Source organism: Pseudomonas sp. C11, from assembly GCF_034683865.1.
Lineage (GTDB): Bacteria > Pseudomonadota > Gammaproteobacteria > Pseudomonadales > Pseudomonadaceae > Aquipseudomonas.
Genome location: NZ_JAWIIP010000012.1, coordinates 57,672 through 168,329, shown reverse-complemented (window position 1 = coordinate 168,329; position 110,658 = coordinate 57,672). Strand labels below are relative to the sequence as shown.

At 63.2% G+C, this 110,658-nt stretch carries 107 protein-coding genes, 1 tRNA gene and 1 pseudogene (1 of these 109 cut by a window edge); 77 read left to right on the top strand and 32 right to left on the bottom strand.

Going from position 1 to position 110,658, the window contains the following annotated elements; genetic code table 11:
* The first annotated feature begins 144 nt into the window (after positions 1-144).
* From VC352_RS19435 to VC352_RS19400, 8 genes are all read left to right on the top strand, one after another.
* On the top strand, positions 145-453 hold the full coding sequence (locus tag VC352_RS19435; protein ID WP_322981155.1) for a hypothetical protein: 309 nt from the start codon (positions 145-147) through the stop codon (positions 451-453).
* A gap of 271 nt (positions 454-724) precedes the next feature.
* A complete protein-coding gene (locus tag VC352_RS19430) occupies positions 725-1,135 on the top strand; it encodes a hypothetical protein (protein ID WP_322981154.1) in 411 nt (136 codons plus the stop codon).
* A 102-nt stretch (positions 1,136-1,237) separates the two neighbouring features.
* Entirely contained in the window at positions 1,238-1,843 is a 606-nt protein-coding gene (locus VC352_RS19425; protein WP_322981153.1) for an N-methyl-D-aspartate receptor NMDAR2C subunit, read from the top strand.
* Positions 1,844-1,930: 87 nt separating this feature from the next.
* A complete protein-coding gene (locus VC352_RS19420) occupies positions 1,931-3,040 on the top strand; it encodes a GGDEF domain-containing protein (RefSeq protein ID WP_322981152.1) in 1,110 nt (369 codons plus the stop codon).
* 55 nt (positions 3,041-3,095) lie between these two features.
* Positions 3,096-3,458 (top strand): hypothetical protein, encoded by a 363-nt coding sequence (locus VC352_RS19415; RefSeq protein WP_322981151.1) that lies wholly within the window; start codon positions 3,096-3,098, stop codon positions 3,456-3,458.
* 48 nt (positions 3,459-3,506) lie between these two features.
* Positions 3,507-6,941, top strand: a complete 3,435-nt coding sequence (locus tag VC352_RS19410) for an AAA family ATPase (RefSeq protein ID WP_322981150.1) — start codon at positions 3,507-3,509, stop codon at positions 6,939-6,941.
* Positions 6,942-6,943: 2 nt separating this feature from the next.
* The gene (locus VC352_RS19405; RefSeq protein WP_322981149.1) at positions 6,944-7,486 is read left to right on the top strand and encodes a hydrolase; all 543 of its coding nucleotides are present in this window, start codon (positions 6,944-6,946) and stop codon (positions 7,484-7,486) included.
* 147 nt (positions 7,487-7,633) lie between these two features.
* Positions 7,634-8,878: an SLC13 family permease gene (locus VC352_RS19400; RefSeq protein WP_322981148.1), complete on the top strand. Its 1,245-nt coding sequence runs from the start codon at positions 7,634-7,636 to the stop codon at positions 8,876-8,878.
* Positions 8,879-9,040: 162 nt separating this feature from the next.
* Here VC352_RS19400 and rlmF read toward each other — a convergent pair whose 3' ends face one another.
* From rlmF to VC352_RS19355, 9 genes are all read right to left on the bottom strand, one after another.
* Complete coding sequence (rlmF, locus tag VC352_RS19395) at positions 9,041-10,042, bottom strand: 23S rRNA (adenine(1618)-N(6))-methyltransferase RlmF (RefSeq protein ID WP_322981147.1); 1,002 nt, start codon at positions 10,040-10,042, stop codon at positions 9,041-9,043.
* A 119-nt stretch (positions 10,043-10,161) separates the two neighbouring features.
* Positions 10,162-11,988, bottom strand: a complete 1,827-nt coding sequence (locus VC352_RS19390; RefSeq protein ID WP_322981146.1) for an SLC13 family permease — start codon at positions 11,986-11,988, stop codon at positions 10,162-10,164.
* A 32-nt stretch (positions 11,989-12,020) separates the two neighbouring features.
* Positions 12,021-12,317, bottom strand: coding sequence for a winged helix-turn-helix domain-containing protein (locus VC352_RS19385; protein WP_322981145.1), 297 nt, complete (start codon positions 12,315-12,317; stop codon positions 12,021-12,023).
* A 52-nt stretch (positions 12,318-12,369) separates the two neighbouring features.
* Positions 12,370-12,834 (bottom strand): hypothetical protein, encoded by a 465-nt coding sequence (locus VC352_RS19380; RefSeq protein WP_322981144.1) that lies wholly within the window; start codon positions 12,832-12,834, stop codon positions 12,370-12,372.
* A 14-nt stretch (positions 12,835-12,848) separates the two neighbouring features.
* Complete coding sequence (gene nhaD / locus VC352_RS19375; RefSeq protein WP_322981143.1) at positions 12,849-14,228, bottom strand: sodium:proton antiporter NhaD; 1,380 nt, start codon at positions 14,226-14,228, stop codon at positions 12,849-12,851.
* A 206-nt stretch (positions 14,229-14,434) separates the two neighbouring features.
* A complete protein-coding gene (locus VC352_RS19370) occupies positions 14,435-17,266 on the bottom strand; it encodes a valine--tRNA ligase (RefSeq protein ID WP_322981142.1) in 2,832 nt (943 codons plus the stop codon).
* Between the two features lie 247 nt (positions 17,267-17,513).
* Positions 17,514-17,945 carry a DNA polymerase III subunit chi gene (locus VC352_RS19365; RefSeq protein ID WP_322981141.1) on the bottom strand — a complete coding sequence of 144 codons (432 nt, stop codon included), beginning with the start codon at positions 17,943-17,945 and terminating at the stop codon, positions 17,514-17,516.
* A gap of 60 nt (positions 17,946-18,005) precedes the next feature.
* Entirely contained in the window at positions 18,006-18,425 is a 420-nt protein-coding gene (locus VC352_RS19360; protein ID WP_322981140.1) for a DNA polymerase III subunit chi, read from the bottom strand.
* 120 nt (positions 18,426-18,545) lie between these two features.
* Positions 18,546-20,033, bottom strand: a complete 1,488-nt coding sequence (locus tag VC352_RS19355) for a leucyl aminopeptidase (protein ID WP_322981139.1) — start codon at positions 20,031-20,033, stop codon at positions 18,546-18,548.
* 143 nt (positions 20,034-20,176) lie between these two features.
* On the opposite strand from VC352_RS19355, the gene lptF reads away from it, so the two are divergent.
* Positions 20,177-21,295: an LPS export ABC transporter permease LptF gene (lptF, locus tag VC352_RS19350; RefSeq protein WP_322981138.1), complete on the top strand. Its 1,119-nt coding sequence runs from the start codon at positions 20,177-20,179 to the stop codon at positions 21,293-21,295.
* Positions 21,288-22,352, top strand: a complete 1,065-nt coding sequence (gene lptG / locus VC352_RS19345; protein WP_322981137.1) for an LPS export ABC transporter permease LptG — start codon at positions 21,288-21,290, stop codon at positions 22,350-22,352. Before lptF ends, lptG begins: the two co-directional genes overlap by 8 nt.
* Positions 22,353-22,410: 58 nt before the next feature.
* Here lptG and VC352_RS19340 read toward each other — a convergent pair whose 3' ends face one another.
* The 3 genes from VC352_RS19340 to VC352_RS19330 all read right to left on the bottom strand — a co-directional run bounded on the left by VC352_RS19340 (position 22,411) and on the right by VC352_RS19330 (position 23,608).
* Complete coding sequence (locus tag VC352_RS19340; protein WP_322981136.1) at positions 22,411-22,908, bottom strand: RDD family protein; 498 nt, start codon at positions 22,906-22,908, stop codon at positions 22,411-22,413.
* Positions 22,909-23,008: 100 nt separating this feature from the next.
* A complete protein-coding gene (locus tag VC352_RS19335) occupies positions 23,009-23,221 on the bottom strand; it encodes a cold-shock protein (protein ID WP_159971059.1) in 213 nt (70 codons plus the stop codon).
* Positions 23,222-23,523: 302 nt separating this feature from the next.
* Positions 23,524-23,608: transfer RNA gene (locus VC352_RS19330), tRNA-Leu, on the bottom strand.
* A 195-nt stretch (positions 23,609-23,803) separates the two neighbouring features.
* Between VC352_RS19330 and VC352_RS19325 the strand changes: the two genes are divergently transcribed.
* The 7 genes from VC352_RS19325 (at position 23,804) to VC352_RS19295 (ending at position 30,753) form a co-directional block, all read left to right on the top strand.
* Positions 23,804-24,601, top strand: coding sequence for a substrate-binding periplasmic protein (locus VC352_RS19325; RefSeq protein ID WP_322981135.1), 798 nt, complete (start codon positions 23,804-23,806; stop codon positions 24,599-24,601).
* A 35-nt stretch (positions 24,602-24,636) separates the two neighbouring features.
* A complete protein-coding gene (gene queA / locus VC352_RS19320; RefSeq protein ID WP_322981134.1) occupies positions 24,637-25,680 on the top strand; it encodes a tRNA preQ1(34) S-adenosylmethionine ribosyltransferase-isomerase QueA in 1,044 nt (347 codons plus the stop codon).
* 20 nt (positions 25,681-25,700) lie between these two features.
* A complete protein-coding gene (tgt, locus tag VC352_RS19315) occupies positions 25,701-26,816 on the top strand; it encodes a tRNA guanosine(34) transglycosylase Tgt (protein WP_322981161.1) in 1,116 nt (371 codons plus the stop codon).
* Positions 26,817-26,858: 42 nt separating this feature from the next.
* Positions 26,859-27,191 carry a preprotein translocase subunit YajC gene (gene yajC / locus VC352_RS19310; protein ID WP_322981133.1) on the top strand — a complete coding sequence of 111 codons (333 nt, stop codon included), beginning with the start codon at positions 26,859-26,861 and terminating at the stop codon, positions 27,189-27,191.
* Positions 27,192-27,260: 69 nt separating this feature from the next.
* Entirely contained in the window at positions 27,261-29,129 is a 1,869-nt protein-coding gene (secD, locus tag VC352_RS19305; RefSeq protein ID WP_322981132.1) for a protein translocase subunit SecD, read from the top strand.
* A gap of 9 nt (positions 29,130-29,138) precedes the next feature.
* The gene (gene secF, locus VC352_RS19300; RefSeq protein ID WP_416340209.1) at positions 29,139-30,056 is read left to right on the top strand and encodes a protein translocase subunit SecF; all 918 of its coding nucleotides are present in this window, start codon (positions 29,139-29,141) and stop codon (positions 30,054-30,056) included.
* A gap of 154 nt (positions 30,057-30,210) precedes the next feature.
* Positions 30,211-30,753: a glycine zipper 2TM domain-containing protein gene (locus VC352_RS19295; RefSeq protein ID WP_322981131.1), complete on the top strand. Its 543-nt coding sequence runs from the start codon at positions 30,211-30,213 to the stop codon at positions 30,751-30,753.
* An 81-nt stretch (positions 30,754-30,834) separates the two neighbouring features.
* Here the strand turns inward: VC352_RS19295 and suhB are convergent, their stop codons facing one another.
* Positions 30,835-31,650, bottom strand: a complete 816-nt coding sequence (suhB, locus tag VC352_RS19290; RefSeq protein ID WP_322981130.1) for an inositol-phosphate phosphatase — start codon at positions 31,648-31,650, stop codon at positions 30,835-30,837.
* A 203-nt stretch (positions 31,651-31,853) separates the two neighbouring features.
* Between suhB and trmJ the strand changes: the two genes are divergently transcribed.
* The 22 genes from trmJ to VC352_RS19180 all read left to right on the top strand — a co-directional run bounded on the left by trmJ (position 31,854) and on the right by VC352_RS19180 (position 50,925).
* Positions 31,854-32,633: a tRNA (cytosine(32)/uridine(32)-2'-O)-methyltransferase TrmJ gene (trmJ, locus tag VC352_RS19285; RefSeq protein ID WP_322981129.1), complete on the top strand. Its 780-nt coding sequence runs from the start codon at positions 31,854-31,856 to the stop codon at positions 32,631-32,633.
* Positions 32,626-33,414 (top strand): serine O-acetyltransferase, encoded by a 789-nt coding sequence (cysE, locus tag VC352_RS19280; protein ID WP_322981128.1) that lies wholly within the window; start codon positions 32,626-32,628, stop codon positions 33,412-33,414. Before trmJ ends, cysE begins: the two co-directional genes overlap by 8 nt.
* Positions 33,415-33,550: 136 nt before the next feature.
* Entirely contained in the window at positions 33,551-34,042 is a 492-nt protein-coding gene (gene iscR / locus VC352_RS19275; RefSeq protein WP_322981127.1) for a Fe-S cluster assembly transcriptional regulator IscR, read from the top strand.
* Positions 34,043-34,071: 29 nt separating this feature from the next.
* Entirely contained in the window at positions 34,072-35,286 is a 1,215-nt protein-coding gene (locus VC352_RS19270; RefSeq protein WP_322981126.1) for an IscS subfamily cysteine desulfurase, read from the top strand.
* 73 nt (positions 35,287-35,359) lie between these two features.
* Positions 35,360-35,746, top strand: coding sequence for a Fe-S cluster assembly scaffold IscU (gene iscU, locus VC352_RS19265; RefSeq protein ID WP_322981125.1), 387 nt, complete (start codon positions 35,360-35,362; stop codon positions 35,744-35,746).
* Positions 35,747-35,759: 13 nt separating this feature from the next.
* Positions 35,760-36,083: an iron-sulfur cluster assembly protein IscA gene (gene iscA, locus VC352_RS19260; protein WP_268178766.1), complete on the top strand. Its 324-nt coding sequence runs from the start codon at positions 35,760-35,762 to the stop codon at positions 36,081-36,083.
* A 7-nt stretch (positions 36,084-36,090) separates the two neighbouring features.
* On the top strand, positions 36,091-36,612 hold the full coding sequence (hscB, locus tag VC352_RS19255; RefSeq protein ID WP_322981124.1) for a co-chaperone HscB: 522 nt from the start codon (positions 36,091-36,093) through the stop codon (positions 36,610-36,612).
* Positions 36,613-36,656: 44 nt separating this feature from the next.
* A complete protein-coding gene (gene hscA, locus VC352_RS19250; protein WP_322981123.1) occupies positions 36,657-38,522 on the top strand; it encodes a Fe-S protein assembly chaperone HscA in 1,866 nt (621 codons plus the stop codon).
* Between the two features lie 3 nt (positions 38,523-38,525).
* Positions 38,526-38,867, top strand: a complete 342-nt coding sequence (fdx, locus tag VC352_RS19245; RefSeq protein WP_322981122.1) for an ISC system 2Fe-2S type ferredoxin — start codon at positions 38,526-38,528, stop codon at positions 38,865-38,867.
* An 18-nt stretch (positions 38,868-38,885) separates the two neighbouring features.
* Positions 38,886-39,086 carry a Fe-S cluster assembly protein IscX gene (gene iscX / locus VC352_RS19240; RefSeq protein WP_037001993.1) on the top strand — a complete coding sequence of 67 codons (201 nt, stop codon included), beginning with the start codon at positions 38,886-38,888 and terminating at the stop codon, positions 39,084-39,086.
* A gap of 103 nt (positions 39,087-39,189) precedes the next feature.
* Positions 39,190-39,621: a nucleoside-diphosphate kinase gene (gene ndk, locus VC352_RS19235; RefSeq protein WP_072426064.1), complete on the top strand. Its 432-nt coding sequence runs from the start codon at positions 39,190-39,192 to the stop codon at positions 39,619-39,621.
* Between the two features lie 26 nt (positions 39,622-39,647).
* Positions 39,648-40,790 (top strand): 23S rRNA (adenine(2503)-C(2))-methyltransferase RlmN, encoded by a 1,143-nt coding sequence (gene rlmN, locus VC352_RS19230; RefSeq protein ID WP_322981121.1) that lies wholly within the window; start codon positions 39,648-39,650, stop codon positions 40,788-40,790.
* Positions 40,791-40,804: 14 nt separating this feature from the next.
* A complete protein-coding gene (pilW, locus tag VC352_RS19225) occupies positions 40,805-41,566 on the top strand; it encodes a type IV pilus biogenesis/stability protein PilW (RefSeq protein WP_322981120.1) in 762 nt (253 codons plus the stop codon).
* Complete coding sequence (locus VC352_RS19220; RefSeq protein WP_322981119.1) at positions 41,563-42,543, top strand: RodZ family helix-turn-helix domain-containing protein; 981 nt, start codon at positions 41,563-41,565, stop codon at positions 42,541-42,543. Before pilW ends, VC352_RS19220 begins: the two co-directional genes overlap by 4 nt.
* 3 nt (positions 42,544-42,546) lie before the next feature.
* The gene (gene ispG, locus VC352_RS19215; protein ID WP_322981118.1) at positions 42,547-43,659 is read left to right on the top strand and encodes a flavodoxin-dependent (E)-4-hydroxy-3-methylbut-2-enyl-diphosphate synthase; all 1,113 of its coding nucleotides are present in this window, start codon (positions 42,547-42,549) and stop codon (positions 43,657-43,659) included.
* Between the two features lie 23 nt (positions 43,660-43,682).
* Positions 43,683-44,972: a histidine--tRNA ligase gene (gene hisS, locus VC352_RS19210; RefSeq protein ID WP_322981117.1), complete on the top strand. Its 1,290-nt coding sequence runs from the start codon at positions 43,683-43,685 to the stop codon at positions 44,970-44,972.
* A gap of 32 nt (positions 44,973-45,004) precedes the next feature.
* Entirely contained in the window at positions 45,005-45,643 is a 639-nt protein-coding gene (locus tag VC352_RS19205; protein ID WP_322981116.1) for a tetratricopeptide repeat protein, read from the top strand.
* Entirely contained in the window at positions 45,636-46,787 is a 1,152-nt protein-coding gene (bamB, locus tag VC352_RS19200; protein ID WP_322981115.1) for an outer membrane protein assembly factor BamB, read from the top strand. The genes VC352_RS19205 and bamB overlap by 8 nt, the downstream gene beginning before the upstream one ends.
* 100 nt (positions 46,788-46,887) lie before the next feature.
* Positions 46,888-48,363, top strand: a complete 1,476-nt coding sequence (gene der, locus VC352_RS19195; RefSeq protein WP_322981114.1) for a ribosome biogenesis GTPase Der — start codon at positions 46,888-46,890, stop codon at positions 48,361-48,363.
* 78 nt (positions 48,364-48,441) lie between these two features.
* Positions 48,442-49,590, top strand: coding sequence for a pyridoxal phosphate-dependent aminotransferase (locus tag VC352_RS19190; RefSeq protein ID WP_322981113.1), 1,149 nt, complete (start codon positions 48,442-48,444; stop codon positions 49,588-49,590).
* Positions 49,591-49,663: 73 nt separating this feature from the next.
* Entirely contained in the window at positions 49,664-50,446 is a 783-nt protein-coding gene (locus tag VC352_RS19185) for an amidohydrolase (RefSeq protein WP_322981112.1), read from the top strand.
* Between the two features lie 17 nt (positions 50,447-50,463).
* Positions 50,464-50,925, top strand: a complete 462-nt coding sequence (locus VC352_RS19180) for a hypothetical protein (protein WP_322981111.1) — start codon at positions 50,464-50,466, stop codon at positions 50,923-50,925.
* Positions 50,926-51,065: 140 nt separating this feature from the next.
* Here VC352_RS19180 and leuA read toward each other — a convergent pair whose 3' ends face one another.
* From leuA to VC352_RS19150, 6 genes are all read right to left on the bottom strand, one after another.
* On the bottom strand, positions 51,066-52,742 hold the full coding sequence (leuA, locus tag VC352_RS19175; protein WP_322981110.1) for a 2-isopropylmalate synthase: 1,677 nt from the start codon (positions 52,740-52,742) through the stop codon (positions 51,066-51,068).
* A gap of 321 nt (positions 52,743-53,063) precedes the next feature.
* Complete coding sequence (locus VC352_RS19170) at positions 53,064-53,729, bottom strand: glutathione S-transferase (RefSeq protein WP_322981109.1); 666 nt, start codon at positions 53,727-53,729, stop codon at positions 53,064-53,066.
* Between the two features lie 28 nt (positions 53,730-53,757).
* Entirely contained in the window at positions 53,758-55,017 is a 1,260-nt protein-coding gene (locus VC352_RS19165) for a mechanosensitive ion channel family protein (protein ID WP_322981108.1), read from the bottom strand.
* Between the two features lie 120 nt (positions 55,018-55,137).
* Complete coding sequence (locus VC352_RS19160) at positions 55,138-55,995, bottom strand: peptidoglycan DD-metalloendopeptidase family protein (protein WP_416340208.1); 858 nt, start codon at positions 55,993-55,995, stop codon at positions 55,138-55,140.
* A 52-nt stretch (positions 55,996-56,047) separates the two neighbouring features.
* Positions 56,048-57,427: an exodeoxyribonuclease VII large subunit gene (xseA, locus tag VC352_RS19155; RefSeq protein ID WP_322981106.1), complete on the bottom strand. Its 1,380-nt coding sequence runs from the start codon at positions 57,425-57,427 to the stop codon at positions 56,048-56,050.
* 26 nt (positions 57,428-57,453) lie between these two features.
* Complete coding sequence (locus VC352_RS19150; RefSeq protein ID WP_322981105.1) at positions 57,454-58,332, bottom strand: LysR family transcriptional regulator; 879 nt, start codon at positions 58,330-58,332, stop codon at positions 57,454-57,456.
* Between the two features lie 88 nt (positions 58,333-58,420).
* On the opposite strand from VC352_RS19150, the gene VC352_RS19145 reads away from it, so the two are divergent.
* Both VC352_RS19145 and VC352_RS19140 read left to right on the top strand, forming a co-directional pair.
* Positions 58,421-58,888 (top strand): multidrug/biocide efflux PACE transporter, encoded by a 468-nt coding sequence (locus VC352_RS19145; protein ID WP_322981104.1) that lies wholly within the window; start codon positions 58,421-58,423, stop codon positions 58,886-58,888.
* A 56-nt stretch (positions 58,889-58,944) separates the two neighbouring features.
* Positions 58,945-59,499, top strand: coding sequence for a sugar ABC transporter ATPase (locus VC352_RS19140; protein WP_322981103.1), 555 nt, complete (start codon positions 58,945-58,947; stop codon positions 59,497-59,499).
* Between the two features lie 84 nt (positions 59,500-59,583).
* On the opposite strand, the gene VC352_RS19135 is transcribed toward VC352_RS19140, so the two are convergent.
* Positions 59,584-61,698: a TonB-dependent siderophore receptor gene (locus tag VC352_RS19135; protein ID WP_322981102.1), complete on the bottom strand. Its 2,115-nt coding sequence runs from the start codon at positions 61,696-61,698 to the stop codon at positions 59,584-59,586.
* Positions 61,699-61,895: 197 nt separating this feature from the next.
* On the opposite strand from VC352_RS19135, the gene guaB reads away from it, so the two are divergent.
* Positions 61,896-63,365, top strand: a complete 1,470-nt coding sequence (gene guaB / locus VC352_RS19130; protein WP_322981101.1) for an IMP dehydrogenase — start codon at positions 61,896-61,898, stop codon at positions 63,363-63,365.
* Between the two features lie 208 nt (positions 63,366-63,573).
* A complete protein-coding gene (gene guaA, locus VC352_RS19125; RefSeq protein ID WP_322981100.1) occupies positions 63,574-65,151 on the top strand; it encodes a glutamine-hydrolyzing GMP synthase in 1,578 nt (525 codons plus the stop codon).
* A 65-nt stretch (positions 65,152-65,216) separates the two neighbouring features.
* Here the strand turns inward: guaA and VC352_RS19120 are convergent, their stop codons facing one another.
* The 4 genes from VC352_RS19120 to gap all read right to left on the bottom strand — a co-directional run bounded on the left by VC352_RS19120 (position 65,217) and on the right by gap (position 69,704).
* Positions 65,217-65,732 carry a hypothetical protein gene (locus VC352_RS19120; protein WP_322981099.1) on the bottom strand — a complete coding sequence of 172 codons (516 nt, stop codon included), beginning with the start codon at positions 65,730-65,732 and terminating at the stop codon, positions 65,217-65,219.
* A gap of 2 nt (positions 65,733-65,734) precedes the next feature.
* Positions 65,735-66,205, bottom strand: coding sequence for a hypothetical protein (locus VC352_RS19115; protein ID WP_322981098.1), 471 nt, complete (start codon positions 66,203-66,205; stop codon positions 65,735-65,737).
* 162 nt (positions 66,206-66,367) lie between these two features.
* Positions 66,368-68,320 (bottom strand): putative bifunctional diguanylate cyclase/phosphodiesterase, encoded by a 1,953-nt coding sequence (locus tag VC352_RS19110; RefSeq protein ID WP_322981097.1) that lies wholly within the window; start codon positions 68,318-68,320, stop codon positions 66,368-66,370.
* Positions 68,321-68,702: 382 nt separating this feature from the next.
* Positions 68,703-69,704, bottom strand: a complete 1,002-nt coding sequence (gap, locus tag VC352_RS19105; protein WP_322981096.1) for a type I glyceraldehyde-3-phosphate dehydrogenase — start codon at positions 69,702-69,704, stop codon at positions 68,703-68,705.
* Positions 69,705-69,832: 128 nt separating this feature from the next.
* On the opposite strand from gap, the gene edd reads away from it, so the two are divergent.
* The 10 genes from edd to VC352_RS19055 all read left to right on the top strand — a co-directional run bounded on the left by edd (position 69,833) and on the right by VC352_RS19055 (position 81,947).
* On the top strand, positions 69,833-71,662 hold the full coding sequence (edd, locus tag VC352_RS19100; RefSeq protein ID WP_322981095.1) for a phosphogluconate dehydratase: 1,830 nt from the start codon (positions 69,833-69,835) through the stop codon (positions 71,660-71,662).
* The gene (locus VC352_RS19095) at positions 71,659-72,627 is read left to right on the top strand and encodes a glucokinase (protein WP_322981094.1); all 969 of its coding nucleotides are present in this window, start codon (positions 71,659-71,661) and stop codon (positions 72,625-72,627) included. Before edd ends, VC352_RS19095 begins: the two co-directional genes overlap by 4 nt.
* Before the next feature lie 43 nt (positions 72,628-72,670).
* On the top strand, positions 72,671-73,405 hold the full coding sequence (locus VC352_RS19090; protein WP_322981093.1) for a response regulator: 735 nt from the start codon (positions 72,671-72,673) through the stop codon (positions 73,403-73,405).
* Positions 73,395-74,852 carry an ATP-binding protein gene (locus tag VC352_RS19085; RefSeq protein ID WP_322981092.1) on the top strand — a complete coding sequence of 486 codons (1,458 nt, stop codon included), beginning with the start codon at positions 73,395-73,397 and terminating at the stop codon, positions 74,850-74,852. Before VC352_RS19090 ends, VC352_RS19085 begins: the two co-directional genes overlap by 11 nt.
* Before the next feature lie 151 nt (positions 74,853-75,003).
* Positions 75,004-76,236, top strand: coding sequence for an AGE family epimerase/isomerase (locus VC352_RS19080; protein ID WP_322981091.1), 1,233 nt, complete (start codon positions 75,004-75,006; stop codon positions 76,234-76,236).
* 115 nt (positions 76,237-76,351) lie between these two features.
* On the top strand, positions 76,352-77,620 hold the full coding sequence (locus tag VC352_RS19075; protein WP_322981090.1) for an ABC transporter substrate-binding protein: 1,269 nt from the start codon (positions 76,352-76,354) through the stop codon (positions 77,618-77,620).
* Between the two features lie 118 nt (positions 77,621-77,738).
* Entirely contained in the window at positions 77,739-78,647 is a 909-nt protein-coding gene (locus tag VC352_RS19070) for a sugar ABC transporter permease (protein ID WP_322981089.1), read from the top strand.
* Positions 78,640-79,470 carry a carbohydrate ABC transporter permease gene (locus tag VC352_RS19065; protein ID WP_322981088.1) on the top strand — a complete coding sequence of 277 codons (831 nt, stop codon included), beginning with the start codon at positions 78,640-78,642 and terminating at the stop codon, positions 79,468-79,470. Before VC352_RS19070 ends, VC352_RS19065 begins: the two co-directional genes overlap by 8 nt.
* Before the next feature lie 29 nt (positions 79,471-79,499).
* On the top strand, positions 79,500-80,666 hold the full coding sequence (locus tag VC352_RS19060) for a sn-glycerol-3-phosphate ABC transporter ATP-binding protein UgpC (RefSeq protein ID WP_322981087.1): 1,167 nt from the start codon (positions 79,500-79,502) through the stop codon (positions 80,664-80,666).
* A 48-nt stretch (positions 80,667-80,714) separates the two neighbouring features.
* Positions 80,715-81,947 carry a carbohydrate porin gene (locus VC352_RS19055; RefSeq protein ID WP_322981086.1) on the top strand — a complete coding sequence of 411 codons (1,233 nt, stop codon included), beginning with the start codon at positions 80,715-80,717 and terminating at the stop codon, positions 81,945-81,947.
* Between the two features lie 7 nt (positions 81,948-81,954).
* Here VC352_RS19055 and VC352_RS19050 read toward each other — a convergent pair whose 3' ends face one another.
* Positions 81,955-82,815, bottom strand: a complete 861-nt coding sequence (locus VC352_RS19050) for a MurR/RpiR family transcriptional regulator (RefSeq protein ID WP_268178725.1) — start codon at positions 82,813-82,815, stop codon at positions 81,955-81,957.
* Positions 82,816-82,990: 175 nt separating this feature from the next.
* On the opposite strand from VC352_RS19050, the gene zwf reads away from it, so the two are divergent.
* From zwf to VC352_RS19010, 10 genes and pseudogenes are all read left to right on the top strand, one after another.
* Positions 82,991-84,460, top strand: a complete 1,470-nt coding sequence (zwf, locus tag VC352_RS19045; RefSeq protein ID WP_322981085.1) for a glucose-6-phosphate dehydrogenase — start codon at positions 82,991-82,993, stop codon at positions 84,458-84,460.
* Positions 84,447-85,160, top strand: coding sequence for a 6-phosphogluconolactonase (pgl, locus tag VC352_RS19040; protein WP_322981084.1), 714 nt, complete (start codon positions 84,447-84,449; stop codon positions 85,158-85,160). Before zwf ends, pgl begins: the two co-directional genes overlap by 14 nt.
* Positions 85,161-85,171: 11 nt before the next feature.
* Complete coding sequence (locus VC352_RS19035) at positions 85,172-85,831, top strand: bifunctional 4-hydroxy-2-oxoglutarate aldolase/2-dehydro-3-deoxy-phosphogluconate aldolase (protein WP_322981083.1); 660 nt, start codon at positions 85,172-85,174, stop codon at positions 85,829-85,831.
* 6 nt (positions 85,832-85,837) lie between these two features.
* Entirely contained in the window at positions 85,838-86,659 is an 822-nt protein-coding gene (locus tag VC352_RS19030) for a shikimate 5-dehydrogenase (RefSeq protein WP_322981082.1), read from the top strand.
* Between the two features lie 134 nt (positions 86,660-86,793).
* Positions 86,794-87,258, top strand: a pseudogene (locus tag VC352_RS25540) (multicopper oxidase domain-containing protein); the annotation flags it as partial.
* A gap of 53 nt (positions 87,259-87,311) precedes the next feature.
* Positions 87,312-87,374 (top strand): hypothetical protein, encoded by a 63-nt coding sequence (locus VC352_RS25535; protein WP_416340211.1) that lies wholly within the window; start codon positions 87,312-87,314, stop codon positions 87,372-87,374.
* A gap of 214 nt (positions 87,375-87,588) precedes the next feature.
* The gene (locus tag VC352_RS25530) at positions 87,589-88,167 is read left to right on the top strand and encodes a multicopper oxidase domain-containing protein (protein WP_416340210.1); all 579 of its coding nucleotides are present in this window, start codon (positions 87,589-87,591) and stop codon (positions 88,165-88,167) included.
* Positions 88,168-88,391: 224 nt separating this feature from the next.
* Positions 88,392-89,648: an amino acid permease gene (locus tag VC352_RS19020; RefSeq protein ID WP_322981080.1), complete on the top strand. Its 1,257-nt coding sequence runs from the start codon at positions 88,392-88,394 to the stop codon at positions 89,646-89,648.
* A 75-nt stretch (positions 89,649-89,723) separates the two neighbouring features.
* Positions 89,724-90,200, top strand: a complete 477-nt coding sequence (gene tadA / locus VC352_RS19015; protein ID WP_322981079.1) for a tRNA adenosine(34) deaminase TadA — start codon at positions 89,724-89,726, stop codon at positions 90,198-90,200.
* Positions 90,201-90,221: 21 nt separating this feature from the next.
* Positions 90,222-90,689, top strand: a complete 468-nt coding sequence (locus VC352_RS19010) for a hypothetical protein (RefSeq protein WP_322981078.1) — start codon at positions 90,222-90,224, stop codon at positions 90,687-90,689.
* Positions 90,690-90,701: 12 nt separating this feature from the next.
* On the opposite strand, the gene mltF is transcribed toward VC352_RS19010, so the two are convergent.
* Complete coding sequence (mltF, locus tag VC352_RS19005) at positions 90,702-92,168, bottom strand: membrane-bound lytic murein transglycosylase MltF (protein WP_322981077.1); 1,467 nt, start codon at positions 92,166-92,168, stop codon at positions 90,702-90,704.
* A gap of 168 nt (positions 92,169-92,336) precedes the next feature.
* Here mltF and purL point away from each other — a divergent pair, with 168 nt between their 5' ends.
* From purL to VC352_RS18990, 3 genes are all read left to right on the top strand, one after another.
* On the top strand, positions 92,337-96,233 hold the full coding sequence (gene purL / locus VC352_RS19000) for a phosphoribosylformylglycinamidine synthase (protein ID WP_322981076.1): 3,897 nt from the start codon (positions 92,337-92,339) through the stop codon (positions 96,231-96,233).
* A 197-nt stretch (positions 96,234-96,430) separates the two neighbouring features.
* Positions 96,431-96,700, top strand: coding sequence for a CDGSH iron-sulfur domain-containing protein (locus tag VC352_RS18995; protein ID WP_322981075.1), 270 nt, complete (start codon positions 96,431-96,433; stop codon positions 96,698-96,700).
* A 155-nt stretch (positions 96,701-96,855) separates the two neighbouring features.
* Positions 96,856-97,173 (top strand): YqfO family protein, encoded by a 318-nt coding sequence (locus tag VC352_RS18990; protein WP_322981074.1) that lies wholly within the window; start codon positions 96,856-96,858, stop codon positions 97,171-97,173.
* Between the two features lie 45 nt (positions 97,174-97,218).
* On the opposite strand, the gene VC352_RS18985 is transcribed toward VC352_RS18990, so the two are convergent.
* Entirely contained in the window at positions 97,219-97,722 is a 504-nt protein-coding gene (locus VC352_RS18985; protein WP_322981073.1) for a L,D-transpeptidase family protein, read from the bottom strand.
* A gap of 18 nt (positions 97,723-97,740) precedes the next feature.
* Entirely contained in the window at positions 97,741-98,295 is a 555-nt protein-coding gene (locus VC352_RS18980) for an NUDIX hydrolase (RefSeq protein ID WP_322981072.1), read from the bottom strand.
* A 196-nt stretch (positions 98,296-98,491) separates the two neighbouring features.
* On the opposite strand from VC352_RS18980, the gene VC352_RS18975 reads away from it, so the two are divergent.
* From VC352_RS18975 to VC352_RS18955, 5 genes are read left to right on the top strand one after another with little or no spacing between them, the layout of a single operon-like run.
* Positions 98,492-99,094 (top strand): CoA pyrophosphatase, encoded by a 603-nt coding sequence (locus VC352_RS18975; RefSeq protein ID WP_322981071.1) that lies wholly within the window; start codon positions 98,492-98,494, stop codon positions 99,092-99,094.
* Between the two features lie 12 nt (positions 99,095-99,106).
* Positions 99,107-99,631: a gamma carbonic anhydrase family protein gene (locus VC352_RS18970; protein WP_322981070.1), complete on the top strand. Its 525-nt coding sequence runs from the start codon at positions 99,107-99,109 to the stop codon at positions 99,629-99,631.
* Positions 99,624-99,818 carry a DUF1289 domain-containing protein gene (locus tag VC352_RS18965; RefSeq protein WP_147810018.1) on the top strand — a complete coding sequence of 65 codons (195 nt, stop codon included), beginning with the start codon at positions 99,624-99,626 and terminating at the stop codon, positions 99,816-99,818. The genes VC352_RS18970 and VC352_RS18965 overlap by 8 nt, the downstream gene beginning before the upstream one ends.
* A 21-nt stretch (positions 99,819-99,839) precedes the next feature.
* On the top strand, positions 99,840-101,021 hold the full coding sequence (gene purT / locus VC352_RS18960; RefSeq protein ID WP_322981069.1) for a formate-dependent phosphoribosylglycinamide formyltransferase: 1,182 nt from the start codon (positions 99,840-99,842) through the stop codon (positions 101,019-101,021).
* Positions 101,018-101,752 carry an SGNH/GDSL hydrolase family protein gene (locus tag VC352_RS18955; protein ID WP_322981068.1) on the top strand — a complete coding sequence of 245 codons (735 nt, stop codon included), beginning with the start codon at positions 101,018-101,020 and terminating at the stop codon, positions 101,750-101,752. The genes purT and VC352_RS18955 overlap by 4 nt, the downstream gene beginning before the upstream one ends.
* Here the strand turns inward: VC352_RS18955 and VC352_RS18950 are convergent.
* Together VC352_RS18950 and VC352_RS18945 are read right to left on the bottom strand one after the other, a co-directional pair.
* Positions 101,724-103,010, bottom strand: a complete 1,287-nt coding sequence (locus tag VC352_RS18950; protein ID WP_322981067.1) for an HlyC/CorC family transporter — start codon at positions 103,008-103,010, stop codon at positions 101,724-101,726. The genes VC352_RS18955 and VC352_RS18950 overlap by 29 nt on opposite strands.
* A 10-nt stretch (positions 103,011-103,020) precedes the next feature.
* On the bottom strand, positions 103,021-103,821 hold the full coding sequence (locus tag VC352_RS18945) for an inner membrane protein YpjD (protein ID WP_322981066.1): 801 nt from the start codon (positions 103,819-103,821) through the stop codon (positions 103,021-103,023).
* A gap of 155 nt (positions 103,822-103,976) precedes the next feature.
* On the opposite strand from VC352_RS18945, the gene ffh reads away from it, so the two are divergent.
* From ffh to rplS, 5 genes are all read left to right on the top strand, one after another.
* Positions 103,977-105,356, top strand: a complete 1,380-nt coding sequence (ffh, locus tag VC352_RS18940) for a signal recognition particle protein (protein WP_322981065.1) — start codon at positions 103,977-103,979, stop codon at positions 105,354-105,356.
* A gap of 181 nt (positions 105,357-105,537) precedes the next feature.
* Positions 105,538-105,789 carry a 30S ribosomal protein S16 gene (gene rpsP / locus VC352_RS18935; RefSeq protein ID WP_009403592.1) on the top strand — a complete coding sequence of 84 codons (252 nt, stop codon included), beginning with the start codon at positions 105,538-105,540 and terminating at the stop codon, positions 105,787-105,789.
* A gap of 8 nt (positions 105,790-105,797) precedes the next feature.
* On the top strand, positions 105,798-106,334 hold the full coding sequence (rimM, locus tag VC352_RS18930) for a ribosome maturation factor RimM (protein WP_322981064.1): 537 nt from the start codon (positions 105,798-105,800) through the stop codon (positions 106,332-106,334).
* A gap of 5 nt (positions 106,335-106,339) precedes the next feature.
* Entirely contained in the window at positions 106,340-107,083 is a 744-nt protein-coding gene (gene trmD / locus VC352_RS18925) for a tRNA (guanosine(37)-N1)-methyltransferase TrmD (RefSeq protein WP_322981063.1), read from the top strand.
* Between the two features lie 42 nt (positions 107,084-107,125).
* Positions 107,126-107,476: a 50S ribosomal protein L19 gene (gene rplS / locus VC352_RS18920; RefSeq protein ID WP_003246155.1), complete on the top strand. Its 351-nt coding sequence runs from the start codon at positions 107,126-107,128 to the stop codon at positions 107,474-107,476.
* Positions 107,477-107,537: 61 nt separating this feature from the next.
* On the opposite strand, the gene VC352_RS18915 is transcribed toward rplS, so the two are convergent.
* Together VC352_RS18915 and VC352_RS18910 are read right to left on the bottom strand one after the other, a co-directional pair.
* The gene (locus tag VC352_RS18915; RefSeq protein WP_322981062.1) at positions 107,538-108,218 is read right to left on the bottom strand and encodes a hypothetical protein; all 681 of its coding nucleotides are present in this window, start codon (positions 108,216-108,218) and stop codon (positions 107,538-107,540) included.
* Positions 108,219-108,309: 91 nt separating this feature from the next.
* A complete protein-coding gene (locus VC352_RS18910) occupies positions 108,310-110,142 on the bottom strand; it encodes a sodium:proton antiporter (RefSeq protein ID WP_322981061.1) in 1,833 nt (610 codons plus the stop codon).
* Positions 110,143-110,205: 63 nt separating this feature from the next.
* On the opposite strand from VC352_RS18910, the gene xerD reads away from it, so the two are divergent.
* A protein-coding gene (gene xerD / locus VC352_RS18905; RefSeq protein ID WP_322981060.1) for a site-specific tyrosine recombinase XerD crosses the window boundary here: on the top strand, positions 110,206-110,658 show its 5' portion. The gene runs 444 nt beyond the window's last position; only the first 453 of its 897 coding nucleotides appear in the window; its start codon is at positions 110,206-110,208; its stop codon lies off the right edge, out of view.

Below are 110,658 nucleotides of genomic sequence, written 5' to 3'. Positions count from 1 at the left end.
TTCATAACGACTCTCCCGCTCAGAAAACCTCGACATCTTGGTATAGAACTGTGGTGTGGGGAGAGTCCATTACAGCATTCAAATCGTTCGCTGCGCATACTGGGACGGGCTAAAACCCGCCCCTTAACCAAACGTTAGGCGCTTATGAAAAATATCCAGGTCATCGACAGTGCAATAAATGCCGTATATGATATTTTCTCGGCTACAGACGATGAGTTTTCGTTGATATTCCCTGAAGGCAAAGACATCGCATTTATCGACGAAGTCTATGAGCGTGGTAGCACTAGGGAGCTTGATCTAGCGTTTGAACGCATATGGGCACGTCGAGTGCCCAAGAAGGAAGCAATGGGAATTCATGGCATCCTTTTCTATGAGCTAAACGAGAAAAAAGACTTCTACCCGACGCGCCGCGATGAAGAGGCAAGGAACCCCGACGGCAGTCGTTTACGTTAACAACCTGCGGCAATGTGTCTAACAATGTGTATACGAAGTCTCCCCACAAGTAGTGCGCAAAGCGTTGCTTTTGCACCTGTCGTCAGCGCGGTTACATTCGAATATCCGGCCTGTTTTGGGCGCTACCGCCCTAGCCATTCTGTAGTTCGCGCAGCGGGGGGGGCAAGCGTTCAGTCGATCTGTGTGATCATCATTCTGAACTCGCAAAAGCTGCGCTTTTGCTCGCCGGTTAGCTCAAGCTTTATGCATCGCAAAAAAACGGAATGTTTTCATGGAAAAGGACATTAAAGTCGCATGTATTATTTCAGTAGCGGCTCCAATCATCGTTATATTGAATGGCGACTATCTCTACATAGGCCTTTGGTATTATTTCCTGTTGCCTGCAATCATAGTGGGTGCGAATTATTTCCTCGGAATAGCCACCGGCATTTGTAGCGGAATGGCTTTGGCCTTGCAGGTATCGTTTTTCTTGTTTTTCTACTGGCAGCAACAAATAAATCAAGGGTTGCTAGGGTTGATTCATATTTGTTTTCTGTTGCCTGGCGCGATCATAAGCTCAATGGCTGGGCTTATTCTTCTTAAAAAGAACCCCATGCTTACTATGCTAAATGGTTTTGCTTATGGTTTTTGCTCCTTTGCTATCGGGGCTGCTGCAAGCATGGCAATTTACTTCGCTAGTTGATGTCCAATAATTCGGTGCATCACAAATGGTTAAAACCATTTGCTTCGTTCACTGGGACGGGCTAAAACCCGGCCCTTAACCAAACGGCCATCGATCGCCTCAATGACTCTTCTCCCCGCATCCTGGGCCCGCGGCTGGTCAGACCTTGGCCTCCAGCCGCCGTCCGGCCTGTTCGACCAACTCGTCCGTGCCTACGAAGAACCTCAGCGGTACTACCACTCACTGCAGCACCTGCATGAGTGCCTGGCGCATTTCGAGCAGGTGCGGCATCTGGCGCAGCAGCCTGGCGAGGTGGCCATCGCGCTATGGTTTCATGACGCCATCTACGATGTGCGCGGCAAGGATAATGAGCGCCAGAGCGCGGACTGGGCCTGCCGGGTGCTGGCGAGCTGTCAGGCCAGTCAGGCGACGCTGGAGCGTGTCGAGCGACTGATCATGGTGACCCAGCATGATGCGACGCCAAGCGAGGCGGATGAGCAATTGTTGGTGGATATCGACCTGGCCATCCTCGGCGCCACGCCGGCGCGCTTTGCCGAGTATGACGTTCAGGTGCGCGCCGAGTACGCCTGGGTGCCGGGTTTCGTCTACCGAATGAAGCGGCGCAAGATTCTCCAGTCATTTCTGGCGCGCTCGACCATCTACAGCACGGATCATTTCCGGGCGCGTCATGAGGCACAGGCGCGGATCAATCTCGTTGGCGTGCTTTGACGACGCCTCAAGGATGCGGCTCACATCGCACTCTGTGCGACAAGCGTTCTATGCTGTGAATGGTGGCTTTTCGACAGGGGAGCGAAATTGCCGTTGTTCAACGCCTTGTTGCGTGCGCTTGACCCTTTGTATGGAGTGCCTGAGGCGACTCGGCAGGCGTTCGCCTGTTGGTACCTGCAGGCGAAGATTCCGCAGATCCGCTACGTGGCGTTCCTTACTACCGGGTTGTACCTCATCTATGCCGTCATCGAGCAGAACGTCGAGACCGATCAGCCCTTCGCGCGGCTGATCATCCATGCGTTGCTGGTGCCTGCGGCGTTGCTGAGTATCGGATTGCTGAGTTTCCAGCCACGCCGACAGCCCTTGATGCTGGCGTTGCTCACTGCGGCCCCAATCGTCTCGGTACTGGCCAACCTTTACTTCAACTTCGGCTCGCCGCGCTTTGCCTTCTACGCGCCGGAGATTTACCTCAACCTGATGTGGACCTTCGCCATCTCCGGCCTCACGCTGAAGCGCGCGATGCTCACGTCGTTGGTTTCTCTGGCGGCGATCCTGCTGGTTACGTTGGAACACTCGCTGACACCCGGCATGCAGCGCCTGCACCTGATCTGGATTCTAGCGTCGGTTTCTTTCGGCCTGCTCAGCGCCTTTCTGTTGGAGAAGGCACATAAACGCATGTTCCTGCATCAGGACAGTCTGGCGCTGAGCGCCAGCATCGACAGCCTGACCGGGCTGTGGAACCGCTCGCGTACCTTGCATTTTCTGATCGAGGAAGTGGCACGGGCCAATCGTTACGGCACCCCATTCTCAGTGGTGTTGATCGATATCGACCACTTCAAGAGCGTCAACGACACCCATGGTCATGCCGTGGGCGACAGCGTGCTGCGTCAGTTCGCCGGCCTGTTGCGTGACGGCGTACGAGTGGTTGACAAGGTCGGCCGGCTCGGTGGCGAAGAGTTTCTGATCATCCTGCCAGAGATCGACGCGGTGCATGCCGAGCGTGCCATGCAGGCGCTGCAGAAGCGCATCAACGGTTTCGCCTTCGACCGCGTGCAACGCAAGAGCGCCAGCTTTGGCATTGCTGAATATCGCCCTGGAGAAACTCTCGACAGCCTGATGGAACGCGCGGATCAGGCGATGTACTGCGCCAAGGCCAACGGCCGCGATCGTATCGAGACACTCTCAGCACAGGCCTGAACCGCTCATGAGCGGTAGGGGCGAAATCGCTACAACTCTTCCAGTGGAGAGCGTCATGCAAAGAGCGTCACACCTTCTTCTCGCGGCTGCGACCATTCCCCTATTGGCCGGCTGTACCAGCTCCGCCCACGAGCAGGATGCCAAGGTGAGCGAGCAATGGCTGGGCCGTTGGAACGGGCCGGAGGGCACCTACCTGGACATCACCGGCACGCCCGCCGACTACCGCCTGACCATCGCCAATCTTGACGGCCCACGGCGCTTTGTCGGCCGCGCGCAGGATGGGCAGATCGTTTTCGTCCGTGACGGCGTGGTGGAGAGCATCCGTGCCACCGACGGCGAAGCCACCGGCATGAAGTGGCTGCTGGACAAGCACGACTGCCTGACCGTACGCAGCGGTGAGGGCTATTGCCGCGACTGAATCGTCGATATGCCAGAATGACCGCCTTCAACGGCTTACGACCTGTGCATGAAAATCCTCAGCCTGCGCCTCAAGAACCTCAATTCCCTGAAGGGCGAATGGAAGATCGACTTCGCCGCCGAGCCCTTCGCCGGTAGCGGCCTGTTCGCCATCACCGGGCCGACCGGTGCGGGCAAGACCACTTTGCTCGATGCCATCTGCCTGGCGCTGTACCACCGCACGCCGCGTATGAGCACGTTGTCGGCCAGTGGCAACGAGCTGATGACCCGGCACACTGCCGACTGCCTGGCCGAGGTCGAGTTCGAGGTGAAGGGGCAGGGCTACCGCGCCTTCTGGAGCCAGCGCCGCGCGCGCGACAAAATCGATGGTGCGCTGCAGGCGCCCAAGGTGGAACTGGCGCGTATCGCCGATGGCGAAATTCTTACCGACAAGATTCGCGAGAAGGAACAGCTCACCGCCGAGCTGACCGGCCTGGATTTCGAGCGTTTCACCAAGTCCATGCTGCTGGCCCAGGGCGGTTTTGCCGCCTTCCTCGAAGCCAATGCCAATCAGCGTGCCGAGTTGCTGGAGGAGCTGACCGGCACCGAGGTCTACGGGCAGATTTCCCAGCAGGTCTATGAGCGCACCAAGGCTGCCGAACAGGCGCTGGGCCTGCTGAAAAGCCGCGCTCAAGGTATGGAGTTGCTGGACGAAGCGCAACGCGCCGAATTACAGGCCGAAGCCGAGCGTCTGGCGCAGGAGCAGGCGCCGCTGCTGAGCGAACAACAGACGCTGCTGGCCGGGCAGCGTTGGCGGGAGACGCTGCTGCGTGCCGAGCAACAAGCCGGCGAGGCAGAGCAAGGGCTGGAGCAGGCCCGTCAGCGTCAGGTCGCAGCGACCGATGACCTGCAGCGCCTCGCAGCCAGTGAGCCTGCCGCACGCCTGCTGCCATTGCACCAGGCCTGGCAGCAGGCGCAGCACGATTGCCGGCAGGCTGAACAAGGGCTTCTCACGCTACGCGAGCAGATGCAGGCCTGCGCCGAGCGCGAGCGACGGGCGCTATGGCAGGCCAGCTGCCATGCCACGCATTGGCGTGACGAGCGCCAGGCCGCCCTGACTCAGGTGCAGCATCAGCACGCCGAGGTGCAGGTATGGCTGGGCGAGCGCAGCCAGAATGCGCGACTGGGCGAATTGCTCAGTGGCTGGGACGAGCGTTTTGCACAGCGGACAAAGGGCGTGCAAGCGCTGCAGACGACGCAGACGCGCCTGAGCGAATCCGCCGCACAACTGACGACGTTGCAGCGCCAGCGTGAAGAGCAGGGCGTGTGTCTGGCGACATTGCAGCAGCAGGTGCAGCAAGCGCGTGATGCCGAGGTGCAGCAACAGGGCGCCGTGGAGGCGCTGCTGGGTGAGTCGGGAGAGGCCGGCTTGCGCCAGAACTGGCAGCGTCTGCAAGCACGCAGCCGGGTATTTGATCGGCTGCAGCAACTGGCGCATAGCCGCGAGGCGCTAAATACCCAACTGGCCGAACTGCCGCCGCGGCTGGCCGAGCTGCACGCACTGCAGAGCGGTAAGAACTCAGAGATCAATGCCCTGCGCGAGCGCTACAAGTCCACCAAGCAGCAGGTCGCCGACAAGGAAAAGCTGCTAGAGCAGGAACAACGAATTCAGGATCTGGAGGCCCATCGCGCCCGCCTGCAGCCTGGCGATGCCTGCCCGCTGTGCGGCTCGCACGATCATCCGGCGATCAGCCAATACCAGGCGCTGAACGTCTCCGCTACCGAACAGGCGCTGGCGCAGTGCCGCAGTGAGTTGAGCGAGCTGGAAAGCCAGGGCGCCAATCTGCGTGATGAACTGACCCGTCTGGCCGCGCAGATCGAGCAGGTGCAGGCGCAACAGGCGCAGGCCGAGGCGCAATTGCTGCCGCTGAACCAGCAGTGGCAGCAACAACTGAACGAGCATGACATCCGTCTGCAGGACATTGCCGAGTTGGCCGTTCTGCAACAGCAGCACGAGCACGAACTGGCGGCGCTGCAAGCACGCCTGGAAACCGTGCAGGCGCAGCAAACCGAACTGCAGCGCCTGCGCGAGGTACGTGAAAAGGGCGAACGCGAGCAGGCCGAGGCCGAGCGGCAGCAGGCATTGCTCAGTCGCGATCTGGACAACACCCAGGCGCGCCTGGTTGAGCAACAGACTCAACTGAGTGATTTGCAGGCCGAGCAGGCGCAGTTGATTCAGGTATTGCTGGCTAGTCTGCAAGGCTTCGCCAGCGAGCTGCCGGCCGACAGTGCAGGCTGGTTGGCGCAGCAGAAAGCCGCCTGGCAAGCCTGGCAGCAGGCACAGGCTCGCGAGCAGCAGTTGCTGCAACTCGCACGCGAGGCACAGCGACAGCTGGACGAAGCCCAGGTGCAGGCCGAGCAATGGTTGCAGCGTTGGCAGGAGGCGGGGGCGCCGAGCCTGGAGGCTCCCGCACCGGCCGCCGACCCGCAGCAGGCACTGCGCGAGGCGGCCGAGCGGCTGGTCGGCACTCAGCGTGAACGCGATGGCCTTGCCGGCAGCGAACAGGCCCAGATCGCCTTGCTGGCGCGCGAACAGCAACGGCTGCAAAACTGCCTGCAGACCTGGCAACAGGCGCTGGCCAGCAGCCCCTTCGCCGATCAGGCAGCGTTTGAAACGGCCGTACTGTCCGAAGACGAACGCCAGCACTTGCTGCAGCTCAAGGCCGATCTCGAACGGGCGTACACCCAGGCCACGACCCTGCTGGCCGCAGCCCAGGCAGAGTTGCAGCGCCTGCAGGCCGAAGCGCAAACCGATTTGAGCCTGGAGGCGCTAGCCGAGCAGATTCAGGCATTGCAAGAGCGTTTGCGTGGCCTGAGCGAACGCCAGGGCGAGCTGCGCGCGCAATTGCAGGCCGATGAGGCGCGGCGCAACAGCCAGCAGGCGCTGTTCGCCGAGATCGCCGTGCAAGAGGGTGAGCATCGCCTGTGGCAGCAACTCAATGGCCTGATCGGTTCGGCCGATGGCGCCAAGTTCCGCAAATTTGCCCAGGGCCTGACCCTCGATCACCTGATCCACCTGGCTAACCGCCAACTGACGCGCCTGCACGGGCGTTACCAGTTGGCGCGCAAGAGCAGCGGTGAGCTTGAGCTGGAAGTGCGCGATACCTGGCAGGCCGACGTGGCGCGCGATTGCCGCACGCTGTCCGGTGGCGAGAGCTTTCTGGTCAGCCTGGCGTTGGCGTTGGCGCTGTCGGATCTGGTCAGCCACAAGACCAGCATCGACTCGCTGTTTCTCGACGAAGGCTTCGGCACGCTGGATGGCGAAACCCTGGAAGTGGCGCTCGATGCCCTGGACAACCTCAACGCCAGCGGCAAGACCATCGGCGTGATCAGCCACGTCGAGGCGATGAAGGAGCGCATTCCCGTGCAATTGCGGGTACACAAGGGCGTCGGCCTCGGCTACAGCCGGCTCGACGCGCGGTTTGCGGTGAAGGAAGGAGCGTAGTGATGCTGATGCAAGCGAAGGATTCCACCCTGCTGGTGATCGATCTGCAGGAGCGGCTGTTGCCGGCCATCGACGGCGGGGCGGCGGTGGTCGAGCAGGCCGCCTGGCTGGTGCAGGTGGCGCAGCGTCTGCAGGTGCCGGTGATCGCCACCGAGCAGTATCCCAAGGGGCTGGGTTACACCGAACCGAGCCTGCACGAACTGCTGCCGGGTGACGGGCTGCGCGAGAAAATTCATTTCTCGGCAACTGCCGGGGCCGGGGTGTTCGATTTGCCTGGTGGTGACCGCCAGCAGTTCGTGGTCTGCGGCACGGAAACCCATGTCTGCGTGCTGCAGACGGTAATGGGCCTGTTGGCCGCTGGGCGCGAGGTGTTCGTGGTGGACGAGGCCGTCGGCTCGCGGCGGCCACGCGACAAGGCCCTGGGCCTGGCCCGTATGGAGCGTGCCGGTGCGGTAATCGTCTCGCGTGAGATGGTCGCCTTCGAATGGCTGGAGCAGGCGGGCACGGATGTGTTTCGCGAGGTCAGCCGGGGCTTCATTCGCTGATACGGTCGCGGCTGAAGCCCCTCCCACATTCCGGGCCTGGGAGTCCCATGTGGGAGGGGCTTTAGCTGTGACAGGTGAACAAGCATTCCGCCACGCTCGATCTACGGCTAGAGTGCTGGCGCCTTTCCCATCCTTGGATGTGCCTGCATGACCTTCGCCTCCTGGCTGACCATCGGCCTGTTTACCTTCACCTATCTCGGCATGGCCGCTGGCGGATTGCGCGGGCTTCGCGTCGACCGTAGCTGGATCGCCTGCAGCGCTGCGGTGCTGCTGCTGGTCAGCGGTGCACTGAGCATGGACGATGCGGCGCATCATCTCGACCCTGGCGCGCTGTTGTTGCTGCTGGCGCTGATGCTGATCTCCGCGCAGTTCGACTTTTCCGGCGTGTACGCCTGGCTCAACCGCTACCTGACCGAGCATGCCGAACGCCCGGCGGTTTTGTTGGCTGGAGTGGTGCTGCTGGGCGGCTTTCTGTCGGCGATTCTGGTCAACGATATCGTCGCCTTCGCCCTGACTCCGCTGTTGTGCCGCAGCCTGCATCAACGTGGCCTGGAACCTAGGCCCTTCCTGCTGGCGCTGGCGTTGTCGTGCAACGCCGGGTCGGCGGCCAGCCTGATCGGTAATCCGCAGAACATCCTCATCGGCCAGGCCGGTGGGCTGGATTTCTGGGGCTATGTCGCGGTGGCCGGGCCGCCCGCGCTGGCAGCCATGTCTATCGTCTATGCCGTGATCTGGCTGCAGTGGCACCACCGCTGGGGCGAGCCACGGCCGCTGAAGGCCGGCGATACGCCGGTGGAGCATATCTATGGTGCGCGCAGTTACCTCAAGCCGCTGCTGGCCAGCCTGGCATTGCTGGGGTTGTTCGCCACGGCGCTGCCGCGCGAACTGTCGGCGCTGCTGATTGCGGTATTGGTGATGGTGTCGCGCCGCGTGGACAGCCGCGACTATGTGAGCAAGGTGGATTGGAATCTGCTGTTGCTGTTCGTTGGGCTGTTCCTGGTCAGTGGCGCGGCGCTGCAGTTGCCGCAACTGGCGCAAGGGACGGCTTGGCTGGCCGAGCATGGCGTGCTGCCGCAGGACGTCTGGTCGCTGGCGGCGTCTTCGCTGGTGGCCGGCAACCTGATCGGCAACGTGCCCTTCGTTGTGCTGTTGCTCGGGCTGATGCCGGAGTTGCCGCATTCGGTGTTGATTGGCCTGGCGGTGATGTCCACGCTGGCCGGCAACCTGCTGCTGATCGGCAGCGTGGTCAACCTGATCGTCGCCGAAGCGGCGAAGCGTCAGGGCGTGAGCCTGGGCTTCGTCGACTATGCGCGTAGTGGTGTGCCGGTGACGCTGCTGAGCATGGCCGTTGCAGGGCTCTGGCTGGGCCTGGGCGGCTGGGTGCCTTGGTAATGATGGCGTAGCGCGGTAGGGCGGACTCAGGAGCCTAAGCGAACAGTCCGCCGTTGGTGGTGGTTAATGGATCGTGGTGGCGTACTGCTGCGCGTATACGCCTTGCCTAACTTAAAGAGTCGCGGCTAAAGCCCCTCCCACAAATCAGCCTGCTGGATTGGCTCAACGCCAGTGGCTCTGACGCCATATGGCGCGCGCTTGCGCATCCTTGAACGTCCAGGCTACCAGACGGCTCTGTTTCTGCCCCTGGGACATGCCGAGAATCCGTACCTCGGCCGCACCGGCCTTGGCCAGCCAGCCTTGCAGCAGTTCGACGTTGCCGCCTTTCGACACCAGGCTGCTGAACCACAACACCTGCTCGGCCACTTGCGCGCTTTCGCTGGTCATGCGCTTGAGAAACCCTGCTTCGCCGCCCGGGCACCACAGCTCGGCCGCCTGACCGCCGAAGTTGAGCACCGGCAGTTTGCGTTTCGGGTCGAGCTTGCCGAGGTTGCGCCACTTGCGTGTGCTGCCGCTGCTGGCTTCGGCGGCGCTGGTGTGGAAGGGCGGGTTGCACAGGGTCAGGTCGAAGCGCTCGTCGCTGCGCAGCAGGCCGACGAAGATGTGCTCGGCGTTGCTTTGCTGGCGCAGTTCGATGGCGCCGCTCAGTTGCTGGTTACCGTCGACGATGGCGCGTGCCGAGTCCAGTGCGGCGGCTGCGACATCGGCACCGAGAAAATGCCAGCCGTATTCGCAGCGACCGATCAGCGGGTAGATGCAGTTGGCGCCGACGCCGATATCCAGCGCACGCACCTGTTCACCGCGTGGAATCTGCCCGTCGTTGTCGCTCGCCAGCAGGTCGGCGAGGTTGTGCAGATAGTCGGCGCGGCCAGGAATCGGCGGGCACAGGTAACCCTCCGGGATATCCCAGTGCGCGATGCCGTAGTACTGACGCAGCAGCGCGCGGTTGAACACCTTGACCGCCGCCGGGTTGGCGAAGTCGATGCTCGGCTTGCCATAGGGGTTGGTGATGACGAAGTTGCCCAGTTCGGGGCTTGCCTTGATCAGCGCAGGAAAGTCGTAGCGCCCCTTGTGGCGATTGCGTGGGTGCAGCTCACCCTTGGCCGGTGCCGTCTTCACGGCAGCAGGTGCGGGCTTGCGGGGGCGCTTGGGCGGTTGCGACATGGTGGTCATCTGATCTGGCGGGCGCGGGATTTTCCCATAGTCGGGCTGGGTGCGCACTGCCAGCAAAAAGCATGGGCGTAGGCGCGCGTTGTAGGGCGGGTGCAACCCGCCACAAGCGCTCAGAGCGGAAAAAGCAGCGGCACCAGCGCCACGCTGACGATCATCACCAGCAGGGTGAAGGGCACGCCGACCCGCACGAAATCGCCGAAGCGGTACTGACCCGGGCCGAGCACCAGGGTATTCACCGGCGAGGAAATCGGCGTCATGAACGCCGCCGAGGCGGCCAGGGCGACGGTCATGGCGAAGGGCAGCGGCGAAGCGTCCAGCGCCTGCGCGGTGGCAATGGCCACCGGCGCCATCAGCACCGCCGTGGCGGTGTTGGAAATGAACAGGCCAATTACCGCCGTCAGGGCGAACAGGCAGGCGAGGATCAACCGTGGCCCGGCATCACCGAGGCCACCGACCAGTCCCTGTACCGCCAGTTCGACGCCACCGGTCTGCTGCAACGCCTGGGCGAAGGGCAGCATGCCGACGATCAGGATCAGCGTTGGCCAGTGGATGGCGCGGTAAGCGCTGTCCAGATCGATGCAGCGAAATGCCCCCATCAGCAGGCAGGCGATCAGCGCGGCCTGCACATTGGGCATCAGCCCACTGACCATCAAACCCACCATCACCGCCAGACTGAGCAACGCGTAGGGCGCCTTGCGCGCAGCAGGTGCCACCTCGGCCACTTCCGCCGGCAGGCTGAGCACCAGAAAATCGCGGCTCAACCCCTGCAAGCGGTGGATGTCGCGCCAGGCACCGGCCACCAGCAGGGTATCGGAGGCCTTGAGTTTTTCGTCCACCAGCACGCCTTCCAGCGCCTGGCCCTGGCGGCGCAGGCCGACCACGTTGAGCTTGTGCCGCGAGCGAAAACCCAGCTCCTGGATGGTCTTGCCTGGCAGTTGCGACTCCGGCGGCAGTGCCACTTCGGCCAGGCCCAGTTCATGGGCGTGCAGGCTGAAATACGAATGCGGCAGCGGCATGGGTTCCAGGCCCAGCGCCTGGTAGCTGCCAAGCAGGCCGATGGTGGGGCTGGCGATGTCCACCAGCAGCACATCGCCTGGCTCCAGCTGGGTATTGCCGCTGGCCATCAGCAGCAGGGTGCGCAGGCGCTGGCGGCGTTCGATGGCGATGACGTTGATGCCGTGCTCGCGGCGCAGTTGCAGCTCGTTGAGCACCTGGTTGGCCAGCGGTGAATCGGCGCGCACCAGCAGGCGCCGTTCGCGCTCGCTGAGGCGATAGCGCTCGGCCAGATCGGCCAGGGTCAGGCGTGGCGGTTCGGCGTTTCCTGCTTCGCGGCGTACCAGCCAGCGCCGCGCCAGCAGCATGTAGCCGACGCCGAGCGCCAGAATGCTCAAGCCTATGGGGGTGAAGGCGAAGAAGCCGAAGCCATCCAGCCCGGCGCGGCGCAGCTCGGCATGTACCACCAGGTTCGGCGGCGTGGCCACCAGGGTGAGCATGCCGCTGATCAACCCGGCGAAGGCCAGCGGCATCATCAGGCGCGCCGGGGCGATGCGCAGGCGCGCGGCAACGCCGAGCACCACGGGGATGAAGATCGCCACCACACCGGTCGAACTCATCACCGAACCCAGGCCGGCCACCGCCAGCATCAGCAGGATCAGCAGGCGCGTCTCGCTGCTGCCGGCCCTGGCCACCAGCCAGTCGCCCAAGCGGTAGGCGATGCCGGTACGCACCAGGCCATCACCGATGATGAACAGCGCTGCAATCAGGATGACGTTGGCGTCGCTGAAACCGGCCAGGGTCTGTTGCAGGTCGAGCACGCCGGTCAATGGCAGGGCGACCAGCACCAGCAGGGCGACCACGTCCATGCGTGGCTTGCCGATGACGAAGAGGGTAACGGCGCCGGCCAGCAGGCCCAGCACCCAGAACAGATCAGGATTCATCGCACTTCCCGGTAAACAGGGACGCGATTATCTCAGGGATAACCCAGCGTGGCCTTGATCTGCTGCAGGTTGGCGGCGATCCAGCGCTTGTCGAACGGCCCCCAGTCGCGGATGCGGTAGTGCCCGGCATTGTTGCGCTCGCCTTCGCCCTGCTCGAACTGGCAGTCGATATCCAGCTCTGCCAGGGCGGCGAGGGTGTCCTGTGCGGTGCGCCGAGGCATGCCGGTGGCCTCCATCAGCGCCGGTACGCTGGTCGCTGCGCCGCTGTCGATCAGCCAGGCGACGTAGAGGCGGCGGTAAAAGCTGGTGCGGGTCTTGCTGATTTCCATGGCAGGTCCTTGTCGAGGCAGGCGAGGGGGCGTCGAGCCAGGGGCTGGGGCGCTAATCCGTGGCGGTGGCTCGGTGCCGGAGTACCCGGTGGCGTTGATTGAAGAAGAAACGGGTGAGGGTGCGAACCAGCGTAGCTGCCAGGTAGGGCTCAAAGGTCAACCGGTCGCAGAGCCGTACGCCGCCTTCGACGGCATGCAGGGTGCGTTCGTGGCGCCACAGGCGCATGCCGGTCATGGGGGAGCATTCGACGAAACCGTGGCCGGGTTCGAGGGATTCCAGTGTGAGGTGAGAGTGGCCCATGGGCAGGCAGCCGAGCAGCCAGAGGTGGCTGGTGAACAGCGGGCGTCCTGATACGAGGGTGAGGTCGTCGAGGGAGCGGACGCCGGGCGGGAAGCTCATGCGCAGCCAGGGGCGCATTTCCGCGCGCAGCAGGTCGACGTCGGTGATCCAGCGCCAGGCTGTGTCCGGCGTGATGGGCAGGGTGGATTCGAATTGCAGTTGGATCGGGCTGGACATCCGTGTCGTTCCTTTCAGAGTTGGGCGAGGCCGATGTAGGTGCCCGCGCCGGCCAGGTAGCCGAGCAGCGCCAGGCCGCTGATGCGCTTGAGGTACCAGATGAAGTTGATCTTCTCCATGCCCATGGCCGCCACGCCGGCGGCCGAGCCGATGATCAGGCAGCTACCGCCGGTGCCGGCGCAGTAGGCGAGCATTTCCCAGAAATTGCCGTTGACCACGAAGTTGCTCAGCCAGGGCAGCTCGCTGGTGTTGGCCGCCAGTGTGAGTGCCTCGGGGCTGATCAGCGGATACATCTTCATCGCACCGGCGACCATCGGCACGTTGTCCACCACCGCCGAGAGCATGCCGATGGACAGGGCGATGCTGTAGACGTTGCCCAGGCTGTCCTTGAGCAGGGTCGCCACCTGGATCAGGTGGCCGGCGCTGGACAGCGCGGAGACCGCCAGCAGGATGCCGAGAAAGAACAGCACGCTGGTGATGTCGATGCGGCGCAGTACGCCGACCACCGAGAGCGGATCCTTTTCTTCGCTGTTCTTGCTGCGGTGGATGATTTCGGTCACCACCCAGAGCACGCCGAGGCCGAAGAGAATGCCCATGTAAGGCGGCAGGTGGGTGATGGTCTTGAACACCGGCACGAAGATCAGCGCGCCGAGACCGAGGCCAAACACCAGATTACGTTCGAAGGGGCTGGTCGGATCGCGGCGGCTTTCGTCGCTCTCTCTCAGGCGTGGCGACTCGATCTCGCCGCGCAGGATGAAGCTCATGACGATCAGCGGGGCCACCAGGCAGACCAGGCTGGGCAGGAACAGCTTGACGACGATGCCGCTGGCGGTGACCTGGCCGCCGATCCACAGCATGGTGGTGGTCACGTCACCGATCGGCGACCAGGCGCCACCGGCGTTGGCCGCGATCACCACGATGCCGGCATAGAACCAGCGTTCGTGCTGATCGGCGATCAGCTTGCGCAGCAGCGAGATCATCACGATGGTGGTGGCCAGGTTGTCCAGCGCCGAGGACAGGAAGAAGGTGATCAGGCCGACCAGCCACAACAGATGCACGCGCTTGTGGGTGCGGATGCGGTCGGTGATGACCTTGAATCCCTCATGCGCGTCGATCAGTTCGACGATGGTCATGGCGCCCATGAGGAAGAACAGAATCTCGGAGATCTCGCCCAGGTGGTGGCGCAGTTCCTCGATGGCGTGATGGGTGTTGGTACTCGAGCCCGCCGTGCCGGAGCCGATCATCGGCAGGATGGTGTCGGCACCCATCACCAGCAATGTCCAGACGATAACGGCGGTAAGCAGCGCCGAGGCGGCCTTGTCGACCTTGAGTGGATGCTCCAGGGCAATACACAGGTAACCGAGGACGAACACGACTGCCATCAACGCATACATGGAGAATCCGCCTTTTATTTCTTATCGAGGGGCTGAGGTCGGTAGGCGGTGGAAGATGCCTGAAACAGCTTGTAAAAGGGAAGACCCTGATTGTCGCAACGGCGTTGCAAGCAAGCTAAGTGGCGGTTCTGCCAAGGTTGGCCGATTAATCGCAGGCATAAAAAAGCCCGCCTCCTTGCGGGGCGGGCTTTCTTCACGCGTGCTGCTTAGAGCGCGGCGATCTTACCGCGCTGCTCGACCATCTTGGCCAGGGCCTGCTCGGCCTCGGCCAGCTTGGCGCGTTCCTTCTCCAGCACTTCGGCCGGGGCCTTGGCGACGAAGCCTTCGTTGCTCAGCTTGCCACCGACGCGCTTGACCTCGCCGTCGAGACGGGCGATTTCCTTGTCCAGGCGCGCCAGCTCGGCGTCCTTGTCGATCAGCCCGGCCATCGGCACCAGCACTTCCATCTCGCCGACCAGGGTCGTGGCGGACATCGGCGCTTCTTCACCGGCGGCCAGCACGCGTACCGATTCCAGCTTGGCCAGCTTGTTCAGCAGCGGCTCGAAGTCAGCCAGACGGCGTTGATCTTCCGCCGAAGCGTTGGCAACGATGATGTCGATACGCTTGGCCATGGAGATCTTCATCTCGCCACGGATTTGCCGTACGCCGAGCATCAGTTGCTTGACCCACTCGATGTCGCCTTCGGCGGCTGCGTCGATGCGGCTCTCGTTGGCCACCGGCCAGGGCTGCAGCATCAGGGTTTCACCTTGCACACCGGCCTGGCTCTTGATGCGCTGCCAGATTTCTTCGGTGATGAACGGCATGAACGGGTGAGCCAGGCGCAGGATCACTTCCAGCACGCGCACCAGGGTGCGGCGGGTGCCGCGCTGGCGCTCGAGCGGCGCGTTCTCGTCCCACAGTACCGGCTTGACCAGCTCCAGGTACCAGGCGCAGTACTGATCCCAGACGAATTCGTACAAGGCTTGAGTTGCCAGGTCGAAGCGGAAGGCGTCGAGCTGACGGGTGACCTCGGCTTCGGTGCGCTGCAGTTGGCTGATGATCCAGCGATCCACCGAGGACAGCTCGACTTCTTCGCCATTCACACCGGTGTCCTGGCCATCGGTGTTCTCGATGACGAAGTTGGCGGCGTTCCACAGTTTGTTGCAGAAGTTGCGGTAACCCTCGACGCGGCCCATGTCGAACTTCACGTCGCGGCCGGTGGTGGCCAGCGAGCAGAAGGTGAAGCGCAGGGCATCGGTGCCGTAGCTGGCGATGCCTTCCGGGAATTCGGCCTTGGTCTGCTTGGCGATCTTCTCGGCCAGCTTGGGCTGCATCATGCCGCTGGTGCGTTTTTCCAGCAGTTCGTCGAGGGTGATGCCGTCGACAATGTCCAGCGGGTCGAGCACGTTGCCCTTGGATTTGGACATCTTCTGCCCCTGGCCGTCACGCACCAGACCATGCACGTAGACGGTCTTGAACGGAATTTGCCCGGTCAGGTGGGTCGATAGCATGATCATCCGGGCGACCCAGAAGAAGATGATGTCGAAGCCGGTGACCAGCACGTCGGTCGGGTGGAAGGTCTTGAGGAAGTCGGTCTGCTGCGGCCAGCCGAGGGTGGAGAAGGTCCACAGGCCGGAGCTGAACCAGGTATCGAGCACGTCTTCGTCCTGACGCAGGGCGGCATCGCCGAGGTTGTGCTTGGCGCGTACTTCCGCTTCGTCGCGACCGACGTAGACGTTGCCCGCTTCGTCGTACCAGGCCGGGATGCGGTGGCCCCACCACAGCTGACGGCTGATGCACCAGTCCTGGATGTCGCGCATCCAGCTGAAGTACATGTTCTCGTACTGCTTGGGCACGAACTGGATTTCGCCATTCTCGACCACGGCGATGGCTTTCTCGGCCAGCGGCTTGGTGGAGACGTACCACTGGTCGGTCAGCCACGGCTCGATGACGGTGCCGGAACGGTCGCCCTTCGGTACTTTCAGCGCGTGATCTTCGATCTTCTCCAGCAGACCGGCGGCCTCGAAGGCGGCGACGATCTGCTTGCGCGCTTCGAAGCGATCCAGGCCGGCGAACTGTGCCGGAATGTTGGCTTCGACCTGCTCGTTGACGCTGCCATCGAGGTTGAACACCTGAGCCTGAGCCAGCACGGCGGCGTTCTTGTCGAAGATGTTGATCAGCGGCAGGTTGTGGCGCTTGCCCACTTCATAGTCGTTGAAGTCGTGCGCCGGGGTGATCTTCACGCAGCCAGTGCCGAACTCGGGGTCGCAATAATCGTCGGCGATGATCGGGATGCGGCGGCCCAGCAGCGGCAGTTCGACGTAGCTGCCGATCAGCGCCTTGTAGCGTTCGTCTTCCGGGTGCACGGCCACGGCGCTGTCGCCGAGCATGGTTTCCGGGCGGGTGGTGGCGACGATCAGGTAGTCCTTGCCTTCGGCAGTCTTCATGCCGTCGGCCAGCGGGTAGCGCAGGTTCCACAGCGAGCCTTTCTCGTCGTGGTTTTCCACTTCCAGGTCGGAAATGGCGGTGTGGAACTTGGTGTCCCAGTTGACCAGGCGCTTGCCGCGGTAGATCAGGCCGTCTTCATGCAGGCGGACGAAGGCTTCCTTCACCGCTTCGGAGAGGCCGTCGTCCATGGTGAAACGCTCGCGCGACCAGTCTACCGACGAACCCAGGCGGCGGATCTGGCGGGTGATGGTGCCGCCGGACTGGTTCTTCCACTCCCAGACCTTCTCCAGGAATTTCTCGCGGCCCAGGTCGTGACGACCGATGCCCTGCGCGGCGAGCTGGCGCTCCACCACCATCTGCGTGGCGATACCAGCGTGGTCGGTGCCCGGCTGCCACAGGGTGTTGCGGCCCTGCATGCGGCGGAAGCGGATCAGCGCATCCATGATGGCGTTGTTGAAGCCGTGACCCATGTGCAGGCTGCCGGTGACGTTCGGCGGCGGGATCATGATGGTGTACGGCTCACCGCTACCTTGGGGGGCAAAGTAGTTGTTCTGCTCCCAGTTCTGGTACCAGTTGGATTCGATGGCGTGCGGCTGGTAGGTCTTGTCCATGCGCGGCGGGACCCTTGTGACGGCTGATCGGAAAAGCCGGCAAGTATACCGCTTCTCGGTGCCAAGCCATAAGCCTCGGCTGTAGGGCGGGTGCAACCCGCCATTTAAGGCGTCGCAGCAGGCTGGCTGGCCAATGAGCCGCCCTGCCTCGGGGCGTAGTTTTTGATTTTTGCTGCCAATCACTCGCCCCGGGTGGGGCACCCACAGGAGTAGGGCGGGTGCAACCCGCCAGGCCAATGCTGGCGGCTCAGGGCTTGCGCGGTGGCAGCAGGCGCGGCAGGCGGGCTTCTAGACGGCGCTTGAGTTCGGCTTCGATCTGCGGCACGAAGTCGTCGATCACGTCCTGCAGGATCAGTTGCGCAGCGGCACGCAGCTCGCCGTTGAGGTGCTGCAAGTCACGCGCGCTGTCGTGCAGGCGCGGCTCGATGCGCTCGCGCAGTGGGCTTGGGGCCGTGGCAGGCTGCGGCGCGGTGCTCGGCTTGGCCATTGGCGACTCGTGGAACGGCGGCGGCGGGCCGGGTGGCGCGCTGACGATATCCGAGAGCACGGGGATGCTGTCTGGATCGAGCGAGTCGATCAGCAGTGGTAGCTCGCCGCTGTTGTCGCCCAGCAGTTCGCGAATCGACTCCAGGTCGTGCAGCAGGTGAGCAGGTTTTTGCGGTGGCTTTGGGGTGTCCATGGCGATCGGCGCAGCAGGAAAAAGGGCAGGGAGAACCTGTGTTGTGAGCGCAGGCGGAGACTAAAGTTCGACGCGCTTGGGATCATACCCGCGCTGGCGATAGGCGCGGAAATTCTCGCGACAGGCGCTCAGCAGTTCGGGCTGCTGGTTGACGATCTCGATGATGCGGGCGAAGCGCTCAACGTGCGGCGACAGGCTGCTGCCGAGGTTGATCAAGACGCCTTGCTCGGTACTCGGCACTTCGTCGATACCCAGCGCCACGGGCGACAGCGGTGCGTCGCGATGCAGATCATGGGGGACGAAACGTTCGGCCTTGAAGCGCCAGAGCATCTCGTCGAGCTCGCCGCACTGCGCCTCGTCGCTGCCGCGCACGAACACCGGCAAGCCGGCGCTCCAGGCTTTCAGCGCCAACTGACAGGCCGCGCGCAGGCGACCTTCGGCATCGCTGGAGGAGAGGACGTAGAACTCGATTCTGGGCATTCGGTTTTCAACGGTTGGAAGGTAATGGGCTGGATGTTGTAGGCGCGGCTTCATCCGCGATTGCATCGCGAATGATCGCGGCTGAAGCCGCTCCTACACGGGCATGGCCCGGTTGCAGCATCAGACCTTGGCGCGATCCAGCAGGTACTGGGTCAGCATCGGTACCGGTCGGCCGGTACCGCCCTTGTCCTTGCCGCCACTGATCCAGGCGGTGCCGGCGATGTCCAGGTGCGCCCAGTGGAAGTTCTTGGCGAAGCGCGACAGGAAGCAACCGGCGGTGATGGTGCCGGCCTTCGGCCCGCCGATGTTGGCGATGTCGGCGAACGGGCTGTCCAACTGCTCCTGATACTCGTCGTACAGCGGCAGTTGCCAGGCGCGGTCGTCGGCGCTTTCGCCTGCCTTGAGGATCTGCTTGATCAGCGCGTCGTTGTTGCCCATCAGGCCGGAAACATTGCTGCCCAGAGCGACGATGCAGGCGCCGGTGAGGGTGGCGATGTCGATCACCGCCTGCGGCTTGAAGCGCTCGGCGTAGGTCAGGGTGTCGCACAGCACCAGACGGCCTTCGGCGTCGGTGTTGAGGATCTCCACGGTCTGCCCGCTCATGGTGGTGACGATGTCACCCGGGCGAGTGGCGCGGCCGCTGGGCATGTTCTCGGCGCACGCCAGCAGGCACACCAGGTTGATCGGCAGTTGCAGCTCGAGCACGGCCTTGAGCGTGCCGAACACGCTGGCGGCGCCGCACATGTCGTACTTCATCTCGTCCATGCCGGCAGCCGGTTTGATGCTGATGCCGCCGGTGTCGAAGGTGATGCCTTTACCGACCAGGGCGAAGGGCTTCTCGTCCTTCTTGCCGCCCTGGTAGTGCATGACGATCATACGTGGCGGCTGTTCGCTGCCCTGGGCCACGGCGAGAAAGGCGCCGGCGCCGAGTTCCTTGAGCTTCTTCTCGTCGAGGATCTCGACCTTGAGGTTCTTGTGCGCCTTGCCCAGGGCCTTGGCCTCTTCCGCCAGGTAGCTGGGGTGGCAGAGGTTTGGCGGCAGGTTGCCCAGATCCTTGGTGAAGGCCACGCCGCTGGCGATGGCAAGAGCATGTTGCAGGGCTCGCTCGGCATCGGCCTGCTCGGCCTTGTCGACGGCCAGGGTGATCTTCTTCAGCGCGCGCGGGTCGCTCTTCTTGCTCTTGAACTGTTCGAACAGGTAACTGCCATCGGCCAGGGTTTCGGCGATCAGACGAGTCTTGCCGTAGGCATCGCGGCCCTTGACCTTGAGCTCGCCAAGGGCCAACAGGGCATCGCTGCCGCCCAGACCCTTGAGCACGCCGTGCACGCTGGCAACCAATTTGCGCAGTTGGCGGTCGGATAGATCGCCCTTGCCGCAGCCTACCAGCAGCACGCGCTCGGCCTTGAGGCCAGGCAGGCTGTGCAGCAGCAGGGTCTGGCCCGGTTTGCCGGCGAGGTCGCCGCGCTTGAGTACGGCGCTCAGTGCGCCGCCGCTGGCCTGGTCGACAGCCTTGGCGGCGTCACCGAGCTTACGGCCTTCGCCGATGGTGACGACCAGGGTTGCGGTCTTCAGGGTTTCCGGGCGGGTGCTTTTGACGAGGATTTCCATAATGAGCTGTCCCCAAGACAAAGAGTCGGGTTTGACGGATAATGGCCGCCATTTTTCGAGGGCCTACCTTGTGGTGGGCCGGCAAGTAGGTGCGGCTAGTTTGAGCGCTCGCGCCTGAGCCTGACAACCCTGGAGCGTCCGGTTTGATCGTCTTCCGTTATCTGTCCCGTGAAGTGTTGGTGACCCTCAGTGCGGTAAGTGCCGTGCTGCTGGTGATCATCATGAGCGGTCGTTTCATCAAGTACCTGGCCCAGGCGGCGCAGGGCGTGCTCGACCCGAGCGTGCTGTTTCTGATCATGGGTTACCGGATTCCCGGTTTCCTGCAGTTGATCCTGCCGTTGGGGCTGTTTCTCGGCTTTCTGCTGGCCTACGGGCGCATGTATCTCGACAGTGAGATGACCGTGCTGTCGGCCACTGGTGTCAGTCAGCAGCGCTTGACGGCCTACAGCATGGCGCCTGCACTGGTCGTAGCGCTGCTGGTTGGCTGGCTGAGCATGGGCCTGGCGCCGCAAGGCGTCGCCGGTGTGGCGCGTATTCTCAGTGAGCAGGATGCCCTGACCGAACTCGATACCTTGGTGCCCGGGCGCTTCCAGTCGCTGCGCGACGGTTCGCGGGTGACCTATTCGCAGGAGCTGTCGCCGGATCGCACCGAATTGCGCGGCGTGTTCATGTCGGAGAAGCGCTTCGCTGCCGACGGCCGTTCCGAGCGTGGTATTACCGTGCTGGTCGCTGATAGCGGTCGCCAGGAAATTCGCCCGGACGGCAGCCGTTACCTGATTCTGGAGAACGGCTATCGCTACGACGGCGAGCCGGGCGAGGCCGATTACCGCGCCATCCGCTACGACACCTATGGCGTGCTGCTGCCCAAGCCGGAAGTGGCCATCGAAGCCAACGAGCGCGAGGCGATCCCGACCCGCGATCTGTTCGGCAACGACGATCCGGTGATGCAGGCCGAGCTGCAATGGCGCCTGTCGCTGCCGTTGCTGGTATTCGTGGTCACGCTGCTGGCCGTGCCGTTGTCCAAGGTCAATCCGCGCCAGGGCCGCTTCCTCAAGCTGCTGCCGGCGATCTTCCTCTACATGGCCTATCTGGGCTTGCTGATCGCCGCTCGTGGCGCGCTCGACAAGGGCAAGCTGCCGCCGGCGCTGGGCTTGTGGTGGGTGCACCTGATCTTCCTGGCCATCGGCCTGGTGCTGCTTTACTGGGAACGTTTGAGCCTGTGGTGGGCCAGCCGTCGCGTGTCGGAGGTGGCCCATGGCTAAGTTGGATCGTTATATCGGCGCTCAGGTATTCATCGCCATTCTGGCAGTGCTGGGCATCATTCTTGGGCTCGCGCTGCTGTTCGCCTTCATCGATGAGTTGGGGGATCTGAACAAGGGTGATTACGGTCTGCCTCAGGCGCTGTGGTACGTCTTTCTGACCGCGCCGCGCCGCGCCTACGAGATGCTGCCGATGGCGGCACTGATCGGCTGCCTGATCGGTCTCGGCTCGCTGGCCAGTAACAGCGAATTGACCGTCATGCGTGCGGCCGGTGTGTCCATCGGGCGTATCGTCTGGGCCGTGATGAAACCCATGCTGGCTTTGCTGCTGGTCGGCATTCTGATAGGTGAGTACGTGGCACCCTGGAGCGAGAGCCAGGCGCAGACCAGTCGTGCCATTGCCCAGGGCGGCGCCGAGGCGCAAAGCTCCAAGCGCGGCATGTGGCATCGTCAGGGTCAGGAATACGTGCATATCAACGTGGTGCGCGCCGACGGCGTGCTGCTCGGTGTGACGCGTTATCGCTTCGACGACGAGCGCCGCCTGCAGTCCGCCAGTTTTGCCCGGCGTGCCGAGTACAAGGATGGGCACTGGTTGCTGCGCAATGTGGCAACCACGCATCTGTATGCCGACCATTCCGAGGTCAGCAAGCAGGACGAAGAGGCCTGGGACATCGAGCTCAATCCGCAACTGCTGGGTACCGTGGTGATGGAGCCGGAAACCCTGTCGGTCACCGGGCTGTGGCAATACATCCACTATCTGGCGGATCAGGGCCTGAACAATGCCCGTTACTGGCTGGCGTTCTGGAGCAAGGTATTGCAGCCGCTGGTCACGGCCGCGCTGGTGCTGATGGCGATTTCGTTCATCTTCGGCCCGCTGCGTTCGGTGACCCTGGGGCAGCGCGTGTTCACCGGTGTGCTGGTGGGCTTCGTCTTCCGCATTGCCCAGGATCTGCTGGGGCCTTCCAGCCTGGTGTTCGGCTTCTCGCCTCTGCTGGCGGTGCTGGTGCCGGCAGGTATCTGTGCCTTGGCTGGCGTCTGGTTGTTGCGACGAGCCGGATGATTCGGACGAGCATGAAAAAGCCGGTTCCTTGAACCGGCTTTTTCATTTCGGCGATGCGCTATTTCTTGTGCACGTTCTTGGGTAGTTGCACCACTCGGCTGTTCGAGTAGGCGTCATGCCAGGTGCGGCCCTGCTTGTCCCACAACATCCACAGGAAGCCCAGCCCGGCGAACAGCCAGGAGCCGATGGCGACCACGAAGCGCAGCAGTGCCTGCCACAGGTCGATGGCCGTGCCGTCGGCGTTCTGGATGCGCAGCCCCCAGGCTTGCATGCCGAGCGTCTGGCCATTGTGGGTCCAGAATTTGGCGAAGAAGCCGAACAGGCTCAGAAGGGCGAGGCTGGCCAGCAGTGGATCGCGATCGAGGGCGCCTGCCTGGGACATCGCCATGAGCTGTTCGCTACCGTAGATCAGGCGCAACAGGCCCTGTTGGTAGATCAGCGTGACCACCATCACCAGAGCGACGCATAGAAGGAAATCGTAGAAGATGGCAGCCAGTCGGCGGATCAGACCGGCAGTGGGGAAGTCGCCCTGTGGGCGTAGCTGGTGACTCGGCATGATGAGCTCGCTGTAATGTTCAAGCGCATCATTCTAACCGCGACAGCGACGAGGAAATAAAAAACCCCTGATGTTGCCATCAGGGGTTTCTAAGGAAGTCTTAGCTGACTACCTGAACCTTGTCAGCCTGCATGCCTTTCTGGCCTTGCACGGCTTCAAAGCTGACCTTCTGGCCTTCTTTCAGGCTCTTGAAGCCGTTACCTTCGATAGCGCGGAAGTGCACGAACAGATCCGGACCGCTTTCGGGGGTGATGAAGCCGAAGCCCTTCTCGTCGTTGAACCACTTGACGGTGCCGGTTTGACGATTCGACATGTCTTTTTCCTTGAAACTAGTAGTTGATGACAGCCTCCAGCGAAATCGCACGGAGGACTGAGACTGGTTGCAAGGAGTAATAGAAGTCGAGCGGGATGTAGCGGATCTGACGATCTGCCGCACCTGAGTCACGATTCACAGCGACCCATGCAAACAGTTCAGTCACTCTACGCTAACTTTTGCGCGATTGCCAACCCCCTGTCAGCGCTGCTGCGCCAGGGGTCTGAGTGGGGTCGACGAGCCTTGTCGAGACGTTGCAGAAAAGCTTTGACGCTGGCTCATTGCGAGCCGCGAGAAGGTGATGGTGCCCCGGGGGAGACTCGAACTCCCACTCCTTTCGAAAACGGATTTTGAATCCGCCGCGTCTACCGATTCCGCCACCGGGGCACATTGGCGGCGCAGTATAGGGATGCGCCTGGCGCGGGTCAATCGGCGCTGCAGTCTGTGTCGTTTGGCGTGTTCCTGGTGCTGTGCAGCAACAAGTCGGGCCAAGGTACGAGGGTTGCTAGCAGAGTGGCGCGCATCATCGAGGGCGCTGATACTCTGCGCACGTGTCGAAGCGAAGAGTCTTAAGGAGTGGGCGTGGCGAGAGTCTTGCGGCAGGCTATCTGCGGGGTGCTGCTTGGGCTATGCCCAACGTTGCTGCTGGCTGACACGCTGACCTATGCCGTCACTGACGAGAGCTGGACGCCTTACTGGATCGTCGAGGATGGGCAGGTCGGAGGTATTCTGCAGGAGGTCATGCAGGCCTTGCGCGAGCGGATGCCGGTGCAGCTCGAGGCCAGTCATCCGCTGCCGCCGTTGCGCGCGCAGAAGCTGTTCCGCCAGGGGCAGTTGCAACTGGAGTGCTGTGTGAGTCGGGCTTGGCGTTCTTCTCCGGAGCAGGCCGAGGTCTCGCTCTGGTCGATTCCGGTACTGGAAGCCCAGGAAATGTTGCTGTTTCCACCCGGTCGGGCTTTTGGCTATCAGCGTCTTGAGGATCTGCGCGGGCGCTCCATAGCCACGGTTCGTGGCTATGGCTATGCCGGCAGCGAATATTTTCAGCGCAGCGACGGTGCCGATGCCTTGGCCCTGGTCTACAACGTCGCGCAGGGGCGCAGTGAGGCCGGAATCGTCGATCGCCTGGAGTGGCATTATCTGCGCAGAACTCGCGGGCAGTTCGAGTCGCCACGCTGGCAGGTCGAGGAGGGCCCCGTGATCAATCGTTCCGAGCTGCGGATTCGACTGCATCGTGATCAGGCGCAGTGGCTCGATGGCTTGAACGCTGCAATAAGCGGTTTGCACAAGGATGGCAGCATTCGGCGCATCCTCACCCGCTACCTGTCACCGGAAGAGGCCAGGGAGCAGGCGCGCATGGCCGCGCAGGGCGAAATCCGGTAAGCTTCGCCGCCCTGCAGAATCACTCCCCATCCGCCATGCGTGTTACCGACTTTCACTTCGATCTCCCTGAAACGCTGATCGCTCGCCATCCTCTTGCCGAGCGCCGCGCCAGTCGTTTGTTGCAGCTCGATGGGCCGAGCGGTGCGCTGCGCCACGGGCAGTTCATCGAGCTGCTGGAGCAATTGCGCTCCGGTGACCTTATGGTGTTCAACAATACGCGCGTGATACCGGCGCGCCTGTTCGGCCAGAAGGCATCCGGTGGTCGGCTGGAGATTCTGGTTGAGCGTGTGCTCGACCAGTACCGAGTCCTGGCACATGTGCGAGCGAGCAAATCGCCCAAGCCGGGGTCGAGCATCCTGATCGAGGGCGGTGGTGAGGCCGAGATGGTGGCTCGCCATGATGCGCTATTCGAGTTGCGTTTCGCCGAGCCGGTTCTGCCGCTGCTGGAGCGGGTCGGGCATATGCCGTTGCCCCCCTATATAGATCGACCGGACGACGAGGCTGACCGCGAGCGTTATCAGACGGTCTATGCGCAGAAGGCCGGCGCCGTGGCGGCGCCCACCGCCGGGCTGCATTTCGATGACGAGCTGCTGGCGGCGATTCGCGCCAAGGGTGTGGACATCGCCTTCGTCACCCTGCACGTGGGCGCGGGCACGTTCCAGCCGGTGCGGGTCGAGCGCATCGAAGACCATCACATGCACAGCGAGTGGCTGGAGGTCGGTGAGGATGTGGTCGAGGCCGTGTCCGCCTGCCGTGCGCGTGGGGGGCGAGTGGTTGCCGTGGGGACGACCAGCGTGCGTTCCCTGGAAACGGCGGCGCGTGATGGTCAGCTCAAGCCATTCAGTGGTGACACCGACATCTTTATCTACCCGGGCCGCCCGTTCCATGTGGTCGATGCCCTGGTTACCAACTTCCATTTGCCCGAGTCGACCCTGCTGATGCTGGTGTCGGCCTTCGCTGGCTACGCCGAGACCATGGCGGCCTATCGCGAGGCCGTGGCTCAGGACTATCGCTTCTTCAGTTACGGTGATGCCATGTTTATCACCCGCAATCCCGCCGCGCGCGGACCCGAGGTTTGAGTATGTCGCGCACTTGCCGCATGTCTTTCGAGTTGCTCGCCACCGACGGCAAGGCTCGTCGTGGTCGCCTGACCTTCCCGCGTGGCGTGGTGGAAACGCCAGCGTTCATGCCAGTGGGCACCTACGGTACGGTCAAGGGCATGTTGCCGCGTGATATCGAGGGTATCGGCGCGCAGATCATTCTCGGCAATACCTTCCACCTGTGGCTGCGCCCGGGCATGGAGGTGATCAAGAAACACGGCGACCTGCATGACTTCATGCAATGGCAGGGGCCGATCCTCACCGACTCTGGCGGTTTCCAGGTGTTCAGCCTGGGGGCGATGCGCAAGATCAAGGAGGAGGGCGTGTACTTCGCCTCGCCAGTCGACGGCGCCAAGGTGTTCATGGGGCCGGAAGAGTCGATGCAGGTGCAGCGCGACCTGGGCTCGGACATCGTGATGATCTTCGATGAATGCACGCCTTATCCGGCCGAGTTCGACGTGGCCAAGCGCTCCATGGAGTTGTCGCTGCGCTGGGCCAAGCGCTCGAAAGTCGCCCATGGCGAAAGCACTGCTGCACTGTTCGGCATCGTCCAGGGCGGCATGCATGAAGAACTGCGCATGCGCTCGCTTGAGGGCTTGTGCGAAATCGGCTTCGACGGTCTGGCCATTGGTGGGCTGTCGGTGGGCGAGCCGAAGGAAGAGATGATCCGCGTGCTGGATTTCCTGCCGCCGCAGATGCCGGCCGACAAGCCGCGTTACCTGATGGGTGTGGGCAAGCCGGAGGATCTGGTCGAAGGCGTACGCCGTGGCGTGGATATGTTCGACTGCGTGATGCCGACGCGTAATGCGCGCAACGGCCACCTGTTCATCGATACCGGTGTGGTGAAAATCCGCAACGCCGTGCACAAGCACGACGACTCGCCGCTGGATCCGACCTGCGATTGTTACACCTGCTCAAACTTCTCCCGTGCCTATCTGCATCATCTGGACAAATGCGGCGAAATGCTCGGTAGCATGCTCAATACCATCCATAACTTGCGGCATTATCAGTGGGTTATGGCTGGTTTGCGTGAGGCTATCGGACAGGGTACATTGGCCGACTTCGTCGAAGCCTTCTATGCCAAGCGTGGCCTGCCTGTGCCGCCATTGGACTGACCGACTCACGTTCCAAAAAGTTCTTTCTATTAGGAGTGTTACATGAGCTTTTTCATCCCCGCCGCTTACGCTGACACCGCCGCGGCCGCAGGCCCTGCCGGTAGCGGTTTCGAGTGGGTGTTCCTGATCGGTTTCCTGGTCATCTTCTACCTGATGATCTGGCGTCCCCAGGCCAAGCGCGCCAAGGAGCACAAGAACCTGCTCGGCGGCCTGCAGAAGGGCGACGAAGTAGTGACCAACGGCGGTATCGCCGGCAAGGTGACCAAAGTGGCCGATGACTTCGTGGTGGTCGAGGTTTCCGACAACGTCGAGCTGAAGTTCCAGAAGCAAGCCATCGCAGCCACCCTGCCCAAGGGCACGCTGAAAGCCATCTGATCCGGTTGTTAGTTTTTCCACTCGACGGGGCGCTTCTAGCGCCCCGCGTCTTAAGCGGGCGTCTCGTTCATGCTCAATAAATACCCTCTGTGGAAGTACCTGCTGATTGTCGCCGTGCTGGCGGTGGGGCTGGTGTACTCCATTCCCAATCTCTATCCGGATGATCCGGCCGTGCAGATCAGCGGTGCCAGTTCGGCGCTGACCATCGAGCAGGCCGATCTCGATCGCGCCAGCAAGGCGCTGCAGGATGCCGGTATCGCGGTCAAGGCTGCGAGCCTTGCCGAGCGCGGTCGTGGTGGCCTGATCCGCCTGACCAAGCAGGACGACCAGTTGCCGGCCAAGGACGTGGTGCGTCGCACCCTCGGTGACGACTACGTCGTTGCCCTGAACCTGGCGCAGACCACGCCGCAGTGGTTGCGTAACCTGGGTGCCAGCCCGATGAAGCTGGGCCTGGACCTGTCCGGCGGTGTGCACTTCCTGCTGGAAGTCGACATGGACAAGGCGCTCGACGTGCGCCGCAAGGTCTATGAAGGCGAGATCAAGAGCCTGCTGCGCAAGGAGCGGGTGCGCTACCGCAGCATGCCGGAAAGCAATGACCGCATTCAGCTTGGCTTTGCCGATAGCGAGTCGCTGGACAAGGCCGAGCGCCTGATCCGCAAGGACTACAAGGATTTCGATCTGAGCACCGTCGAGCGCGGTGGTCAGCAGGTGCTGCAACTGGCCCTGACTCAGGCGAAGGTCGCCGAGATTCGTGAATATTCGATCAAGCAGAACCTGACCACCGTACGCAACCGCGTCAACGAGCTGGGCGTGGCTGAGCCGCTGGTACAGCGCCAGGGCGCCAATCGCATCGTGGTCGAGCTGCCGGGTGTGCAGGACACCGCCGAGGCCAAGCGTATTCTCGGCAAGACCGCCAACCTGGAGTTCCGTCTGCAGGCCGCGCTCGATGCTTCCCGTGCTTCCACCGAGGCTTTCGAGTTCCGCGAGGCGGGTCGTCCGCCGGTGCAGCTCGAGCGTGAGCTGATCATCACCGGTGATCAGGTGACCGATGCGCAGGCCAGCTTCGACGAAAATGGCCGTCCGCAGGTGAACATTCGCCTCGATGGTCATGGCGGCGATCTGATGAACCGCGCGACCCGCAACAACGTCGGGCGTAGCATGGCCGTGGTGTTCATCGAGCAGAAGCCGGTAACCCGTTACGTGCGCCAGACTGTCGACGGTGTCGAGCAGGAAGTGGCCGTGCCGTCGTTCGTCGAAGAGAAGAAGATCATCAGCCTGGCGACCATTCAGTCGGCGCTGGGGAGTCAGTTCCGTATCACCGGCCTGAATGGTCAGGGTGAGTCCTCCGAGCTGGCGCTGCTGCTGCGTGCCGGTGGCCTGGCTGCGCCGATGTACTTCGCCGAAGAGCGCACCATTGGCCCGAGCCTGGGTGCCGAGAACATCATCAAGGGCATTCAGTCCACTGAATGGGCGATGATCTTCGTAACCCTGTTCATCGTGGCCATCTACCGCTTCTTCGGTGTGCTGGCAGCGATTGCCCTGGCGTTCAACCTGGTGTTGCTGGTCGGTCTGATGTCGGCCATTGGCGCGACCCTGACTCTGCCGGGTATCGCCGGTATCGTGCTGACCCTGGGTATGGCGGTGGATGCCAACGTGCTGATCTTCTCGCGCATACGAGAGGAGCTGGCCAATGGTCTACCGGTGCAGCGAGCCTTGCACGAAGGTTTCGATCGCGCCTTCTCGGCGATTCTCGACAGTAACCTGACCACGCTGCTGGTCGGCGGCATTCTGTTCGCCATGGGCACCGGCCCAGTCAAGGGCTTCGCCGTGACCATGTCGATCGGCATCATCACCTCGATGTTCACCGCCATCATGTTCACCCGCGGCATGGTCAACCTGATCTTCGGTGGCCGTAACTTCAAGAAGCTGTGGATCTGAGGTGCAGTCATGATCAAATCAACCATTCGTTTCATGGCGGTGCGCAACATCGCCTTCGGCATGACTGTCGTGCTCACGCTGATCGGCCTTGGCGCTCTTTTCGCCAAGGGTCTCAACTTCGGCCTGGATTTCACGGGCGGTACGCTGATCGAGCTGCGCTACGAGCAGGCGGCCAATCTCGACCAGATCAAGAGTGAGCTGGTTCAGGCCGGTTATACCGATGCCGTGGTACAGAACTTCGGTGCCAGTACCGATGTGCTGGTGCGTCTGGCGGGGGATTCCCCTGAGCTGGGTAATCAGGTCGCTGCGGCCCTGAACAAGGCGGACAGTGCCGCCAAGTTCGAGGTCAAGCGCGTCGAGTTCGTCGGCCCGCAGGTCGGTGAAGAGCTGCGCGACAAGGGCGGTATCGCCATGTTGCTGGCGCTCGGTGGCGTGCTGCTGTACCTGGCCTTCCGCTTCCAGTGGAAGTTCGGCATGGGCGCCATCGCCTCGCTGGTGCATGACGTGATCATCACCCTGGGCGTGCTGGCCTTCTTCCAGGTGCCGTTCGACCTGACGGTGCTGGCGGCGGTGCTGGCGATGATCGGTTACTCGCTCAACGACACCATCATCATCTACGACCGTATCCGCGAGAACTTCCGTATGCTGCGCAAGGCGTCGCTGATCGAGAACATCGATATCTCGGTTACCCAGACGCTGTTGCGTACCATCGCCACCTCGCTTTCCACGGCTCTGGCGCTGCTGGCTCTGCTGTTCTTCGGTGGTGACGTGCTGGCAGGCTTCGCCCTGACGCTGCTGATCGGCGTGGTGGTCGGTACTTACTCCTCGGTCTACATCGGTGCCGTGGTGCTGGTATGGCTGAAGCTGAGCGTCGAGGATCTGATTCCGCCTGCAGCTGAAGCCGAGGCAGACGACGGGCGCCCCTGATCGACGTGTTGTCTGGCGCTTGAAAGAGGGCGCCAGACACTGTGATGCGGTTCATGAAACATGACGAAGGCCGCGGCAAGTCGAACTTGCCGCGGCCTTTTGCTGTCCTAGGCAGGGAGAAAGGCGCAAGGCGCCGTGCGAGGAGACAACAATCATGAACAAGTCGATGTTGGTAGGTGCCGTGCTGGGCGCTGTGGGTGTGACGGCGGGTGGGGCGGTTGCCACTTACAGTCTCGTGGATCGCGGCCCTGATTACGCGGAAGTGCTGGCGGTCACGCCGGTCAAGGAAACCATCCAGACCCCGCGTGAGGTCTGCAAGGACGTTACCGTGACGCGTCAGCGTCCGGTGCAGGATCAGCACCAGATTGCAGGTACGGCGATCGGCGCCATTGCTGGCGGCCTATTGGGTAACCAGATCGGTGGCGGTAACGGCAAGAAGATCGCCACCGTCGCCGGTGCCATCGGTGGTGGTTATGCGGGCAACAAGGTTCAGGAAGGCATGCAGCAGCGTGACACCTATACCACGACCGAGACCCGCTGCAACACGGTCACCGACACCAGCGAGAAGGTGGTCGGTTACGACGTGAAGTACAAGTTGGATGAGAAGATTGGCAGCGTGCGCATGGATCGTGATCCGGGCAGCCAGATTCCGGTCAATAAACAGGGCGAGCTGGTGCTGGTGCAACAGGCGCAATAAATTCAGCCCAATAAAAAACGCCCTTCGGGGCGTTTTTTATTGGGCTGCCTGGAGCGGATGAGTTCGCTCCAGTAGTCATTCTCAGCGTTTCATCGAGGCTGGCAGGTGCGGCTGGATGGCGGTCAGAACGGCCTTGAAGCACTTGGTGTTGCCGGCGACGATCTGGCCTTTTTCGAGGAACTCATGGCTGCCGGTGAAATCGCTGACCAGGCCGCCTGCTTCTTGAATCAGCAGGGCGCCTGCGGCCATGTCCCACTCCGACAGGCCGAACTCCCAGAAGGCATCGAAGCGGCCGGCCGCAACGTAGGCCAGATCCAGGCTGGCAGCGCCGGCGCGACGGATGCCGGCGGTCTGCCCGGTCAGGCTGCGGAACATGCCCAGGTAGTTTTCCAGGTGATCCATCTGGCCGTCACGGAAGGGGAAGCCGGTGCCCAGCAGGGCGCCGTCCAGGCTCTTGCGATTGCTCACGCGCAGGCGGCGACCATTGAGGGCGGCGCCACGGCCACGGCTGGCCGTGAACTCTTCCTGGCGCACCGGATCGAGGACGATGGCATGTTCGAGGCGGCCGCGATATTTGCAGGCGATGCTGATGGCGAAGTGGGGAACACCACGAATGAAGTTGGTGGTGCCGTCCAGCGGGTCGATGATCCACTGATAGTCGGCGCCTTCGCCGCTGCCTTCCAACACGCCGCCTTCCTCGCCCAGGAAGCTGTGAGTCGGATAGGCCTTGCGAATGGCCTGGACGATCATCAGTTCGGCGGCCTTGTCGACTTCGGTCACGTAGTCCTTGGCATCCTTCTCGTCGACCGAGATGACATCCAGGCGCTCGATGGAGCGAAAGATCATTTCACCGGCGCTGCGGGCGGCGCGCAGGGCGATATTCAGCATGGGCTGCATGGGAGGTTCACCTGGGGCGTTAAAGAAAGCCGGCCATGTTAGCAGAAAACCGTTGCTGATGAAGCGCCGCCTGTAGTCTTGCATAACGCAGTCTGCATGCGGCGGATCAGCGGTAAGCGCGCAGTGGTGCCGGCGCTGCATGGCAATGAGGATTGGGCTTCGGTAAGATCGTTGGCCCTTTTGCTTGCGTGGATGGTTTGGCCGTGCTGGAAAGAATTCGCGTTGTGCTGGTCGGCACCAGTCATCCGGGGAACATCGGCGGTGCTGCGCGGGCCATGAAGAACATGGGGCTTTCACGTCTGGTGCTGGTGGCGCCAGAGGACTTTCCCAGTAGCGATGCCGTGGCGCGTGCTTCGGGGGCGACCGATATCCTCGATGCTGCGCAGGTGGTCGAGACGCTGGAAGATGCCCTGGTCGGCTGCACCTTGGTAGTCGGTACCAGTGCCCGCGACCGGCGCATTCCCTGGCCCATGCTTGATCCGCGCGAATGCGGTGTGGCGAGTTGCGAGCAGGCCGCAGCGGGCGGCGAAGTGGCGCTGGTGTTTGGTCGTGAGTACGCCGGCCTGACCAACGAAGAGCTGCAGCGATGTCAGTATCACGTGCACATTCCATCCGATCCTGACTTCAGTTCGCTCAATCTCGCGGCTGCTGTGCAGGTGCTGAGTTACGAAGTGCGTATGGCCTGGTTGGCGGCGCAGCAGTTGCCGACCAAGGTGGCAAAGCTGGAGACCACGGCGATGCTCAATACGCAACTGGCGACCGCGGACGAACTGGAGTCCTTCTATGGGCACCTGGAGCGTGCGCTGGTCGCGATTGGCTTTCTCGATCCGGAGAAGCCTCGGCACCTGATGAGCCGTCTGCGCCGCCTGTATGGGCGTAGCGATCTGAGCAAGCTGGAAATGAACATTCTGCGCGGCATCCTGACCGAGACGGAGAAGGCGGCGCGCGGTGAGCACCACAAGCGGGGAGAGACAGATGTTTGAGCGCATGCGGGAAGATATTCAGAGCGTATTCCATCGGGATCCGGCGGCGCGTAATGCCTTCGAGGTGGTCACCTGCTACCCCGGGCTGCACGCAGTCTGGCTGCACCGCGTTGCTCATGCCCTGTGGGTGTCGGGCTGGAAGTGGCTGGCTCGGGTCGTTTCCAACTTCGGTCGCTGGATGACCGGTATCGAGATTCATCCTGGTGCCAGGATCGGACGGCGTTTCTTCATCGATCACGGCATGGGCATCGTCATTGGTGAGACCGCCGAGATCGGTAACGACGTGACCCTCTATCAGGGGGTGACTCTGGGCGGCACCAGTTGGAACAAAGGCAAGCGCCATCCGACCCTGGAGGACGGCGTCGTGGTCGGTGCGGGTGCCAAGGTGCTCGGGCCTTTCACGGTGGGTGCGGGCGCCAAGATCGGCTCCAATGCGGTGGTGACCAAAGCAGTACCGGCGGGCGCGACTGCGGTGGGCATTCCCGGCAAGATCATCGTCAAGTCCGATGATGAGCAGGAGGCCAAGCGTCAGGCCATGGCCGAGAAGATCGGCTTCGATGCCTATGGCGTTGGTCAGGACATGCCAGATCCGGTGGCGCGAGCCATTGGCCAGTTACTCGATCACCTGCATGCCGTCGATGGCCGTCTTGAGGGGATGTGCAAGGCGCTGACGGCGTTGGGCAGTGATTACTGCGCCAAGGACTTGCCGGTGTTGCGCGACGAGGATTTCGCCGGGGTCTGCAAGGATCAGCAGCACGCGGACGACAAGCCGGCGGCATGATGCGTGGCGAGGCGGCCTCTGCTATCATGCCGCCTCTTCTTTTGGTCAATCCCGAGTAAATCAATAGGTCTTATAGTTGACTTAAATACTCGGGAATCGCATACTCGCCAGCATTCAAGTGATTCGTGGTAGAGCCATGCGACTGACTACCAAAGGCCGTTATGCCGTTACGGCCATGCTCGATCTGGCGCTGCATGCACAGCACGGCCCGGTCTCTCTCGCCGATATTTCCGAGCGTCAGGGTATTTCCCTGTCCTATCTGGAGCAGCTGTTCGCCAAATTGCGCCGTGGCAATCTGGTTTCCAGCGTGCGTGGTCCGGGTGGTGGCTATCAATTGTCGCGCGACATGCGCGGTATCCAGGTGGCGCAGGTGATCGATGCGGTCAACGAGTCGGTCGATGCCACGCGGTGCCAGGGGCAGGGTGATTGCCATTCCGGTGATACCTGTCTGACCCACCATCTGTGGTGCGACCTCAGTCAGCAGATTCATGAATTCCTCAGTGGCATCAGCCTGGCCGATCTGGTCGCGCGCCACGAGGTGCAGGAAGTCGCGTCACGCCAGGATCAGCGTCGCTGCTCTGGTGCGGCGCCACACCTGGACAAGATCGAAGCGTCCGCCATCGAGTGAGCAGGGCGTTGCCTGATAGGAGAAACCCAATGAAATTGCCGATCTACCTCGATTATTCCGCCACTACACCGGTTGATCCGCGTGTTGCGCAGAAGATGAGCGAGTGTCTGCTGGTCGATGGTAACTTCGGCAACCCGGCCTCGCGCTCTCACGTCTTCGGCTGGAAAGCCGAGGAAGCCGTGGAAAACGCACGTCGTCAGGTTGCCGAGCTGGTCAATGCCGACCCGCGTGAAATCGTCTGGACCAGTGGTGCCACCGAGTCCAACAACCTGGCCATCAAGGGTGTAGCGCACTTCTACGCCAGCAAAGGCAAGCACATCATCACCTCGAAGATCGAGCACAAGGCGGTGCTGGACACCACGCGCCAGCTGGAGCGTGAAGGCTTCGAGGTCACTTATCTGGAGCCCGGTGAAGACGGTCTGATCACGCCGGCCATGGTCGAGGCCGCGCTGCGTGAAGACACCGTGTTGGTGTCGCTCATGCACGTCAACAACGAAATCGGCACCATCAACGACATTGCCGCCATTGGTGAGCTGACCCGCTCCCGTGGCGTGCTGCTGCATGTCGATGCGGCTCAGGCCACTGGCAAGGTGGAAATCGATCTGGAGAAGATGAAGGTCGACCTGATGTCCTTCTCCGCGCACAAGACATACGGTCCGAAAGGTGTGGGTGCGCTGTACGTGCGCCGCAAGCCGCGCGTGCGTCTGGAAGCGCAGACTCATGGCGGTGGTCACGAGCGTGGCATGCGCTCCGGCACTCTGGCCACGCACCAATGCGTCGGCATGGGTGAAGCCTTCCGTATCGCCAAGGAAGAAATGGCCGCCGAGAACCAGCGTATCGCGGCTCTGCGGGATCGCTTCTACCGTCAGCTCGAAAGCATGGAAGAGCTCTACGTCAACGGCAGCCTGACCGCTCGCGTACCGCACAACCTGAATCTGAGCTTCAACTACGTCGAAGGCGAGTCGCTGATCATGGCGCTCAAGGATCTGGCCGTGTCGTCCGGTTCTGCCTGCACCTCGGCCTCGCTCGAGCCCTCCTACGTGCTGCGTGCTCTGGGCCGTAACGACGAGCTGGCGCACAGTTCGATCCGTTTCACCTTCGGCCGCTTCACCACCGAAGAAGAAGTCGACTACGCCGCTGCCAAGGTTCGCGAAGCCGTGGACAAGCTGCGTGAGTTGTCGCCCCTGTGGGATATGTTCAAAGAAGGTGTCGACCTTTCCTCCGTGGAATGGGCAGCACACTGACAAGCTGCCGAGGCGGATCGCTGCAGAGGCGGTCTGCCTTAAGAGCGGCACCTGATGAGAGAGGAAGTACACCATGGCATACAGTGACAAGGTCATCGACCACTACGAAAATCCGCGCAACGTCGGCAAGCTGAACGCAGAAGATCCGGATGTCGGTACCGGCATGGTCGGTGCGCCGGCTTGCGGTGACGTCATGCGCTTGCAGATCAAGGTCAACGAGCAGGGCGTGATCGAAGACGCCAAGTTCAAGACCTACGGCTGCGGTTCGGCCATCGCCTCCAGCTCCCTCGCCACCGAGTGGATGAAGGGCAAGACCCTGGACGAGGCCGAGAGCATCAAGAACACCCAGCTGGCCGAAGAACTGGCGCTGCCGCCAGTGAAAATCCACTGCTCGGTACTCGCCGAGGACGCCATCAAGGCGGCCGTGCGCGATTACAAGCAGAAGAAAGGCTTGGCCTGAGGCGGGGTGCGTAATGGCCATCACCATGACTGAAGCAGCGGCCCGTCACGTCCAGCGCTCCCTCGAGGGGCGCGGCAAGGGCGAGGGCATTCGTCTCGGCGTGCGTACCACGGGCTGTTCCGGCCTGGCCTACGTGCTCGAGTTCGTTGACGAACTGGCGGCCGAGGATCAGGTGTTCGAGAACCACGGCGTCAAGGTGATCATCGATCCCAAGAGCCTGGTCTATCTCGATGGCACCGAGCTGGACTTCGTCAAGGAAGGGTTGAACGAAGGCTTCAAGTTCAACAACCCCAACGTGCGTGGCGAATGCGGCTGCGGCGAAAGCTTCAACGTCTGAGGTCGCTGTGGGTAAACCCTGTCATTTCGCCCTGTTCGACCTGCAGCCGGCCTTCCGCATCGATCTTGATCAGTTGGGTGTGCGCTACCGCGAGTTGGCTCGCCAGGTGCACCCTGATCGTTTCGCTGATGCCGACGAGCGCGAGCAGCGTCTGGCGCTGGAGCGCTCGGCGAGCCTCAACGAGGCTTATCAGGTGCTCAAGAGTCCTTCCCAGCGCGCCCGCTACCTGCTGACGCTGCGTGGCAGCGAGGTACCGCTCGAAGTCACCGTGCAGGATCCGGACTTCCTTCTGCAGCAGATGCAGTGGCGCGAAGAACTCGAAGAGTTGCAGGACGAGGCCGACCTCGCAGGTGTGGCCTCGTTCAAGCGCCGCCTCAAGCAGGCTCAGGAACAACTGGGTGAGCGTTTTGCCGACTGCTGGGATGACGAAGCCCGGCGCGAGGAAGCCGAGCGCCTGATGCGGCGCATGCAGTTCCTCGACAAGCTGTCTCATGAAGTGCGCCAGTTGGAAGAGCGCCTCGACGACTAACCGTGGGCTGCGCAGGCAGCCTGCCCGATGATTTCAGAGCGACCATGGCCTTATTGCAGATCGCCGAGCCAGGACAGAGCCCGCAGCCCCATCAGCGTCGTCTGGCGGTGGGTATCGACCTGGGTACCACCAATTCCTTAGTTGCTGCCGTGCGCAGCGGTCTGGCCGAACCCTTGGTCGACGCGGCGGGGGCGGTGATTCTGCCTTCGGCTGTGCGTTACCTCGATGCCGGTATTGAAGTGGGCGAGGCGGCCAAGCGGGCTGCGGCGCAGGATCCCTTCAATACCGTGGTTTCGGTCAAGCGTCTGATGGGGCGCGGCCTTGCTGATGTCCATCAATTGGGCGAGCAGTTGCCTTATCGCTTCAGTGTCGGCGAGTCGCACATGCCGTTCATCGAGACGGTGCAGGGCGCGAAGAGCCCGGTCGAGATTTCCGCTGAAATTCTCAAGACGCTGCGTCTGCGTGCCGAGCAGACTCTGGGTGGTGAGTTGGTCGGGGCGGTGATCACCGTGCCTGCCTATTTCGACGACGCCCAGCGTCAGGCCACCAAGGACGCCGCGCGTCTGGCGGGGCTCAACGTGCTGCGTCTACTCAACGAGCCGACCGCCGCCGCTGTCGCCTATGGCCTCGATCAGAAGGCCGAGGGCGTGGTCGCGATATATGACCTGGGCGGCGGTACCTTCGATATTTCCATTCTGCGTTTGACCGGCGGGGTCTTCGAAGTGCTGGCTACCGGTGGCGACAGCGCCCTGGGTGGTGATGACTTCGATCATGCCGTGGCGGATTGGGTGATCGCGCAGGCCGGGCTGTCCAGTGATCTGGATCCGTCGACGCAGCGCAGTCTGCTGCAGGCCGCTTGTGCCGCCAAGGAAGCGCTGACCGCTGAAGCGAGTACCGAAATCACCTATGGCGAGTGGCGCGGCACGCTGACTCGCGAGGTCTTCGACGCACTGATCGAGCCCATGGTGGCGCGCAGCCTCAAGGCCTGCCGTCGCGCCGTGCGTGATTCTGGCGTCGAACTGGAAGAGGTTGGCGCGGTGGTGATGGTGGGTGGTTCTACCCGCGTGCCCTGTGTTCGTCAGGCGGTGGCGGAGCTGTTCGGTCGCCAGCCGCTGACCAATATCGACCCTGATCAGGTGGTCGCCATCGGCGCCGCGATTCAGGCCGATACCCTGGCGGGCAACAAGCGCGACGATGGTGAAGAGCTGTTGTTGCTCGACGTGATTCCGCTGTCGCTCGGCCTGGAAACCATGGGCGGGTTGATGGAAAAGGTGATTCCACGCAACACCACCATCCCGGTGGCGCGTGCGCAGGATTTCACCACCTATAAGGATGGCCAGACGGCCATGATGATTCACGTGCTGCAGGGCGAGCGCGAGCTGATCAGCGGCTGCCGTTCGCTGGCGCGCTTCGAGCTGCGCGGCATTCCGCCGATGGTGGCTGGCGCGGCGAAGATTCGCGTGACCTTCCAGGTCGATGCCGACGGGCTGTTGAGCGTCGCGGCGCGCGAGCTGGCGTCTGGTGTCGAGGCGAGCATTCAGGTCAAACCGTCCTATGGCCTGACCGATGGCGAGATCGCCCGCATGCTGCAGGATTCCTTCCAGAATGCCGGCGGTGACAAGGCGGCGCGCGCTCTGCGCGAGCAGCAGGTCGATGCCGAGCGTCTGCTCGAAGCCGTCCAGGCCGCGCTGGATGTCGACGGCGATCGTTTGCTGGATGCCGAAGAGCGTTTGGCCATCGAGGCGCAGATGGACGTGCTGCGGGAGCAGGTCGCTGGCGATGACGTGCACCTCATCGAGCAGCAGACCAAGCGCCTGAGTCAAATTACCGATGCCTTCGCGGCGCGCCGGATGGACGCCAGCGTCAAGGCGGCCCTGGCAGGCCGCAGCCTTAACGAGATCGAGGAATAACCCATGCCACAGGTGATTTTTCTGCCGCACGAGCGTTTCTGCCCGGAAGGCCTGGTGGTCGAGGCCGAGCCCGGTATCTCCATTCTGGAGCTGGCGCACGAGCACCATATCGAGATGGAAAGTGCCTGCGGTGGCGTGTGTGCCTGCACCACTTGTCACTGCATCGTGCGTGAAGGTTTCGATTCGCTGAACGAAGCCGACGAGCTGGAAGAGGACTATCTGGACAAGGCCTGGGGGCTTGAGGCGCAGTCCCGTTTGGCATGCCAGGCCATCGTCGGCGAGGAAGACCTTACCGTCGAGATTCCCAAGTATTCGCTGAATCACGCGGCCGAAGCGCCGCACTGACCTCCGGAGAGCGTCGTCATGAGTTTGAAGTGGGCCGATGTGCTGGATATCGCCATCGAACTGAGTGAGCAGAAGCCGGACGTCGATCCGCGTTACGTGAACTTCGTCGATCTGCACCGCTGGGTGGTGTCGTTGCCGCAGTTCTCCGACGACCCGCAGCGCGGGGGGGAGAAGGTGCTGGAGGCGATACAGGCCGCCTGGATCGAAGAACTCGATTGAAACAGGCGCTTGCGGCGCCTGCCCTACGCTTTTAACCGGAACCCGCGTATAATTCGCGGGTTTAATTTTTCGCTTTAACCCTAAGTTTCTCTGGAGCTACACAATGGCCGTTCAACGTACTTTCTCCATCATCAAGCCTGACGCCGTCGCCAAGAACGTCATCGGTGAGATCACCACCCGTTTCGAAAAGGCCGGCCTGCGCGTCGTGGCTTCGAAGATGGTGCAACTGTCCGAGCGTGAAGCGGCTGGCTTCTACGCCGAGCACAGCGAGCGCGGCTTCTTCAAGGATCTGGTTGCTTTCATGACTTCCGGCCCGGTTATCGTTCAGGTTCTGGAAGGCGAAGACGCCGTCCTGAAAAACCGTGAGCTGATGGGCGCGACCAACCCGAAAGAAGCGGCTGCCGGCACCATCCGCGCCGATTTCGCCGTTTCCATCGACGAGAACGCCGTTCACGGTTCGGATTCCGAAGCCTCCGCTGCTCGCGAGATCGCTTACTTCTTCTCCGCTACCGAGCTGTGCGCGCGCATTCGCTGATTGGCGAATGAAGCGAGGGTGAAGCCATGACCAATACCACCGGCAAGATCAACCTGCTGGGCCTGACCCAGCCGGAAATGGAACAGTTCTTCGAGTCCATTGGCGAGAAGCGCTTCCGTGCCGGCCAGGTAATGAAGTGGATTCACCACTTTGGCGTCGATGATTTCGCCGCCATGACCAATGTCGGCAAGGCCTTGCGCGAGAAGCTCGAGGCCTCTGCCGAGATTCGCGGCCCGGAAGTGGTCAGCGAAAATATTTCTGCCGATGGCACGCGCAAGTGGGTGGTGCGTGTGGCGTCGGGTAGCTGCGTGGAAACGGTCTACATCCCGCAGAACGGCCGTGGCACCCTGTGTGTGTCGTCGCAGGCCGGTTGTGCTCTGGATTGCAGTTTCTGCTCCACCGGCAAGCAAGGTTTCAACAGCGACCTGACCAGTGCCGAGATCATTGGCCAGGTATGGATCGCCAACAAATCCTTCGGCACCGTGCCGGCGAAGATCGATCGCGCCATTACCAACGTGGTGATGATGGGCATGGGTGAGCCGTTGCTGAACTTCGACAACGTCGTCTCGGCCATGCAGATCATGATGGACGACCTTGGCTACGGCATTTCCAAGCGCAAGGTGACGCTGTCCACCTCTGGCGTGGTGCCGATGATCGATAAGCTGGCTGAAGTGATCGACGTGTCCCTGGCACTGTCGCTTCACGCGCCCAACGACGAGTTGCGCAACCAGTTGGTGCCGATCAACAAGAAGTACCCGCTGGACATGTTGCTGGCGGCCTGCAAGCGCTACATCTCCAAGCTGGGCGAGAAACGCGTGCTGACCATCGAGTACACCTTGCTCAAGGGGGTGAACGATCAGCCCGAGCATGCTGAGCAGATGATCGCACTTCTGGCCGACGTACCTTGCAAGATCAACCTGATTCCGTTTAATCCATTCCCCTTCTCGGGTTACGAGCGGCCGAGCAATAACGCCATCCGCCGTTTCCAGGATCTGCTGCACAAGGCCGGGCATAATGTCACGGTGCGCACCACACGTGGTGACGACATCGATGCCGCTTGTGGCCAGTTGGTTGGCCAGGTCATGGATCGTACCCGTCGCAGTGAGCGCTACATCGCCGTGCGCCAGTTGGCCGGTGACGCAGCGCCTGCTGCCGTCAACCGAAACTAGAAGAGAGGATGCCGATGCCCCTGCGCCCCAGCCTGCTGTTGTTACTGGTCAGTCTGCTCACCGCCTGTGTGACCACTGGCGATGTGGATCCCATGAAGACGGACAAGGGGCGCAAGGAGGCGGTGAACGCCTATGTGCAGCTGGGCATCGCCTATATCCAGCAAGGCGATACCCAGCGTGCCAAGGTGCCGCTGAAGAACGCGCTGGACATCGATTCCTCCAACGCCGACGCACACGCCGCGCTGGCCCTGGCCTTCCAGGTGGAAATGGAACCGAAGCTGGCCGACGAACATTACCGCAAGGCGCTGTCGCAGCGTCCTGACGATGCGCGGCTGCTGAACAACTACGGTGGCTTCCTGTTCGAGCAGAAGCGTTACAAGGATGCCAACGAGATCTACCTCAAGGCCGCCGAAGACAATCTTTATCCGGAACGCTCGCGTGTGTTCGAGAACCTCGGCCTCACCGCCTTGCAGCTCGGTCAGCGCGAACAGGCCAAGGAATACTTCCAGCGCTCGTTGCGCCTGAGCAGCCGCCAACCCGGCGCTCTGCTGGAAATGGCGCAGCTGTCCTACGAGGATCGCGCCTATGTCCCTGCTCGTAGCTATTACGATGCCTACAGCGAACTGGCACCGCAGAACGCCCGCAGCCTGCTGCTGGGTGCTCGGCTCGCCGAAGTGTTCGAGGATCGTGACAAGGCTGCCAGTCTGGGGCTGCAGTTGAAACGCCTGTATCCGGCGTCTCAGGAATACCAGCAATACCAGTCGGGGAAACAATGAAAGCGGCGCAATCCGAAATCAGTCAGCCAATGGCCGGCAATCCAGGCGAGACCCTGCGTCAAGCGCGGGAGGCGAAGGGCTGGAGCGTCGCCGAAGTGGCTACCCAGCTCAACCTGACATCGCAGCGACTGTCGCAGCTCGAAGAAGGTGCGTTCGACAAGCTGCCCGGCACCACCTTCGCCCGTGGCTACATTCGCGCCTACGCCAAGTTGCTGGAACTCGATCAGAACCGTCTGGTACTGGAGTTCGACCAGTTCACCGGTACCGATGCCACAGGTAGCAGCGTGCACGCTTTGGGGCGTATCGAGGAACCCGTGCGTTATTCGCAGAGCATCCTGCGACTGGTCAGTTTCCTGCTGCTGCTGGCTCTGGTGGGCGGTGGTTTCTTCTGGTGGCAGGACAAGGGCAGTGATACCGCGTTGCGCCTGCTCGACCAGGGCCTCGAGCATGTCGAGGTCGAGGCGGCCGATGGCACCACGGAAATTCATTCGCTGGCAGAGCCTGAGGATCAGGCTGTGGTCGATGCTCAGGTAGACGAGTCGAGTACCCCCTTGCTGCTTCCGACCGAACCGGGAGAAGAGGCGGAACCTGTTCAACCGACTACTGATCAAGCTCCGCAGGCGCCTGCTGCTGCCGAGGCGCCTCGGGCGAATCCGGCACCTTCGCCGGCGCAGCCGCAAGTGCCTGCTGTCGCTGCACAGCCGGTGAACGCTGCGCCTGTTGCCGCTGCTCCCGGGCAGGGGCAACTGAACGTTCAGTTCACTGCCGATTGCTGGACTCAGGTAACCGATGCCGATGGCAAGGTTCTGCTGAGTGGGCTCAAGCGTGCAGGTGATCAGTTGGAGCTGAGCGGCAAGGCGCCGCTGGAGCTGCGTCTGGGCTTCGCCCGCGGCGCCCAGGTGACCTACAACGGCCAAGGCGTGGACGTTGCGCCGCACATGACTGGCGAGACCGCTCGCCTGAAACTGGGGTTGTAAAGCATGCATTGCGAATCGCCGATCAAGCGCCGGCTGTCGCGCAAGATCTGGGTTGGCTCGGTACCGGTGGGCGGCGATGCGCCGATTGCCGTACAGAGCATGACCAACACCGACACCAACGATGTGGCGGCTACCGTGGCGCAGATTCGTCGTCTGGAAGATGCCGGTGCCGATATCGTGCGCGTTTCCGTGCCGGACATGGATGCTGCCGAGGCCTTTGGCCGGATCAAGCAGCAGGTGCGTGTGCCGCTGGTGGCCGACATCCACTTCGATTATCAGATCGCCCTGCGTGTGGCTGAGCTGGGCGTCGATTGTCTGCGCATCAATCCGGGCAACATCGGCCGCGAGGATCGCGTCAAGGCGGTGGTCGAAGCCGCTCGCGACAAGGGCATCCCGATCCGCATCGGCGTCAACGCCGGCTCTCTGGAAAAGGATCTGCAGAAGAAATATGGCGAGCCGACTCCCGAGGCCTTGGTCGAGTCCGCATTGCGCCATGTCGAGCATCTGGATCGTTTGAACTTCCCTGACTTCAAGGTCAGCGTGAAGGCTTCCGACGTGTTCATGGCTGTCGAGGCCTACCGCCTGCTGGCCAAGCAAATCGAGCAGCCGCTGCATCTGGGCATTACCGAAGCGGGTGGCCTGCGTTCCGGTACGGTGAAATCCGCCGTCGGCCTGGGCATGCTGCTGGCCGACGGCATTGGCGATACCATCCGCATCTCCCTGGCTGCCGATCCGGTGGAAGAGATCAAGGTCGGCTTCGACATCCTCAAGTCCCTGCGTCTGCGTTCGCGTGGCATCAACTTCATCGCCTGCCCGAGCTGCTCGCGGCAGAACTTCGATGTGGTCAAGACCATGAACGAGCTGGAGGCGCGCGTCGAGGATCTGCTGGTGCCGCTGGATGTGGCCGTGATCGGCTGTGTGGTCAATGGCCCTGGCGAAGCCAAGGAGGCGCATATCGGCCTCACCGGCGGTAGCCCGAACAACCTGGTTTACATCGATGGCAAACCCGCCTCGAAGCTGACCAACGAAAACCTGGTGGATGAGCTGGAGAGGCTCATCCGCGACAAGGCGGCCGAGAAAGCCGCTGCCGATGCTGCCGTGATCGTGCGTAGCTGATCGCTGCGCTTTAAGGATTCTTAGTGAGCAAGTCCCTGCAAGCCATTCGTGGCATGAACGACATCCTGCCGGAGCAGACGCCTGCCTGGCGCTACCTGGAAAGTACCCTGGCCTGCCTGCTCGATGGCTACGGCTACAAGGAAATCCGCCTGCCCATCGTCGAGTACACCGAGCTGTTCGCTCGCGGTATCGGCGAAGGCACCGATGTGGTCGACAAGGAGATGTACACCTTCCTCGACCGCAACGAAGAGTCCCTGACCCTGCGCCCTGAAGGCACTGCGGGTTGCGTGCGTGCCGTGCTCGAACATGGTCTGGCTGGTGGTGGCCAGGTGCAGAAGCTGTGGTACGCCGGCCCCATGTTCCGCTACGAGAAGCCGCAGAAGGGCCGCTATCGCCAGTTCCACCAGGTGGGGGTGGAAGCCTTCAACCTGCCAGGCCCGGATGTCGATGCCGAGTTGATCGTGCTCACCTGGCGGCTGTGGAAAAAACTCGGCCTGGCCGATGCGGTGACCCTGCAGCTCAACAGCCTGGGTTCCAGCGAGGCGCGCGCGGCCTATCGCGACGCGCTGGTGGCTTACCTGCAAGAGCGTTTCGACCAGCTCGACGAAGACAGTCAGCGCCGCATGACCACCAACCCGCTGCGCATCCTCGACAGCAAGAACGAGGCGACGCAAGCCGTGCTGGTCGGCGCCCCGACTCTGGGTGACTACCTCGACGAGGAATCGCGCCTGCACTTCGAGGGCGTCAAGGCGCGCCTGGATGCGGCCGGTATCGCCTATCAGATCAATCACAAGCTGGTGCGTGGTCTGGATTACTACAACCGCACCGTATTCGAGTGGGTCACCGACAAACTCGGTGCTCAGGGTACGGTCTGTGCAGGTGGTCGTTACGACGGCCTGGTTTCCATGCTGGGTGGCAGGGCTACGCCGGGTGTCGGTTTCGCCATGGGCGTCGAGCGCCTGGTGCTGCTGCTGGAGACTCTCGAGCTGTTGCCTGCCGATCTCAACCGCGCCGCCGATGCCTACATCTGCGCCTTTGGCGAGGCCGCCGAGCTGGCCGCGCTGACGCTGGCCGAGCGCCTGCGTGACGAAGTGCCGGGGCTGCGTCTGTTGCTCAACTCCGGTGGTGGCAGTTTCAAGAGCCAGTTCAAGAAGGCCGACAAGAGCGGTGCACGCTATGCACTGATTCTGGGGGACGACGAACTGGCAGGCCGCGTGGTAGGTTGCAAGCCGCTGCGCGACGACAGTGAACAACAAAGCGTTGCCTGGGATGCTCTGGCCGAGCATCTGGCTGCCTGCCTTCAGCACGCCTGAGCAGGCTCTCGATTAGGAGTACGGGGTTAGACATGCAGACCGAAGACGAACAGATCGCGCAAATAAAGGACTGGTGGGATCGCAACGGCAAGCCTCTGCTCGCCGGTGGCGTGCTGGCGCTGGTGGCTGTGGTCGGCTGGCAGGGCTGGCACAAGTACCAGACCAATCAGGCCCAGGGCGCGTCCGTGCTCTATCAGGAACTGCTGGAAACGGCGCTGGATCCGTCCGGCAAGCCGGATGCTGCCAGGGTCGCCGAGATCAGCAGCAAGCTCGAGAGCCAGTACGGTGGCACGCATTACGCCCAGTATGGTCGTCTGTTCGTGGCCAAGGTCGCGGTCGAAGCGGGCAAACTGGATGACGCCGCCGTCGAACTGCAGGCCGTTGTCGACAAGCCGGCCGACGCCACTCTCGGTGAGCTGGCGCGTCAGCGTCTGGCCCGTGTGCTGGCTGCGCAGGACAAGGCCGATGCCGCACTGAAGCTCCTCGACGCCAAGGTCGACGATGCTTTCGTGGCCAGCCGTGAAGAACTCAAGGGTGACCTGCTGGTGCAACTGGGGCGTAGCGATGATGCGCATACCGCCTACCAGAAGGCCAAGGATGCCCTGGCAGAAGATGCCGCCGTTGGCGGTTTGCAGATGAAGCTGGACGACCTGGCGAAAGGGGATGCCTGACGTGATGCGTTGGAAGAATGCCGCACTGCTGGCCCTGGCCCTTCTGGCCGTGGGTTGCAGCAGCAATAGCAAGAAGGAACTGCCACCGGCCGAGCTGACCAAGTTCGACGAAGAAGTCGAGCTGCGCACCGAATGGAGCCGTTCTGTCGGTGATGGCCAGGGCGAAACCTTCAACATGCTGGTTCCGGCCATCGACGGCGAGGTGATCTATGCCGCCGACGTCGACGGTCTGGTCATGGCCATGGATCGCACCAGTGGCGACGTACTCTGGCGCAAGAAGCTCGACATTCCGGTCTCCGGTGCCATCGGCGCTGCCTATGGCCAGGTTCTGCTGGGCACGCTCAAGGGCGAAGTGATCGCGCTGGACGCCAGCAACGGCGAAGAACAATGGCGCTCGCGCGTGACCAGCGAAGTGCTGGCTGCGCCGGCCAGCAATGGTGACATCGTCGTGGTGCAGACTCAGGACGACCGCCTGATCGCATTCGACGCCAGCACCGGCAGCCAGCGCTGGATCGTCGAGAACACCCCGGCCGTGTTGACCCTGCGTGGCACTGGCGCACCGCTGGTGACCAACCGTCTGGTGGTCGCCGGGCTGTCCAGCGGCAAGGTCATCGCCGTCGACGCCCAGCGCGGCCTGCCGGTCTGGGAACAGCGCGTGGCCATTGCCCAGGGGCGTTCGGAGCTCGAGCGCGTGGTTGATATCGATGGCGGCCTGCTGCTGTCCGGTGGCACCGTGTATGCGGTGAGCTACCAGGGCCGTGTGGCGGCGATGGATCTGGAATCCGGTCGTATCCTTTGGCAGCGTGAGGCTTCCAGCTCGGTGGGCGTTGCCCAGGGCTTCGGTAACGTCTACGTCAGCCTGGCAAGCGGCACCGTCGAAGCCATCGACGAGCGCAGTGCCTCGGCACTGTGGAGCAACGAGTCGCTGGCACGCCGTCAACTGTCGGCACCGGCGGTGTTCTCCAGCTACGTGGCCGTGGGTGACTTCGAGGGTTACCTGCACCTGCTGAGTCAGGTCGATGGGCGTTTCGTCGGTCGTACCCGTATCGACAGCGACGGCCTGCGTGCCCAACCGCTGGTCGTGGGTGACTGGATGTACGTCTACGGCAACAGCGGCAAGCTGGTGGCCCTCAAGATCAAATGACAGGCTATGCTGCCGGATACCCTCCGGTAGCACGCAACATCCTGGCCGCTGCCCCTGCAGCGGCCTTTGCATTTTCTGAATCAACCAAGTGGAGAGCCTGATGGTTCCCGTAATTGCCCTGGTGGGCCGGCCGAACGTCGGCAAATCCACACTGTTCAACCGCCTGACCCGCAGCCGCGACGCCATCGTCGGCGACCTTTCCGGTCTGACCCGCGACCGCCAGTACGGCGAGGCGAAGTGGCAGGGGCGTACCTACATCGTCATCGACACCGGCGGTATCTCCGGTGACGAGGAAGGCATCGACGCGAAGATGGCCGAGCAGTCGCTGCAGGCCATCGAAGAGGCCGATGCCGTGCTGTTCCTGGTGGACGCACGCGCCGGCATGACTGCCTCCGACCAGATGATCGGTGAGCACCTGCGTCGGCGTAACAAGCAGAGCTTTCTGGTTGTGAACAAGGTCGACAACCTCGACGTCGACCTGGCTCGCGCCGAGTTCAGCCCCATGGGCCTGGGCGAGCCGCTGGCGATTGCCGGTGCCCATGGCCGTGGCATCACCCAGATGCTCGAAGTGGTGCTCGGCAGCTTCCCCAAGGATGCCGGCGAGCCGGAAGAGGGCGCTGAAGAGGAAGAAGTGCTCGAAGGCCAGGAAGCCGCGCGCATCCCCGGCCCGAGCGAGAAGGACGGCATCAAGCTGGCCATCATCGGCCGGCCGAACGTCGGCAAGTCCACGCTGGTCAATCGCATGCTCGGTGAAGAGCGGGTCATCGTCTATGATCAGGCCGGTACCACCCGCGACAGCATCTACATCCCCTTCGAGCGTGACGACGAGAAGTACACCCTGATCGACACCGCCGGTGTTCGTCGCCGCGGCAAGATCTTCGAGGCGGTGGAAAAATTCTCGGTGGTCAAGACGTTGCAGGCCATCCAGGACTCCAACGTCGTGGTGTTCGTCATGGACGCGCGCGAAGGCGTGGTCGACCATGACCTCAACCTGCTCGGCTTCGTGCTGGAAAGCGGCCGCGCGCTGGTCATCGCGCTGAACAAGTGGGATGGCATGGATCAGGGCCAGAAGGACTACGTGAAGACCGAGCTGGAGCGCCGGTTGTTCTTCGTCGACTTCGCCGATATCCACTTCATCTCCGCCCTGCACGGCACCGGCGTCGGCCATCTGTACAAGTCGGTGCAGGCCTCGTTCAAATCGGCCATCACCCGCTGGCCGACCAGCCGCCTGACGCAGATTCTCGAAGACGCTGTCAGCGACCACGCACCGCCCCTGGTCAACGGCCGGCGCATCAAGCTGCGCTATGCCCACCTGGGTGGCGCCAACCCGCCGCTGATCGTGATCCACGGTAACCAGGTCGACGCCGTACCGCGTGCCTACACCCGTTACCTGGAAAACACCTATCGGCGCGTGCTCAAGCTGGTCGGCACGCCGATCCGCATCGAGTACAAGGGTGGCGAGAACCCCTTCGAGGGCAAGAAGAACACCCTCACCGACCGCCAGGTGAACAAGAAGCGCCGCCTGATGAGTCACCACAAGAAGGCCGAGAAGAAGCGCAGGGACAAGAAAAAATAGCCCCAGGCTTCAAGCTACAGGCTGCAGGCGATAAGCTTGGGCGCACTTTCCTGCACCCGGGGCTTGAAGCCTGTAGCCATGATTGTCAGCAAACTGCCCAACGTCGGCACCACCATCTTCACCCGCATGTCCCAGCTCGCTCTGGAGACCGGCGCGATCAATCTGTCCCAGGGTTTTCCCGACTTTGACGGGCCGCAGGCCCTGCGCGAGGCAGTGGCGCGGCACGTCATGGAAGGGCGAAACCAATACTGCCCAATGACTGGCCTGCCCGCGCTGCGCCAGCAGGTGGCGGCGAAGATTGCCCGCAGCTATGGCGTGCAGCGAGATGCCGACAGCGAAATCACCATCACCCCCGGTGCCACCGAGGCGATCTTCTGCGCGGTGCAGGCGCTGATCCGTGCCGGTGACGAAGCCATCGTCCTCGACCCCTGCTACGACAGTTACGAGCCCTCGGTTGAGCTGGCCGGTGGCCGCTGCGTGCATGTGCCGCTGGCTCTGCCGGATTTCGCCGTGGACTGGCAGCGCCTCGCCGATGCCATCACCCCGCGTACCCGGCTGATCTTCCTCAACTCGCCGCATAACCCCAGTGGTGCGCTGCTGAGTCGTGCCGATCTGGACAAGCTGGCCGAGCTGATTCGCGGGCGCGATATCCATGTGATCAGCGACGAGGTCTACGAACATCTGATCTATGATGGTGTGCCGCACGCCAGCGTGCTGGCTCACGAAGAGCTGTATCAGCGTGCCTTCGTGGTCAGCTCATTCGGCAAGACCTACCACGTCACCGGCTGGAAAACCGGCTACGTGGTGGCGCCGCCAGCATTGACCGCCGAACTGCGCAAGATCCACCAGTACGTCAACTTCTGCGGGGTAACCCCACTGCAGTTCGCGCTGGCCGATTTCATGGCGGCGCACCCTGAGCACGTCGAAGAGCTGCCGGCCTTCTATCAGGCCAAGCGTGATTTGTTCTGTGATCTGCTGGCCGACTCGCGTTTCACCTTCAGCCGTGCGCCGGGCACTTACTTCCAGTTGGCTGACTACTCGGCGATTCGCCCCGATCTGGACGACGTGGCCATGGCCGAGTGGTTGACCCGTGAGCATGGCGTGGCAGCCATTCCCGTGTCGGTGTTCTACCAGTCGGCGCCTGCGGACATGCGCCTGGTGCGCTTCTGCTTCGCCAAGCGTGAGGAAACCTTGCGCCAGGCGGCCGAGAAGCTGTGCGCGGTGTGAGAGTAGGGCGGGTGTAACCCGCCTCTGAGGAGTTGGCGGGGTTCACCCGCCCTACGGCGAGTGAGGCACCCCGATGAGCGACAAACCCGATCTCGAACTGGCGCTGATCCAGACCACCCTGGCCTGGCAGGATCCGGCGGCCAACCGTGAACATTTCCAGGCACTGCTGGAGCAGGCGCGCGGCGCCGATCTGGCGATCCTGCCGGAGATGTTCAGCACCGGTTTTTCCATGGAGTCGGCCGAGCTGGCCGAGCCTGAGGATGGCCCGACCACGCGTTGGCTGCGCGAGCAGGCGCAGCGTATCGAGGCGGTGATCTGCGGCAGCCTGATCATCCAGGCAGCAGACGGCAGCTACCGCAATCGCCTGCTCTGGGCACGTCCAGACGGTTCGCTGGCGCATTACGACAAGCGTCACCTGTTCCGCATGGCCGGTGAGCACAAGCATTACAGCGCCGGTGACGAGCAGGTGGTGCTGGAACTCAAGGGCTGGCGCGTGCGTCCGTTGATCTGCTACGACCTGCGCTTCCCGGTGTGGAGCCGTGATGCGGCGGGTACTGATCTGCTGCTGTATACCGCCAACTGGCCAGGCGCGCGCCGTCAGCACTGGAACCGTCTGCTGCCTGCTCGGGCCATCGAGAACCTGTGTTACGTCGCGGCTGTGAACCGTGTCGGCGAGGACGGCAAGGGACACGCCTATACTGGCGACTCCCAGGTGCTGGATTTCCAAGGCGAGACGCTCGCGGGCGCCGGTGACGCTGACGGCGTATTGCGCGCTCGGCTCTCGGTCGAGGCGTTAGCGGCTTACCGCGAGCGCTTTCCGGCGCACCTGGATGCCGACACCTTCACCTTGAACTGATCTTGGAGCTGCAAGACATGGACGTACAACAGGACAATCCCTTCCAGACCCCGCAGGCGGATCTGCAACCGGCCAGTACCGGCACCAGTGTGCAGCCGCTCTACCGCATCGCTGCCATCGGTGTCGGCACATTCCTGGGCACCCCGCTAGCCGGTGCCTGGATGCTCGCGCACAACCTGCAACTGCTAGGCAAGGCCGACCGCGTGGCGATGGTTTGGGGTTTCGCCGTGGCACTGTTTGCCCTGACCATCGCGTCGGGCTTTGTGTTGCCCGAAGAGGTGCCTGCGATGCCATTCGCCATCGCTCAACTGGTCGGTATGGTCATGTTGGCCAAGTACCTGACTGAAGCCGATATCCAGCATCATGAACAGGCAGGTGGTGCCTTTCTCTCCAACTGGCGCGCAGCGGGTATCGCGGTCTTGTTTTCCATCGGCGTGATGGCTTTGATTTTCGCCGTGCTGATGATTACCGGTTTTTGAAACGCACAGTGCAGCGGTCAGGTCTGCAGGCTGGCCATGTCGATTCGGTTGCTTGAGCCTGTCGCATCAATGCCCATAAGTGAGTTGCCTGCAAAAGAAAAAGGACGCCGCAGCGTCCTTTTCTTGACCGGTAAAGCAGATCAGGCTGCTTCGGTTTTCAGCTCGGCTTGCTTGACGGCGCGGTTCAGCGCACTGAACAGGGCGCGGAAGCTGGCGGTGGTGATGTTCTCGTCGATACCGATGCCATGCAGCGGGCGCTGGCCGTCCAGGCGAATCTCGATGTAGCAGGCCGCCTTGGCGTTGGCGCCGCCGCCGATGGCGTGTTCGTGATAGTCCATCACCTCGACGGCGACCGGCAGGCAGGAAGCCAGGGCTTCCAGCGCACCTTTGCCCGAGCCGTTCCATCGTTGCTCCTGACCGTCGACGCTGACCTTCGCTTCGACGGTGCTTTCGCCGTTCTCTTCCTGCAGACGATGGCCTTCCAGGGCATAGGGCTGGGTGGCTTGCAGGTACTCGCTTTCCAGCAGCTTGTAGATCTGCGCGGCGGTCATTTCCAGGCCGAGACGGTCGGTTTCACGCTGCACCACCTGGCTGAACTCGATCTGCATACGACGCGGCAGGCTGATGCCGTATTCCTGTTCGAGCAGGAAAGTGATGCCGCCCTTGCCGGACTGGCTGTTCACGCGGATCACCGCCTCGTAGTCGCGGCCAATGTCGGCCGGGTCGATCGGCAGGTAGGGCACTTCCCACAGGGCGTCTTCCTTCTGCTGGGCGAAGCCCTTGCGGATGGCGTCCTGGTGCGAGCCGGAGAAGGCGGTGTGTACCAGGTCGCCGACGTAGGGGTGGCGCGGGTGTACAGGAAGCTGGTTGCAGTCTTCGACCACCTTGCGCACGGCGTCGATGTCGGAGAAGTCCAGCTCCGGGTCGACGCCCTGGGTGTAAAGGTTCAGCGCCAGGGTCACCAGGCAGACGTTGCCGGTGCGCTCGCCGTTACCGAACAGGCAGCCTTCGACGCGGTCGGCGCCGGCCATGACGGCCAGCTCGGAGGCGGCGACGCCAGTGCCACGGTCGTTATGGGTGTGCACGCTGATCAGCACGCTGTTGCGGCGATCGACGTGGCGACCGAACCACTCGATCTGGTCGGCGTAGTTGTTCGGCGTGGCGCACTCGATGGTGGCCGGCAGGTTGAGGATCAGCTTGTTCGCCGGGGTCGGCTGGAACACCTCGATTACCGCGTTGCACACCTCGACCGCGAAGTCGATTTCGGTGCTGCTGAACACTTCCGGCGAATACTCGAAGCCCCACTGGGTTTCCGGCGCGGCATCGGCCAGGCGCTTGATGGTGGTGCCAGCGGCCACGGCGATGGCTTTGACGCCGGCCTTGTCCTGATTGAAGACGATCTTGCGGAAACTCGGCGCGCAGGCGTTGTAGTAGTGAACGATGGCCTTCTTGGCGCCCTTGAGCGACTCGAAGGTGCGCTCGATGAGATCGTCACGGGCCTGGGTCAGTACCTGGATGGTGACGTCATCGGGAATATGGCCACCCTCGATCAGCTCGCGGACGAAGTCGAAGTCGGTCTGCGAGGCGGACGGGAAGCCCACTTCGATTTCCTTCAGGCCCACGGCCACCAGGCACTTGAAGAAGCGCATCTTCTTCTCGGCATCCATCGGCTCGATCAGCGACTGATTGCCATCGCGCAGGTCGGTGGACAGCCAGATCGGCGCCTTGTCGATGATCTTGTCCGGCCAGGTGCGGTCAGGAATCTGGATCTGGGTGAAGGGGCGGTACTTCTTCGACGGGTCTTTGAGCATGCTCATGAGTAGGTCCTGCGAAATAGGGAGGCGAACACGAGGCCGCAGCGGCCAGGAAACGGAGCTTCAGATGAGGCTTCGCAGTCGCGGGCTGACCAGTCGCAGACATGCGAGCTGGCGGACGAGAAAGAAGACGTTGGCGGTTTTCATGGGGGAAACCCTATCCATCGTGCGTGGATATGGCAATGCTTGCCAAAAAAACGCCGATTTATTGCGGTTTGGTTTTTATCGATGGATTTTATTGCTCGAAACGAGGCGTTTTCAGCGAATCGTGTTTGTTGCGTCTGGCCAGCGAGGGAACCCTCGCTGGCCAGACCTGATCCGGGCTCAGTCGGCGTAGTCGTAGGCGCCGCCCTTCTCCAGCGCGCGGCGATAGGCCGGGCGGGCGTGGATACGCTGCAGGAAGTCGTGCAGGCGCGGGTGGTTCGACAGCACACCGCGCGCGGCAGCGGCCTCGAGCGGGAAGCTGAGCTGGATATCGGCGGCGCTGAAGGCGTCGCCAGCGAACCAGTCGTGTTCGCTCAACTGGTTTTCCAGGTAGTCGAAATGCAGCTTCAGTTGCGGCGTGATGAAGGCCTGACTGACCTTGTCGGCGATGCCCCGGGCGATGGGCTTGATGAAGAAGGGCATGGGCGAGTTGCGCAGCTTGTCGAACACCAGTTTGAGCAGCAGCGGCGGCATCGCCGAGCCTTCGGCGTAGTGCAGCCAGTAACGGCAGCGCAGGCGCTCCGGGCTGCCGGCGGCTGGCAGCAGCCAGTCGCCATGGCGTTCGGCCAGGTATTCGATGATGGCGCCGGATTCGGCCAGGGTCAGTTCACCATCGGTGATCAGCGGCGATTTGCCCAGCGGGTGCACCTGGCGCAGCTCTGCGGGGGCCAGCATGGTCTGCGGGTCGCGCTGGTAGTGCTTGATCTGGTAGTCGACGCCGATTTCTTCGAGCATCCAGAGAATGCGCTGCGAGCGCGAGTTGTTCAGGTGATGCACGGTGATCATGGCAGGCTCCGATCGATTCGAGGGCGGCTCAGTGGGGCTGTTCGGATGTAGGTAGGCCAGGGCGCAGCTCACGCATGTCCGCGCCGCTGGGGTGCTGGAACACGCGCAGGCCGAACTCGGGGAGGATGGCCAGCAGGTGATCGAATATATCCGACTGGATGCCCTCGTAGGCATTCCATACCGTGGTGTTGGTGAAGCAGTAGATCTCCAGCGGCAGGCCGTCTGCGGTGGGGCTGAGCTGGCGCACCAGCAGGGTCATGTGCTGGTGCACGTTCGGGTTGTGCCGCAGGTAGTGCTCGATGTAGGCACGGAAGCTGCCGATGTTGGTGATACGGCGGGTGTTGACCGCCTGCTTGCCGTGCTCGGCCAGTTTCAGGTTCCACTCGCGCAGTTCCTGATCCTTGCGATCGAGGTACTCGTCGAGCAGCATGAAGCGGCGCAGGCGGGCGATTTCCTCGTCGCTGAGAAAGTGCACGCTGGTCTGATCCAGATACAGCGAACGCTTGATTCGCCGGCCACCGGATTCCTGCATGCCGCGCCAGTTCTTGAACGGGTCGGTGATGAAGCGCCTGGTCGGGATGGTGGTGATGGTCTTGTCGAAGTTCTGCACCTTGACCGTGTGCAGGGCAATGTCGATCACGTCGCCATCGGCATTGAGCTGGGGCATCTCCACCCAGTCGCCGACGCGGATGATGTCGCTCGAGGAAATCTGCACGCTGGCCACCAGCGACAGCAGGGTGTCCTGGAAGATCAACATCAGTACCGCAGCCATGGCGCCGAGGCCGGACAGCAGGATCAGCGGCGAGCGGTCGATCAGGGTGGCCACCATGAGGATCGCGGCAATGGCGAAAATGGCGATCTTGACGACCTGCAGGTAGCCCTTGATCGGCTTGAGGTGGGCATCGCGGCGACGCTGGTAGAGGGTGTTGAGGATATCCAGCAGGGCGCCGATGGCCAGGGCGATGGTCAGGACGATGAACGCACTGCAGACGTTCTGCGTGACCTTCACCACGGCTTCGGGCATGTCCGGCACCACCGCCACGCCGGAGGTCAGCACCAGCGCCGGGACGATATGCGACAGGCGCTTGATGATGCCGCTTTCCTTGATCTGGCCATGGCGGCCCAGCGCCGTGGCACCGACCACGCGGTAGATGGCGCGCACCAAAATGCGCCTGACGATCCAGTTCGACAGCCAGGCCGCGACGAGCAGGGCCAGGGTGGCGGTCAGCGTGAGCAGTTTCGGCTGTTGCTGCAGCCAGTCCATCCAGATTGTGAGCTCATTCGGCATATCCGGCTCCGAAGCACGCAGTGAAGAAAGCAGGCCTTGTCGCGCCTGCGTTCCGGGGCGCCGTACCCTAGCAAAAAAGCATTGCCAATCGAAACGCCAGGTGTTGCCGGTTGCGTCGGCTCAGGGCTTGAAGGCACCGATGAAAATGGCCGGATCGACGCGGGCATCGTTGAGGCTGACGTTCCAGTGCAGGTGCGGGCCGGTGGCGCGCCCGGTGGCGCCGACCTTGCCGATGTGGCCGCCGCGCGGGATCTCGTCACCCAGTTTCACGTCGATGGCCGACAGGTGGCAGAACATGCTGATCAGCCCCTGTCCATGGTCGAGGAACACCGTCTTGCCGTTGAAGAAATAGTCGCCGATAAGGATGACCTTGCCGGCTGCCGGGGCCTTGATCGAGGTGCCACGGTTGGCCGCGAAGTCCAGGCCCGAGTGTGGGTTGCGCTCCTCGCCATTGAAGAAACGGCGCAGGCCGAAGGGGCTCGACAGTGGCCCGTTGACCGGCCTGTCGAACATCAGGTTGCTTGGCTGGCGGGCGCTGAATTGTTGATAGGCGCGGGTCTGCTCGGCCAGCTCGCGCTCGATGCGCGCGAGGTTCTTGGCGTTGGGCGTGACCTGCTGCTGGTTTTTGATGGTGATGCGCTGCTCGGCGTAATGCTTGGCGCCGACCCGGAAGCTCAGTGCCTGGCCGCCCTCGACCGTCACTTGCTGAGCGCCGGGGTTGACGCTGAGCGGGATGCCGACGATGGCGATCCAGCGTTTGCCGTCCTCCTGCACGGTCAGTACCGGCTTGCCCTGGTAACGCACCTTGGGTGCCTGCGCCTGATCACCCAGATCGACCACCGCCACGCCACCGGGTACTGGCTTATTCAGGAGGCGGGTGATAAAGCCTTCGGCGTGGGCGGGCAGGGCCAGGTACAGCGTCAGGACGAACAGACCTAGCTTGTGTAGGAGCGGGCTCTGCCCGCGAAGCTTCTGCATCATAAATGTTCGCGAGCAGAGCTCGCTCCTACGCAGGGATGTCGCCATTCGTTTAATCCAGCAGCGACAGGGTCGCCGGTTCTATGTGGTTGTCTTCGACACGCACGTCCAGCTCGCCTTCACCCAGGCGCGCCTTCAGGCGCTGGCCCGGCTGGGTCTGCGCGGCGCTGCGCACTGCCTGGCCACGTTCGTCGAGAAGAATGGCGTAGCCGCGACCCAGGGTGGCCAGCGGGCTGACGATCTGTAGCTGGCCGGCCAATGCCGCCAATTGCTGGCGCTGACTGCGCAATTGCCCCTGCATGGCGCGAGGCAAGCGTGCGGCCAGTCCGTCCAGGCGCTGGCGCAGCAGCGCCAAATTGCGCCCCGGATGTTGTGCAGCAAGACGCGCATCCAGACGCGCCAGGCGCTCGCGTTGATTGGCCAGTTGCTGGTTAAAGGCGCGGCGCAGGCGCATGTCCAGATCGTCCAGGCGCTGGGCCTGCTGGCGCAGCCGCTCGCCGGGGTGACGCAGACGCCGGCTGGTGCCTTCCAGGCGCAGGCGCTCGCGGGCCAGGCGACCCTGCATCTGCAGCACCAGGCGGCGCTGCAGGTTGTGCAGGCGCTGCACCAGCTCGCTGCTGTCCGGGGCCAGCAGCTCGGCGGCGGCCGAGGGCGTCGGCGCGCGTACGTCGGCGACGAAGTCGGCGATGGAAACATCCGTCTCATGACCCACGGCGCTGACGATGGGCGTGACGCAGGCCGCCACGGCGCGGGCCACGGCTTCCTCGTTGAAGCACCAGAGGTCTTCCAGCGAGCCACCGCCACGGGCCAGGATCAGCGCGTCGAACCCTTGCGCGTCGGCACGTTGCAGGGCACGGACGATCTGCGCGGTGGCCTCACGGCCCTGCACAGCGGTGGGGATCAGGTTCAGCTCCACCTGCGGTGCGCGGCGGCGGAACACGCTGATGATGTCGCGGATCACGGCGCCGGTCGGCGAGGTGACGATGCCGATGCGCTTGGGATGGGCGGGCAGGGCGCTCTTGCGCTCGGTGGCGAACAGCCCTTCGGCGCCGAGCTTTTCCTTCAGCGCTTCGAACGCCAGGCGCAGGGCACCGTCACCGGCGGGCTCCACGGCATCGAGAATCAGCTGGTAGTCGCCACGGCCCTCGAATAGCGAGACCTTGCCGCGCACCTTCACCGCCAGGCCATCACGCAGCGCCTGGCGCACGCGCGCGGCATTCTGTCGGAACAGCGCGCAGCGCACTTGGGCCTGGCTGTCTTTCAGGGTGAAGTAGAGGTGGCCGGAGGCGGGGCGGGCGAGGTTGGAGATTTCCCCCTCGACCCAGATGCCGGTGAACACGTCCTCCAGCAGCAGGCGGGCGCGGTTGTTGAGCTGGCTGACGCTGAGCACCTTACGGTCGAGGTTCAGGCGGGCGAAGGGATCCTTGATCATGGGCGGCATGATAAGCGCAGAGGCGCTCAACTGTCTTCGAGCAGACGCTCGAGCAACCAGGCCGCCACCGGGCCGAGTTCGCGCTGACGCGACCAGATGGCGTCCACCGTCACCTGGCGAGGCCAGCCATTGCAGGACAGTTCATGCAGGCCACCGAAGCCGTACGCCTCGACCAGTTGCCTAGGCAGCTCGGCCCAGCCGAAGCCCAGGCGCGCCATCTCCAATAGCATCAGGTAATCCGGTGCGGCCCAGCAGCGCCCGCCACTGCCGGGTAGGTCGTCGCTGTTGGTGTCGTCGTTGGCGACGCTGCTCAGGCGCAGCAGGCGCCAATGCGATAGTTCCTCCGTGCGCACCTGGGCCAGCTTGCTCAGCGGATGATCCTTGGCCACGAACAGGCCGAATTCGCTGCTCATTTCCAGACGGGCATGGGCGATATGCGGCGGGTATGTCGGCAGCGCGGCGATCAGCCCCAGTTGCGCACGGCCCTGGGTGACCAGGTCGAGCACGTCGGCCTGCTCGGCGATCAGGCTCTCGAACTGCAGGTCGGGAAAGCGCTGATCCAGCTCCTGCAGACGGGCCTCGAAACGCTTGGGCTGGTAGGCATCGGACAGCGCCAGGGTCAGGCGCGCCTCCTGGCCCTTGGCCAGGCTGGCGGCATGTCGTGCCAGGCGGTCGGCGGCGCAGAGCACCTGTTCGGCATGATCCAGCAGGCTGGCACCGGCTGCGGTCAGTTGCAGGGTGCGTGGGCCGCGCTCGAATAGGGGCACGCCCAGATCGATTTCCAGGCGGGCGACGGCCTCGCTGACGGTCGACTGGCTCTTGCCCAGGCGCCGTGCGGCGGCGCTCAGCGAGCCGCAACTGGCGGCCTGGGCGAAGGCCTGGAGGGCTTCGGGAGATATATTCATATCGGTTTAGCCGATGGCTGCTGCCTTTGGTTTGGCTGGTAAGCCGATGATCATAGCGCCCATCGTCATTCATCACGAGGTTCGCTCCATGAATCATCCCCTGCCGCGCTCCCTGCGTGAGCGCATCGGTCACGCCCTGGCCTTCGAGGGTATCGCCGTGCTCATCTGCGCACCTGCGTTGGCCTGGGCCATGGACAAACCCTTGGTGCACCTCGGGGCGCTGACCCTGATGTTCTCTACTGTCGCCATGCTCTGGAACATGCTGTTCAACTACCTGTTCGACCGGGCGCAGCAGCACCTGGGCTTCGAGCGCGGGCTGTGGGCACGGCTCAGCCATGCGCTGCTCTTCGAAGGTGGCCTGGTGGTCATGCTGGTACCGCTGGCGGCCTGGTGGTTGTCGATCAGCCTGCTCGAGGCGTTGCTGCTCGATATCGGGCTGATCCTGTTCTTCCTGCCCTATACCCTGGGCTTCAACTGGATCTATGACGTGCTGCGGGCGCGTTGGCTGGCGCGGCGCCAGGCGCAGGGGGCTTCGGCAGTCTGTCGCGGGGCTTGATTGGCTGGCTGCAGCGGCTAAGCTGCCGCCCTTTCCTCGCCAGCTTCCCGAGCACCATGACCGCGCAACTGATCCTCGTCCCGCAGATATCCACGCTTCCCGCCCATGAGCAAAAGGCCCAGGCCATGCTGCGCTGGCTGGTCAAGCGGGAGATCGTCGCGGCGCTGCCGACCACCTGCGGGCAAGGCGGCAACGGCATGGCCTACGCCATCGGGCCAGGTGCTCGGCGCATTGCTCAGCGCCCGGAGTTGCTGCCTTACGGCCAGCCGCACAATGGCCTGGAGATCATCACCAAGCGCTGCATCTATTTGCCAACACGTGATTTTCTCGAGGAGGCGGGCTGCGCCGAATGCCGCCGCGAAGTGGGCGTGCCGCTGTTCGACAGCCTGGAAGTGTGGTGGCCGGGGGAGACCGACAACTTCACCTGCCCGGAATGTGGGCACGAAGATGACATCAACGGCTTCCTGTTCCTGCAACCCTGTGGCTTTTCCAACCTCGGCTTTATCTTCAATGGCTGGGCTGAGGCTGGCCTGCGCCCGGCGTTCGTCGAGGAGTTCGGCGAACGCCTGGGCTTTGCCGTCAGGCAGGTGCGGGTGGACGATCCGGCTTGAGCCGTTTTCTGAAATTGTGGGAGGGGCTTTAGCCGCGACTTGTGCTGTTTTCAGTCGCCGCTGAAGCGCCTCCCACGGGACGTTTCAGAACTCGACGCTGGCCGACAGGCGCAACTCGCGTGGCTCGCCGACGGCGATACGCAGGTCGCCACCGCTGGAGGGGTAGTACTCCTTGTCGAACAGGTTGTTGGCATTGAGTTGCAGCGTGGTCTTGTCGCCCAGTAGGCGCGTGGTTTCCCAGGAGACGAAGGCGTCGGCGACGGTGTAGCTGTCCAGCCATGCGCTGTTGGCATTGTCCACCGCGCGCTTACCGACGTAGCGTGCGCCGCCGCCAACGCGCCAGAGACCGAATTCGCTCGGCATCGCCAGGTCGTGACTCAGGTACAGGCTGCCCATGTTCTTCGCCGCGTTGACTAGGGCATTGCCCTTGTCATCCGGGTCGTCGAGGATTTCCGTGTCGATGTACGCGTAGGTGGCGATCAGGTTCCAGCGTTCGGCGATGCGCCCGGTCAGATCGATCTCCATACCGCGTGAACCGACCTTGCCGGCGGCTTCGTCGTTGCCATTGTTGGTGACCACTACGTTCTTCTTCTCGATGTCGTAGAAGGCAATGTTGGCGCTCAGGTCGGACGTGATGTCGTACTTAGCGCCGACTTCGCGGCTCTTGCCTTCCTCGGGGTCATAGGCGCTGGCGTCGGACAGGCTGTCGGACTGGTTGGGTTTGAACGACTCGCTGTAGTTGGCATAGAGCGAGAGCTTGTCGGTGACGGCGAACACCACCCCCGCGAACGGCATGAAGGCCTGGCCTTGATCGTCGATCAGGCGGTCGTAGTTACTGCCCAGACCCTGATCCAGATACTGGTCGTAGCGCTGATAACGACCACCGAGCACCAGGATCCACTGATCGTCGAGATGCCAGTTGTCCTTGGCGTAGATCGAGTTGGAGTGCAGTTCATCGCGGCGGTCGCTTTGCGTGGCGCTCAAGGCTCTCGATTCGGCGAGGTTGCCGTAGACCGGGTTATAGATGTTGAAGTTGCTGCTGGCAGCGCCACGGTACGTGTCACCACGGAAGTTATCGACCTGCTCATCATCGATACCCAGCAGGATTTCATGGCGCTGGTCGAACAGGAGGGTGTCACCGATCCAGTCCCAGGCAGCGTACTGCACCTGGTTGTCGTATTCGGCGCCGTTGGCGCGGCGGGTCAGGGCGCCTGTATTGGCATTCACCGCAGTGGCGACTGCCTCGGCGAAGTCGTACTTCTCCTGATTGAAACTGTAGGTGAAGCGGGTCTTCCAATCCGGGTTCAACTGGTACTCGATGCGTGCATCGAAGATCTGGTCGATACCTTCGTTCTTCGCCCAGGGCTCGCCGAACTGCTGGTTGTAGCGGGTATTGGCGATGCGCTTGTTGACCAGCACCGTGCCGCGATCAACCGGTGTGGAATATTCCTTGTACTGGTAGGACAGATCGATGCGCAGGTCTTCGCCCGTCCAGCTCAGCGAGGGAGCGATCAGGCTGCGCTCGTCACTGCCGTAGTTGCGCCAGTAATCCTCGTGTTGTCGCTCGGCCACCAGACGATAGGCGAAACCGCTGTCGCCCAGCGGGCCGGTGGTATCGACCGACAGGTTGCCGCCGCCGAAGCTCGACTGTGCGCCTGAAAGACGAGTGCGCTGGCTGTATTCGGGGCGCTTGCTGATGACATTGATTAGCCCGCCCGGCTCCAGCGCGCCATACAGCAGCGAGGCCGGCCCCTTGAGAACCTCCACGCGCTCGGTGGTGGCGTCGAAGTTGCGCGACAGGTTGCTGCGCACCCCGTCGCGCAGCGTCGAACCGTCGGTATTGGTGCCGAAGCCGCGTTTGACGAAGCCATCCTGGGTGCCGGCCAGGGTGTTGCTCTGGGTCATACCGCTTACGAACTTCATCGCATCGTCCAGCGAGTTGACCTGGAAGTCCTCGATGGTCTGCGGGGTGACCACCTGTACCGATTGAGCCTCATCCTTGAGCGCGACAGAAGATTTGCTCGCCGTGCTGGCGCGTTTGGCCTGGTAGCCATTTTCATCGGCAGCGGGAGCGGGAGCGGCGGTGATGTCCTGGCTGGGCAATTCCAGTTCCTGGGCCAGCAGAGCGCTGGTGGGAAGCAGGCAAAGGCTGAGCAGAGCGGCGTGACAGCCACTCAGGGAAGGGCGGTTGGATTTCATTTGCTACTCAGGTGCGGGCGTTTTTGAGAATCATTATTTTATGTGTTCTCTCCTGTGCATGCCTAGGGGCAGTTGTCGTTTCGATGCGAGAGGCAGTGAGGTCAGAATCAGCCTGCCGATCAACACTTTGCATTGAGTGCAGCGAGGTCGCTGGGTATAATGCCGCGCTTCTTATTTTTCCCGCTCGGGAGCCCGCCATGCTGCGCATCAGCCAAGAAGCACTCACCTTCGACGACGTCCTGCTCATACCCGGTTATTCCGAGGTTCTGCCCAAGGATGTCAGCCTCAAGACCCGCCTGACGCGCGGTATCGAACTGAATATCCCACTGCTGTCCGCCGCCATGGACACGGTGACCGAGGCACGCCTGGCCATCGCCATGGCGCAGGAAGGCGGCATCGGCATCATCCACAAGAACATGACCATCGAGCAGCAGGCTGCCGAAGTGCGCAAGGTCAAGAAGTTCGAGGCGGGCGTGGTCAAGGATCCGATCACCATCGAAGCCGACGCCACCGTGCGCGATCTGTTCGAGCTGACTCGTCAGAACAACATTTCCGGTGTACCGGTGCTGTCCAACGGTGACCTGGTCGGTATCGTCACCTCCCGCGACGTGCGCTTCGAGAATCGTCTGGACGCCCTGGTGCGCGACGTGATGACGCCGAAAGAGCGCCTGGTCACCGTCAAGGAAGGCGCCACCAAGGAAGCCGTGCGCGAGCTGCTGCACAAGCACCGCATCGAGAAAGTGCTGATCGTCGACGACGCCTTTGCGCTCAAGGGCATGATGACCGTCAAGGACATCGAAAAGGCCAAGGCCTACCCGCTGGCGAGCAAGGACGACCAGGGCCGTCTGCGTGTTGGCGCTGCCGTCGGCACCGGCGCTGACACCGGCGACCGTGTGGCGGCTCTGGCTGCCGCTGGCGTCGACGTGATCATCGTCGACACCGCTCATGGCCACTCCAAGGGCGTGATCGACCGCGTGCGTTGGGTCAAGCAGAACTTCCCGGATGTCCAGGTGATCGGCGGCAACATCGCCACCGGCGCGGCCGCTCTGGCACTGGTCGAGGCTGGCGCTGACGGCGTCAAGGTCGGCATCGGCCCAGGCTCGATCTGCACCACGCGCATCGTCGCTGGTGTCGGCGTGCCGCAGATCAGCGCCGTCGCCAACGTTGCTGCCGCGCTGGCGGGCACTGGTGTGCCGCTGATCGCTGACGGCGGTATCCGTTTCTCCGGTGACCTGTCCAAGGCCATCGTCGCTGGCGCTTCTGCCGTGATGATCGGCTCGATGCTGGCCGGCACCGAAGAAGCTCCGGGCGAAGTCGAACTGTTCCAGGGGCGTTCCTACAAGGCCTACCGCGGCATGGGCTCGCTGGGCGCCATGGCTCAGGCACAAGGTTCGAGCGACCGTTACTTCCAGGACTCCTCGGCCGGCGCCGAGAAGCTGGTGCCGGAAGGTATCGAGGGTCGCGTGCCGTACAAGGGTGCGATGGCGGCCATCGTTCACCAGTTGATGGGTGGCCTGCGTGCCTCCATGGGCTACACCGGCTGCGCCACCATCGAAGAGATGCGCACCAAGCCGGAGTTCGTGCGCATCACTGGTGCCGGTATGGCTGAGTCGCACGTCCATGACGTGCAGATCACCAAAGAGGCTCCCAACTACCGAGTCGGCTAAAAAATCGATTTGACGCTGCTGCGTTTGCGCATGCGGCGTTGGAGAAAAACTCGAAATGCTCATTTGCTTCAGCAAACTCCGCTTTCTCGTTTCTCTCCGCCTTGCCTGCTCGTCGCTCGCGACGCGGCAAATCGATTTTTGCCATGTATGAATAACGGGGCTGTTCGATCAGCCCCGTGTCATTTGTGAATACCTACGAGAGACGGCCATGGCCCACGACATTCACGCCCACCGCATCCTCATTCTGGACTTCGGTTCCCAGTACACCCAACTGATCGCCCGCCGCGTGCGTGAGATCGGCGTTTATTGCGAACTGCACCCCTGGGACATGAGCGACGAGGACATCCGCGCCTTCGCCCCGCGCGGCATCATCCTCGCCGGTGGCCCGGAGTCGGTGCACGAAGCCAACAGCCCGCGCGCGCCGCAGGCCGTATTCGACCTCAACGTTCCGGTGCTGGGCATCTGCTACGGCATGCAGACCATGGCCGAGCAACTCGGCGGCAAGGTGGAGGGTTCCGACCTGCGTGAGTTCGGCTACGCCCGTGTTGACGTGGTTGGCAGGAGCGAGCTACTGGCCGGCATCGAAGACCATGTCGACGCCGACGGCGTGCTGGGCCTCGATGTGTGGATGAGCCACGGCGACAAGGTCACCCGCCTGCCGGAAGGCTTCCACATTCTCGCCAGCACCCCGAGCTGCCCGATCGCCGCCATGTGCGACGACACTCGCCACTACTACGGCGTGCAGTTCCACCCGGAAGTGACCCACACCAAGCAGGGCGGTCGCATTCTGTCGCGCTTCGTGCTGGAAATCGCTGGCTGCGAAGCCCTGTGGACGCCGGCCAACATCGTCGAAGACGCCATCGCCGCCGTGCGTGCCCAGGTCGGTGACGCCAACGTCCTGCTCGGCCTGTCCGGCGGTGTGGACTCCTCGGTGGTCGCGGCGCTGCTGCACAAAGCCATCGGCGACCAGCTGACCTGCGTCTTCGTCGACAACGGCCTGCTGCGCCTGCACGAAGGTGACCAGGTGATGGCCATGTTCGCCGAGAACATGGGCGTCAAAGTGATTCGCGCCAACGCCGAAGAGCAGTTCCTCGGCAACCTGGCTGGCGAAGCCGACCCGGAGAAGAAGCGCAAGATCATTGGCCGCACCTTCATCGACGTGTTCGATGCCGAAGCCAGCAAACTGGACAACATCCAGTTCCTCGCCCAGGGCACCATCTACCCGGACGTGATCGAGTCGGCTGGCGCCAAGAGCGGCAAGGCCCACGTGATCAAGAGCCACCACAACGTCGGCGGCCTGCCCGAGGAAATGAACCTCAAACTGGTCGAGCCGCTGCGCGAACTGTTCAAGGACGAAGTGCGCAAGATTGGCCTGGAACTGGGCCTGCCCTACGACATGGTCTACCGCCACCCGTTCCCGGGCCCTGGCCTGGGCGTGCGCATCCTCGGTGAAGTGAAGAAGGAATACGCGGACATCCTGCGTCGCGCCGACCACATCTTCATCGAAGAACTGCGCAAGGCAGACTGGTACCACAAGACCAGCCAGGCGTTCGTGGTGTTCCAGCCGGTGAAGTCGGTTGGTGTGGTTGGTGATGGCCGCCGCTACGCCTGGGTCGTTGCCCTGCGCGCCGTGGAAACCGTGGACTTCATGACCGCTCGCTGGGCGCACCTGCCCTACGAGCTGCTGGAAACCGTCAGCGGCCGCATCATCAACGAGATCGACGGCATCTCCCGCGTCACCTACGACGTGTCGAGCAAGCCGCCAGCGACCATCGAGTGGGAGTGAACCCACCGCGCTGAGTGATGCAGGAGAAAACCGGCTTCGGCCGGTTTTTTCATGGCTGCATGCTTTCAGCGGTGCAGCAGAGAGAGCGTTACAGTGAGTACGAATAGGCTCAGGCTAAGGAAGCTGATCAGCAGAATGCGTCTATCCCGACGAATCTGACTGGTGAGTATCGCCTGGCGTTGGCGCCAATCGCAGGCGATGGTGATCCAGCGCTTCTCCAGCAGTTGGCGCCAATCGTCCTCGTTCAGCCAGCAGGCAACATGGTGTGCTGGCAGATCCAGCGCTGGGAACAGTTCCTCGCAGGTCAGCGGTCCCAGGGACATCTGAAAGTGTTGCCCATGGCGCTCGCAGTCCAGTTCGAGGCGGATTTGCGGGCGGGTATCCTGGACGTGGATGTCCTCGGGGTTGGGGGTGAATACTTCATAGGCCGTGATTTGCGCTGTACCCGGGCGCAGCAAAGCTCGGTGGATTTTTTCCCAGAGCAGTCGCGCGAGTTTGTAGAAGCCCCAGACGGAGAAGGCGGAAAGCAGCAGGCTGATCAGCCACAGTAGGCCGCCGAGCAGAATGAAGACCACGATCATGCTCAGAGCCCTGTTAGCAGGGTCGGCGCGGCTTCCCAGATCATGTAGCCCATGATCATCAGCATGATCGCGGCGAATGGCGATGCGGCGTTTGGTGATTCCGGGGTGGCATCGGCTGGGTTCGCTTTGGGAACGTAGAGTAGAAAAGTGCCGGCCTGCTGGTTGAACTCGACGTGCTCTTGGTTGAGCACGAGATGCTCCACTTCGTAGGTACGCTGTTCGTACTCGTAACGCAGGCGATAGACGGGTTTGAGACTGACAATTGTGGTTTTGCCAGCGCTGATGCGTGCGTTGACAAGTTTCTGATCGATGATCACCGCTTTCACGATGTCGTGCGGGCGGCTGAGCCTGTAGCAGTCCGTCCAGATCATTTCGCCGAATGCGGCCATGAGCCCGATCCACATCAGCAGGAGCAGGGGCGTGATCGCTGCGATCATGATCCCCAAGGGTGCGTCGAAGAAGAAGCTTTCCATGTCAGGGCGCGCGTTTCCTTTGAATTGCCTGGCGATTCTATCCAGGTACGGCTGTCCTTTTCTCAGCGTTATCTCTCAGTCGCGACCTCGACGTTTGAGGCTGGCAAGTGCAGGTAGCGGTTATGCGTCTCCCCGTACGTAAACGCGCGTTACGCCCGCTTATCACTGGATCAAACCGTCTGCCTTGGCCGGTTGCTTGTTCTCAAGCCAAGCGCTGATTTCGCTGGCGTGCATGGGTTTGGAGAACAGGTAGCCCTGGGCCCAGGCGCAGCCGAGACTTTTTAGAGCGTCGAGTTCGGCGGCGGTTTCCACGCCTTCGACGATGCACTCCAACTGCATATCCTGGCACAGGGCAACCAGCGACCTGACGATCTTGAAGCTGGCCGGATCGACGTGGATGTCGGTGACGAAAGTACGATCCACCTTCAGCTTGGTCAGTGACAGCGCGTGGATGTGGCTCAGGCTGGAATAGCCGGTGCCGAAGTCGTCGAGTGAAATACCGCAGCCCAGTTCGCGCAACCGGCTGATCGTCCGTTGGGTCTGCGGCAGGTCTTGAATGGCTGCTGTTTCGGTGATTTCCAGATCGAGACAGGCCGGGTCGAAACGACTGCTCTTGATCAGCTCGACGATCTGCTGGGCGGCGTCCTCTGAACTACAGTCGTGGGCGGAGAGGTTGAATGACAGGCGCATACCTGCAGGCCAGCTCGCGGCGGCTTCCAGCGCTTTGCTCAGCAACGGTAGCGTGAGGCGATTGACCAGGCCGATACGCTCGGTGATCGGGATGAACTCATTAGGTGGCACGCTACCCAGCTCCGGGCTTTCCCAGCGCGCCAGTGCCTCGAAGGCGACGGTTTGCTCACGGTGAATATCCATGATCGGCTGGAACACCACGTGAAATTCACGCTCCAGGTCGGCCCTGCGCAGGGCCTGTTCGGTCAGGCCTTCGCGATTGAGCTGCTGGTGATGAACGGCGCTGAACAGGCAGGCCGTTCCGGGCCGATGGCGCTTGCTCTGATACAGGGCGTAGTCGGCGTATTCATACACTTGCACGGCGCTGGAGGCATGATCCGGGAAGGTCGCGATACCCAATGAGCCGCTGATCTGAATCGGGATGTCCACCAATAGAAACGGCTCGCGCATGCTGGTGCAGATTTTTTCGCCAAACGCCCGGAGTTGGTCGTCGCTCATGGGCCTGGTGATGATCAGGGCGAACTCGTCGCCGCCCAGTCGGGCCAGGTGCACATCGTCGTCGAACAGCCCGCTCAGGCGCTGGCCAACCTGATAGAGCAGCTTGTCACCGACGCGATGGCCATACAGATCGTTGACCGGCTTGAAGCCATCCAGATCGATCAATCCCACAGCCAGGCGAGCCTCCTGATTGCGGGCGCGGGACAGCTGCGTGTCGAGGCGGGAGAAGAACTGCCGGCGATTGGCCAGGCCGGTCAGGCTGTCCTGATTGGCCAGATGCAGGTTTTCCTCGCTGAGTTTTGCCGTATGCGCCTGCATGTTCACCATGCGAGTGAAGTCGGCGTACTGCGTCTTGAGAATGATCAGCATGGCGATGGATACCAGCAGCACATCAATCGCCGTGGCCACGAAGGTAATGATGTGGGTCGACGCGAAGAACAGCACGAACGCCGTGTTGACCACTGCAGCGGTGACCAGGGCGGCTGGCAGCAGATGCATCATGCAGAAAATGCAGCCGATGACGGTGATCGCCATATAAAAGGCGACATGCGCCTGGGTATAGCTGTTGCCATAGGGAAACAGCGCCAGCGACCAGGCAGTGAACGCCACGGCCACGAAAGGCGCGAGCATGTTGGTGCGTTTCAGTGCCGTCAGCATTTGCTCCGTGCTTTGTGCCTGCTTGCGCGTGCGTATCCAGCCGACCGAGCGAATGACGCCGAACACCATCATGAGCAACGGGCAATACACCACAAGCCAGTGCGGCGCGAAGACAAGGTGGGTGCCAGCCAGCATCAGGGTGTTGACCAGCAGGATGAAATACATCATGGGCAGTTGGCGAGCCAGTGCGATGTATTGCGCCTTGATCAGGTCAGGGTTGTCCTTGGGTACGGACATCAGTGCTCTTACGGCGAGCAGGGTTTTCTTCATCGCGCGTCGCTCTGAAAACACAACCGGATAAGTGACTGGACGGATTGTCGTTGCCGGCCGGTACTGAGCAGGGTTGCACGCTGCTCTAATGGGATCCTATCGGCCGACCCTCAGATTTCTACATTCTTTACGACTGGTGGCACTTTGATTTTTTTGCGCCGGCAGGTCGTGCTGGCTGCGAGCAATATTCGTGGCGTTCATGCTGGCAGCCTTGCGTCAGGCGCTTGCAGGCACTTGCGCCAATCCGGCGCGCTTAAGTGCGCGGCCGGTGTTGTCACATCGTCGGCCCTTTAGTTGCTACTTCGAGCTGGCTTTGGCCTCGGGGCAGTATCCCGCAGCCTTATCGGCCGCTTGGATCCGGGAGGGCAGTCAATCGATGTCCTTACCTCACCGCACACGCCGCCAGGCAGGTATCGAGCATGCGGTTGGAGAAGCCCCATTCGTTGTCGTACCAGGCCAGTACCTTGACCAGGCGGCTGTTCACCTTGGTGTGGTTGGCGTCGAAGATCGACGACAGCGGGTTGTGGTTGAAGTCGCAGGACACCAGCGGCAGCGGGTTGTAGCCCAGTACCTTCGAGCCTTCGGCGGCGGCGCGTAGCAGGGCGTTGACCTCTTCAACGCTGGTATCGCGCTGCACTTGCACGGTCAGGTCTACCAGCGACACGTTAATCACCGGCACCCGCACCGCCATGCCGGTCAGACGTCCGGCCAGTTCCGGCAGCACCAGGCCTACGGCTTCGGCGGCGCCGGTCTTGGTGGGGATCATCGACTGGGTGGCCGAGCGGGCGCGGAAGGGGTCGGCGTGGTAGACGTCGGAGAGGTTCTGGTCGTTGGTGTAGGCGTGGATGGTGGTCATCAGCCCGCTTTCGATGCCCAGTTCGCGCTGCAGCACCTGGGCCACCGGCGCCAGGCAGTTGGTGGTGCAGGAGGCGTTGGAGATGATCTGCTGATCGGCGCGCAGGCTGCCTTCATTGACGCCATAGACGATGGTGGCATCGGCGCCCTTGGCCGGGGCTGAGATGATCACCTTGCGCGCGCCAGCGGCCAGGTGCGCGGCGGCCTTGTCGCGTTCGGTGAACAGGCCGGTGCACTCGAACACCACGTCGACCCCGAGCGCCTGCCACGGCAGTTCGGCGGGGTTGCGGATGGCGCTGACCGCGATGGCGTCGCCGTTGACGATCAGGCTCTGCCCGTCGGTCTCGACCGATGCAGCGAAAATGCCGTGTACGCTGTCGTACTTGAGCAGGTGGGCATTGATCGCGCTGTCGCCCAGGTCGTTGATCGCGACCACCTGCAGATCGTCGCGATAGTTCTGGGTGTAGAGGGCGCGGAGCACGTTGCGGCCGATGCGACCGAAACCGTTGATGGCAATTCGCAGTGTCATGGGGCTTTTCTCGTTTTGTTGTTTTAAAACAAGATTATTCCCGTGAGGCTAGAAATCAAGCGCTTTGGCTGTCAGTATTTTGATAAAAATACAATTTAATGGCTGTTCGAAAGCCTGGAGTCGAAACCATGCATCCCCGCATTCTTGAGGTCACCGAGCGCCTCATTGCCCGTAGCCGTGCGACCCGCGAACGTTATCTGGCGCAGATGGCGGCCGCCGACAGCCAGGGCCCGCACCGTGGCACGCTGCAGTGCGCCAACTTCGCCCACGGCGTGGCGGGCTGCAATTCCGCTGGCGACAAGCAGCGCCTGCGCCTGATGAACGAGGCCAACGTCGGCATCGTCACCGCCTACAACGACATGCTCTCGGCTCACCAGCCCTACGAGCACTACCCGCAGATGATCAAGCAGGCGCTGCGCGAGGTCGGCTCGGTCGGCCAGGTGGCCGGTGGCGTGCCGGCGATGTGCGATGGCGTGACCCAGGGTGAGCCGGGCATGGAACTGAGCCTGGCCAGCCGCGAGGTGATCGCCATGTCCACCGCCGTGGCGCTGTCGCACAACATGTTCGATGCGGCGATGCTGCTGGGCATCTGCGACAAGATCGTGCCGGGGCTGATGATCGGCGCCCTGCGCTTCGGTCATCTGCCGATGATCTTCGTGCCGGGCGGGCCGATGCCGTCGGGCATCCCCAACAAGGAGAAGGCCGCCGTGCGCCAGCTCTACGCCGAGGGCAAGGCGAGCCGCGAAGAGCTGCTGGAGTCGGAGATGAAGTCCTACCACAGCCCCGGCACCTGCACCTTCTACGGCACCGCCAACACCAACCAGGTGGTCATGGAAATCATGGGCCTGCACCTGCCGGGCTCGTCCTTCGTCAACCCCTACACGCCGCTGCGTGACGCGCTGACCGCCGAGGCCGCGCGCCAGGTGGTGCGCCTGACCCGTCAGGGTGGCGAGTACACGCCGTTGTGCCGGATCATCGACGAGAAGGCCATCGTCAACTCGGTGGTGGCGCTCAACGCCACGGGCGGTTCGACCAACCACACGCTGCACATCCCCGCGTTCGCCCGCGCTGCCGGTATCCATCTGACCTGGCAGGACATGGCCGATATATCGGCGGTGACACCGACCCTGGCCAAGGTCTACCCCAACGGCCAGGCCGACGTGAACCACTTCCATGCCTGCGGCGGTGTGCCTTTCATGGTGCGCACCCTGCTCGAAGCCGGTTTGTTGCACGAGGATGTGCATACCGTGGCTGGGCCAGGTCTGGCGCGCTACACCCAGGAACCCTTCCTCGATGATGGCCGCCTGGTATGGCGCGAAGGCCCTGCGCAGAGTCTGGATGGCAATATCCTGCGTGGCGCGGAGGAGCCCTTTTCCGCCGAAGGCGGGCTGCGTGTGCTCAGCGGCAACCTCGGCAATGCAGTGGCCAAGGTGTCGGCGGTGGCGCCGGAGCATCAGGTGGTCGAGGCCCCGGCGCGGGTGTTCGAGACTCAGGCCGAGCTGGCCGATGCCTTCAAGGCCGGTGAGCTGGCGCGCGGCTTCGTCGCCGTGGTGCGCTTCCAGGGGCCCAAGGCCAATGGCATGCCCGAGCTGCACAAGCTCACGCCTTATCTGGGCGTGCTGCAGGATCGTGGTTTCAAGGTGGCGCTGGTCACCGACGGGCGTATGTCCGGGGCATCGGGCAAGGTGCCGGCGGCCATTCACGTCAGCCCGGAAGCCTGGGATGGTGGCCCGCTGGCCAAGGTGCGCGACGGCGATCTGATTCGCGTCGATGGCGTCACCGGGCACCTGCAAGTGCTGGTGGATGAGGCGGAGTGGGCCGCCCGCGAGCTGGCGCCGCGCCCGCAGGGCACCGGCATCGGTTGCGGGCGTGAGCTGTTCGCCTTCATGCGCGCCGCCTTCAGTCCGGCGGAGCAGGGCGCCAGTGCCTTCACCGCAGAGCTGGAGTCGCTGCGATGAGTCTGGTGCTGGTCGGCGATGTCGGCGGCACCAATGCCCGTTTCGCCCTGTGGCGCGATGGCCGTATCGAAGCCGTGAGGGTCTCGGCCACGGCCGAGCATGCCACGCCGGAGCAGGCCGTGGCTGCCTACATGGCCGCCGTGGGGCTGGCGCCGGGGGCGGTGCAGACCGTCTGCCTGGCCTGCGCCGGGCCGGTGGAAGTCGATCCGTTTCGCTTCACCAACAACGCCTGGCGCATCAGTCGTGCGGCCTTCTGCGCCGAGCTGCAGGTGCGCGAGCTGCTGCTGATTAACGACTTCTCGGCCATGGCGCTGGGCATGACCTGCCTGCGCGAGGACGAGTACATCAGTGTTTGCCCGGGCGTGGCCGAGCCCGGTCGACCGCGCGTGGTGATCGGCGCCGGCACCGGCCTGGGTGTGGGCACCTTGCTGGAACTGCCGGGCGGCGGCTGGCATGCGCTACCGGGCGAGGGCGGGCATGTCGATCTGCCGGTCGGCAATGCGTGTGAGGTGCAGGTCTGGCAGGCCCTGCATGCGCAGCTCGGGCACGTCAGCGCCGAGTCTGGCGCGCTCAGCGGCAATGGTTTGCTGGCGCTGTACCGCGCCACCTGCGCGGTGGACGGCCAGCCGCCGCTGTTGCACAGTGCCGCGCAGATCACTGGCGCGGCGCTTGAGGGCGACGCGCTGGCGGCCAGCGTGCTGGAAAGTTTCTGCTGCCTGCTGGGACGGGTGGCCGGCAACAACGTGCTGACCCTGGGCGCACGCGGTGGCGTGTATATCGCTGGCGGCATGGTGCCGCGCTTCGCCGAATTCTTCCTGGCCAGTGGTTTTTCCCGCAGCCTGCGCGACAAGGGCTGCATGAGCGGTTACTTCGACGGCTTGCCGGTGTGGCTGGTGACCGCCGAATATCCGGGGCTGATGGGCGCTGGTGTGGCGGCGGAGCAGTATCTGGCGCGCAGCCGATAGCCGCGCGTGGCGTTGCATAACAACAAGATCAAGGATTATCGATGTGAGCCCGACCGGAAAATCCATCCTGCTGGTCGACGACGACCAGGAAATCCGCGAGTTGCTGCAAACCTACCTGGGGCGCGCCGGCCTGCAGGTGCGCAGCGTGGCCGATGGCGCCGGCTTTCGCCAGGCGCTGGAGGAGGGCGGCGCGGACTTGCTGATTCTCGATGTGATGCTGCCCGACGAGGACGGCTTCAGCCTGTGCCGCTGGACGCGTGAGCACGGGCGTTTCGCCCAGGTGCCGATCATCATGCTCACTGCCAGCTCCGACGAGGCCGACCGGGTGATCGGCCTGGAACTGGGCGCCGATGATTACCTCGGCAAGCCGTTCAGCCCGCGCGAGCTGCTGGCGCGGATCAAGGCCCTGCTGCGTCGGGTGCACTTCGCCCAGGAGCGTGCCCCCGAGGTGCTGGCTTTCGACGAATGGCGCCTGGATATGGTCAGCCACCGCCTGTTTCACCTCGATGGCGAGGAGGTGCTGCTGTCCGGCGCCGACTTCGCCCTGCTCAAGCTGTTTCTCGATCACCCGCAGCAGATTCTCGACCGCGACACCATCGGCAACGCCACGCGTGGCCGCGAGATGATGCCGCTGGAGCGCGTCGTCGACATGGCCGTCAGTCGTCTTCGCCAGCGCCTGCGCGACACCGACAAGCCGCCCCGGCTGATCCGCACCGTGCGCGGCAGCGGCTACCAGTTGGCCGCAACGGTCACCGCCCAGGCTGGCCATGCGCGCTGAATGGCGGCGGCTGTTGCCGATTCCGCGTTCGCTGCTCGGGCGCATGCTGCTGCTGACCCTGCTCGCCGTGTTGGTGGCGCAGGCGCTGTCCAGCGCCATCTGGTTGTCGCAACTGCGTGCCACCCAGCTCGAAGGCCTGGTGACCACCGCACGTAGCCTGGCCCATTCGATGTCGGCCAGCGTGCGTTACTTTCGTTCGCTACCGGTGGCCTATCGGCCACTGGTGCTCGACCAGTTGCGCAGCATGGGCGGCACGCGCTTCGTGGTCAGCCTCAATGATCGCCCCCTGCAGATGAAGCTGTTGCCCGCCACACCACGCAGGCAGGCGGTGACCGAGGCGGTGAGCGAGGTGTTGCAGGAGTCGCTGGGCGGCGGGGCGGATATCTCGGTGAATTTCGTCAGCCCGGACGATCTGCTGATCTTCAACGGCGGTCTCAAGCTCGACGAGTTGCCGCGCTCCTGGGCGCATTACGCGCTGACGCTGGAGCCGGTCAAGCCGCCGGTGCTGGTGACGCAGATGCAACTGGCGCCCGGCGAATGGTTGTATATCGCCTCGCTGCTGCCCGAGCCCTACACCACTCTGGAGGAGCCGCTACTGCCGGCTCAGCAGTGGTGGTTCATGCTCTTCAGCAGTGCTTTTCTGCTGCTGTTCATTGGCCTGCTGGTGCACTGGCAGAGCCGCCCGCTCAAGCGTCTGGCGCGAGCGGCGCGGAGCATGTCGCTGGGCGCCGAGGTGGAGCCGGTGGCCGAGGGCGGCGGGCGCGAGGTGGTCGAGGTGGGGCGTGCCTTCAATGCCATGCGTGAGCGCATCAGCCGCTACCTGACCGAGCGCGCGCAATTGTTCAGCGCCATTTCTCATGATTTGCGCACCCCCATCACCCGTCTGCGTCTGCGCGTCGAGTTGCTGGAGGACGAGGCCGTGCAGGCCAAGTTCGGCCGCGATCTGGACGAGCTGGAACTGTTGGTCAAGGGCGCGCTGCAGTGCGTCAAGGACACCGACATCCACGAGAACATCGAGCCGGTGGATCTCAACCAGCTGTTGCATTGCCTGGTCGAACCCTACCTGGCGCCGACGGGAACGGGCCAGGTGACCGTGCACGGTCAGGCCCAGGCGGCTTATCCGGGCAAGCCTTTGGCGCTACGCCGCTGCATCGGCAACCTGATCGACAATGCGCTCAAGTACGGCCACAACGCTCGCCTGTATGTCGAAGACGATGCGCACGGTTATGTGCTGCATGTCGATGACGATGGCCCTGGCGTGCCCGAACAGCGCCTGGAGCAGGTGTTCGAGCCGCATTTCCGCCTGGCCGGGCAGCAACAGGGCTACGGCCTGGGGCTGGGCATCGCGCGCAATATCGCCCACAGCCATGGCGGCGAGGTGAGCCTGCAGAACCTGCGTGAAGGCGGCCTGCGGGTGACCCTGCAGTTGCCGCGCACGCCGGACTGACTGCCCGCTGCGGACTCCGTTCGGGCGATACGCAGGTGCCAATGGCTTCCCGGGTATCGTTGCGCTCAACCCAGGCTACGGGGAGCTCAGGTGTCGTCGTTTTGTTGCCTGGTCACCCGGGTGCTCGCCAAGAATCTTCGGAGTAACTGCCATGAACCTGCCTGAACTGCCCGCTGCGAGCTGGCTGAGCAAGACCGCCCACCGGGCCTGGCTCGCTGGCGAAGGCCAGCGCCTGCTGGCCTTCGCCAGGGCCGCGCGCGTCGAGCAGGGCTTCGCCGCCCTCGATGAGCGCGGCAGCCTGCCGGCCGATGCCCGCGCCGAGCTGATCCACACCACGCGCATGACCCATTGCTTCGCCCTGGCGCATGTTCAGGGGCTGCCGGGTCATGCCCATCTGGTCGACCACGGCATCGCGGCGTTGCACGGGGCATTGCGTGACGAGGTGCATGGCGGCTGGTTCGCCGATGCCCGCCGCAGCGGCGACAAGAGCGCCTATCTGCATGCCTTCGTCGCCCTGGCTGCCAGCTCCGCACAGGTGGCCCGGCGGCCTGGCGCCGAAGCCTTGCTGGCCGAGGCCATCGCGGTGCTCGACGAGCATTTCTGGAGCGAGGAGGAGGGTGCTCTGCGCGAGAGTTTCAGCCGCGACTGGACGCAGGAAGAAGCCTATCGCGGCGCCAACAGCAACATGCATGGTGTGGAGGCCTTTCTCGCCCTGGCCGATGTCACCGGCGACAGCGTCTGGCTGCAGCGCGCCCTGCGCATTGCCGAGCGGCTTATCCATGGCCATGCCGTGGCCTGCGGCCATGTCGTGGTCGAGCATTTCGACCGCCACTGGCAGGCGTTGCCCGAGTACAACGCCGACAACCGCGCCGACCCCTTCCGCCCCTACGGCAGCACACCGGGTCACAGCTTCGAGTGGGCGCGCCTGCTGCTGCATCTGGAGGCGGCCTTGCTACGCGCCGGGCTGGCCGCGCCCGATTGGCTGCTGGCGGATGCCCGTGGCCTGTTCGCCAGTGCCTGTCGCGCTGCCTGGCAGGCCGACGGCGCGCCGGGGCTGGTCTACAGCCTGGACTGGCAGGCGCGGCCGGTGGTGCGGGCGCGTCTGCACTGGGTGCAGGCCGAAGCCATCGCGGCGGCGGCGGCTCTGTTGCGGCGCACCGGCGAGGCCGATTACGAGCGCTGGTATCGGCAGTTCTGGGAGTTTGCCGCGCGCCATTTCATCGACTTGCAGGGCGGCAGCTGGCATCACGAACTGGACAACGACAATCGCCCGGCAGCGAGCATCTGGCCCGGCAAGCCCGACCTCTATCACGCCTATCAGGCCGTGCTGCTGCCGAGCCTGCCGCTGGCGCCGAGCCTGGCCAGTGCTCTGGTGGCTTTGTAACGAGCTGGTGACACTCGCGCGTCGCTTCGTTACCTGAGCGGCCTCGCAGGCTGATTACACTCCATCCCATGCAAGCGCCATGACTTGCCGGATAACAACAAGAAAGGTATTTCCGATGAACGCGATTTCTCGTCTCGCCGCTGCCGTTTCTCTCGTTTCCCTGCTCCCGTTCTCCGCCCTGGCCGCCGACTCCAAAGGTACGGTGGAAGTCGTGCATTGGTGGACCTCCGGTGGCGAGGCCGCTGCCGTCAAGGTGCTGCGCGAGCTGGTGGAGAAGGACGGCTACACCTGGAAGGACAGCGCCGTGGCCGGTGGTGCAGGCGCTGCCGCCATGACCGTGCTGAAGACTCGGGTGATTTCCGGCAACCCGCCGGGCGCCGCGCAGATCAAGGGGCCGGATCTGCAGGAGTGGGGCGCGCTGGATCTGCTCGCGCCGCTCGATGACGTGGCCAAGGCCAACAACTGGGATGGCCTGCTGTCCAAGACCGTCGCCAACACCATGAAGTACGACGGTCATTACGTCGCCGTGCCGGTGAACATCCACCGCGTCAACTGGTTGTGGATCAACCCGGAAGTGTTCAAGAAGGCCGGTATCGACAAGGCGCCGACCACCCTCGACGAACTCTACGCCGCCGGCGACAAGCTCAAGGCTGCCGGCTTCGTGCCCCTGGCCCATGGCGGTCAACCCTGGCAGGACAGCACCGTGTTCGAGGGCCTGGTGCTCGGCATCATGGGTGCCGACGGCTACCACAAGGCCTTCGTCGAGCATGACGAGGCGACCCTCACCAGCGCGCAGATGACCGAGGTGTTCACCGCGCTGAAGAAGCTCTCCACCTACATGGACGACAACCGCGCCGGGCGCGACTGGAACCTGGCCACTGCGCAGGTGATTCAGGGCAAGGCCGGCATGCAGATCATGGGTGACTGGGCCAAGAGCGAGTGGACGGCTGCCGGCAAGGTAGCCGGCAAGGATTACCAGTGCGTGCCGATGCCGGGCACCACTGGCAGCTACACCTACAACATCGACTCTTTGGCCATGTTCAAGCTCAAGAACGAAGGCGACATCGCCGCCCAGCATGCCCTGGCGCGCATCGCCCTGGAGCCCGAGTTCCAGTACGTGTTCAACGAGAACAAGGGCTCGATCCCGGTGCGCCCCGATTTGGACATGAGCAAGTTCGACAGTTGCGCCCAGGCCTCCATGAAGGATTTCCAGGAGGCTGACAAGGCCGGTGCGCTGGAGCCGAGCATGGCCCACAGCATGGCCACCAACCTGGCGGTGCAGGGCGCGATCTTCGATGTGGTCAGCAACTTCATGACCGACAAGAACGCCGACCCGAGCAAGGCCGGGGCGCAGATCTACGCGGCGATCAAGGCCGCGCAGTAAGGCGCTGCGGGCCTGCCGCCGCAGGCCCGCTTCCTTTTCCTCGATGCTTGCCGATAGGCCCCGGCGCTGTCGTGGGCAGCGCTCGGCCCGAATTTCATCCACACACTGGTAATGCCCGATGAGTGTCACGACGCGAGCTGCCAAGGCTTCACCCTTCGATGCGCTGCAACGCTGGCTGCCCAAGCTGGTGCTGGCGCCGAGCATGCTGGTGGTGCTGGTCGGTTTCTATGGCTACATCCTGTGGACGGCGCTGCTGTCGTTCACCAACTCCAGCTTCATGCCCAGCTACAAGTGGGTGGGCCTGCAGCAATACGCGCGCCTGCTGGACAACGACCGCTGGTGGGTGGCGAGCAAGAATCTGATGATCTTCGGCGGCCTATTCATCGGCATCAGCCTGGTGGTCGGCGTACTGCTGGCGGTGCTGCTGGATCAGCGCATCCGCCGTGAAGGCTTCATCCGCACCGTCTACCTGTACCCCATGGCGCTGTCGATGATCGTCACCGGCACCGCCTGGAAGTGGCTGCTCAACCCCGGCCTGGGCCTGGACAAGATGCTCCGCGACTGGGGCTGGGAAGGCTTTCGCCTGGACTGGCTGGTGGATCAGGATCGGGTCATCTACTGCTTGGTGATCGCCGCCGTGTGGCAGGCCTCGGGCTTCGTCATGGCGCTGTTCCTGGCCGGGCTGCGCAGCGTCGATCAGTCGATCATCCGCGCCGCCCAGGTGGATGGCGCGAGTCTGCCGACCATCTACCTGCGCATTGTCTTGCCGAGCCTGCGCCCGGTGTTCTTCAGCGCGGTGATGATCCTCGCCCATATCGCCATCAAGAGCTTCGATCTGGTGGCGGCGATGACTGCCGGCGGCCCTGGCTACTCCTCCGACCTGCCGGCGATGTTCATGTACAGCTTCACCTTCAGCCGCGGCCAGATGGGCATTGGCTCGGCCAGCGCGATGCTGATGCTCGGCGCGATCCTGGCGATTCTGGTGCCGTACCTCTATTCGGAACTGCGAGGCAAACGCCATGACTAGAGCCTTCAGCTTCAGCCGCGTGGCGATCTACGCCACCCTGTTGTTCGCCGCTGCACTGTATCTGGTGCCGCTGGTGGTGATGCTCCTGACCAGCTTCAAGACCCCCGAGGACGTGCGCACCGGCAACCTGCTGTCGCTGCCCGAGGTGTTCACCCTGATCGGCTGGGTCAAGGCCTGGGGCGTGGTCGATGGCTACTTCTGGAACTCGGTGAAGATCGCCGTGCCGGGAGTGCTGATCTCCACGGCCATCGGTGCGCTGAATGGCTACGTGCTGTCGATGTGGCGCTTCCGTGGCTCGCAACTGTTCTTCGGCCTGCTGCTGTTCGGCTGCTTCCTGCCGTTCCAGACGGTGCTGCTGCCGGCCTCCTTCACCCTCGGCAAGCTGGGCCTGGCCAATACCACCACTGGTCTGGTGCTGGTGCATGTGGTCTACGGCATCGCCTTCACCACTTTGTTCTTCCGCAACTACTACGTCAGCGTGCCGGAGGCCCTGGTCAAGGCGGCGCGCCTGGATGGCGCCGGCTTCTTCACCATCTTCGGGCGCATCCTGCTGCCGATGTCGGTGCCGATCATCATGGTCTGCTTGATCTGGCAGTTCACCCAGATCTGGAACGACTTCCTCTTCGGCGTGGTGTTCGCCAGCGGCGACGCACAGCCGATCACCGTGGCCCTGAACAATCTGGTCAACACCAGCACTGGGGCCAAGGAATACAACGTGGACATGGCTGCGGCAATGATCGCCGGGCTGCCGACCCTGCTGGTGTACATCCTGGCGGGCAAATATTTCCTGCGCGGCCTCACGGCTGGCGCGGTCAAGGGTTGAAAGCTGCGCTGGCAGCAGTGGAGAAGTGAATGGCAACGCTCGAACTGCGTAACGTCAACAAGTCCTACGGCAGCGGCCTGACGGATACCCTCAAGTGCATCGACCTGCAGATCGATGACGGCGAATTCCTGATCCTGGTCGGCCCATCGGGCTGCGGCAAATCCACCCTGATGAACTGCATCGCCGGGCTGGAGAACATCAGCCAGGGCGAGATCCTCGTCGATGGCGTGGATATCAGCGGCATGAGCCCCAAGGATCGCGACATCGCCATGGTGTTCCAGTCCTACGCGCTGTACCCGACCATGAGCGTGCGCGACAACATCGCCTTCGGCCTGAAGATGCGCAAGATGGCCCCGGCGGCCATCGACGAGGAAGTGACCCGCGTGGCCAGGATGCTGCAGATCGAGCACCTGCTCGCCCGCAAGCCGGGCCAGCTCTCCGGCGGCCAGCAGCAGCGCGTGGCCATGGGCCGGGCGCTGGCGCGGCGGCCGAAGATCTACCTGTTCGACGAGCCCCTGTCGAACCTCGACGCCAAGCTGCGCGTGGAGATGCGCACCGAAATCAAGCTGATGCACCAGCGCCTGAAGACCACCACGGTGTACGTCACCCACGACCAGATCGAGGCCATGACCCTGGGCGACAAGGTGGCGGTGATGAAGGAGGGCGTGATCCAGCAGTTCGGCACGCCGCAGCAGATCTACAACGAGCCGGCCAACCTGTTCGTCGCCAGTTTCATGGGCTCGCCGCCGATGAATTTCGTGCCGGTGCAACTGCAGCAGCGTGACGGCCAGTTCTGGGCCGGTCTGGTGTCGTCGGCCGGGCGCTGCGAGCTGCCGCTCGGGCAGTTGCCGGCTGGCAGTGAAGCGCGCCAGTTGTTGCTGGGCATTCGCCCCGAGCAGGTGCAGCTCGCCAGTGCCGGCGCCGTCCAGGGCGTGCTGCCGGCAGCGGTCGAGGTGCTCGAACCCACCGGCCCGGACACCCTGGTGTTCGTCGAGGTCAACGGCAGCAAGCTGTGCTGCCGCCTGGCGCCCGATCAGGCACCGCCGGTTGGTCAATCTCTGAATCTGCAGATCGATGCGGCGCGCGCCCTGCTCTTCGATGCCGAGAGTGGTGAGCGCGTGCGCCCGCTGGCGGCGCAGCCGGGCGCTGCCAGCGCCGCGAATGAGCATCACAAGGAGTCGGCCTCGCAGTCCTGATGCCGGCATTGCACAGCGGTAACAACAATAAAAACAGCGGGAGAGGTTATGAAACGAGCAACGGGTTTGGGCCTGGCCATGGCGCTGGGTTCCCTGGCACTGCCGATGTCGAGCATGGCGCTGGAATTCACCGGCTACGTGCGCAGCGGTGCCGGTACGGCCGATGGCAATGGCCGGCAATCGTGCTTCCAACTGCCGGGTGCGCAATCCAAGTACCGCCTGGGTAACGAGTGCGAACAGTACGCCGAGCTGGATCTGCGCCAGGATCTGTTCACCCTTGATGATGGCTCGGTACTCAGCGTCGAGGGCATGGCGCAGCTCTACAACCAGTACGGCCACACGCCGAAATTCACTGGCGACTATGGCACCGCGCGGATGAACCAGATGTACGCCGAGTGGAGCAAGATGCCAGCGCTGGGTGGCGGCTCGCTGTGGGCCGGGCGCCGTTTCTACAAGCGTAACGATATCCATATCTCCGATTTCTACTACTGGAACCAGAGCGCCACCGGTTTCGGCATCGACGAGATGAAGATCGGTGATTACAAGTACAGCTACGTGTTCTCGCGCAAGGACAGCTACGACCAGAAGGAATACATCAACCGTCACGACTTCAACGTCGGCGGCTTCGTCACCAACCCGGGCGGCGAGGTCGAAGTGGGCGTCAGCTACATTGACAAGCCGTCTTCGGTGGAGGATTCGCACAGCGGCTGGGCCGTGACCGGCCAGCACGTGCAGAAGAACTTCCTGGGTCTGAGCGGCGACAACAAGTTCGCCCTGCAATACGGCGAGGGGCCGGGCACGGGGCTGGGCTACACCGGCGACCCGACCCTGGATCGCAGCGCCAAGAGCTGGCGCATGGTCGAGTTCTTCGACTTCCAGATGACCCCGCGCCTTGGTGGCCAGGTCGAGCTGGTCTATCAGAAGGACACGCGCTCCGACGGGGTGGATCAGAACTGGCTGTCGGTCGGCGGTCGCACCAGCTACGCCTTCACCGAGCAGTTCAAGCTGGTGGGCGAGATCGGTCGTGATCAGGTCGAGGCCCCTGGCGGCACGCGCAAGCTGACCAAGTTCACCGTCGCGCCGACCTGGTCGCCTGCCGGCCCCGGCTTCTGGGCGCGCCCGGAAATTCGTCTGTACTACACCTATGCCAGTTGGAACAAGGCCGCGCAGCAGGCGGCCAACCTGCTAGCCGAAGGCTCGGCGCTGTCCGATAGCGGCGCCTTCGGCAGCTCGCGCAACGGCTCCAACTTCGGCGTGCAGGTGGAGTACTGGTGGAAGTGAGCGGCTGCTACATCGGCTCTTCGTCAGCCGGATAACGGCTGGCGTTGAGGCTTTCCTTGATCTTGCGCAGGTGTGGCTGGAAGTCCACGCCACGGCGCAGGGTCATGCCGGTGGCCAGTACGTCGAGCACGGTGAGTTGAATAATGCGTGAGGTCATCGGCATGTAGATGTCGGTGTCTTCGGGCAGCGGGATGTCCAGGCTCAGGCTGCTGGCCTGGGCCAGGGGCGAGCCGGCGGCGGTGAGGCCGAGCACCGAGGCGCCGTTCTCGCGGGCCAGGCGTGCCACCTCCACCAGCTCGCGGGTGCGTCCGGTGTAGGAAATGATCACGAACAGGTCGCCGGTGTGCGCCACCGAGGCCAGCATGCGCTGCATCAGCACATCGGCATGGGCCGATACCGCCAGGTTGAAACGGAAGAACTTGTGCTGCGCGTCCAGTGCCACCGGCGCAGATGCGCCGAGGCCGAAGAAATGGATCTGCCGGGCCTGGATCAGCATGTCCACGGCGCGGCTGATCAGGTTCGGATCGAGGCTCTGGCAGGCGCTGTCCAGCGAGGCGATGGCGCTGCCGAAGATCTTGCGCGTGTACGCCTCGGGGCCGTCGTCGGCTTCCACTGCCTGGCTGACGTAGGCCGCGCCGCTGGCCAGGCTCTGCGCCAGTTGCATCTTCAGTTCGGGGTAACCGTTGACGCCGAAGGAGCGGCAGAAGCGATTCACCGTCGGCTCGCTGACCTGCGCGGTCTGGGCCAGGGCGGCGATGCTCAGGCGGGTGGCCTGCTGCGGGTTGTGCAGTATCACTTCGGCGACCTTGCGTTCGGCCTTGTTCAGGCTTTCCAGGCGGCCCTGAATCTGCTCGAGAAGATTGCGCACGCGATCCATTGTTGTCCTTGTCAGATGAAATGCGGGGTCAATCCTAAGCTGGGGCTCGCTGGCTGGCTACCGCTACAGGATTTTCCAGAAAATGTTGTTTTTATTACTACATTGAGGTTGCCATGCTCGGTATTAGCCGCTATCAATACTGCAACTTGATAGAAGAAAAAAGATCATGCCTGTGATGCCCGTTGAACCCTGTACCTTTGCCCTGTTCGGCGCCCTGGGTGACCTGGCGCTGCGCAAGTTGTTTCCCGCCCTGTATCAGCTCGACCGTGCCGGCCTGCTGCACGAGGACACCCGGCTGCTGGCCCTGGCTCGCGAGACGGGTGACGCTGCCATGCACCTGGAGGTGATCGAACGCCACCTGCGCCGCTACCTGCCGGCCAATGAGCTGGATGAAGCCGTGCTGCAGCGCTTTCGGGCGCGCCTGCACTACCTGGGCATGGAATTCCTGCCGGCCGATGGCTACCCGCAACTGGCCGAGTGGGTCGGGCGTGATCGCCCCCTGATCGCCTACTTCGCCACGCCGGCTTCGGTGTATGGCGGCATCTGCGCCAACCTGGCCGCGGTCGACCTCGCTGCCAACACCCGCGTGGTGCTTGAAAAACCCATCGGCCACGACCTGCCATCCTCGCGTGCGGTCAACGAGGCAGTGGCCGCCTACTTCCCGGAGAGCCGGGTCTACCGCATCGACCATTACCTGGGCAAGGAGACGGTGCAGAACCTCATCGCCCTGCGTTTTGCCAACAGCCTGTTCGAGACCCAGTGGAACCAGAACCACATCAGCCATGTGGAAATCACCGTGGCGGAGAAGGTGGGGATCGAGGGGCGCTGGGGCTATTTCGACAAGGCCGGGCAACTGCGCGACATGATCCAGAACCACCTGCTGCAACTGCTCTGTCTGATCGCCATGGATCCACCGGGCGACCTCTCGGCCGATGCCATCCGTGACGAGAAGGTCAAGGTGCTGCGTGCGCTGGAGCCGATCAGCGCCGAGCAACTGTCGCAGCGCGTGGTGCGCGGCCAGTACGTGGCTGGCATCAGCGACGGCAAGCCTGTGCCCGGTTATCTGGAAGAGGAAAACGCCAACGCCCAGAGCGACACGGAAACCTTCGTCGCGCTGCGTGCCGACATCCGCAACTGGCGCTGGGCCGGCGTACCCTTCTACCTGCGCACCGGCAAGCGCATGGCGCAGAAACTGTCGCAGATCGTCATTCACTTCAAGGCGCCGCCGCACTATATCTTCGCCCCCGAGCAGCGCCAGTTGATCGGTAACAAGCTGATCATTCGTCTGCAGCCCGATGAGAGCATCTCGTTGCAGGTGATGACCAAGGATCAGGGGCTGAACAAGGGCATGCAGTTGCGCAGCGGGCCACTGCAGCTGAATTTCTCCACGGCCTACGGCAGTGAGCGGATTCCCGATGCCTACGAGCGCTTGCTGTTGGAGGTCATGCGTGGCAATCAGAACCTGTTCGTGCGCAAGGATGAAATCGAGCATGCCTGGCACTGGTGCGATCAACTGATCGCCGGCTGGCAGAAACTCGGCGACTCGCCCAAGCCTTACGTCGCCGGCACCTGGGGGCCAATGAGTTCCATTGCCCTGACCACTCGTGATGGATGGGCCTGGTATGGCGATCTCTGATCTGCAATTTCCCGCTGGCGTCGTGACGCATGGCTTCGAGCGGGCACAACATCTGGCCAGCGCGCTGGCCGAGCGCGTAGCCGCCGCCCTGCGTGAGGCCATCGCCGAGAACGGGCAGGCCACGCTGGTGGTGTCCGGTGGGCGCAGCCCGATTGCCTTCTTCCAGGCGCTGGCGATGCAGGCTCTGCCGTGGAGCAAGGTGCTGGTGAGCCTGGCCGATGAGCGCTGGGTGCCGGTCAGTCACGAGGACAGCAACGAGGCGCTGGTGCGCCGCCATCTGTTGCAGGGGCCGGCTGCCGAGGCGCGTTTGCTCGGTCTTTACCACAGTGCAGGGAGCCTGGAACAGGCTGCTGAGCTGACCGAGCAGGCCCTGCGCGAGCTGCCGCCAATCGACGTGCTGGTGCTGGGCATGGGCACCGATGGCCATACCGCTTCGCTGTTCCCTGGTAGTCCCAATCTGCCGCAGGCGTTGCAGGCCGATTGCCCGCGCCGCTGCCTGCCGATGCTGGCGCCGAGCGTGCCGCACCAGCGCCTGACCTTGACCCTGCCCGTGCTCAAGGCCGCGCGACTGCAAATCCTGGCGATAGAAGGCCAGAGCAAGCTGGTGGTACTGGAACAGGCGCTGCAGCAGCGTGATCCGCACCATATGCCGATCAGCGCCTTCATTGGTGCGCCCCTGAACATCTATTGGTGCCCGTAAGGAGCAATGCCATGACCCAATCCATGAGCCGCACGGTTCCCAGCATGGCCGAGAAGGTCGCCAGCATCGATGCGCTCTGCGCCCGCGCGCGGATCATGCCGGTGATCACCATCGCCCGCGAGGAGGACATCCTGCCGCTGGCCGATGCTCTGGATGCCGGCGGCCTGCAGGTGCTGGAAATCACCCTGCGCTCGCCCCATGGTCTGACGGCCATCCGCCGCCTGCGCCAGGAGCGCCCGCACCTGTGCATCGGCGCCGGTACGGTGCTGGATCCGCACACGCTGGCGGCGGTGGAAGAGGCCGGCGCGCAGTTCGTGGTCAGCCCCGGCAGCACCGATGAGCTGCTGCAGGCCGCGTTGCAAAGCCCGCTGCCCCTGCTGCCTGGCGTGGCCAGCGCCTCGGAAATCATGCTCGGCTACCGCCTCGGTTACCGCCGTTTCAAGCTGTTCCCGGCCGAGGTCTGTGGCGGAGTCGCCGCGCTCAAGGCCTTTGGTGGCCCCTTCGCGGATGTGCGTTTCTGCCCGACCGGCGGCGTTGGCCCGGCCAATCTGCAGCGCTACATGGCGCTGGCCAATGTGATGTGTGTCGGCGGTAGCTGGATGCTCGACAGCTCGACGGGCTGGGACGCCGTGCGCCAGGTCAGCGCCGAAGCCTTGGCATTGCTGGACTGATGGGCGATGACCTTGCATATCAACAAGGACACGCGCCTGTGCATGTCGTTGTCCGGGCGGCCAGGCAATTTCGGCACGCGCTTTCACAACTACCTGTATCAGGCCATGGAACTGGACTATCTGTACAAGGCGTTCACCACCGACGATCTGCCGGCTGCGATCGGTGGTATTCGTGCCCTCGGCGTGCGCGGTTGTGCGGTGTCGATGCCGTTCAAGGAAGCCTGCATTCCCTGCCTCGATGGTTTGCACGAATCGGCTGCCACTCTGCAGTCGGTCAACACCATCGTTGCCGATGCGGGACGGCTGACCGGCTACAACACCGATTACAGCGCCGTGGTGAAGTTGCTGGCGCAGCACGACGTGCCGCGTGACATCCCTTATGCATTGCGCGGCAGCGGCGGCATGGCCAAGGCGGTGGGTTGCGCTTTGCGGGACAGCGGTTTTGCCAACGGCTGCATCGTCGCCCGCAACGCGCACACGGGCAGGGCGCTGGCCGATGTGTGCGGCGTGGACTGGTGCGAGAGCCTGGATGCTCAGCCTGCCGGGCTGCTGGTCAATGTCACGCCGCTGGGCATGCGTGGCGAGCAGGCCGAGCAACTGGCTTTCGACGAGGCGGCCGTCGAGGCTGCGCAATGGATCTTCGACGTGGTGGCCGTGCCCGTGGAAACCCCGCTGATCCGTTTGGCCAGGGCGCTGGGCAAGCCGGTCATCACCGGAGGCGAAGTCATCGTGCTGCAGGCGCTGGAGCAGTTCGTCCTGTACACCGGTGTGCGCCCCGACGGCGAACTGGTTGAGCGCGCAGCGCGTTTCGCGCTGAGCGAAAACTGAGGCACCGATCCTGTCCTGCACCTGGCTGATGTGGCGATCTGTCACTGCTGGCCGGGGGCGATTCTGGGCAACACCCTTGCGATAATGAGAAGATATTGCAACTGAGTGAAGCGCACGAATCGTCGAGGTCGTAGATGGCATTTTCCCGTAGACAGGTGCTGGCCGGTTTGGCTGGCCTGGGTGTGGTCGGTCTGGGCGCTGGTGGTGTGCGTTATTGGCTGGGGCGCCCGGAGAATGTGGCAACCCATGACTACGAGCTGATCGCCGCGCCGGTGGATATGGAGCTGGTGCCGGGGCATGTCACGCCAGCCTGGGGCTACGGCGGGCAAGCGCCGGGTGTCGAACTGCGCTGCCGCCAGGGCGAGCGCTTGCGGGTGCGCTTCATCAACAAGCTGGAGCAGCAGAGCACCATTCACTGGCATGGCATCCGCCTGCCGCTGGCAATGGATGGCGTGCCTTACGTCTCCCAGGCGCCGGTGCTGCCCGGCGAGTACTTCGATTACGACTTCATCTGCCCGGATGCCGGCAGCTACTGGTATCACCCGCATACCACCAGCAGTGAGCAGCTCGGCCGCGGCCTGGTCGGCCCGCTGATCGTCGAGGAGCGCGAGCCGACCGGCTTTCGCCATGAGCGCACGCTGAGCCTGAAGACCTGGCATGTGGACGAGCAGGGCGCCTTTACGCCCTTCTCGGTGCCGCGCGAGGCCGCGCGTGAGGGCACTCGCGGGCGTCTGACCACCATCAATGGCGAGCCGAACCCGACGCTGGAGCTGCCGGCCGGGCAGGTGGTGCGTCTGCGTCTGATCAACCTCGACAACACCGTCACCTATCGCCTCAACCTGCCGGGCGGCGAGGCGCGCATCTATGCGCTGGACGGCAACCCCGTGCAGCCGAGGCCGTTGGGCAAGGAATACTGGCTGGGGCCGGGGATGCGCATCGATCTGGCGCTCAAGGTGCCGGCTGCCGGTCAGGAGCTGTCGCTGCGCAATGGCCCGCTGCGCCTGGCCACCCTCAAGGGCAGTGCGAACAACGAGGCGCCGGGCGATTGGCCGCCAGCGTTGCCAGCCAACCCGGTAGCCGAGCCGGATCTGGCCAAGGCCGAGACCCTGCGCTTCAACTTCGAGTGGGCGGCGGCGCTGGCCTCGCCGGCCGACGAAGCCGCCGGACGCTACAAGTACTGGCAGATCAACGGCCAGGCCTGGGACATCAACGACAAGACCTGCGCCGACCGCCCCATCGCTAAGCTCAAGCTCGGCGGGCATTACATCTTCGTGCTGCGCAACATGGCCCAGTACCAGCACCCGATCCACCTGCACGGCATGTCGTTCAAGGTGCTGGACTCCGATCGCAAGCGGATCATTCCGTACTTCACCGACACCTACCTGCTGGGCAAGAACGAGACGGCGCGCATCGCTTTCGTCGCCGATAACCCGGGGGTGTGGATGTTCCATTGCCATGTCATCGATCACATGGAAACCGGCCTGATGGCCGCCATCGAGGTGGCCTGAAACCCTGATGCTAGCCCGCGCGCCGGAAACCTTGTGGTAAGGTGCGCGCCCCGTTCGCGGCCGGCCTCTGGTTGGTGGCGGGCGGGACGTCCTCCGGGCAGTCGCCAGGGTGGGCCTGGATCTCCGTTTTGTTTGCGCAATGCCCGTTCACCGTTCAGAACAAAGGCCGTGGCAGTTCGGTTCAGGCCCTCCTGATACGTTGATTTCGTTGTAGAGGTGTTGTGATGAGTGAAACGCAGATCCGCTCCGTGGCGGAGCAAGCCGGCGCCGAGCCGACGGCCGCATCGGGGCTGGAGGTCAAGCGCCTGAGCTTCCTCGAAGCCGTGGCCATGATCGTGGGCACCAATATTGGGGCCGGTGTGCTGTCGATGGCTTACGCCAGTCGCAAGGCCGGCTTCATGCCCTTGCTGCTCTGGCTGGCAGTGGCCGGCATTTTCACCACCATCACCATGCTCTACGTCTCGGAAACCGCGCTGCGCACCCGTGCGCATAGCCAGCTCAGTGGCCTGGCCAAGCGCTACGTCGGCTCGTTCGGTTCCTGGGCGATCTTTCTTTCGGTCGCGGTCAACAGCATCGGTGCGCTGATCGCCTATATGAGCGGCAGCGGCAAGATCCTCTCGGCATTCCTCGGCATCAGCCCGGCGCTGGGCAGTCTGCTGTTCTTCGCCCCGGCGGCGCTGGTGCTGTATCTGGGCCTGAGCGCGATCGGCAAGGGTGAGAAGTTCATCAGCATCGGCATGGTCAGCATGATCCTGATTCTGGTGGTCGCGACGCTGATCAATGAGAACACCGATGCCGCGCGTCTGCTCGAAGGCGACTGGGTCTACATGGTGCCGGTGTTCAACATCGCCGTGTTCTGCTTCTCGGCGCAGTACATCGTGCCGGAGATGGCCCGTGGCTTCGCCGACCGCCCGCAGTTGCTGCCGCGCGCAGTGATCACCGGGATGATCAGCACCTTCGTCCTGCTGGCCATCGTGCCGGCTTCGGTAATCGCCCTGACCGGCCTGGAAAATCAGTCCGAGGTGGCCACCCTGGCCTGGGGCGAGGCGCTGGGGCAGTGGGCGTTCTACACCGCCAACACCTTCGCCCTGTGCGCGATGATGACCTCGTACTGGGGCCTCGGCGGCAGCTTCCTGACCAACATCTTCGACAAGTTCCAGTCGCTTGGCGCCGAGTCGCAGCCCAAGACCCGCCTGATGGTGCTCGGCCTGGTGTGCGTGCCGCCGTTCGTGCTGGCCTACAGCGGCATGGTTGGTTTCGTCAACGCGCTGTACTTCGCCGGTGCCTTCAGCGGTGTGATCCTCTCGATCATGCCCATCCTGATGCTGCGCCAGGCGCGTCGCCGTGGTGATCTGCAGCCGGCCTGGCAATGCGGCTGGATTGCCCATCCGGCGCTGCAGGCGGTGATCGTGCTGATCTACCTGGCCAGTGCTGTGTACGCCGTGCTCAGCGCTCTGCAGCTGTTGCCGTCCGGCTGGTAAGGGCGGGGCTTTCTTTCCGCGCCGTTGTCTGTACATTGCGCACAGGCAACGGCGCCTGCTGGCATTTCTCTCTCCATGAACAGACCGCGAATCATCGATCGATCCCTTGACGAGCCCTTCATGCAGGCGGCGCTGGCGCTGGCTCGCCAGGGCGCCGAGCTGGGCGAGGTGCCGGTGGGGGCAGTGCTGGTGCAGGAAGGGGAAATCATCGGGCGCGGCTTCAATTGCCCGATCTCGCGCCATGACCCCAGCGCCCATGCCGAGATGGTGGCGATCCGCGCCGCAGCTGAAAGCGTGCAGAACTACCGCCTGCCGGGCAGCACCCTGTACGTCACGCTGGAGCCGTGCAGCATGTGCGCCGGGCTTATCGTGCATGCACGTATCGCCCGTGTGGTGTTCGCCGCCAGCGAGCCGCGTGCGGGCATGGCGGTCAGTCAGGGGCGTTTCTTCGAGCAGGGCTTTCTCAATCATCGGGTGATGGTGGAAGGCGGGCTGCTGGCCGAGGAGAGCGGGGCGCTGTTGAAAGCATTCTTCAAGGCGCGGCGTAGCTGAGCTGTTCTTTTACAGGGAGAGATGATGAAGCGATTGATGGCGCTGTTGGCGTTGGTGGCGGCTCCGGCTCTGGCCGAGCAGCGAGACGTGTACCTGCTGGCCACCGTGCAACTGGGTGGCTCCAACCTGGCGCAGAGCATTTTTCTGTATGAGCCGGAGATCACCACGCTGGAGGAGTGCCGGGTGGCCGTGCGCGATGGCCAGCGTGATCGCGACTGGCTGCGCTATCACCATATCTTCATGCGGGATCGCTTCAAGGGTTTCACCGGCCAGCTGGATTATCGCTGCGTGTTCACCACGCAGCACTTCAGTGAATGGAACGACCGGGCGCGCTACAGCCATCCCTACCTGATCAGCATCGACGAAGCGTCCAACCTCAAGGTCGAGCGGATGCCGAGCCAGGCGCAGTGTGCGTCGGCGCTGGCGGCCTTGCCGCAGGCGAAGCGGGCACAGAGTCGTTGCTCGGTGGGTAATCAGAGCCTGCGCTGAGGGCGGCAGGCGTCAGAGCGGCGGGGTTTCGTCTTCGGGTTTGCGCTTGTCGATGCCCGGCAAGTGAATACCACTCTCGGCGACCTCGGTGCCTTCCAGCTGCGGCTGGGTCACCCAGGTCAGGATGTCGTAGTAACGGCGGATGTTGCGCACGAAATGCACCGGCTCGCCGCCGCGGGCGTAGCCGTAGCGCGTCTTGCTGTACCACTGCTTCTGCGCCAGGCGCGGCAGGATCTTTTGCACGTCGGCCCATTTGTTCGGATCCAGGCCCTCGGCTTCGGTCAGGCGCCGGGCGTCTTCCAGATGTCCGCCGCCGACGTTGTAGGCGGCCAGGGCGAACCAGGTGCGATCCGGTTCGGCGATGTCTTCCGGCAACTGGCTGTGCACCTGCAGGAAGTAGCGCGCGCCGCCTTCGATGCTCTGCTTGGGGTCGAGACGGTTGGCGACGCCGACCGATTGCGCGGTGCGCTGGGTCAGCATCATCAGCCCGCGCACGCCTGTCTTGGAGGTGGCGCCAGGCTGCCACATGGATTCCTGATAGCCGATGGCGGCCAGCAGACGCCAGTCCACCTGATGCGTGCGGGCCGAGTGGCGGAACATCTGCTCGTAGCGCGGCAGGCGCTGCTGCAGGTGTTGGGCGAAGGTGTAGGCGCCCACGTAACCCAGCACGTCGACATGGCCGTAGTAGCGTTCTTTCAGGCGTTGCAGGGTGCCGTTGGCTTCCGCGCGCTTGAGGAAGGCGTTGATTTCCTGCAGCAGGCTGTCGTCTTCGCCAGCGGCGACGGCCCAGCGCATGCGGTTGGTTTCGCCCAGGTCGAAGGCAACGCGCACGTTGGGGAAGTACACCTGGTTCATCGCCAGTTCGTTGGAGTCGACCAGGGTCAGGTCGATCTGACCTTCGTCGACCATGCGCAGCAGGTCGACCACCTCGACGGCGTCGGAGACTTCGAATTGCAGATCCGGAAGTTGTTGCTTGAGGGCGGCCAGCTGTTCGGCATGGCTGCTGCCGGCCAGTACCAGGATGCGCTTGCCGATCAGGTCTTCCGGCTTGGTCGGGCGTGATTCGCCCTGGCGGTAGACGACCTGCGGGGTGACTTCCAGATAAGGGATGGAGAAGCGTGCCTGGCGCTGGCGCAGGGGCGTATCGATCAGGCCGGCGGCGGCGAGTACCGGGCCGTCCTTGCGGTCGATGCTGGCGAACAGGCTGTCGAGGTTGTCGGCGGTTTCGACCTTCAGTTCCACGCCTAGGTCGGTGGCGAAGCGCTTGGCCAGTTCGTATTCGAAACCGGTCGCGCCGTTACGATCCTGGAAATAGGTCGACGGGCTGTTTCGGGTGACCACGCGCAGCTCACCCTCCGCCTTTACCTGCTCGAGTACGCTGGGCTTGTGCTCTTCGCCACAGCCAGCAAGCATCAGGAGGGTTCCAATCGCCAACAGCCTTGTGGCGCAACGCATGCGTATCGCAGGTCGTGCAAACATCGGCGCAGTATACGCAAAGCGCATCCAGTGCCATATCTCGACAGCGAGGCGCTTCTCTGCTAGCGCTCGCCCGTCTTGAAACGGCGCGGCACGGGTGCCGCGCGCGCGGCTTTAGGCTAGAATGCACGGCCTCTAAGCACACCCCCTTCTCCAGAGGCTGTCCCGACGATGTTGATTCTGCGCGGCGCTCCCGCTCTTTCCGCTTTCCGCCATGGCAAATTGCTCGAGCAACTGACCAGCAAGGTGCCGGCCGTGACCGGGCTGTACGCCGAGTTCGCACACTTCGCCGATGTCACCGGCGTTCTGACTGCCGATGAAGAACAGGTGCTGGCGCGCCTGCTCAAGTACGGCCCGAGCGTGCCGGTGCAGGAGCCCAGCGGCAAACTGTTTCTGACCATCCCGCGTTTCGGCACCATCTCGCCCTGGGCCAGCAAGGCCAGCGACATCGCCCGTAACTGCGGCCTGAGCAAGATCCAGCGTCTGGAACGCGGCATCGCCTATTACGTGAGCGGCGAACTGAGCGAAGCCGACAGCGCCACCGTTGCCAGCCTGCTGCATGACCGTATGACTCAGCTGGTGCTGGGCGCCCTGGAAGACGCTGGTGCGCTGTTCAGCAATGCCCAGCCCAAGCCGCTGACCGCCGTGGACGTACTCGGTGGTGGCCGCGCCGCGCTGGAGCAGGCCAACCAGGATCTGGGCCTGGCCCTGGCCGAGGACGAAATCGACTACCTGGTGAAGAGCTTCAATGACCTGGGGCGCAATCCGCACGACATCGAACTGATGATGTTCGCCCAGGCCAACTCCGAGCACTGCCGCCACAAGATCTTCAATGCCAGCTGGGACATCGATGGCGAGAGCCAGGACAAGTCGCTGTTCGGCATGATCAAGAACACCTACCAGATGCACAACGAAGGCGTACTGTCCGCTTACAAGGACAACGCCTCGGTCATCGTCGGCCACACCGCCGGTCGCTTCTTCCCCAATCCTGAGACCCGCCAGTACGGCGCGGTGCAGGAGCCGGTGCACATTCTGATGAAGGTGGAAACGCACAACCACCCGACCGCCATCGCCCCGTTCCCCGGCGCCTCCACTGGCTCCGGTGGTGAGATCCGCGACGAAGGCGCCACCGGTCGTGGTGCCAAGCCGAAGGCTGGTCTGACTGGCTTCTCGGTTTCCAACCTGAATATCCCCGATTTCCTCCAGCCCTGGGAAAAGCCCTACGGCAAGCCCGAGCGCATCGTCAGCGCGCTGGACATCATGATCGAAGGCCCGCTTGGCGGCGCCGCATTCAATAACGAGTTCGGTCGTCCGGCGCTCAATGGCTACTTCCGTACCTTCGAGCAGGCGGTGAGCAGCCCGCGCGGTGAGGAAGTACGTGGCTACCACAAGCCGATCATGCTCGCCGGTGGTCTCGGCAACATCCGCGAGAACCACGTACAGAAGGGCGAAATCTCGGTCGGCGCCAAGCTGATCGTGCTCGGCGGCCCGGCCATGCTCATCGGTCTCGGTGGCGGTGCAGCCTCCTCGATGGCCACCGGCGCCAGTTCGGCTGATCTGGATTTCGCCTCGGTACAGCGCGAGAACCCGGAAATGGAGCGCCGCTGCCAGGAGGTCATCGACCGCTGCTGGCAGTTGGGCGAGGCCAACCCGATCAAGTTCATCCACGATGTTGGCGCTGGCGGCATCTCCAACGCCCTGCCGGAGCTGATCAACGACGGTGGTCGTGGTGGTCGCTTCGAGCTGCGCAACGTGCCCAACGACGAGCCGGGCATGGCCCCGCACGAAATCTGGTGCAACGAGTCGCAGGAGCGTTATGTGCTGAGCGTCGACGCTGCCGACTTCGAGCGCTTCCAGGCCATCTGCGAACGCGAGCGCTGCCCCTTCGCCGTGGTCGGCGAGGCCACTGCCGAGCCGCACCTGACCGTCACCGACAGCCACTTCAGTAACACCCCGGTGGACATGCCGCTGGAAGTGCTGCTGGGCAAACCGCCACGCATGCACCGCAGCGTCAGCCGCGAAGCGGAGCAGGGCGATGACTTCGACGCCTCCGGCCTGGATCTGCAGGACGCGGTATCGCGCGTGCTGCGCCATCCGGCCGTGGCCAGCAAGAGCTTCCTGATCACCATCGGCGACCGCACCATCACCGGCCTGGTCGCTCGCGACCAGATGGTTGGCCCCTGGCAGGTACCGGTAGCCGATTGCGCCGTGACCGCCACCAGCTTCGACGTCTACACCGGCGAAGCCATGGCCATGGGTGAGCGCACGCCGCTGGCGCTGCTCGACGCGCCGGCATCCGGCCGCATGGCCGTTGGCGAGACCATCACCAACCTGGCCGCCGCGCGCATCGACAAACTCTCCGACATCAAACTGTCGGCCAACTGGATGGCCGCTGCCGGTCATCCGGGTGAGGACGCGCGCCTGTACGACACCGTCAAGGCCGTCGGCATGGAGCTGTGCCCGGCGCTGGGCATCACCATCCCGGTGGGCAAGGACTCCATGTCCATGAAGACCCGCTGGCAGGACGAAGAGGGCGAGAAGAGCGTGACCTCGCCGCTGTCGCTGGTGATCTCCGGCTTCGCCCCGGTACAGGACGTGCGCCAGACCCTGACCCCGCAACTGCGCATGGACAAGGGCGAAACCGACCTGATCCTGATCGACCTCGGTCGTGGGCAGGATCGCCTGGGTGGCTCGATCCTGGCGCAGACCCATGCGCAGATCGGCCAGACGGTGCCGGACGTTGACGATGCCGAAGACCTCAAGGCCTTCTTCGCCGTGGTGCAGGGCCTGAACGCCGACGGCCACATCCTGGCCTACCACGACCGCTCCGACGGCGGCCTGATGACCACTGTGCTGGAAATGGCCTTCGCCGGTCATTGCGGCCTGGCCCTGAACCTCGACGCCCTGGCCGATGCCGCAGCTGAGCTGCCGGCCGTGCTGTTCAACGAAGAACTCGGTGCGGTGATCCAGGTCCGCCAGGACGCCACCGCCGAAGTGCTGGCGCAGTTCAGTGCTGCTGGTCTCGATGACTGCGTGGCGGTGATCGGTCAGCCGGTCAACAACGGCGACATCATCGTCAGCTTCCAGGGTGAAGCGGTATTCACCGGCGAGCGTCGTCTGCTGCAGCGTCAGTGGGCGGAAACCAGCTATCGCATCCAGCGCCTGCGTGACAACGCTCAGTGCGCCGACCAGGAATTCGACCTGCTGCTGGAAGAAGACAACCCCGGTCTGTCGGTCAAGCTCGGCTACGACGTCAATCAGGACATCGCTGCGCCTTACATCAAGAAGGGCGTACGTCCGCAAGTGGCGATCCTGCGCGAGCAGGGCGTCAACGGCCAGGTGGAAATGGCTGCGGCGTTCGACCGCGCCGGCTTCTCCGCCATCGACGTGCATATGAGCGACATCCTTGCCGGTCGCGTCAGCCTGGAGCAGTTCAAGGGCCTGGTGGCCTGCGGTGGTTTCTCCTACGGTGACGTGCTCGGTGCCGGCGAAGGTTGGGCCAAGTCGATCCTGTTCAACACCCGTGCCCGCGAAGGCTTCCAGGCCTTCTTCGAGCGCAAGGACAGCTTCGCCCTCGGCGTGTGCAACGGCTGCCAGATGATGAGCAACCTGCACGAGCTGATTCCGGGCACCGAGGCCTGGCCGCACTTCGTGCGCAACCGCTCCGAGCAGTTCGAGGCGCGCGTGGCCATGGTGCAGGTGCAGGAGTCGGCGTCGATCTTCCTGCAGGGCATGGCCGGCTCGCGCATGCCCATCGCCATCGCCCACGGTGAAGGCCATGCCGAGTTCGAGAGCGAGGAAGCCCTGCTGGAGGCCGATCTGTCCGGCGCTGTGGCCCTGCGCTTCGTCGACAACCACGGCAAGGTCACCGAAGCCTACCCGGCCAACCCCAACGGCTCGCCGCGCGGAATTACCGGCCTGACCAGCCGCGACGGCCGCGTCACCATCATGATGCCGCACCCTGAGCGCGTGTTCCGCGCTGTGCAGAACTCCTGGCGCCCGGACGAGTGGCAGGAAGACGCCGGCTGGATGCGCATGTTCCGCAACGCCCGCGTCTGGGTGGACTAATAGCGGCCGCGTAGCGGCCTTCTGATGACCCTCTCCCATTCATGGGAGAGGGTGCCCGAAGGGCGGGAGAGGGTGTTGTGCCCCGCGCCGAACCCTCTCCTCCCGCAAACGGGAAAGGGGAGCAGGGCGCATAGCCCGGATGCAATCCGGCAATGATCCCTGGCACACTCCCCGGATTCCATCCGGGCTACGCTGCCATGGCCGAAGACGCTCGCCCCATCCTCCCCGAAGTTCGCCTGGTCCGCCCAGGTGAAACCCATCGCCAGTGCCGCTGCGGGCATTCGCCCGAGATGCCGAACTGCACGCCCGATTGCCAACAGTCTCTAGAGCTGCGTCCCGAGCGCGAGCAGCGTCTGCTGCTGTGCCGCTGCCGTCGTTCCGTCAGTCTGCCTTACTGCGATGGCAGCCATAGTCCGCCAGCCCCAGGCCTGATCGACAAGTGGCGGCGTTTTTTCTCGGGTAACTGAGAACGTCACAGCCTGCGTCGGGGTCGAAAACAGCGAATCGTTCGTTGTGAGCTGTGATTTTGTGCGGGTGATCTCAAGACAATGACATGTCAAAGTGACATCATATTGGCGTCATGGATTGTCTGTTGTTCGGTTGCCCATTTGCGGAGAGCTTGATGTACAAACTGTGTTTCTACGTGCCGGAAGCCCATCTGGAACCGGTGAAAAAGGCGGTGTTCGCAGCTGGCGGCGGGCGCGTTGGCCGCTACGACAACTGCTGCTGGCAGGTACTGGGGCGCGGCCAGTTCCGGGCGCTGGAGGGCAGCCAGCCGTTCATCGGCGAAGTGGGCGGCGTCGAGGAAGTGGCGGAGTGGAAGGTGGAGATGGTCGTTGCCGACGAGCTGATCCACGATGCGGTGAAGGCGTTGAAGAAGAGCCATCCCTATGAAACGCCGGCATTCGATGTCTGGCGGTTATCCGATCTTCAGTTCTAGTCGATATGAAAAAGGCGCCGATGGCGCCTTTTTCAATCTGGTGGTTCAGGGCCTGATTTCGATTAGCGTGCCGTCCTTGACCAGGTTCCAGACCTCGCGAATGTCGGCGTTCCTCATGGCAATGCAGCCTTCGGTCCAGTCCAGGGTGTGGAAGAACCACTCCGGGTACTCCTCATCCACGGGCGTGCCGTGAATCATGATCATGCTGCCCGGCGGCACACCTGCCTGCTTGGCCTTGGCCAGGTCGCGGGCGTTGGGGTAGGAGATGTGCAGGGAGAGCTGATAGTTGTCGCTGGGCTTGCGCCAGTCGATCCAGTAGAAGCCTTCCGGCGTACGCAGATCGCCCTCGCGCTGCTTGGCTCCATCGGGCTGCTTGCCCAGGGAGATGCGGTAGCTCTTGATGGTCTCGCCGCGCTGCTGCAGGTACAGCTTGCGCTCGGATTTCATCACCAGCACCTTGTCCACCGTTCGCTGCCCGTCGACGACGGGACTGCTGGCCAGGGTGTTGAAGCTGAGGGTCAGACAAAGCAGGGTGAACAGCCAGCGCATCGAGGGTATCCGCAAAGGTCAACGGGATGTGGAGTGGGGACGCAGCGGCTCGAGTGGCTCGTTACGCACCGGAAAGACATTCTGCCGACGGTCGGCGAAGAAGCATTCTAAGGTACGGCCTATGGTCGGGAAAGCCAGCTCTGCCCAGGGAATCTCGCTTTCGGCGAATAGCCGGACTTCCAGGCTTTCCTCGCCGGCGGCAAAGTCCAGGTCGACCAGTTCGGCGCGGAACAGCATGTACACCTGGCTGATGTGCGGCAGGTCGAACAGGGTATAGAGGCTGAGCGCGCGTACGCGGGCACAGGCTTCTTCCAGCGTTTCGCGGGCGGCGGCCTGCTCGATGGTTTCGCCGTTTTCCATGAAACCGGCCGGTAGCGTCCAGTAACCGCGTCTGGGCTCGATGGCGCGACGACACAGCAGCACCTGTTCCCCCCACACTGGCAGGCAGCCGGCAACGATGCGTGGGTTTTCGTAATGCACCGTGTCGCAATGGCCGCACACGTGGCGCAGGCGGTTGTCGCCAGGGGGTATCATGTGGGTCACTGGCTTGCCGCACTGGTTACAGAATTTCATGCTCTGTCCTCGCTTCCTGGCGCTATCTTGCTGGTGCGGCGTCTGGCCGGCAAGCCCGCGAATTCGGCCAGCGTGCCCTAACCCGGAGTTGGGCGGCCAGCGCCTTTCATGCCATGATTCCGGGGTCTGTCACTGATTCGTTCGCGGCTCACGGCGAAGCGGGAAGGCCCAACTACAACAACATGCGAGTGTGACCATGCAGGATGAGCTACTCCATCGTGTGCGCGAATACAGCCCGCGTACTCTGGAGACCAACCGCCATTTGCCCGAGGCGGCGGTGCTGGTACCCATCACCCGTAGCGAAGACCCCGAACTGGTGCTGACGCTGCGCGCCAGTGGCTTGTCGACCCACGGTGGCGAAGTGGCTTTCCCCGGTGGACGCCGTGACCCCGAGGATCGCGACCTCATTCACACCGCGCTGCGCGAGGCGGAGGAAGAAGTCGGTCTGCCGCCTGGCTTGGTCGAAGTGGTCGGGCCGCTCAGCCCGCTGGTGTCGCGCCATGGCATCCGGGTCACGCCCTACGTCGGGCTGGTGCCCGATTATGTCGAGTACAAGGCCAATGATGCTGAAATCGCGGCGGTGTTCTCGGTGCCGCTGGAGTTCTTCCGCAGCGACCCGCGTGAGGTCACCCACCGCATCGACTACCTCGGGCAGAGCTGGTACGTGCCGTCCTACACCTATGGCGAGTACCGCATCTGGGGCCTGACCGCGATCATGGTGGTCGAGCTGGTCAATCTGCTTTACGACGCCGACATCGCCCTGCACCAGCCGCCTGAACATTTCATTCACCTGCGCTGAGGAATGCCGCTCATGAAATATCGCCTGGGAACTGCCCGTGTCGAGGCTCACCCCGAAAGCTGGGTCGCGCCGAGCGCCGACCTGATCGGCAAGGTGCGTCTGGAGGCCGGCGCCAGCGTCTGGTTCGGTGCCGTGCTGCGCGGCGACAACGAGCTGATCCACATCGGTGAGAACAGCAACGTGCAGGACGGCAGCGTGATGCACACCGACATGGGCTTTCCGCTGACCCTGGGCAAGGGCGTCACCGTGGGTCATAACGTGATGATGCATGGCTGCACGGTCGACGATTACAGCCTGATCGGCATCAACTCGGTGATCCTCAACGGCGCGAAGATCGGCAAGTACTGCATCATCGGCGCCAACAGCCTGATTCCCGAAGGCAAGGTGATCCCCGATGGCAGCCTGGTCATGGGCAGCCCCGGCAAGGTGGTGCGCGAGCTGAGCGAGCCGCAGAAGAAGATGCTGGAGGCCAGCGCTGCCCATTACGTTCATAATGCGCAGCGCTATGCCCGAGAGCTGGTTGTTGACGATGAATGACGAGAAACCCGTGCGCTCGCCCTGTGTGCACGTGTGTGCGCTGGACGAGCAGGACATCTGCCTGGGCTGCCAGCGCACCGCTGACGAAATCACCCGCTGGGGCCGCATGGACAATGCCGAGCGCCGCGTGGTGTTGCAACGCTGCCTGGAGCGCGCCCGCGCTTCGGGTCTTTTAATGCCTTCCTGATTCACTGTTCGAGGAATCCTCATGCCCCGTATTGGAACCCCTTTGTCGTCGTCCGCGACCCGTGTACTGCTGTGTGGTTGCGGCGAGCTTGGCAAGGAAGTGGTCATCGAGCTGCAGCGCCTGGGCTGCGAAGTCATCGGCGTGGATCGCTACGCCAATGCACCGGCCATGCAGGTGGCGCATCGCAGCCACGTGATCGACATGCTCGACGGCGCAGCCTTGCGTGCAGTGATCGAGAAGGAACAGCCGCACTACATCGTGCCGGAAATCGAGGCCATCGCTACTGCCACGCTGGTCGAGCTGGAGGCTGAAGGCTTCAATGTGGTGCCGACCGCGCGTGCGGCGCAACTGACCATGAACCGCGAGGGCATTCGCCGCCTGGCGGCTGAAGAGCTGGGCCTGCCGACCTCGCCGTATCACTTCTCCGACACCTTCGAGGACTACGCCGCAGCGGTGAAGTCGGTCGGCTACCCCTGTGTGGTCAAGCCGATCATGAGCTCTTCCGGCAAGGGCCAGAGCGTGCTGAAAAGCGACGCCGACCTGCAGAAGTCCTGGGACTACGCTCAGGAAGGTGGTCGTGCGGGCAAGGGCCGGGTGATCGTCGAGGGCTTCATCGACTTCGATTACGAAATCACCCTGCTCACCGTGCGTCATGCCGGTGGTACCAGCTTCTGCGCGCCGATTGGCCACCGCCAGGAGAACGGCGACTATCAGGAGTCCTGGCAGCCGCAACCGATGAGCCCGAAAGCGCTGGCCGAGTCCGAGCGCGTTGCCCTGGCGGTGACCGAAGCGCTGGGCGGGCGTGGCCTGTTCGGCGTCGAGCTGTTCGTCAAGGGTGATCAGGTGTGGTTCAGCGAAGTGTCTCCGCGTCCGCACGATACCGGTCTGGTGACGCTGATCTCTCAGGAACTGTCCGAGTTCGCCCTGCATGCGCGCGCCATTCTCGGCCTGCCGATTCCGGCCATTCGCCAGATGGGGCCGTCGGCTTCGGCGGTGATCCTGGTCGAAGGCAATTCGCAGCAGGCCAGTTTCTCCAATCTCGGCGCGGCACTGAGCGAGGCGGATACCGCGTTGCGCCTGTTCGGCAAGCCCGAGGTCAAGGGGCAGCGCCGCATGGGTGTGGCACTGGCGCGCGACGAGTCGATCGAAGCGGCGCGTGAGAAGGCACTGCGCAGCGCGCGGGCGGTACGCGTCCAGCTGTGAGCCGTCACGCGCTCTGGTGGGCGCTGACCGTGCCGTTGTTGCCGGCGCTATTGCCTCTGGCATGGCATACCCGGCGCACGGCGGTGCGCCTGCCCGTGGCGCAGGGTGAGGCCCATGGCATTGCCGGTGAGGCCTTTACCGCTGAACCCCTGCGCCTGCTGCTGATCGGCGAGTCGACGGTGGCCGGCGTCGGGGTGACCCATCTGGATCAGGCACTGGCCGCCTGCCTGGCTTCGGCCTTGGCCGCGCATCTGCAGCGACCGGTGAGCTGGCGCGCCTTTGGTGAGAATGGCATCACCGCCGTGCAGGCGTGTGAGCGCCTATTGCCGCAGGCGCTGGACGAGCCGGCCGATCTGGCGTTGCTGGTGTTCGGCGTCAATGACACCACGCACCTGACGTCGAGCGCGCGTTGGCAGGCGTCGATGGCCACGATGGCGACCGCGCTGGCCGAGCGCGGTGCGCGCGTCGCCTTCAGCGCAGTGCCGCCGCTGCAGCACTTTCATGCCTTGCCCTGGTTACTGCGGATGCTGATGGGCTGGCGTGCGCGGCTGCTCGATGGGGAGTTGCAGGTTCTGGCAGCACGCTTGAGGGCGCAGCATTGCGCGCTGGATCTGCGCTTCGAGGCGCAGTATCTGGCCGAGGACGGTTACCACCCTTCAGCGTTGGGCTATCGGCAGTGGGCCGAGGGCCTGGCTGTGCACGTCAGTCGGCTGCTGCCGTCTCTGCGCTAATTTTTTCCGCCTGCCAGACACGCACGCTCTTCACCCGGTTCTCGGCCGATTGGAGAATTTCCAGGCGATACGGGCCGATCTTCAGGCACACCGGGCTGTCCGGAATGCTCTCCAGGGCTTCGGTGATCAGGCCGTTGAGGGTCTTCGGGCCATCGCTGGGCAGGTGCCAGCCGAGGCTCTTGTTCACCTCGCGGATGTAGGCTGCGCCATCGATGACCTGGGTGCCATCGTCCTGCGGGTGAATGTCGGGGCTGCGCAGGCTGTCCTGGTTGCTGAAGTCACCGACGATTTCCTCGAGGATGTCTTCCAGGGTAACGATGCCGATCACGTCGCCGTACTCGTCGACGACGATGCCGATGCGGCGCTTTTCCTTCTGGAAGTTGATCAGTTGCGTCGACAGCGGCGTGTTTTCGGGGATGAAGTACGGCTCGTTGCAGGCCGCCAGCAGGCTCTCGCGGGTCAACTGATTGTGGCTGAGCAGGCGCGCGATCTGGCGCATGTGCACCACGCCTTCGATCTGGTTGATGTCGCTGCGGTACACCGGCAGCCGCGTGTGATGGGTGGTGCGCAGCTGGTCGATGATGGTTTCCAGGTCATCTTCGAGGTCGATGCCGACCACCTCATTGCGCGGAATCATGATGTCGTCCACCGTGACCCGTTCCAGGTCGAGGATGCCCAGCAGCATGCTCTGGCGGTTCTCCGGCAGCTCCGGGCCCGACTCGCGCACGACGCTGCGCAGCTCCTCGGTGGACAGGCTGTCGCTGGCGCGTTGTGCCGGATCGACGCCGAACAGGCGCAGCAGCAGGTTGCTCACCGCACTGGTCAGCCATACCACCGGATAGAGCAGGCGTAGCAGGAAGATCAGCACGTGGCTGGCGGGAAAGGCAACCAGCTCGGGGCGCAGGGCCGCCAGGGTCTTGGGCGTGATCTCGCCGAAGATCAGCACGATGACGGTGAGACCGGCGGTGGCGATGGCAATGCCGGCTTCGCCCCAGACTTCCACCGCCAGCACCGTGGCGATAGAGGCGGCGAGGATGTTCACCACGTTGTTGCCGACCAGGATGGTGCCGAGCAGTCGATCCGGGCGCTCGAGCAGGCGCGACACGCGGCGGGCGCCCTTGTGGCCTTCCTTGGCCAGGTGTTTGAGGCGGTAGCGGTTGATGCTGAGCATCCCGGTCTCGGAGCTGGAGAAGAACGCCGAGCAAAGAATCAGGAAGATCAGCAGGCCGAGCAGGTGGCTCGAATGAAAGTCATCCATGACGACCGCCTCAGATGTGCAGGATGAATTCGCGAACCAGCTTGCTGCCGAAGTAGGCCAGCATCAGCAGGCAGAACCCGGCGAGGGTCCAGCGAATGGCCTTGTGGCCGCGCCAGCCCAGCTGGTGGCGTCCCCACAACAGCACGGCGAATACCACCCAGGCGAAGCAGGAGAGGATGGTCTTGTGCGCCAGGTGCTGGGCGAACAGGTCGTCGATGAACAGCGCACCGGACAGCAGCGACAGCGACAGCAGCACCCAGCCAGCCCAGAGAAAACCGAACAGCAGACTTTCCATGGTTTGCAGCGGCGGGAAGTTGCGAATCAGCCCCGAGGGGTGCTTGTGCTTGAGCTGATGATCCTGCAGTAGCAGCAGGACGGACTGAACCACGGCGATGGTGAGCATGCCGTAAGCCAGCACTGACAGGAGAATGTGGGCAAGTATGCCGGGGTGTTCGACGATGGGCTGGATGGTGCCGCTGGGCATGAACTCGGCGCTGAGTACCGTCAGGGTGCCGAGCGGGAACAGCATCAGCAGCAGGTTCTCCACCGGGATGCGCAGGCATGCCAGCAGCGTCAGCCCGATCACGGCGCAGGCGATCAGGCTCGCGGCGTTGAAGAAGTCCAGGTTGAGGCTGCCGCCCTGGTTCAGCTGGTAGAACAGGCTGGCGACGTGCAGCACAAGTGCGAGGGCGCCGAACAGTGCAAGGAGGCGCTTGTCGACGGGGCTGCGCTGGGAGAGGCGCAGGCCTTGGTAGGTGGCAGCGCCGGCATACAGGACGGCGGCGGCGAGGCTGGGCAGCAGAGGGTGCATAAATCCGTATAAGGCGGGCCCGAAAGGCGCTGAGTGTGGCACACAACGCGGTCGTCACGAAAGACCGCTGGCGGTGTCGGCAGCCAGGGGACTTCGCTATAATCCGCCGCTTGTCGCATGCCCGCCATGTCGGGTCGGACCTCAAAGGAACGCGCATGTTCGAAAATCTTACCGACCGCCTATCCCAGACGCTGCGTAACGTCACGGGCAAGGCCAAGCTCACCGAAGACAACATCAAAGACACCTTGCGCGAAGTGCGCATGGCGCTGCTCGAGGCTGACGTGGCACTGCCGGTGGTCAAGGACTTCGTCGGCAAGGTCAAGGAGCGTGCCGTCGGCACCGAGGTCTCCAAGAGCCTGACGCCGGGTCAGGCGTTCGTGAAGATCGTCCGTGCCGAGCTGGAAGAGCTGATGGGCGCGGCCAACGAAGACCTGGCGCTCAATGCCGCACCGCCCGCGGTGGTGCTGATGGCCGGCCTGCAGGGTGCGGGTAAGACCACTACCGCCGGCAAGCTGGCCAAGTTCCTCAAGGAGCGCAAGAAGAAGTCGGTGCTGCTGGTATCGGCCGACGTCTATCGCCCGGCAGCGATCAAGCAGTTGGAAACCCTCGCCGGCGATCTGGGCGTTACCTTCTTCCCCTCCGATGCCAGCCAGAAGCCCGTGGATATCGCCAATGCGGCGATCCGCGAAGCCAAGCTGAAATTCATCGACGTGGTCATCCTCGATACCGCCGGTCGTCTGGCCGTGGATGCCGAGATGATGGCCGAGATCCAGGCGCTGCACGCGGCGGTCAAGCCGGTCGAGACCCTGTTCGTGGTCGACGCCATGACCGGTCAGGATGCGGCCAACACGGCCAAGGCCTTCAGCGATGCGCTGCCGCTGACCGGTGTGGTGCTGACCAAGGTCGACGGTGATGCCCGTGGCGGTGCCGCGCTGTCGGTACGCCAGATCACCGGCAAGCCGATCAAGTTCATCGGTATGGGCGAGAAGAGCGACGCACTCGAGCCCTTCCATCCGGATCGTATCGCCTCGCGCATCCTCGGCATGGGCGACGTGCTCAGCCTGATCGAGCAGGCCGAGCAGACCCTCGATCGCGAGAAGGCCGAGAAGCTCACCAAGAAGCTGAAGAAGGGCAAGGGCTTCGATCTCGAAGACTTCCGTGACCAACTGCAGCAGATGAAGAACATGGGTGGCCTCGGCGGCCTGATGGACAAGTTGCCGTCTATCGGTGGCGTCAACCTGTCGCAGATGGGTAACGCCCAGGGCGCGGCCGAGAAGCAGTTCAAGCAGATGGAAGCCATCATCAATTCGATGACGCCGGCCGAGCGCCGTGACCCGGATATCATCAGCGGCTCGCGCAAGCGCCGCATCGCAATGGGTTCCGGTACCCAGGTGCAGGACATTGGTCGCTTGATCAAGCAGCACAAGCAGATGCAGAAGATGATGAAGAAATTCACCGCCAAGGGTGGCATGGCCAAGATGATGCGCGGTATGGGCGGCATGCTGCCCGGTGGTGGCGGGATGCCGAAGTTCTAGAAAAATGGCGGCAGGCTGTAGGTTGCGGGCCTCAGGCTATGCCTTGGGTCTGCGTTGCAATTGCCTTCAGCCTGCCGCTTGCAGCATGCCGCATAAGCTCTTAGAATATGCGGCCTTTCGGGCCCAGGCCCATTTTTAATGTGTGCCTCAAGTTAGCACCGACAACAGGAACGATGTTCTCATGGTAACTATTCGTCTCGCTCGTGGCGGCTCCAAAAAGCGCCCCTTCTACCACCTGACCGTGACCAACAGCCGCAATGCGCGCGACGGTCGCTTCGTAGAGCGTATCGGCTTCTTCAATCCGATCGCCTCGGGTGCTGAAGTCAAGCTGTCCGTCAATCAAGAGCGCGCTACCTACTGGCTGAGCCAGGGTGCACAGCCGTCTGAGCGCGTTGCTCAGCTGCTCAAGGAAGCTGCCAAGGCTGCTGCCTAAGCAATTTTATGAGTACGACGCCGGCCGTAGCCGAGGATCTGGTAGTTCTCGGCAAGATTGTTTCGGTGCACGGCGTCAAGGGTGAAGTGAAGGTGTACTCCTTTACCGATCCCATCGATAACGTGCTCGATTACCAAAACTGGACGCTCAGGCGTGACGGTGAGGTAAATAAAGTGGAATTGGCCAGCGGCCGCCTACAAGGCAAGGTGCTGGTAGCCAAGTTGAAAGGTCTGGATGATCGCGAGATCGCGCGTACATACGCCGGTTTCGAGATTTGCGTGCCGCGTAGCGAGCTGCCGGATCTGGAAGAAGGCGAGTTCTACTGGTACCAGTTGCAGGGCTTGAAGGTCATCGATCAGGCGGGGCAGTTGCTCGGTGTGGTCGACCATCTGTTCGAGACCGGTGCCAACGATGTGATGGTGGTCAAGGCTTGCGCAGGCAGCCTGGATGATCGCGAGCGTCTACTGCCCTATACGGATCAGTGTGTGCTTTCGATCGATCTGGCAGTCGGTGAGATGCGGGTCGACTGGGATGCGGATTTCTAAGGCTCATGCGCGTAGAAGTCATCACCCTGTTCCCGGAAATGTTTGCCGCCATCGGCGAGTATGGCATCACCAGTCGCGCGGTGAAGCAGGAGCTGCTGAAGCTCAATTGCTGGAATCCGCGGGATTACACGACCGATCGACATCACACGGTGGATGATCGCCCCTTCGGTGGCGGCCCCGGCATGGTGATGAAGATCAAGCCCCTCGAGGATGCTCTGGCAAGCGCCAGGCAGGCAGCGGGGGAGGCGGCCAAGGTGATCTACCTGTCGCCTCAGGGCAGGCAGCTGAATCAGGCTGCGGTTCGTGAGCTGGCTCAGGAAGAAGCACTGATCCTGATTGCCGGTCGTTATGAAGGTATCGACGAGCGCTTCATCGAAGCGCATGTCGATGAGGAATGGTCGATCGGCGACTACGTCCTGTCCGGCGGTGAGCTGCCGGCCATGGTGCTGATCGACGCGGTGACGCGCCTTTTGCCTGGTGCATTGGGTCATGCCGACTCGGCCGAGGAGGACTCCTTTACGGATGGCCTGCTCGACTGCCCGCACTACACCCGTCCGGAGGTGTATGCGGATAAACGTGTTCCTGAAGTATTGCTTAGTGGCAATCACGAACACATCCGGCGCTGGCGTTTGCAGCAGTCCCTTGGACGAACCTGGGAACGCCGCGCTGATCTTCTGGATAGCCGCTCGCTTTCTGGAGAAGAGAAGAAGCTGCTGGAGGAATACATCCGCCAGCGGGACGATAGTTAACGTATCGATGGCAGGCCGGGAGGCTTGTCTTAGGAGCGCAGCATGACCAACAAGATTATCCAGATGCTCGAAGCTGAGCAGATGAACAAAGAAATCCCGACTTTCGCACCGGGCGACACCGTTGTCGTGCAAGTGAAAGTGAAGGAAGGCGACCGTCAGCGTCTGCAGGCTTTCGAAGGCGTTGTTATCGCCAAGCGTAACCGCGGTCTGAACAGCGCGTTCACCGTGCGCAAGATCTCCAGCGGTGTGGGCGTCGAGCGTACCTTCCAGACCTACTCGCCGCTGGTCGACAGCCTGAGCGTCAAGCGTCGCGGTGACGTACGCAAGGCCAAGCTGTACTACCTGCGCGACCTGTCCGGCAAAGCCGCGCGCATCAAGGAAAAGCTGTCCTAAGTTCGGACGCTCTCCAAGAAAAAAGCAGCCCTCGGGCTGCTTTTTTCGTTTCTGTGTCCCGTCATGGGCGCAAGCTGATCTTCAGGCTGGCCTGTGACAGGTCGATGTCGTGCAGGCGCAGGCTGCCGAAGTTCTGTTCTGGGGCTGCGCCTTTGACGCGAATGTTGTCGAAGCGCATTTCGCCGATCGAGCTGGGCAGGTTGACGTTGAACGAGCCGTCGGCATTGAGTGTCGAGCGTAGCTTGCTGGTGTCATAGTGCACATCGCTCAGTGTGGTCTCCGCCTCCAGGCTTTCCAGCGCCGGCATGACCAGTTTCGCCAGTTGTTGCATTGCGCCCATGCCGTCGCCGCTTTCCGCTTGCAGCAGCAGGCCCTGAAGGGCGGCGTCCAGGCCTTGCGCACTAACCTCGCTCATTTCGCTGTCGCTCAGGCTGCGCATGCCGGGTGGTGTTTCCTGGCGGGTGATGCTGGTCGGGGGCTGCAATCGCTGGATATCGGCGCTGGCCATCTGGAAGGGGCTCAGCAGGGCGGCTACCAGCGTGGCAGCGAGGCGCAGGTTGGTCTGTTTCTTGAGCGCCTTGCTCAGTTGCTTTTGCGTGACCAGGCCCTGTTCGAGCAGTACTTCGCCCAAGCGCTGGCGACTGACCAGTTGCAGTTTGATCGCGGCATCCAACTGCGCGGAGGTGATCAGCCCCTTGCTGATCAATATCTGGCCAAGTCGCGAGTTGCTGTGTTGGGGCATGGCATGCTTCCGGGTGGCTGATGGCATGATGAAATCATGCGCTCGGCGCTCATGTTCGTCACCCAACCAAAGATAGGCTATTGGTCGACGCTTATCTGGTGTCGGGTGTTTCCTGCTCAACTGGAGGCTGTTCTGTTTCGATCAGTGCCGTCAGCGTCCAGCCGGTCGTGGGTGTGAAGGTCAGCGGCAGCGTGGCCACATGCAGCCAGCCGTTGGGGTCGCGGGCCAGGATCAGCGTCGCGCGCTTGCCATGTAGCGCCTGATAGGCCGGCCAGTCGAAGGTCTGCGTCAGGGTGGTGCTGCGTACCTCGTCACCGCGGGCCAGTTGGCTGGCGAAACGTGGATAGCTCGTGGCCTGGCTGCCCAGCGGCAGGCCGCGTACTTCATCGCTGCTGCGATGTTTGTCGCTGCGTTTGCCGTCGCTGCCGGTCGGCAGGGTGAAGCGTCGGTTGCCCGGGAAATCATGGCGGAAGTGCATGCAGGCCAGGGCGTTGAGTTCCGCCGATGGCGACACGGCCAGCAGGTGACCGAGGCCGACCAGATCCAGGTGGGCTTCTGCGTGCTGTGAGGTCGGGTTGCCGAAATAGGTGGGCAGCCCGGCCATGCGGGCGGCGCGGATATTCTCCCAGCTCGAGTCGGTCAGTAGCACCTGGCTGCCAAGGCTCTGGATCGCCTTGCCCAGTGCTCGGGCCACGGGGGTGGCTCCGATGATCAGAAAGCCGCTCGGCGACGGTTCGGTCACTTTCAGCAGGCGTGCCAGCGGGCGCGCCGTTGCGCTCTGCAGGACGACGGTGCCGATGATCACCATGAAGGTCAGTGGCACCAGAAGCTGCGCCTGGGGATTGCCCTGCTGCTCCAGGCGCAGGGCGAAGATGGCCGAGACGGCTGCGGCGACGATGCCGCGTGGAGCGATCCAGGCCAGCAGCGCGCGTTCGCGCCAGTTGAGGTTGGAGCCCAGTGTGCAGGCCAGGATATTCAGCGGGCGCGCGACGAACTGGATGACTGCCAGCAGAAGCAGTGTTACCGGGCCGAGCGCCAGTAGCGCGTGCAGATCCAGGCGGGCGGCGAGGATGATGAACAGGCCGGAGATCAGCAGCACGCTGAGGTTTTCCTTGAAGTGCAGGATCGGCCGGATATCCACGCCGCGCATGTTCGCCAGCCACATGCCCATCACGGTGACGGCGAGCAGCCCGGACTCGTGTTCGATCAGGTTGGCGGCGATGAATACGCCGAGCACTGCGGCCAGGGCGGCAAAGGTGTGCAGATACTCTGGCAGCCAGCGGCGACGCAGGACGATGCCGAAACCCCAGCCAGCAGCGGCGCCGAGCAGGCTGCCGCAGGCGATCACCGCAGCGAAGGTGCTCAGGCTCTCGCTCCAGGCGTTGCCCTCGGCGTAGCTGACGATGAAGGCGAAGGTGACCACGGCCAGCAGGGCGCCGATGGGGTCGATGACGATACCTTCCCAGCGCAGGATATTGGCGACTGCCGAGGTGGGGCGAACCACGCGCAGCATCGGGGCGATCACCGTCGGCCCGGTGACCAGGGTGAGGGTGCCGAACAGCAGTGCCAGATCCCAGGAAAAATTCAGCAGGTAATGGCTGGCTATGCTGATCACCGCCCAGGTCAGCAGGGCGCCCAGGGTGACCAGGCGGTGTACTACCTTGCCGATCTCACGCCATTCCGACAGATGCAGGGTCAGGCTGCCCTCGAAGAGGATCAGCGCGACGGCCAGGGAAATGAAGGGAAACAATAGTGGGCCGAAAAGTGCCTGTGGGTCGAGCAGGCCCAGCAGCGGGCCGGCCAGGATGCCGCCAAACAGCAGAAAGAGAATCGCCGGCAGGCGGATGCGCCAGGCCAGCCACTGGCTGGCCAGTGCCAGTAGGCCGATGCCGCCCAGGCTCAGCTGGATCTGTGTCTCGCTCATCGGATCTCCCTATCGGCGTGGGGCTATGGAACACTAGGCGACTCACCTGTGCATGAGTCTTCGATGGCAACCTTACCCGATCCACTGATCGAGCGCTTTCTCGAGGCGCTGTGGCTGGAAAAAGGCCTTTCTGCCCATACCCAGGCCGCCTATCGCAGCGACCTGGAGCATTTCAATGCCTGGCTCGATGGCCGTGGCCTCGTGCTGCGACATGCCGGTCGCGATGCGATTCTCGATCACCTGGCCTGGCGTCTGGAGCAGGGCTACCAGGCCCGTTCCACGGCACGTTTCCTGTCTGGGGTACGCGGTTTCTACCGCTTTCTGTTGCGCGAGACGCTGATAAGCGAAGACCCGACCTTGCAGGTCGAGTTACCGCAGATCGGCAGGCCGCTGCCCAAGTCGCTGTCCGAGGCGGATGTCGAGGCGCTGCTGCAGGCGCCTGATCTGGATGACCCTATTGGCTTGCGTGATCGCGCCATGCTCGAAGTGCTGTATGCCTGTGGCTTGCGTGTCAGC

Coding starts and splice junctions, on each gene's coding strand:
- VC352_RS19120 (WP_322981099.1), bottom strand. CDS start 65,732: ATGATCGTGGTCTTCATTCTGCTCGGCGGCCTACTGTGGCTGATCAGC.
- nhaD (WP_322981143.1), bottom strand. CDS start 14,228: ATGTATGCGTTGATGGCAGTCGTGTTCGTCCTCGGTTACCTGTGTATT.
- cysE (WP_322981128.1), top strand. CDS start 32,626: ATGTTTGAGCGCATGCGGGAAGATATTCAGAGCGTATTCCATCGGGAT.
- VC352_RS19145 (WP_322981104.1), top strand. CDS start 58,421: ATGAATCATCCCCTGCCGCGCTCCCTGCGTGAGCGCATCGGTCACGCC.
- VC352_RS19355 (WP_322981139.1), bottom strand. CDS start 20,033: ATGGAAATCCTCGTCAAAAGCACCCGCCCGGAAACCCTGAAGACCGCA.
- ndk (WP_072426064.1), top strand. CDS start 39,190: ATGGCCGTTCAACGTACTTTCTCCATCATCAAGCCTGACGCCGTCGCC.
- ffh (WP_322981065.1), top strand. CDS start 103,977: ATGTTCGAAAATCTTACCGACCGCCTATCCCAGACGCTGCGTAACGTC.
- VC352_RS18990 (WP_322981074.1), top strand. CDS start 96,856: ATGTACAAACTGTGTTTCTACGTGCCGGAAGCCCATCTGGAACCGGTG.
- pilW (WP_322981120.1), top strand. CDS start 40,805: ATGCCCCTGCGCCCCAGCCTGCTGTTGTTACTGGTCAGTCTGCTCACC.
- VC352_RS18980 (WP_322981072.1), bottom strand. CDS start 98,295: ATGAAATTCTGTAACCAGTGCGGCAAGCCAGTGACCCACATGATACCC.
- gap (WP_322981096.1), bottom strand. CDS start 69,704: ATGACACTGCGAATTGCCATCAACGGTTTCGGTCGCATCGGCCGCAAC.
- VC352_RS19390 (WP_322981146.1), bottom strand. CDS start 11,988: ATGAATCCTGATCTGTTCTGGGTGCTGGGCCTGCTGGCCGGCGCCGTT.
- VC352_RS19085 (WP_322981092.1), top strand. CDS start 73,395: ATGCGCGCTGAATGGCGGCGGCTGTTGCCGATTCCGCGTTCGCTGCTC.
- yajC (WP_322981133.1), top strand. CDS start 26,859: ATGAGCTTTTTCATCCCCGCCGCTTACGCTGACACCGCCGCGGCCGCA.
- iscX (WP_037001993.1), top strand. CDS start 38,886: ATGAGTTTGAAGTGGGCCGATGTGCTGGATATCGCCATCGAACTGAGT.
- VC352_RS19165 (WP_322981108.1), bottom strand. CDS start 55,017: ATGCCGAATGAGCTCACAATCTGGATGGACTGGCTGCAGCAACAGCCG.
- VC352_RS19415 (WP_322981151.1), top strand. CDS start 3,096: ATGCAAAGAGCGTCACACCTTCTTCTCGCGGCTGCGACCATTCCCCTA.
- VC352_RS18945 (WP_322981066.1), bottom strand. CDS start 103,821: ATGCACCCTCTGCTGCCCAGCCTCGCCGCCGCCGTCCTGTATGCCGGC.
- VC352_RS19035 (WP_322981083.1), top strand. CDS start 85,172: ATGACCCAATCCATGAGCCGCACGGTTCCCAGCATGGCCGAGAAGGTC.
- VC352_RS19270 (WP_322981126.1), top strand. CDS start 34,072: ATGAAATTGCCGATCTACCTCGATTATTCCGCCACTACACCGGTTGAT.
- VC352_RS19020 (WP_322981080.1), top strand. CDS start 88,392: ATGAGTGAAACGCAGATCCGCTCCGTGGCGGAGCAAGCCGGCGCCGAG.
- ispG (WP_322981118.1), top strand. CDS start 42,547: ATGCATTGCGAATCGCCGATCAAGCGCCGGCTGTCGCGCAAGATCTGG.
- VC352_RS19140 (WP_322981103.1), top strand. CDS start 58,945: ATGACCGCGCAACTGATCCTCGTCCCGCAGATATCCACGCTTCCCGCC.
- secF (WP_416340209.1), top strand. CDS start 29,139: ATGATCAAATCAACCATTCGTTTCATGGCGGTGCGCAACATCGCCTTC.
- VC352_RS25530 (WP_416340210.1), top strand. CDS start 87,589: ATGCGCATCGATCTGGCGCTCAAGGTGCCGGCTGCCGGTCAGGAGCTG.
- iscR (WP_322981127.1), top strand. CDS start 33,551: ATGCGACTGACTACCAAAGGCCGTTATGCCGTTACGGCCATGCTCGAT.
- VC352_RS19405 (WP_322981149.1), top strand. CDS start 6,944: ATGCTGATGCAAGCGAAGGATTCCACCCTGCTGGTGATCGATCTGCAG.
- VC352_RS19360 (WP_322981140.1), bottom strand. CDS start 18,425: ATGCCCAGAATCGAGTTCTACGTCCTCTCCTCCAGCGATGCCGAAGGT.
- VC352_RS19385 (WP_322981145.1), bottom strand. CDS start 12,317: ATGGAAATCAGCAAGACCCGCACCAGCTTTTACCGCCGCCTCTACGTC.
- VC352_RS19160 (WP_416340208.1), bottom strand. CDS start 55,995: ATGCAGAAGCTTCGCGGGCAGAGCCCGCTCCTACACAAGCTAGGTCTG.
- lptG (WP_322981137.1), top strand. CDS start 21,288: ATGGCTAAGTTGGATCGTTATATCGGCGCTCAGGTATTCATCGCCATT.
- VC352_RS18950 (WP_322981067.1), bottom strand. CDS start 103,010: ATGGATGACTTTCATTCGAGCCACCTGCTCGGCCTGCTGATCTTCCTG.
- VC352_RS19030 (WP_322981082.1), top strand. CDS start 85,838: ATGACCTTGCATATCAACAAGGACACGCGCCTGTGCATGTCGTTGTCC.
- VC352_RS19410 (WP_322981150.1), top strand. CDS start 3,507: ATGAAAATCCTCAGCCTGCGCCTCAAGAACCTCAATTCCCTGAAGGGC.
- mltF (WP_322981077.1), bottom strand. CDS start 92,168: ATGTTTGCACGACCTGCGATACGCATGCGTTGCGCCACAAGGCTGTTG.
- VC352_RS19335 (WP_159971059.1), bottom strand. CDS start 23,221: ATGTCGAATCGTCAAACCGGCACCGTCAAGTGGTTCAACGACGAGAAG.
- VC352_RS18910 (WP_322981061.1), bottom strand. CDS start 110,142: ATGAGCGAGACACAGATCCAGCTGAGCCTGGGCGGCATCGGCCTACTG.
- fdx (WP_322981122.1), top strand. CDS start 38,526: ATGCCACAGGTGATTTTTCTGCCGCACGAGCGTTTCTGCCCGGAAGGC.
- zwf (WP_322981085.1), top strand. CDS start 82,991: ATGCCTGTGATGCCCGTTGAACCCTGTACCTTTGCCCTGTTCGGCGCC.
- suhB (WP_322981130.1), bottom strand. CDS start 31,650: ATGCAGCCCATGCTGAATATCGCCCTGCGCGCCGCCCGCAGCGCCGGT.
- VC352_RS19070 (WP_322981089.1), top strand. CDS start 77,739: ATGAGTGTCACGACGCGAGCTGCCAAGGCTTCACCCTTCGATGCGCTG.
- VC352_RS19425 (WP_322981153.1), top strand. CDS start 1,238: ATGACTCTTCTCCCCGCATCCTGGGCCCGCGGCTGGTCAGACCTTGGC.
- VC352_RS19435 (WP_322981155.1), top strand. CDS start 145: ATGAAAAATATCCAGGTCATCGACAGTGCAATAAATGCCGTATATGAT.
- hscA (WP_322981123.1), top strand. CDS start 36,657: ATGGCCTTATTGCAGATCGCCGAGCCAGGACAGAGCCCGCAGCCCCAT.
- VC352_RS19115 (WP_322981098.1), bottom strand. CDS start 66,205: ATGGAAAGCTTCTTCTTCGACGCACCCTTGGGGATCATGATCGCAGCG.
- bamB (WP_322981115.1), top strand. CDS start 45,636: ATGCCTGACGTGATGCGTTGGAAGAATGCCGCACTGCTGGCCCTGGCC.
- VC352_RS19430 (WP_322981154.1), top strand. CDS start 725: ATGGAAAAGGACATTAAAGTCGCATGTATTATTTCAGTAGCGGCTCCA.
- VC352_RS19365 (WP_322981141.1), bottom strand. CDS start 17,945: ATGGACACCCCAAAGCCACCGCAAAAACCTGCTCACCTGCTGCACGAC.
- iscA (WP_268178766.1), top strand. CDS start 35,760: ATGGCCATCACCATGACTGAAGCAGCGGCCCGTCACGTCCAGCGCTCC.
- purT (WP_322981069.1), top strand. CDS start 99,840: ATGCCCCGTATTGGAACCCCTTTGTCGTCGTCCGCGACCCGTGTACTG.
- edd (WP_322981095.1), top strand. CDS start 69,833: ATGCATCCCCGCATTCTTGAGGTCACCGAGCGCCTCATTGCCCGTAGC.
- rlmF (WP_322981147.1), bottom strand. CDS start 10,042: ATGTCGCAACCGCCCAAGCGCCCCCGCAAGCCCGCACCTGCTGCCGTG.
- VC352_RS19370 (WP_322981142.1), bottom strand. CDS start 17,266: ATGGACAAGACCTACCAGCCGCACGCCATCGAATCCAACTGGTACCAG.
- VC352_RS19150 (WP_322981105.1), bottom strand. CDS start 58,332: ATGAATATATCTCCCGAAGCCCTCCAGGCCTTCGCCCAGGCCGCCAGT.
- pgl (WP_322981084.1), top strand. CDS start 84,447: ATGGCGATCTCTGATCTGCAATTTCCCGCTGGCGTCGTGACGCATGGC.
- VC352_RS19065 (WP_322981088.1), top strand. CDS start 78,640: ATGACTAGAGCCTTCAGCTTCAGCCGCGTGGCGATCTACGCCACCCTG.
- rpsP (WP_009403592.1), top strand. CDS start 105,538: ATGGTAACTATTCGTCTCGCTCGTGGCGGCTCCAAAAAGCGCCCCTTC.
- VC352_RS19205 (WP_322981116.1), top strand. CDS start 45,005: ATGCAGACCGAAGACGAACAGATCGCGCAAATAAAGGACTGGTGGGAT.
- VC352_RS19075 (WP_322981090.1), top strand. CDS start 76,352: ATGAACGCGATTTCTCGTCTCGCCGCTGCCGTTTCTCTCGTTTCCCTG.
- VC352_RS19190 (WP_322981113.1), top strand. CDS start 48,442: ATGATTGTCAGCAAACTGCCCAACGTCGGCACCACCATCTTCACCCGC.
- guaB (WP_322981101.1), top strand. CDS start 61,896: ATGCTGCGCATCAGCCAAGAAGCACTCACCTTCGACGACGTCCTGCTC.
- VC352_RS19010 (WP_322981078.1), top strand. CDS start 90,222: ATGATGAAGCGATTGATGGCGCTGTTGGCGTTGGTGGCGGCTCCGGCT.
- VC352_RS19080 (WP_322981091.1), top strand. CDS start 75,004: ATGAACCTGCCTGAACTGCCCGCTGCGAGCTGGCTGAGCAAGACCGCC.
- tgt (WP_322981161.1), top strand. CDS start 25,701: ATGTCTTTCGAGTTGCTCGCCACCGACGGCAAGGCTCGTCGTGGTCGC.
- rimM (WP_322981064.1), top strand. CDS start 105,798: ATGAGTACGACGCCGGCCGTAGCCGAGGATCTGGTAGTTCTCGGCAAG.
- VC352_RS19340 (WP_322981136.1), bottom strand. CDS start 22,908: ATGCCGAGTCACCAGCTACGCCCACAGGGCGACTTCCCCACTGCCGGT.
- VC352_RS19220 (WP_322981119.1), top strand. CDS start 41,563: ATGAAAGCGGCGCAATCCGAAATCAGTCAGCCAATGGCCGGCAATCCA.
- tadA (WP_322981079.1), top strand. CDS start 89,724: ATGAACAGACCGCGAATCATCGATCGATCCCTTGACGAGCCCTTCATG.
- VC352_RS18985 (WP_322981073.1), bottom strand. CDS start 97,722: ATGCGCTGGCTGTTCACCCTGCTTTGTCTGACCCTCAGCTTCAACACC.
- VC352_RS19170 (WP_322981109.1), bottom strand. CDS start 53,729: ATGATCACCGTGCATCACCTGAACAACTCGCGCTCGCAGCGCATTCTC.
- VC352_RS19180 (WP_322981111.1), top strand. CDS start 50,464: ATGGACGTACAACAGGACAATCCCTTCCAGACCCCGCAGGCGGATCTG.
- VC352_RS19055 (WP_322981086.1), top strand. CDS start 80,715: ATGAAACGAGCAACGGGTTTGGGCCTGGCCATGGCGCTGGGTTCCCTG.
- der (WP_322981114.1), top strand. CDS start 46,888: ATGGTTCCCGTAATTGCCCTGGTGGGCCGGCCGAACGTCGGCAAATCC.
- VC352_RS19060 (WP_322981087.1), top strand. CDS start 79,500: ATGGCAACGCTCGAACTGCGTAACGTCAACAAGTCCTACGGCAGCGGC.
- leuA (WP_322981110.1), bottom strand. CDS start 52,742: ATGAGCATGCTCAAAGACCCGTCGAAGAAGTACCGCCCCTTCACCCAG.
- VC352_RS18915 (WP_322981062.1), bottom strand. CDS start 108,218: ATGCCCCAACACAGCAACTCGCGACTTGGCCAGATATTGATCAGCAAG.
- VC352_RS18975 (WP_322981071.1), top strand. CDS start 98,492: ATGCAGGATGAGCTACTCCATCGTGTGCGCGAATACAGCCCGCGTACT.
- VC352_RS19110 (WP_322981097.1), bottom strand. CDS start 68,320: ATGAAGAAAACCCTGCTCGCCGTAAGAGCACTGATGTCCGTACCCAAG.
- guaA (WP_322981100.1), top strand. CDS start 63,574: ATGGCCCACGACATTCACGCCCACCGCATCCTCATTCTGGACTTCGGT.
- VC352_RS19185 (WP_322981112.1), top strand. CDS start 49,664: ATGAGCGACAAACCCGATCTCGAACTGGCGCTGATCCAGACCACCCTG.
- VC352_RS18995 (WP_322981075.1), top strand. CDS start 96,431: ATGGCCGAAGACGCTCGCCCCATCCTCCCCGAAGTTCGCCTGGTCCGC.
- rplS (WP_003246155.1), top strand. CDS start 107,126: ATGACCAACAAGATTATCCAGATGCTCGAAGCTGAGCAGATGAACAAA.
- VC352_RS19400 (WP_322981148.1), top strand. CDS start 7,634: ATGACCTTCGCCTCCTGGCTGACCATCGGCCTGTTTACCTTCACCTAT.
- queA (WP_322981134.1), top strand. CDS start 24,637: ATGCGTGTTACCGACTTTCACTTCGATCTCCCTGAAACGCTGATCGCT.
- VC352_RS19095 (WP_322981094.1), top strand. CDS start 71,659: ATGAGTCTGGTGCTGGTCGGCGATGTCGGCGGCACCAATGCCCGTTTC.
- VC352_RS18970 (WP_322981070.1), top strand. CDS start 99,107: ATGAAATATCGCCTGGGAACTGCCCGTGTCGAGGCTCACCCCGAAAGC.
- secD (WP_322981132.1), top strand. CDS start 27,261: ATGCTCAATAAATACCCTCTGTGGAAGTACCTGCTGATTGTCGCCGTG.
- xseA (WP_322981106.1), bottom strand. CDS start 57,427: ATGATCAAGGATCCCTTCGCCCGCCTGAACCTCGACCGTAAGGTGCTC.
- rlmN (WP_322981121.1), top strand. CDS start 39,648: ATGACCAATACCACCGGCAAGATCAACCTGCTGGGCCTGACCCAGCCG.
- VC352_RS18965 (WP_147810018.1), top strand. CDS start 99,624: ATGAATGACGAGAAACCCGTGCGCTCGCCCTGTGTGCACGTGTGTGCG.
- VC352_RS19135 (WP_322981102.1), bottom strand. CDS start 61,698: ATGAAATCCAACCGCCCTTCCCTGAGTGGCTGTCACGCCGCTCTGCTC.
- iscU (WP_322981125.1), top strand. CDS start 35,360: ATGGCATACAGTGACAAGGTCATCGACCACTACGAAAATCCGCGCAAC.
- VC352_RS19295 (WP_322981131.1), top strand. CDS start 30,211: ATGAACAAGTCGATGTTGGTAGGTGCCGTGCTGGGCGCTGTGGGTGTG.
- purL (WP_322981076.1), top strand. CDS start 92,337: ATGTTGATTCTGCGCGGCGCTCCCGCTCTTTCCGCTTTCCGCCATGGC.
- trmD (WP_322981063.1), top strand. CDS start 106,340: ATGCGCGTAGAAGTCATCACCCTGTTCCCGGAAATGTTTGCCGCCATC.
- VC352_RS19380 (WP_322981144.1), bottom strand. CDS start 12,834: ATGTCCAGCCCGATCCAACTGCAATTCGAATCCACCCTGCCCATCACG.